At 32.5% G+C, this 103,509-nt stretch carries 86 protein-coding genes and 1 pseudogene; 65 read left to right on the plus strand and 22 right to left on the minus strand.

All coding sequences use genetic code 11. From position 1 onward, the window contains the following. Nucleotides 1-635: ABC transporter ATP-binding protein (locus tag BMX60_RS01610; protein WP_143055886.1), on the plus strand; the 635-nt coding region annotated here is incomplete at its 5' end. Between the two features lie 326 nt (nt 636-961). Here the strand turns inward: BMX60_RS01610 and BMX60_RS01615 are convergent. From BMX60_RS01615 to BMX60_RS01630, 4 genes are all read right to left on the minus strand, one after another. Beyond that, the gene (locus BMX60_RS01615) at nt 962-2,056 is read right to left on the minus strand and encodes a Ger(x)C family spore germination protein (protein ID WP_091348372.1); all 1,095 of its coding nucleotides are present in this window, start codon (nt 2,054-2,056) and stop codon (nt 962-964) included. Then, nucleotides 2,040-3,149, minus strand: a complete 1,110-nt coding sequence (locus tag BMX60_RS01620; RefSeq protein WP_091348376.1) for a GerAB/ArcD/ProY family transporter — start codon at nt 3,147-3,149, stop codon at nt 2,040-2,042. Before BMX60_RS01620 ends, BMX60_RS01615 begins: the two co-directional genes overlap by 17 nt. After that, entirely contained in the window at nt 3,149-4,681 is a 1,533-nt protein-coding gene (locus BMX60_RS01625; protein ID WP_177159649.1) for a spore germination protein, read from the minus strand. Before BMX60_RS01625 ends, BMX60_RS01620 begins: the two co-directional genes overlap by 1 nt. An 87-nt stretch (nt 4,682-4,768) precedes the next feature. Further along, complete coding sequence (locus BMX60_RS01630; protein WP_091348382.1) at nt 4,769-6,829, minus strand: methyl-accepting chemotaxis protein; 2,061 nt, start codon at nt 6,827-6,829, stop codon at nt 4,769-4,771. Between the two features lie 163 nt (nt 6,830-6,992). On the opposite strand from BMX60_RS01630, the gene BMX60_RS01635 reads away from it, so the two are divergent. From BMX60_RS01635 to hisS, 11 genes are all read left to right on the plus strand, one after another. Then, entirely contained in the window at nt 6,993-7,577 is a 585-nt protein-coding gene (locus BMX60_RS01635) for a LysM peptidoglycan-binding domain-containing M23 family metallopeptidase (protein ID WP_091348384.1), read from the plus strand. 73 nt (nt 7,578-7,650) lie between these two features. Beyond that, a complete protein-coding gene (locus tag BMX60_RS01640) occupies nt 7,651-8,664 on the plus strand; it encodes a threonine aldolase family protein (protein ID WP_091348387.1) in 1,014 nt (337 codons plus the stop codon). Between the two features lie 214 nt (nt 8,665-8,878). Continuing rightward, nucleotides 8,879-9,394 (plus strand): sigma-70 family RNA polymerase sigma factor, encoded by a 516-nt coding sequence (locus BMX60_RS01645; RefSeq protein ID WP_143055887.1) that lies wholly within the window; start codon nt 8,879-8,881, stop codon nt 9,392-9,394. A 64-nt stretch (nt 9,395-9,458) separates the two neighbouring features. After that, nucleotides 9,459-11,597: an SF1B family DNA helicase RecD2 gene (gene recD2, locus BMX60_RS01650; RefSeq protein WP_091348391.1), complete on the plus strand. Its 2,139-nt coding sequence runs from the start codon at nt 9,459-9,461 to the stop codon at nt 11,595-11,597. Further along, the gene (locus BMX60_RS01655; RefSeq protein ID WP_091348394.1) at nt 11,590-12,813 is read left to right on the plus strand and encodes a BaiN/RdsA family NAD(P)/FAD-dependent oxidoreductase; all 1,224 of its coding nucleotides are present in this window, start codon (nt 11,590-11,592) and stop codon (nt 12,811-12,813) included. Before recD2 ends, BMX60_RS01655 begins: the two co-directional genes overlap by 8 nt. Nucleotides 12,814-13,068: 255 nt before the next feature. Further along, nucleotides 13,069-14,574: a glutathione ABC transporter substrate-binding protein gene (locus tag BMX60_RS01660; protein ID WP_091348396.1), complete on the plus strand. Its 1,506-nt coding sequence runs from the start codon at nt 13,069-13,071 to the stop codon at nt 14,572-14,574. A 136-nt stretch (nt 14,575-14,710) separates the two neighbouring features. Next, nucleotides 14,711-15,637: a nickel ABC transporter permease gene (nikB, locus tag BMX60_RS01665; protein ID WP_091348399.1), complete on the plus strand. Its 927-nt coding sequence runs from the start codon at nt 14,711-14,713 to the stop codon at nt 15,635-15,637. A 30-nt stretch (nt 15,638-15,667) separates the two neighbouring features. Beyond that, nucleotides 15,668-16,576: an ABC transporter permease gene (locus BMX60_RS01670; protein ID WP_091348400.1), complete on the plus strand. Its 909-nt coding sequence runs from the start codon at nt 15,668-15,670 to the stop codon at nt 16,574-16,576. Between the two features lie 27 nt (nt 16,577-16,603). Further along, on the plus strand, nt 16,604-17,581 hold the full coding sequence (locus BMX60_RS01675) for an ABC transporter ATP-binding protein (protein ID WP_091348403.1): 978 nt from the start codon (nt 16,604-16,606) through the stop codon (nt 17,579-17,581). 11 nt (nt 17,582-17,592) lie between these two features. Next, a complete protein-coding gene (locus tag BMX60_RS01680; RefSeq protein WP_091348405.1) occupies nt 17,593-18,543 on the plus strand; it encodes an ABC transporter ATP-binding protein in 951 nt (316 codons plus the stop codon). 123 nt (nt 18,544-18,666) lie between these two features. Further along, a complete protein-coding gene (hisS, locus tag BMX60_RS01685) occupies nt 18,667-19,896 on the plus strand; it encodes a histidine--tRNA ligase (protein ID WP_091348407.1) in 1,230 nt (409 codons plus the stop codon). A gap of 56 nt (nt 19,897-19,952) precedes the next feature. Here hisS and BMX60_RS01690 read toward each other — a convergent pair whose 3' ends face one another. Next, nucleotides 19,953-21,143, minus strand: a complete 1,191-nt coding sequence (locus BMX60_RS01690) for an FprA family A-type flavoprotein (protein ID WP_091348410.1) — start codon at nt 21,141-21,143, stop codon at nt 19,953-19,955. Nucleotides 21,144-21,270: 127 nt separating this feature from the next. Between BMX60_RS01690 and BMX60_RS01695 the strand changes: the two genes are divergently transcribed. The 14 genes from BMX60_RS01695 to manA all read left to right on the plus strand — a co-directional run bounded on the left by BMX60_RS01695 (nt 21,271) and on the right by manA (nt 42,120). Next, nucleotides 21,271-24,150 carry a PD-(D/E)XK nuclease family protein gene (locus BMX60_RS01695; RefSeq protein ID WP_091348412.1) on the plus strand — a complete coding sequence of 960 codons (2,880 nt, stop codon included), beginning with the start codon at nt 21,271-21,273 and terminating at the stop codon, nt 24,148-24,150. Further along, nucleotides 24,140-27,598: a UvrD-helicase domain-containing protein gene (locus BMX60_RS01700; protein WP_091348414.1), complete on the plus strand. Its 3,459-nt coding sequence runs from the start codon at nt 24,140-24,142 to the stop codon at nt 27,596-27,598. Before BMX60_RS01695 ends, BMX60_RS01700 begins: the two co-directional genes overlap by 11 nt. A 2-nt stretch (nt 27,599-27,600) precedes the next feature. Then, nucleotides 27,601-28,485: an ROK family protein gene (locus BMX60_RS01705; protein WP_091348417.1), complete on the plus strand. Its 885-nt coding sequence runs from the start codon at nt 27,601-27,603 to the stop codon at nt 28,483-28,485. Nucleotides 28,486-28,754: 269 nt separating this feature from the next. Then, nucleotides 28,755-29,696 (plus strand): DUF1861 family protein, encoded by a 942-nt coding sequence (locus tag BMX60_RS01710; protein ID WP_091348418.1) that lies wholly within the window; start codon nt 28,755-28,757, stop codon nt 29,694-29,696. A 44-nt stretch (nt 29,697-29,740) separates the two neighbouring features. Next, the gene (locus BMX60_RS01715) at nt 29,741-30,799 is read left to right on the plus strand and encodes a BtaManbiosPhlase (RefSeq protein ID WP_091348421.1); all 1,059 of its coding nucleotides are present in this window, start codon (nt 29,741-29,743) and stop codon (nt 30,797-30,799) included. A gap of 29 nt (nt 30,800-30,828) precedes the next feature. Further along, nucleotides 30,829-32,445, plus strand: coding sequence for an alpha-glucosidase (locus BMX60_RS01720; protein WP_091348423.1), 1,617 nt, complete (start codon nt 30,829-30,831; stop codon nt 32,443-32,445). Nucleotides 32,446-32,465: 20 nt separating this feature from the next. Then, complete coding sequence (locus BMX60_RS01725; RefSeq protein ID WP_242945683.1) at nt 32,466-33,485, plus strand: LacI family DNA-binding transcriptional regulator; 1,020 nt, start codon at nt 32,466-32,468, stop codon at nt 33,483-33,485. Nucleotides 33,486-33,544: 59 nt separating this feature from the next. Next, nucleotides 33,545-35,350, plus strand: a complete 1,806-nt coding sequence (locus BMX60_RS01730) for an ABC transporter substrate-binding protein (RefSeq protein ID WP_091348426.1) — start codon at nt 33,545-33,547, stop codon at nt 35,348-35,350. Between the two features lie 113 nt (nt 35,351-35,463). Continuing rightward, nucleotides 35,464-36,450: an ABC transporter permease gene (locus tag BMX60_RS01735; RefSeq protein ID WP_091348429.1), complete on the plus strand. Its 987-nt coding sequence runs from the start codon at nt 35,464-35,466 to the stop codon at nt 36,448-36,450. After that, nucleotides 36,447-37,325 (plus strand): ABC transporter permease, encoded by an 879-nt coding sequence (locus tag BMX60_RS01740; RefSeq protein WP_091348432.1) that lies wholly within the window; start codon nt 36,447-36,449, stop codon nt 37,323-37,325. Before BMX60_RS01735 ends, BMX60_RS01740 begins: the two co-directional genes overlap by 4 nt. Then, nucleotides 37,326-38,330, plus strand: a complete 1,005-nt coding sequence (locus BMX60_RS01745; protein WP_091348435.1) for an ABC transporter ATP-binding protein — start codon at nt 37,326-37,328, stop codon at nt 38,328-38,330. After that, nucleotides 38,302-39,279, plus strand: a complete 978-nt coding sequence (locus BMX60_RS01750) for an ABC transporter ATP-binding protein (protein ID WP_091348438.1) — start codon at nt 38,302-38,304, stop codon at nt 39,277-39,279. Before BMX60_RS01745 ends, BMX60_RS01750 begins: the two co-directional genes overlap by 29 nt. Before the next feature lie 200 nt (nt 39,280-39,479). Next, nucleotides 39,480-41,207, plus strand: coding sequence for a phospho-sugar mutase (locus BMX60_RS01755; protein WP_091348440.1), 1,728 nt, complete (start codon nt 39,480-39,482; stop codon nt 41,205-41,207). Nucleotides 41,208-41,226: 19 nt separating this feature from the next. After that, the gene (gene manA / locus BMX60_RS01760; protein WP_091348443.1) at nt 41,227-42,120 is read left to right on the plus strand and encodes a mannose-6-phosphate isomerase, class I; all 894 of its coding nucleotides are present in this window, start codon (nt 41,227-41,229) and stop codon (nt 42,118-42,120) included. 81 nt (nt 42,121-42,201) lie between these two features. Here the strand turns inward: manA and BMX60_RS01765 are convergent, their stop codons facing one another. After that, nucleotides 42,202-42,588: a hypothetical protein gene (locus BMX60_RS01765; protein ID WP_091348446.1), complete on the minus strand. Its 387-nt coding sequence runs from the start codon at nt 42,586-42,588 to the stop codon at nt 42,202-42,204. Nucleotides 42,589-42,620: 32 nt separating this feature from the next. Next, nucleotides 42,621-42,953, minus strand: coding sequence for a YtxH domain-containing protein (locus BMX60_RS01770; RefSeq protein WP_091348447.1), 333 nt, complete (start codon nt 42,951-42,953; stop codon nt 42,621-42,623). A gap of 102 nt (nt 42,954-43,055) precedes the next feature. On the opposite strand from BMX60_RS01770, the gene BMX60_RS01775 reads away from it, so the two are divergent. Further along, a complete protein-coding gene (locus tag BMX60_RS01775; protein ID WP_091348450.1) occupies nt 43,056-45,371 on the plus strand; it encodes a glycoside hydrolase family 31 protein in 2,316 nt (771 codons plus the stop codon). Nucleotides 45,372-45,383: 12 nt separating this feature from the next. Beyond that, nucleotides 45,384-46,814 (plus strand): phospholipase D-like domain-containing protein, encoded by a 1,431-nt coding sequence (locus BMX60_RS01780; protein ID WP_091348451.1) that lies wholly within the window; start codon nt 45,384-45,386, stop codon nt 46,812-46,814. 308 nt (nt 46,815-47,122) lie between these two features. Here the strand turns inward: BMX60_RS01780 and BMX60_RS01785 are convergent, their stop codons facing one another. The 3 genes from BMX60_RS01785 to pyrB form a co-directional block, all read right to left on the minus strand. After that, nucleotides 47,123-47,881, minus strand: a complete 759-nt coding sequence (locus tag BMX60_RS01785) for an undecaprenyl phosphate translocase family protein (protein ID WP_091348454.1) — start codon at nt 47,879-47,881, stop codon at nt 47,123-47,125. A 122-nt stretch (nt 47,882-48,003) separates the two neighbouring features. Next, nucleotides 48,004-48,429 (minus strand): aspartate carbamoyltransferase regulatory subunit, encoded by a 426-nt coding sequence (locus tag BMX60_RS01790; protein ID WP_091348457.1) that lies wholly within the window; start codon nt 48,427-48,429, stop codon nt 48,004-48,006. Beyond that, a complete protein-coding gene (gene pyrB / locus BMX60_RS01795; RefSeq protein WP_091348459.1) occupies nt 48,422-49,354 on the minus strand; it encodes an aspartate carbamoyltransferase in 933 nt (310 codons plus the stop codon). The genes BMX60_RS01790 and pyrB overlap by 8 nt, the downstream gene beginning before the upstream one ends. A gap of 272 nt (nt 49,355-49,626) precedes the next feature. On the opposite strand from pyrB, the gene BMX60_RS01800 reads away from it, so the two are divergent. From BMX60_RS01800 to BMX60_RS01825, 6 genes are all read left to right on the plus strand, one after another. Then, nucleotides 49,627-50,853, plus strand: a complete 1,227-nt coding sequence (locus BMX60_RS01800) for a dihydroorotase (protein WP_091348462.1) — start codon at nt 49,627-49,629, stop codon at nt 50,851-50,853. Nucleotide 50,854: 1 nt separating this feature from the next. Then, on the plus strand, nt 50,855-51,733 hold the full coding sequence (pyrF, locus tag BMX60_RS01805) for an orotidine-5'-phosphate decarboxylase (protein ID WP_091348465.1): 879 nt from the start codon (nt 50,855-50,857) through the stop codon (nt 51,731-51,733). Then, a complete protein-coding gene (locus BMX60_RS01810) occupies nt 51,733-52,461 on the plus strand; it encodes an iron-sulfur cluster-binding protein (protein ID WP_091348467.1) in 729 nt (242 codons plus the stop codon). The genes pyrF and BMX60_RS01810 overlap by 1 nt, the downstream gene beginning before the upstream one ends. Beyond that, nucleotides 52,454-53,371 (plus strand): dihydroorotate dehydrogenase, encoded by a 918-nt coding sequence (locus BMX60_RS01815; RefSeq protein ID WP_091348470.1) that lies wholly within the window; start codon nt 52,454-52,456, stop codon nt 53,369-53,371. The genes BMX60_RS01810 and BMX60_RS01815 overlap by 8 nt, the downstream gene beginning before the upstream one ends. 2 nt (nt 53,372-53,373) lie before the next feature. Continuing rightward, a complete protein-coding gene (pyrE, locus tag BMX60_RS01820) occupies nt 53,374-53,949 on the plus strand; it encodes an orotate phosphoribosyltransferase (RefSeq protein ID WP_091348471.1) in 576 nt (191 codons plus the stop codon). A gap of 86 nt (nt 53,950-54,035) precedes the next feature. Further along, nucleotides 54,036-54,299 (plus strand): DUF1657 domain-containing protein, encoded by a 264-nt coding sequence (locus BMX60_RS01825; protein WP_091348474.1) that lies wholly within the window; start codon nt 54,036-54,038, stop codon nt 54,297-54,299. Nucleotides 54,300-54,319: 20 nt separating this feature from the next. Here the strand turns inward: BMX60_RS01825 and BMX60_RS01830 are convergent, their stop codons facing one another. Beyond that, nucleotides 54,320-55,465, minus strand: a complete 1,146-nt coding sequence (locus BMX60_RS01830) for a GerAB/ArcD/ProY family transporter (protein ID WP_091348476.1) — start codon at nt 55,463-55,465, stop codon at nt 54,320-54,322. A gap of 82 nt (nt 55,466-55,547) precedes the next feature. Here BMX60_RS01830 and BMX60_RS01835 point away from each other — a divergent pair, with 82 nt between their 5' ends. From BMX60_RS01835 to BMX60_RS01850, 4 genes are all read left to right on the plus strand, one after another. Continuing rightward, entirely contained in the window at nt 55,548-57,155 is a 1,608-nt protein-coding gene (locus BMX60_RS01835) for a spore germination protein (RefSeq protein WP_091348479.1), read from the plus strand. Then, nucleotides 57,152-58,297, plus strand: coding sequence for a Ger(x)C family spore germination protein (locus BMX60_RS01840; RefSeq protein WP_091348481.1), 1,146 nt, complete (start codon nt 57,152-57,154; stop codon nt 58,295-58,297). Before BMX60_RS01835 ends, BMX60_RS01840 begins: the two co-directional genes overlap by 4 nt. After that, nucleotides 58,294-58,524 (plus strand): hypothetical protein, encoded by a 231-nt coding sequence (locus BMX60_RS01845; RefSeq protein WP_091348484.1) that lies wholly within the window; start codon nt 58,294-58,296, stop codon nt 58,522-58,524. The genes BMX60_RS01840 and BMX60_RS01845 overlap by 4 nt, the downstream gene beginning before the upstream one ends. An 83-nt stretch (nt 58,525-58,607) precedes the next feature. Then, nucleotides 58,608-59,471 carry a DegV family protein gene (locus tag BMX60_RS01850; protein ID WP_091348487.1) on the plus strand — a complete coding sequence of 288 codons (864 nt, stop codon included), beginning with the start codon at nt 58,608-58,610 and terminating at the stop codon, nt 59,469-59,471. Nucleotides 59,472-59,633: 162 nt separating this feature from the next. Here BMX60_RS01850 and BMX60_RS01855 read toward each other — a convergent pair whose 3' ends face one another. Then, entirely contained in the window at nt 59,634-60,152 is a 519-nt protein-coding gene (locus BMX60_RS01855; protein WP_091348490.1) for a hypothetical protein, read from the minus strand. A 418-nt stretch (nt 60,153-60,570) separates the two neighbouring features. Here BMX60_RS01855 and pflB point away from each other — a divergent pair, with 418 nt between their 5' ends. The 8 genes from pflB to BMX60_RS01895 all read left to right on the plus strand — a co-directional run bounded on the left by pflB (nt 60,571) and on the right by BMX60_RS01895 (nt 69,376). Continuing rightward, nucleotides 60,571-62,805, plus strand: coding sequence for a formate C-acetyltransferase (gene pflB, locus BMX60_RS01860; RefSeq protein WP_091348581.1), 2,235 nt, complete (start codon nt 60,571-60,573; stop codon nt 62,803-62,805). A 4-nt stretch (nt 62,806-62,809) separates the two neighbouring features. Next, entirely contained in the window at nt 62,810-63,574 is a 765-nt protein-coding gene (pflA, locus tag BMX60_RS01865; RefSeq protein WP_091348493.1) for a pyruvate formate-lyase-activating protein, read from the plus strand. Between the two features lie 149 nt (nt 63,575-63,723). Next, entirely contained in the window at nt 63,724-65,157 is a 1,434-nt protein-coding gene (cshA, locus tag BMX60_RS01870) for a degradosome RNA helicase CshA (protein WP_091348496.1), read from the plus strand. Nucleotides 65,158-65,223: 66 nt separating this feature from the next. After that, nucleotides 65,224-66,498, plus strand: coding sequence for a chloride channel protein (locus BMX60_RS01875; protein WP_091348499.1), 1,275 nt, complete (start codon nt 65,224-65,226; stop codon nt 66,496-66,498). Between the two features lie 105 nt (nt 66,499-66,603). Then, on the plus strand, nt 66,604-67,020 hold the full coding sequence (locus tag BMX60_RS01880; protein WP_091348500.1) for a bis(5'-nucleosyl)-tetraphosphatase: 417 nt from the start codon (nt 66,604-66,606) through the stop codon (nt 67,018-67,020). A 175-nt stretch (nt 67,021-67,195) separates the two neighbouring features. After that, nucleotides 67,196-67,738, plus strand: a complete 543-nt coding sequence (locus BMX60_RS01885; protein ID WP_091348503.1) for a hypothetical protein — start codon at nt 67,196-67,198, stop codon at nt 67,736-67,738. A gap of 88 nt (nt 67,739-67,826) precedes the next feature. After that, complete coding sequence (locus tag BMX60_RS11865; protein ID WP_143055889.1) at nt 67,827-68,381, plus strand: cell wall hydrolase; 555 nt, start codon at nt 67,827-67,829, stop codon at nt 68,379-68,381. Nucleotides 68,382-68,518: 137 nt separating this feature from the next. Beyond that, on the plus strand, nt 68,519-69,376 hold the full coding sequence (locus BMX60_RS01895) for a DegV family protein (protein ID WP_091348505.1): 858 nt from the start codon (nt 68,519-68,521) through the stop codon (nt 69,374-69,376). A 50-nt stretch (nt 69,377-69,426) separates the two neighbouring features. Here BMX60_RS01895 and BMX60_RS01900 read toward each other — a convergent pair whose 3' ends face one another. Both BMX60_RS01900 and BMX60_RS01905 read right to left on the minus strand, forming a co-directional pair. Continuing rightward, the gene (locus BMX60_RS01900) at nt 69,427-70,518 is read right to left on the minus strand and encodes a TFIIB-type zinc ribbon-containing protein (RefSeq protein ID WP_091348508.1); all 1,092 of its coding nucleotides are present in this window, start codon (nt 70,516-70,518) and stop codon (nt 69,427-69,429) included. A 20-nt stretch (nt 70,519-70,538) separates the two neighbouring features. Next, entirely contained in the window at nt 70,539-71,672 is a 1,134-nt protein-coding gene (locus BMX60_RS01905) for an SPFH domain-containing protein (RefSeq protein WP_091348511.1), read from the minus strand. Nucleotides 71,673-71,764: 92 nt separating this feature from the next. On the opposite strand from BMX60_RS01905, the gene BMX60_RS11975 reads away from it, so the two are divergent. From BMX60_RS11975 to BMX60_RS01950, 10 genes and pseudogenes are all read left to right on the plus strand, one after another. Continuing rightward, nucleotides 71,765-71,923, plus strand: coding sequence for a hypothetical protein (locus BMX60_RS11975; RefSeq protein ID WP_177159652.1), 159 nt, complete (start codon nt 71,765-71,767; stop codon nt 71,921-71,923). 130 nt (nt 71,924-72,053) lie between these two features. Then, entirely contained in the window at nt 72,054-72,764 is a 711-nt protein-coding gene (deoD, locus tag BMX60_RS01910) for a purine-nucleoside phosphorylase (RefSeq protein WP_091348585.1), read from the plus strand. A 175-nt stretch (nt 72,765-72,939) separates the two neighbouring features. Further along, on the plus strand, nt 72,940-73,350 hold the full coding sequence (locus BMX60_RS01915) for a hypothetical protein (RefSeq protein ID WP_091348512.1): 411 nt from the start codon (nt 72,940-72,942) through the stop codon (nt 73,348-73,350). Between the two features lie 31 nt (nt 73,351-73,381). Then, nucleotides 73,382-74,383, plus strand: a complete 1,002-nt coding sequence (locus tag BMX60_RS01920; protein WP_091348515.1) for a type II TA system antitoxin MqsA family protein — start codon at nt 73,382-73,384, stop codon at nt 74,381-74,383. A 168-nt stretch (nt 74,384-74,551) separates the two neighbouring features. Continuing rightward, nucleotides 74,552-77,620, plus strand: a complete 3,069-nt coding sequence (locus BMX60_RS01925) for a DNA-directed RNA polymerase subunit alpha C-terminal domain-containing protein (protein WP_091348517.1) — start codon at nt 74,552-74,554, stop codon at nt 77,618-77,620. Between the two features lie 12 nt (nt 77,621-77,632). After that, the gene (locus BMX60_RS01930; RefSeq protein WP_177159654.1) at nt 77,633-82,342 is read left to right on the plus strand and encodes a DEAD/DEAH box helicase; all 4,710 of its coding nucleotides are present in this window, start codon (nt 77,633-77,635) and stop codon (nt 82,340-82,342) included. 44 nt (nt 82,343-82,386) lie between these two features. Next, the gene (locus tag BMX60_RS01935; RefSeq protein ID WP_091348522.1) at nt 82,387-82,842 is read left to right on the plus strand and encodes a hypothetical protein; all 456 of its coding nucleotides are present in this window, start codon (nt 82,387-82,389) and stop codon (nt 82,840-82,842) included. Then, nucleotides 82,808-83,212 carry a hypothetical protein gene (locus BMX60_RS01940; protein ID WP_091348525.1) on the plus strand — a complete coding sequence of 135 codons (405 nt, stop codon included), beginning with the start codon at nt 82,808-82,810 and terminating at the stop codon, nt 83,210-83,212. Before BMX60_RS01935 ends, BMX60_RS01940 begins: the two co-directional genes overlap by 35 nt. Nucleotides 83,213-83,297: 85 nt before the next feature. Further along, nucleotides 83,298-84,008, plus strand: coding sequence for a hypothetical protein (locus tag BMX60_RS01945; RefSeq protein ID WP_091348527.1), 711 nt, complete (start codon nt 83,298-83,300; stop codon nt 84,006-84,008). An 84-nt stretch (nt 84,009-84,092) separates the two neighbouring features. Then, a pseudogene (locus BMX60_RS01950) lies at nt 84,093-84,847 on the plus strand (DUF6904 family protein). A gap of 118 nt (nt 84,848-84,965) precedes the next feature. Here the strand turns inward: BMX60_RS01950 and BMX60_RS01955 are convergent. The 4 genes from BMX60_RS01955 to BMX60_RS01970 form a co-directional block, all read right to left on the minus strand. Beyond that, a complete protein-coding gene (locus tag BMX60_RS01955) occupies nt 84,966-87,995 on the minus strand; it encodes a type I restriction endonuclease subunit R (protein ID WP_091348529.1) in 3,030 nt (1,009 codons plus the stop codon). Between the two features lie 11 nt (nt 87,996-88,006). Further along, nucleotides 88,007-89,197: a restriction endonuclease subunit S gene (locus BMX60_RS01960; protein WP_091348532.1), complete on the minus strand. Its 1,191-nt coding sequence runs from the start codon at nt 89,195-89,197 to the stop codon at nt 88,007-88,009. Continuing rightward, nucleotides 89,197-90,765 (minus strand): type I restriction-modification system subunit M, encoded by a 1,569-nt coding sequence (locus tag BMX60_RS01965; RefSeq protein WP_091348535.1) that lies wholly within the window; start codon nt 90,763-90,765, stop codon nt 89,197-89,199. Before BMX60_RS01965 ends, BMX60_RS01960 begins: the two co-directional genes overlap by 1 nt. 321 nt (nt 90,766-91,086) lie before the next feature. Further along, nucleotides 91,087-91,503 (minus strand): DUF1622 domain-containing protein, encoded by a 417-nt coding sequence (locus BMX60_RS01970; protein WP_091348537.1) that lies wholly within the window; start codon nt 91,501-91,503, stop codon nt 91,087-91,089. 146 nt (nt 91,504-91,649) lie between these two features. On the opposite strand from BMX60_RS01970, the gene BMX60_RS01975 reads away from it, so the two are divergent. Together BMX60_RS01975 and BMX60_RS01980 are read left to right on the plus strand one after the other, a co-directional pair. Continuing rightward, the gene (locus BMX60_RS01975) at nt 91,650-92,372 is read left to right on the plus strand and encodes an alpha/beta hydrolase (RefSeq protein WP_091348540.1); all 723 of its coding nucleotides are present in this window, start codon (nt 91,650-91,652) and stop codon (nt 92,370-92,372) included. 18 nt (nt 92,373-92,390) lie between these two features. Next, on the plus strand, nt 92,391-94,085 hold the full coding sequence (locus BMX60_RS01980) for a M3 family oligoendopeptidase (RefSeq protein ID WP_091348542.1): 1,695 nt from the start codon (nt 92,391-92,393) through the stop codon (nt 94,083-94,085). 53 nt (nt 94,086-94,138) lie between these two features. Here BMX60_RS01980 and BMX60_RS01985 read toward each other — a convergent pair whose 3' ends face one another. From BMX60_RS01985 to speD (BMX60_RS02000), 4 genes are all read right to left on the minus strand, one after another. Further along, nucleotides 94,139-96,031, minus strand: a complete 1,893-nt coding sequence (locus BMX60_RS01985; protein WP_091348545.1) for a YgiQ family radical SAM protein — start codon at nt 96,029-96,031, stop codon at nt 94,139-94,141. 138 nt (nt 96,032-96,169) lie between these two features. Continuing rightward, a complete protein-coding gene (gene speD, locus BMX60_RS01990) occupies nt 96,170-96,985 on the minus strand; it encodes an adenosylmethionine decarboxylase (RefSeq protein ID WP_091348548.1) in 816 nt (271 codons plus the stop codon). Nucleotides 96,986-97,114: 129 nt separating this feature from the next. Beyond that, complete coding sequence (locus BMX60_RS01995; RefSeq protein WP_091348550.1) at nt 97,115-98,179, minus strand: mechanosensitive ion channel family protein; 1,065 nt, start codon at nt 98,177-98,179, stop codon at nt 97,115-97,117. Between the two features lie 121 nt (nt 98,180-98,300). Continuing rightward, the gene (speD, locus tag BMX60_RS02000; RefSeq protein ID WP_091348554.1) at nt 98,301-99,122 is read right to left on the minus strand and encodes an adenosylmethionine decarboxylase; all 822 of its coding nucleotides are present in this window, start codon (nt 99,120-99,122) and stop codon (nt 98,301-98,303) included. A gap of 127 nt (nt 99,123-99,249) precedes the next feature. On the opposite strand from speD (BMX60_RS02000), the gene BMX60_RS02005 reads away from it, so the two are divergent. The 7 genes from BMX60_RS02005 to BMX60_RS12175 all read left to right on the plus strand — a co-directional run. Beyond that, on the plus strand, nt 99,250-99,903 hold the full coding sequence (locus BMX60_RS02005) for an HAD family hydrolase (RefSeq protein ID WP_207648373.1): 654 nt from the start codon (nt 99,250-99,252) through the stop codon (nt 99,901-99,903). A gap of 74 nt (nt 99,904-99,977) precedes the next feature. Further along, complete coding sequence (locus BMX60_RS02010) at nt 99,978-100,490, plus strand: flavin reductase family protein (protein WP_091348560.1); 513 nt, start codon at nt 99,978-99,980, stop codon at nt 100,488-100,490. 105 nt (nt 100,491-100,595) lie between these two features. Then, a complete protein-coding gene (locus tag BMX60_RS02015) occupies nt 100,596-100,988 on the plus strand; it encodes a hypothetical protein (protein WP_091348564.1) in 393 nt (130 codons plus the stop codon). A gap of 26 nt (nt 100,989-101,014) precedes the next feature. Continuing rightward, a complete protein-coding gene (locus BMX60_RS02020; protein ID WP_091348568.1) occupies nt 101,015-101,212 on the plus strand; it encodes a PLD nuclease N-terminal domain-containing protein in 198 nt (65 codons plus the stop codon). 4 nt (nt 101,213-101,216) lie between these two features. Next, nucleotides 101,217-102,143 carry an ABC transporter ATP-binding protein gene (locus BMX60_RS02025; protein ID WP_091348571.1) on the plus strand — a complete coding sequence of 309 codons (927 nt, stop codon included), beginning with the start codon at nt 101,217-101,219 and terminating at the stop codon, nt 102,141-102,143. Then, nucleotides 102,130-102,894 carry a hypothetical protein gene (locus BMX60_RS02030; RefSeq protein WP_091348574.1) on the plus strand — a complete coding sequence of 255 codons (765 nt, stop codon included), beginning with the start codon at nt 102,130-102,132 and terminating at the stop codon, nt 102,892-102,894. The genes BMX60_RS02025 and BMX60_RS02030 overlap by 14 nt, the downstream gene beginning before the upstream one ends. 375 nt (nt 102,895-103,269) lie before the next feature. Further along, nucleotides 103,270-103,509 (plus strand): hypothetical protein (locus BMX60_RS12175; RefSeq protein ID WP_423230152.1); only part of this gene is annotated, 240 nt, incomplete at its 3' end.

The raw sequence follows: 103,509 nt of genomic DNA on the forward strand, positions 1-103,509 counted from the left end.
TTGTTGGAAGAACAGGTGCAGGAAAAACTACTATAATTAACTTACTAACAAGGTTTTATGAAATAAATGGGGGGAAAATACTAATTGATGGGCAGGATATAAAAAACTATACAAGGGAAAGTTTGCGAAAATCCTTTGGTATTGTATTACAAGATACTTACCTTTTTTCTGGAACAATTAGGGAAAATATCAGATATGGGAAATTATCGGCAACAGATCATGAAGTAGAACAAGCTGCCAGACTAGCTTATGCCCATAATTTTATTAAAAAATTACCTAGAGGTTATGATACAATATTATCTGAAAGTGGGAGCAACTTAAGTAGTGGTCAAAAACAGTTAATTGCAATTGCCAGGGCAATATTAGCAGATCCGGCAATTTTAATATTAGATGAGGCCACTAGTAATATAGATACCCGGACAGAAATTTATGTACAAAGGGGAATGTGGGAACTGATGAAAAACCGTACAAGTTTTATCATAGCCCACCGGTTAAGTACCATTAGGGATGCCGACATAATTATGGTAATAGATAAAGGACAAATAGTAGAAATGGGAGATCACAATACTTTAATGGCAAAAAAAGGAGTATATTATAAGCTCTATAATATTCAATTCAAAAATATTGCAATTTAAAGGATGAGGGAAATAAAAGATTTTTTCAGACTGAAGACAAACTATAAACAAAGTCACCGTTGGCTGTGGTAATTAAACAAAGATACGATTAAGTTGAGGAGATAGATTTAAGAGCTGATTAGATAAAAGGAAAAAGGGGTGAGGAACAGGACGTTCCGAAAGCTCTATTGAGCCATGGACGGCGAATTAGAGCGGTACCCTTCTTCCCTTTTAGATAGAAGCTTTAAATCTCGACGGAGACTTTGTTAGAATGTTTAATTACCACAGCCTTTAAAAAATGACTTTGTCTACAAACTGAAAGGAGCAAAAATTTGCTCCTTTTCTCTTTATTTTATAGTACCTAATGATATAATATCTACCTTTACAGTGATTTTAATTTCAGCATCACTAAATTGTTTATTCCAATTCTTTTTATCAAAAATATTAGGATGATATGCTTTAACATATCTACCGTATCCTACACTATCTACTATATACTTATTTTGGAGTTTATTTATAACCTTTTCACACATTGTTTTTATTTGAAATGCTAATATTCCCTCTAATTCTTTGATAAAATCTTCATCTAAAGATCTTTGACAGGTTAATTCGGTAATATTCCCCTTAATATTAATTTCATGGGTTATTATAATTTTATCCTCTTTTATGTCTATTTTGATTTTATTTTTACCCCCTGTACTTCTTAAGGTAAAATATTCTCCATCTTCAATTTTAGCTGTTAAAAAACCGTCACTAATGGAAGATCTTAAAATAGAGAGTGCTATACTTTCATCATGGGTTAAAACTCCGATCATTTTATCTCCTTTGAATAAAGCAGTACTATTGATTATATACTCATCTTCTCTGTTTCCTTTTTTTACATAGGGAAGTATTGGTTCTATTCCACTAGTTAAATACTCATTATAAAATTGTCTACTAGTAGTAAAGGGGACGGTAGAGGTAAAAAAACTTTGTTCTAAAAGTTCATAGATATATAAACTTACTAATGAGGTAAACTCTGGTTCTACGTTTAATAAATCAACAGCCCTTCCTTCTGTTACTAATATTCTAGAGGTACCTCTACATTCTGGATCTCTAATTATAGTATCTATATGTTTAGCTATACCTTCTTTAGCTGCATCTTCCCCTAATACAAAGAGCTTTGTGTTATTAAAAGTAATTCTCCTAAAAGCTTTGTTTTGAATATTATCCTGAGCATTTCGTAAAGAATTACTTACACTGGAAATTTCAATTTTTTTTGCCTCTGCTTGGGGATCAATGGTAGGAGCTACTATGGTGACTAAGTATTGGTCATTTTCCGAAGTATCAATTCCTATTCCGAAGACTAAATACAATTGATCTATGGGACGGGCATCCCAACATGATGTGAGAAAAAAAGTAGTGAAGATTAATAATAAAATGATGTTAAATTTTTTTGCCATTTTTATTTATCCCTTCCCCTTTAATATAAATCATTATCAATAAAACTAGTGGGAGGACTAATCCAATAAATATATTATAGTAACTTAACTTTTCTTTAAAAAGATTTAATTCCATTACATTTCTAGGATAGAGGGTAAGAATAAAAACCACAGGAGTTAAGATATAGGCAAAAATACTATTAGTTTTAGTATTTAGCAGAGCTTGTAATTGAAGTGTAGCTAAATAAAATTGAATAATTATTGTAGTTAGAACTTTAAAAATCCAAAGGATGCTAAAGACTATTTCTATCCTCTCGATTATTAACACATCTTTTACATCTAAATAGGTTATGGTAGGATACATCAATGTTTGTAGTTCTTCAGGTCCAAAAAGGGCTGTTTGAGTTATGATTAGGAAAGTATATAGTAATGTTATAGACAAAATACATAAACTACTGGTTTTAGCTATATTTTTATTTTTATTAGCAATAAAAGGATATAGAAAGAGAGTCATCTCATACCCTGCATAGGAGAAAAAAGAAGGGATTGTTCCTTCTAAAATTTTACTAATCCCAGCCCCACCTATAGGCATAATGTTGATAAAAGAAATTTCTGTTATAGGAATAAAGAGTAAAAGAACTAAAGGAATAATTAGAAGAAAAATAGCTTGGCAAAAGCGAGCTACAAAAGTCATGCCATCTTTAGCTATATTTACTACTGTTATTAGGGTTATTAAAATTGTGATATATATTGGGGTTCTTGGTAAGAACCAAGTAACAACCATTTCGCTTAAAGAACGTAATAAAGCTGCACTCATTAAAATAGCATAGATAAAATAGCTAAATGAAATCAAAAAACCTATGGGTTTTGAAAGTAGGTAACTGGAATATTGGAGAAAAGACAGATTTTTAAATCTGCTAGCTACAAAAATGGAGATATAGGTAAATAAGCTGACAAATATACCGGTAATTAAAACAGAAATCCAACCATCTTGCTTTGCTACTTGGCAAACAGAAGTAGCAAGGGTTAAGATACCAGTACCAATGATAAAACTAACGATTAGAATATAGAATTGTGTAGAGGTAATTTCTCCTTCATTATACTTATTGAACATTATTTTGCCCTTCTTTTCCTTTTGGTTTTTGGTGAAGTTTGTTGATTATAAAGGGGTTTTCTTGTTACAGCATCTGTCACTAAGCTGGGATCACTAGGACTTAGTGGGAATAAATAGGGATGGCCAAAAGATGAAAGACGGCAGAGGTGTGCTAAAATCCAACACCATGCCATCACCATACCGAAGGCACCAAAGGCAGAGGCCGCCAAAATCAATGGTATCCGGATAAAACGGAGGGCATATGTAGCACTGTAGTATGGAACTATATAAGCACCAATTGCTGTAGTTGCAACTACAATTACCATTACAGAGCTTACTAAGCCTGCCTTTACCGCTGCATCCCCTAATATAATAGCACCTACTATACCAATGGTTTGGCCTATAGAGGAAGGTAGTCTTGCACTTGCTTCTCTTAAAAACTCAATAGCTATTTCCATTAATAAAACTTCAATTAAGGGAGGATAAGGAACTTCTGCCCTTGACTTAGCTATGGTGATGGCTAAATTTAATGGCAATACATCTTGATGAAAAGTAGTTAAAGATACGTAAAAAGCTGGTAATGTTGTGGTTACAAAAAAACCAATATAGCGAACTATCCGTAAAAAATTACCATAGAGGACCCTCTCATAATAATCATCCGGTGATTGAAAGAGTTGGGACAAAGTTACGGGAAGTAAAAGACAATTGGGAGACCCATCTACAAAAATAGCTATTTTTCCTTCTAGTAAATAAGAGCAAACTTTATCAGGTCTTTCAGTTGTTTGCATTTGGGGAAAGATGGAATAAGGATTATTTTCTAAGTATTGTTCTAAGTAAGCAGTTTCAAAAATACCATTAATTTTAATATTATTTAATCTCTCAATAGTACTATTTAAAAAATCTTTATGAACTAAATCATCTATGTACAAAACTGCTACTGTAGTTTTACTTCTTTCTCCGATAGATAACTCTTTAATTTTTAAATTAGGGTCCTTTAATTTCCTTCTAATCAAACTAGTATTAGTTCTTATATTTTCAATAAAACTATCTTTAGGTCCCCGGATTATATGTTCATTTTTTGATTCTTCAATACCTCTATCAGAGAAACCTTTGGTATTTAAAACTAAAGTACTATTGAAGGTATCTACTAATAAAATACTATCTCCAGAAAATAGTCTTCTAGGAATATCAGAAAAAGTATCTAAGGACTCTACCTCATCAACAGGAATGTAATACTGTAATTGAGAGACAGTTTTTAATCGAGATAATGGAAAATGTATAAATTTAGTTAATAAAGGATTAATTATATCTCTATTAATAATTTCACTTTCGACAAGACCATCTACAAAAATTAAAGTTCCTTTAAGCTGTCCATCGGAAAAATTAATGTATAAATCTTTGTATTTAACATCATTACAATCAAATAGAATATTTTCTTTTAGTGTATTTAGATTAGTGACTAGATCGGCTGTTAATTTGTTTTTTTTAGAAGTTTTATTATAGAAATTTTGTGTTTTTCTGGGGGTAAACAGTTTACCTATTTTCCTAAACAAGGATCTCACCTCCCTTAAACTTATTATTTATAAAACTGGAAAAATCTATACGTAAAAGAAAAAAGTACCTGAAGGTACCTTTTCTCTTTATTCTATAATAAAACCAGCTACTAAACTTGTTAATTCGATGGATTGGGAATGAAGATCTATAGCTGCTTTTAAAACTTCATCCATTAAAGCAACTTGTTCTTCAGTACTAGAAGCTATTTGTTGATTACTAGAAGCTATCTCATGAAAGGCTATTAAAAGTTTTTCTACATTATCATTGATAATACTACTTTTTTCCTTTAGTGTATCACTTATTCTCACTATTTGATTACTAGCCTTTTTCGTTTCCTCTGTTTTTTGGACAAAGTTAGAAAAACCTACTTTCAATTTTTCCATTAGATTTTTTTGAGCAATAACCATATTTTTGTTAGTTTCCACATCATTTTTTACTTCTTCTGTTTTATTAAATATTTCCTCAACAAAAGAAATTATTTCTTCAGAAGCAGTTCTAGATTGTTCTGCCAACTTTCTTACTTCTTCTGCAACAACGGCAAAACCTCGACCTTCTTCTCCAGCCCTTGCCGCTTCAATAGCAGCATTTAAAGCTAATAAATTTGTTTGTTGGGAAGTACTTTGAATAAACTCAACAATCCCCTTTATTTTTCCATTTATTTCATCTAGGTTATGCATTTTAACTGTTGTCTCTTCTATTTTTAATACTAAACTTTCCAATTGTTTTTCAGTAGCAGCCATTTCTTGCTGATAACTATTTACCATAGATACTAGTTCTAATGTTTCCTTTAAGGAAAGTTCAGCTTTTTTTTGAGTTTCTAGAGATAGATTTTTAAAATCTTCAGCTAAACTATTGATACTTTCAACCTTAACTACCATTTCTGAACTGATATCGGCATTTTTTTGTATTGATACTGAAATTTCTTCTGTACTTTGAGTGGCAAACTTTGCTCCTTCCTCCAAATTTTTAGATTTATTTCCAACAACTAAAGAAATATCCTTAATCTTTGCTACCATGTCTTTGGTATTTTCGATTAGTCTGTTCACTGAATTAGCTAAATGACCAATTTCATCCCTGGATTTTATATGTACTTTTTTCCTTAAGTCTCCCCGGGAGTTGGCGATATCAGAGATAACATTTTTTAAAGTAGTGATAGGTCTGGTTAAATAAATGCCAAAAAGGGTAGAAGTAATTAGATTGAGAATTATTAAGAACAATAGGATGTTTCTATATCCATTTTTAAGTCTAGTAATTGGAAGCATAATCTCCTCTAAATCTACTTGAACAATAAGTCCCCACCGGTGGTTAAAAACATTTATATCAGTCCAAGCAGATAGAACGGGAACTTGGCGAAAATCAACGGTGAAATCATGTTCCTTTACACCTAATATGGAACGATTAGCTTGAAATGTGTTTACTATAGTATAACCACTGTCATTGATATCAGTTAGTTTTGAGTTTGTTCTCATTCTCTTGTCATTACCAATTAAATATATATCACCACTATTTCCTAGTCCTGTTTCTTGTTTAGTTATCTCAGTAATTTGATTATGATCAAGTTCTAATATTATAACACCAACTTCCGTTGAATTTATTGGAGCTGATAAAAAGGCGGTATAATCATCGGTTTCAGGATAAGTACTAAAATCTACAAAGGTAATTTCCCTTAGACCATATCTAATTCCATGGGATAAAACGGTAGTTTTATCTTCTAAATAATTAATTCCTAGCTCATTTGTCCTTGTGGCGATATAAATAACTTCTCCCTTTTCATTGGCAAAGAAAATTTCTTTATATCCATACAGATTAAGAAACTCTTGAAAATATGGATCCCAAGTTTCTTTAAGGGCTTGATAAGGGAGACTATCAATTCCTTTATTATAAGCTTCATTTAGTTGAGTATAAAAGCTTTGGATCGCAGGGTTAGTTGAAAGGGTGATAAGGTCTGCCTTCCTCTCATCAAAATATTTTTCCAGCTGAATTTTTTTAGCATCCCTAATAGAAATAATGTTATTAGTTACTTCTTGAACCATAATATCTTGGGCTAAAGAAATAGTCCTTTGCCCTAAATATATTAATGGAAAAATACTGAGAATAATACATATCACTAATAGTTTTAAAAATACCGGTATAGTAAATTTTTTCAAGATAACTCCTCCCACAAAAATTTTACAATGACTTTAGCCAAAGAATACCAAAAAAATTTTATAACAATGTTTTAGTAATGTAATTTTTTTGTTAAATTTTGGGCTAATTTTAAAAGATAACTGCATTGTAGAGGTTGAAATTAACTTTTTGGGAGGGATTTTTATGATTTATACTGTGAAAAAAGGAGATACATTGTATAGAATCGCTAAAAATAATGGTTTAACCCTTAAAAGGCTATTGGAATTAAATCCCGATATTAAGAATCCAAATTTAATTTATCCAGGTCAACAAATATTTTTAAGAGGAGTAGATGGAGTAAAGGGGGAAGGTCAAGGAGTAGTGGAGTTTTATTTAAATAAAGGTTGGATAATAAGTTCTGACTATGGAATCAGGCGGGATCCCTTTACTGGTAGTAATGCCTTTCACCGAGGCATAGATTTTGCTGGGAAGCCATTGGGAGAAGAAATTTTTACCCCTGTTGAAGGGAAAGTCATTTATTCCAGTTACTACAATGGTTGGGGAAACCTAATTGGTATAGAAGACCAAGGTGGCTATATTCACCTCTTTGCCCATCTTCAGCAAAGGTTTAAAAAAGTGGGGGAGAGGGTAAATAAAGAAGATGTTATTGGACTAAATGGCTCCACTGGAAAAAGTACAGGTCCCCATTTACACTATCAAATCAATACTCCCAGAGGGGGAATGATAGGAATAAATGCCCACACTGATCCTAAAATGTTTCTTATCTAATTGGGGATATATTATTGACGCAGCTCTGATTATGATATAATAGTATAAAAATTGTTAAGGAGCTGTGATTAAAGTGTATAGTTTTAAAAATGATTATAGTGAAGGAGCCCATCCCGCCATTTTGAAAGCTTTGATGGAAACTAATTTAGAGCAGCATGAAGGCTATGGTGAAGATAAATATAGCCAGCTAGCCAGGGAAATTATCAAGGGAAAAGTCAATAATCCCCATGCCCAAGTCCATTTTGTTTGTGGCGGAACCCAAGCTAATTTGATAGTAATATCTGCAAGTTTAAAACCCCATCAATCGGTGATATCTGCCGAAACTGGCCATATCAACATCCACGAAACAGGGGCTATAGAGGCCACAGGTCATAAAATCAATACTGTTAAAGGGGAAAATGGCAAATTAACGGTAGATAAAATTAAGGAAGTAGTTGAATTACATGTAGATGAACATATGGTAAAACCTAAAATGGTGTATATCTCCAATACTACAGAGATTGGTACTCTATACAAAAAAAGGGAATTAGAAGATATTTATTCATATTGTAAAACTAATGACCTCTACTTATTTTTAGATGGAGCAAGGCTAGGCTCTGCCCTCTGTTCTAAAGAAAATGATTTAACATTAGAGGATTTAGGAAGATTAACCGATGTCTTTTACATAGGTGGCACTAAAAATGGAGCGTTAATAGGGGAAGGGATTGTAATTAACAATAGGAAATTACAGGAAGATTTCCGCTTTTACATGAAACAACGGGGAGCTTTACTGGCTAAGGGAAGAATATTAGGAATTCAGTTTCTAGAATTATTTAAAGATGACCTCTACTTTAAATTGGCAGAACATGCCAACATAATGGCAGAAAAATTGAAAGAAGGAATAGAAAAAAAGGGTTATGGGTTTTTAACTCCGCCGGTTTCTAATCAAATTTTTCCCATATTACCCAATGAAGTAATAGAAAGATTGGCAAAGAAATACCATTTTTATCTATGGAGTAAAGTGGATGATAAAACTTCAGCAATAAGATTAGTAACATCTTGGGCGACAAAGGAAGAAGGAGTAACAGCATTTTTACAGGATTTATAAAGGTATCCCTCTATCTTACCAATACGGCTAGATAGAGGGATTTTTTTAAAAGTAGAGAGATTCTTTAATAAAAAGTAACAATTTCAAGGGAAATGATCATTATTAATTTATTAATTTAGATAATTTTCCTCTTTTTCTCCTCATTTAATTATAGAACGTATGTTTGTTCAAAAATGGTAACTATGGAATAATAGTCTTACCTAGGAATAAACCGTTGGCTAGTCAACAAAAAGGAGAAAATATGAATAAAGAGGAAATCATTAAATCCATGGAAAAGGGAATTTATTATTTTATCAATCTGTACAAAATTCCCCAGGTAGACAAGGAAGACGTCTATCAACAGTGTATTGTTAAAATCTTAACATCTCTAGAAGAATTTGACCCTAAAAAGGGGAAATTAGATGGTTTTCTCATGGCCAGGATTCGGGGAGTAGTTAAGGAATGGGTGAGGAAAAATAATAAAAAGCCCCTTTTAGTTGAGGACTTTTATATAGTCGACGAAAATAGTCCAGAAAAGGTATTGGAAAATGGGATTATTATGGAAGAAGAGTACCAGCGGTTAAAAATGGCAATTGAAAAACTTCCGCCAATGCAGCATAAAGTAATTACTTTAAAATATTTCTATAATCTTTCTATGTCAGAAATAGCGGTCTTTTTAGGAATTCACTATTCAACTGTTGCTAAATATCATCAGCGGGGCTTACAAAGATTAAGGAAATTGATGAAGTAAAGGCAGGAATAAGGGGATTTTTCACGAATATAAAAAATAAATATTTTACTATGGATGTGGTGATATGGAATATTTAACTGGTGTTGTAGAACGAATTACTTATCAAAATGAGGATAATGGATTTTCAGTAATAAAAATAAAAGTGAAAAATTCCCCTGACCTTGTTACAGTGGTAGGTAACTTAGCCTCTGTTAATATAGGGTCAATTATAAAATTATCTGGACATTGGAAAGTAGATTCAAAGTTTGGCAAACAATTTGCAGTAGTAGATTATCAAGAACTATTACCTGCAACAACCTATGGTATTCAAAAATATTTGGGAAGTGGTTTAATTAAAGGGATAGGCCCAGTCTATGCAAAAAAGATTGTCGATAAATTCAAAGAAGATTCTATAAAGATAATCGAAGATACCCCAGAAAGGCTGTTAGAGGTTGAAGGTATAGGACAAAAACGGGTGGAAATGATCAAAAAAGGATGGCAAGAACAAAAAGAAATTAAAAATGTCATGGTATTTTTACAAAGTCAGGGAATTTCCGCAACTTATGCAGTAAAAATATATAAAACTTATGGAGATGAAAGCATAGAAGTGGTGAAAGAAAACCCTTACCGCCTAGCCGATGATATTTGGGGAATCGGGTTTAAAACAGCAGATAAAATTGCCAGACAAATGGGCTTTGAAGAAGCTTCATATCCAAGATGTAGTTCAGGTTTAATATATGTATTAAATGAATTGGCAAATGAAGGTCATTGTTATGCCACCTTTGATGAACTTATAAAAAAAGGAAAGGAAATATTAGGGGTAGAGGAAGGTATATTAGAAAAATATATTGGACCAATGGTTGAAGAAAATAAAATAATATTAGATGATGGCGCCATTTACCTTCCTCCCCTCTATCATAGTGAGTTAGGGGTAGCTAAAAGAATAAGGGAAATTATAGAAAGAAAAAGCCCCTATGAGCAAATAGATGTAGATCCAATTATTAAGAGGATAGAAAAGGAACATAGGATATCCTATGATGAAGTACAAAGACAGGGAATTAAAATGGCAATTAAATCTAAATTTATGGTATTAACAGGGGGACCGGGAACAGGGAAGACTACCACTACTTTAGGAATTATTAAAGGATTCCAAAGTTTAGGTGCTAAAGTTCAATTAGCAGCTCCAACAGGTAGAGCGGCTAAAAGGATGACAGAGACTACCGGCCTTGAAAGTAAAACAATCCACCGCCTTTTAGAATATAAGCCCCAGGGGGGATATGCAAAAAATAGTGAAAACCCCTTAGATTGTAATGTTTTAATAATCGATGAAACTTCTATGGTAGACATTGTATTAATGTACAATTTATTAAAGGCAGTGAAGGATGATACTGTGGTAATCTTGGTGGGGGATGTGGACCAGCTCCCTTCTGTAGGACCGGGAAATGTCTTAAATGATATCATTCAATCTGGAGTTGTCAATGTTGTTAAACTGACTAAAATCTTCCGCCAAGCCCAAGGTAGTGCCATTATTACCAATGCCCATAAAATTAACAAAGGTCAATTTCCCCAATTAAATAGTGGCAAAGGCAGTGATTTCTTTTTTATTGATGAAGAAGAACCGGAAAAGGTAGTGGAACAAATTAAAAGCCTATGTACCACTCGATTACCTAAGTATTACAAGGTAAATCCTATCGATGATATCCAAGTCCTCTGTCCAATGCAACGGGGGGAAACGGGGGCAGCTAACTTAAATGTTGTATTACAAAGTGTTTTAAATAAATCCCCTATTCAAATAAAACACGGTGGTATCACATATAAATTAGGGGATAAAGTAATGCAAATAAAAAATAATTATGATAAAAATGTCTTTAATGGTGATATTGGTAAAATCACAGGCATTGATACAGAAGACAAAGTTGTAAGGATAACCTTTGATAACAACATAGTTAGTTATGATGTAACAGAATTAGATCAAGTAGTTTTGGCCTATGCTACTACTGTCCATAAAAGTCAAGGTAGTGAATTCAAAATAGTAGTAATGCCATTAACTACCCAACATTTTTTGATGCTCCAAAGAAACCTTTTATATACCGGTGTTACCAGGGCAAAAAAAATAATGGTAATTGTCGGTAGTAAAAAGGCAGTGGCAATGGCAGTTAAAAATAATAAAATTATCAAAAGAAATACAAAACTTGTAGGGAGGTTAACATCTCAAAATGGCTAAAGTAATAGTTGTAGGAGGAGGACCAGCAGGACTTTTGGCAGCTGCCACCGCTGCTAACCGAGGGTTTGAAGTTATCCTTTTAGAAAAGAATAAGCAAGTTGGTAAAAAACTTCTATTAACAGGGAATGGGCGTTGTAATATTACCAACACCTGTGATATAGAGGAACATATTAGAAACGTAGTCCACAATGGTCAATTTCTTTACAGTGCATTATACACTTTTACTAATTATGATTTAATCAATTTATTTCATAAATTAGGGGTTAAAACAAAGGAAGAAAAAGGAGGAAGGGTATTTCCCCTTTCCGATAAAGCTGCCGAAGTAGTTTTAGCTTTAAAAAAGTATGCTGAAGACAATGGAGTAAAAATTATATATTCATCATCGGTAAAGTCTGTAATTGCTGAAAATGAGAGGGTTAAAGGGGTGCTGTTAGAAGATGGTACCGAAATCCTTTGTGATAGTGTTATCATTGCAACGGGGGGTAAGTCATATCCTAAAACAGGATCTACTGGAGATGGATATAAAATAGCTGAAAAATTAGGGCATAAAATAATTGAACCTAAACCTGCACTAACCCCATTGGTAATTAAAGAACCTTGGGTAAAGGAGCTTCAGGGATTAGCTTTAAAGGGAGTAGAATTATCCCTTCGGAAAAATAAAAGATCTGTTTTTAAAGATATAGGTGAAATCCTTTTTACCCACTATGGAATTTCCGGTCCTTTAGTATTATCAGTTAGTGGACATATAAGGGATTTAAAGGAAGGTGGGCATCAAATTTCACTAAACTTATTTCCCAATTTAGAAGAGAAGGAATTAGATATAAAAATTCAGGAACTTTTTGCCTTAAATTCAAGGAAAATATTTATCAATTCTTTAGAAGGTTTCCTCCCTAAAAGAATAGTTGAAGTTATTGTTAAACTAAGTGAAATTCCCCCAGATAAAGGGGTAAATCAGATTTCTAAAGGAGAGAGAAACAACTTAGTTAAACTTTTACAAAATATAGTTCTAACCCCTATAGACCTTCTGGGATTTTCTGAGGCAATGGTTACTGCTGGAGGAATAGATGTAAAGGAAGTTGATCCCTCTACAATGGAGTCAAAGTTAGTAAAGGGTTTATATTTTGCCGGTGAAGTACTAGATGTCGATGCCTACACAGGGGGATTTAATCTGCAAATAGCTTTTTCTACTGGATATTTAGCAGGAACCAGTTGTTAAAAAGGTTGATTACCCCCTTAATGGGGTATTTTTTTAATTTAATTTAGATAAGTTTTCAAATTATTTCTTATTGACAATATGAAAGATGTATATTATCATATAAAAAAAGAAAAGAATATATTTACAAAAAGAAAAAAATACAATATAAGTTTAAAAATATTAAAACAATTAAAAACCTTGATTATTTTTAAGTTATTAACCCCGTTAGGTTAATAACTTATGGTTATATAAAAATTATGGGAGGGATTGTTGTAAATGAAAAAGATTATGTCTCTTTTAGTAGTAGTTATGCTATTTGCCGTAGCATTAACTGGATGTGGACAACAGGCAGGAGAACCAGATACTTTAATTGTAGCACAAGGTGCAGATGCTAGGAGTTTAGACCCCCATGCTACAAATGACCAACCTTCTTCAAGGGTTATGAAGCAAATTTATAACACATTAGTAGTAATGGACGAAAACATGAACATCGTACCAGGTTTAGCAACAGACTGGCAACAAATTGACGAGCTTACTTGGGAATTTACCTTAAGACAAGGGGTTAAATTCCATAACGGAGAAGAATTAAAGGCTAGTGATGTTAAGTTTACTTTAGACAGAATGGTTGCTTCTGGACAAGTAGCCCACATTGTATCTTTTATCGAATCAGTAGAAGCTCCAGAAGATTACAAAGTTATAATTAATTTGAAAGAACCATTCGCTCCAATTTTAGCTCACCTTGCCCATACAGCTGCTTCTATTTTGAATGAGAAGGCTGTTACCGAAGCAGGCGATGACTATGGTACTAAACCAGTAGGTACTGGACCATTTAAATTTGTTTCATGGCAATCAGGAGACAGAATTACTCTAGAAGCCTTTGAAGATCACTTTGCCGGTGCACCTAAAGTTAAAAGGGTAGTATTTAGAAATATTACTGAAGGGACAAATAGAACTATAGCCCTTGAAACCGGTGAAGTAGATATTGCTTATGATATTGAACCAATTGATAAAAGAAAAGTAATTGACCATCCTGATTTAAATTTAATTGAAGAACCATCTTTATCAATGGCTTATATTGGATTTAACATGAATAGAGAACCATTCAACATCAAAGAAGTAAGACAAGCTATTAACTATGCAATCAATAGACAAGATATCATTGATGCTGTACTTTATGGTGCAGGTCAAATTGGTACTTCGCCTATTGCTCCACAAGTATTTGGTTTTAACCCAAATATAAAAGAAAGTGAGTACAATGTAGAAAAAGCTAAAGAACTTCTAAAACAAGCTGGTTTTGAAAACGGTTTTAAAACAACTATCTGGACTAATGATAACCCTGTAAGGATACAAATTGCTACAATAGTTCAATCTCAATTAAGAGATGTAGGTATAGATGTTACAATTGAGACTCTAGAATGGGGTGCATATCTAGATAGAACAGCAAGAGGAGAACATGATATGTTTATTCTAGGCTGGGTAACTGTAACTGGAGATGCTGACTACGGATTATACGCTCTATATCACAGTACCCAAAAAGGTGGAGCTGGTAACAGAACCTTCTTTGAAAATTCAAGGGTTGATGAAATTTTAGATCAAGCTAGAGTGTCTATTGACTTTGAGGAAAGAGAAAGATTATACCATGAAGCTCAAGAAATCATTGTTGAAGAAGCTCCAGCGGCTATACTTTATTACTCAACCCAAAATGTTGGCTTAAATAAACAAGTTCAAGGTTTCAAACTTCATCCAGCAGGTCACCACAGTTTATTTGGTGTAAGTAAGTAGTGTTTTTAAAAACTAAAAATCTAAAGTGAGACCTTTAAGGTCTCACTTTAGTGTTTTAGGTGAAATTTGAGAAAATTTATAATTGGTTATTTACCAGTTTAAAGTAAAGAAAGGAATCACCGGAAGGAGGAAAAACATGGCTAAGTATATATTGAAGAGGTTGCTGATGTTGATACCAGTAATACTTGGTGTAACCTTTATTGTATTTTCTATTATGTATATGACCCCAGGGGACCCAGCTCAGATGATGTTAGGAGAAAATGCACCTGAAGAAGCAGTAGAAGCTTTAAGGGAAGAAATGGGGTTAAATGATCCTTTTCTAGTTCAATATTTTAGATTTATCGGTAATGCTGCAAGGGGAAATTTTGGAAGGTCATATATTTCTAAAAAGGAAGTAGTACCAGAAATAATTGGTAGATTTCCTGCAACATTACAATTAGCTTTTTTTGGAGTGTTAATTGCTATAATCATCGGTATTCCTGTAGGTATAATTTCTGCAACAAGACAATATTCCATTTTCGATAGTGTAAGTATGTTTTTTGCACTATTAGGTGTTTCTATGCCTAATTTCTGGCAAGGGCTTATGTTAATATTAATCTTTGCTGTTAATTTAAGATGGTTGCCTTCATCTGGATATGGAAGTTTTCAACACATTATTTTACCAGCCCTTACTTTAGGTACCAGTGCCGCAGCTATTATTACTAGGATGACCCGTTCATCTATGTTAGAGGTTATTCGTCAAGATTATATCAGAACTGCTAGGGCAAAAGGTGTTGCTGAAAATAAAGTTATTATTAAACATGCCCTTAAAAATGCCCTTATACCTGTAATTACAGTAGTTGGTTTACAATTTGGTTATCTATTAGGTGGGGCGGTTTTAACAGAAACAGTATTTTCATGGCCAGGTATTGGTAGATTGTTAGTAGAAGCTATTAGGCAAAAGGATACCCCAATGGTACAAGCCTGTGTTATTTTCATTGCAGTTACCTTTAGTATTGTCAACTTAGCAATTGATATCCTTTATGCCTTTATAGATCCTAGAATTAAGTCTCAGTATAAGTAATGTAATCTGACAAAGAAGGAGGTTTGAAGGATGAATAATGTGGTAGTGAAAACACCAAATACTGGAATCAGTCCAAAGCAAAAAACTAAAAAAAGAAGTCTTTGGGCGGAAGTTGTTAGAAGAATGGTTAAAAATAAAATGGCTATGTTAGGTCTTGCTATAATATTGATCCTAGTTTTATTAGCAGTTTTTGCAGAAGTCATTGCTCCTTACGAAGAAGTGGCAATTAAGCAAAATCTTTCAAATAGATTACAAGGTCCAAGTAGGGAGCATTGGTTAGGGACAGATGAGTTTGGAAGGGATATCTTTGCTAGACTTATCCATGGAGCTAGGGTATCACTGCAAGTAGGTATTGTCGCTGTTGGTATCGCTATTTTCATCGGCGGTTCTTTAGGTGCTATTGCCGGTTATTACGGCGGAAGAGTTGATAACATTATAATGAGGGCTATGGATATTTTCCTTGCTATTCCTAGTATATTGTTGGCTATTGCCATTGTTTCAGCTTTAGGTTCTAGCTTATTTAACTTGATGCTAGCGGTAGGTATTTCTTCAGTTCCTTCCTATGCAAGGATTGTAAGGGCATCAGTATTATCTATCAGAGAACAAGAATTTGTAGAAGCTGCCAAAGCAATTGGTGCCAATGACTTTACTATTATTTTAAAACACATTATACCAAACTCCTTAGCTCCCGTTATAGTACAAGGTACCCTTGGAGTTGCCGGTGCTATTCTTTCTACAGCAGGGTTGAGTTTCATCGGTTTAGGTATTCAGCCACCTGCTCCAGAATGGGGGTCTATGTTATCTGGTGGTAGAGCATATTTAAGGGATGCATGGCATGTTACTACCTTCCCAGGATTGACAATTATGATAACAATTTTAGCTTTAAACTTATTAGGTGACGGTTTACGGGATGCCTTAGATCCTAAGTTAAAGCAGTAGAAATTGAGGAAGAAGGGAGTGGAAATAATGAAGGAAAAATTGTTGGATATTCAAAATTTAACAATCCACTATATTACTGAGGATGGAACGGTTAAAGCTGTTAATGGTATAGATATTCAACTAAACAGTGGAGAAACATTGGGATTAGTTGGTGAAACGGGAGCTGGTAAAACAACTACTGCTTTAGGGATAATGAGACTTGTACCAAACCCCCCAGGGAAAATAATGGGTGGCAGGATAATTTTTGAAGGTAAGGATTTATTAGAGCTTTCTGAAGAAGAGATGAGGAAAATTAGAGGTAACAAAATTTCAATGATTTTCCAAGACCCTATGACTTCCTTAAATCCAGTTATGACAGTAGGGGAACAAATTGCAGAGGTAATCCAGATCCATCAAAAATTAAATGATAAAGAAGCATTGGAAAAAGCCAAGGAAATGCTAGAACTCGTTGGAATTCCAGGTGTAAGACATTCCAACTATCCCCACGAATTTTCCGGTGGTATGAAACAAAGGGTAGTTATAGCCATTGCCTTAGCATGTAATCCACAGCTCCTTATTGCCGATGAGCCTACTACTGCCCTAGATGTTACTATCCAAGCCCAAGTACTGGAAATGATGAAAAAGCTTAAAGAAGAATTTAATACTGCAATGATATTAATAACCCACGATTTAGGGGTCGTTGCTGAAGTGTGTGATAAAGTTGCTATTATGTATGCTGGTGAAATTATTGAATATGCATCAATCGAAGATTTATATAACAATCCTAAACATCCTTATACAATAGGATTATTTGGATCAATTCCTAATATAGAAGAAGATGTTGAACGTTTAAATCCTATTAAAGGATTGATGCCAGATCCAACAAACTTACCATCGGGATGTCCATTCCATCCAAGATGTCCAAAGGCTAAGGATATTTGTAAAGAGCAAGTGCCTGCTACTACAGATCTAGGTAATGGTCATAAGGTAAGATGTCTGATCTATCAAGGCCTTGTAGAAGCATAGGAGGTGGTAAAATGGCTGAAAAATTACTGGAAGTAAAAAACCTAAAGAAATACTTTAAAGTTAAAAATGGTCTATTACACGCGGTAGATGATGTTAACTTTTTTATAAACAAAGGAGAGACATTAGGGGTTGTTGGTGAATCAGGTTGTGGTAAATCTACAACTGGTAGGGTAGTATTAAGGCTATTAGAAGCTACCGATGGGGAAATTTTATTTGAAGGAAATGATATTAGAAAATACAACAGACGCCAACTAAGAAATTTAAGAAAAGAAATGCAGATTATATTCCAGGACCCCTTTGCTTCATTAAATCCAAGGATGACTGTCAGTGAGATTATCGCTGAACCGTTAATAATCCACAAACTAGTTAAAAACAAAACAGAATTAGATCAAAGGGTATCAGAACTTATGGAAACTGTAGGTCTGGCCGAAAGGCTATATAATTCTTATCCCCATGAGTTGGATGGAGGAAGAAGGCAAAGGATCGGTATCGCCAGGGCATTGGCAGTAAATCCTAAATTTATCGTCTGTGATGAACCGGTTTCTGCTTTAGACGTTTCAATTCAGGCACAAATTCTAAACCTAATGCAAGATTTGCAGGAGGAATTTGGTTTAACCTATATGTTCATTACCCATGACTTATCAGTAGTAAAACACATTTCTGATAATATTATGGTAATGTATTTAGGACAAGTAGTGGAATTAACTTCATCTAAGGAGTTATTTAAAAATCCTCTACACCCATATACCCAAGCACTTCTTTCAGCTATTCCTGTACCAAGCTTGACCCGTAAACGGGAGAGAATTATCTTAAAAGGAGAAATTTCATCTCCTATAAACCCAGAACCAGGTTGTAGATTTGCAAAAAGGTGTAATTATGCTACTGACAGATGCTTCAAAGAAAATCCTGAATTAAGGGATGTCGGTAACGGACATTTTATAGCATGTCATTTAGTGAAGTAGTAGTCCATTATAATCGCTGGCCTTACCTAGTGCTACTAGGAGGGCTGCGATTTTTTTATTAATAATCATTTCCCCTTGAAAAAATTCATTAAAAAGGTTAATCTATAATATAAAGGATAGAAAATGGAGTTAAAGAAAGGAATTGATACAATGAAATTCAGTACTTTACCGCCTAAAGGCACCTTTGATGTATTGCCCAATGATATGGAGTTAAGAAACTATGTTAAAGATGTTATTCGCCATACATATATTTCTAGGGGGTTTAATGAAATAGAGACCCCTATGTTGGAAAATATCGACCTCATGACTAATAGTGATGGGGGAGAAAATTTGAGATTAATTTTTAAGATCCTTAAAAGGGGCGAAAAACTAGAACTTGGGGAAGGAGTAAATCCCGATGATCTTTGCGATCTTGCCTTAAGATTTGATTTAACTCTACCCCTTAGCAGGTATTATGCTAAAAATCGCAATGAACTAGAAAATCCCTTTAAAGCCTTTCAAATGGGTTATGTTTTCAGGGCAGAGAGACCTCAAAAGGGAAGATATAGGCAATTTATTCAATCAGATATCGACATTATTGGTGATGATAGTATTTTTGCGGAAATTACTATTTTAAAAACTGTGGCTTTAGCTTTAGGAAAATTAGGATTTAGTAATTCTAGAATAAAGATCAATGACCGCCGTTTACTTAGAGAAATTATAGAAGCGGTAGGTTTAGATGAAATCTTTGAGACAGTATGTATTTCCTTAGACAAATTAGATAAAATTGGAGAACAAGGGGTAAAGGAAGAACTAATAGGTAAAGGGGTTTCTTCTGAAAAAGTAGAGATATTGTTAACTACATTGACCAATTTGAAAACTAAAGGTCTACAATCCTTTGACAGTATCTATGCTAAAGAATTAGCTCAAATTATCGAAGCTGTAGGAAGGGATTATAATATAGAATTTGAACCATCTTTGGTTAGGGGAATGGGTTATTATACAGGGCCTATTTTCGAAATAGTTAGTGATGAATTTGGTAGTTCTATTGCCGGTGGTGGAAGATATGATAATCTTTTAACCAAGTTTCAGAAGGAATCTATTCCCGCTGTAGGGATGTCCATAGGTTTTGAGAGGATTATTCAAATTTTAAAAGATAGGGGATTCCAAATTCCAGGAAAAGGTAAGAAAGTAGCTATTTTAGTCGGCGAATATGAAAAACTGGAAAAAGCTGAAGAGTTAGCCCAAAAGTATATAGAAGAGGGTCATATAGCATCTATATTTTCAATAGTAGGTGTTAATCCTAATAAAATTTCAAAAAAAATTAGCGCCTTTACCAAACAAGGATTTCATGATGTAATTGTAGTCCAATAAGTTGAAATAATATAAGCCCAAACTATTGGGCTTATAATTTTAATTAAACTTTAATTTTAAGATTTGAGTTTATCTGCCATAAGTTTACCTAATTCCCTTAGCTTTTCTAAATCTTCTTCCTTAGGAGAACTTTTAACTTCAACACTTTGACCTACAAGCTCCATACCACTTTTTTCAGCAAATTTTTCTAGATTACTTACACCGCCGCCATTCCAGCTATAATTTCCAAATAGGGCTAGTAATCTATTTTTTACCCCTAATTGTAGTAATTTAGTTGTCAGGTTCTCAATGGGGGGAAACATCCCGTTGTTGTAAGCACAGCTTCCAATTATTAATCCTCTGTATTTCCATATATCCCTTAAAATATAGGAGAGATGTGTTTTAGAAGAATCGTAAATTTTTACATCTTCTATCCCATGTTTAACTAAAGATTGACCTATGGTCTCTGCCATTTTAGCGGTATTGCCATACATGCTACCATAGACAATGACTACACCTTTATCACTTTCACATAAACTCCACTTATTGTAGAGGGAAATAACTTTTTGGGGATTGGTTCGCCAAATTGGGCCATGGGAAGGGCAGATACATTTAATTTCCAGAGAAGAAAGTTTCTTTAAAGCATTTTGAACAGGAACTCCGTATTTCCCTACGATATTGGAATAATAACGGCGCATTTCTTCTTCAAAGAAGACTAAATGGAGTTGATCATCGAAAATTCCGCCATCTAGTGAGCCAAAACTACCGAAGGCGTCATTGGAAAATAAAGTTTTAGTAGTTTCTTCATAGGTGACCATGGATTCTGGCCAGTGGACCATTGGTATAGGGTAAAACTTAAGTTTATAGTTACCCAGTACCAATTCATCCCCCTCTTTTACCAAATGTAAATTGTCTTCTAGCTGGTAAAAATTTTTCAGGATATCTAGGGTTTTGTTATTAACTACTATCTTGATATCAGGAAAATTCCTAACTAATGTTGGGATAACCCCTGAATGATCTGGTTCCATGTGGTTAACTATCAAATAATCTATTTTCCTATCTTTTATGATACTCTGGATTTTTTTTAAATAATATTCGTAATTTCCTTCAGCTACTGTATCAATTAATGCTACCTTTTCATCACAAATTAGGTATGAATTATAAGAAACACCATGTTCTAAAGGCCAGAGGTTTTCAAATAGTTCTAACCTTTTATCATTTATTCCTACCCAATAAATATTTTTTTGAATTTCCACACAGTTATACATGTTCTACCTCCTAAGTCAACTAGTAATTATTCTTACTTACTAAACATTATATATTAATTTTTCCAAATTACAAGGTTAAATATTATTGTTTTCACTAAATTTAATATAAGGGAGAAGGGGTGTTAAAATGTCTGATTTTAAAGTTTATCTGTCACCACTAAAAGAAATTGCTTGCCAAGATCGTTTAAAAGCTTATTATCATCGGCAAAAAAAGATAGGGAAGGCCATTTATTATCTCTTACCTTCATCTAAATGGTTACAAGAGGGTAGGAAAAGACAGCCGGGCTTAGCTTTTAAAACCTTTGACGATATCGCTGATCTAATATTAAAAAAAGCTAATATAGAATATATTCCCGTATCGGAAGGGGAAAGGGATCTATTTTTTCAACAATTGTTGTTGGAAGAAAATGTAACAAATAGTCTCTATAAAGCAAGGGGGTACTCCCAAACCTATGGTCAGTTAAAAAGGCTAGGTTTAACAATAGAGGATTTGCCAGCTAATTTAAGGGAATTAAAAAGGTATTTAAAACAATATGAAGAACACTGGGTAATAGAGAGAAAACTTTTAGATCCGGAAAATCGCTTTCATCAAGCCTTTAATATTCAAGGAATAGAATTACCTTTAGGTGAAGTTATAGTAGACGGCTATATCGATTTTAGTCCTTTACAATACGGTATGCTCAAAGGATTAATTAAATTAGGAATAAATACATCTATTTACATTCCAGCGGTGGAAAGTGAAATTGTAGAGGAAACTTTAAAAAACTTAAGAGAGATAGGGTTTACTTTAGAAAGTACTCAATATCCAGAGAAAAAAGAACCCCAGATTTCTATAATGAAAGGTGTCACCATTGAAGAGGAAATCCATGGGGTGTTAGATGATATAGCTGTTAAAGTTAATGAAGGAAAGACAAATGAAAGTATTGGTATAGTTTTTGCTGATGATAGTTATTTATCGATGTTACAGAGGATTTGCCCCCAGTATAAATTACAATTGGCAATACCGAAAAAATCTACAGTTTTAGAGTCTAACCTTTTTAAAACAATTAGCCTTATCTTAAGGGAAAATCCTTTTTCTAGTAAATGGGAAAAATTAGGGTTAGTAGACAACCTCTATCAATTATTATTTAAAAAGAGAGAGGATTATTTACTGGCTAAAGAAAAGTATTTAAAGAATTATACCATAGATAAAGATATAGATGAGAGATTAAAGGTTCTTGTAGAATTTCGGAAAAAACTAGATAAAAGCTTACCTTTAGTAGAAATGATATCCCTATTATCCCAATATTTAAAAGAATTAAATTTAGTTAACCATTGGAAAGAATGTTTCAAAAGGGAAACAGATACCAGAGTTTTACAAAAGATCAGGTTTGAATGGCTGGCTTATCAAACTATCGTAAATACTTTAAAGGAAAAAGGGGATATGTTAAAAAGTAAAGGTTTACAAAACTTAGTAATAAATTTAAATATTTTTATATTATGGTTAAGTGAGCTTTTTAGGGACAAAAGTATTTATTTAGAAAGGACCCCAGCTAAAGGGATACAGGTTTACAATTTTAGGGAAGTTCCATTATTCCGTGGAGATACCCTCTATGTAATGGGAATGAATGAAGGGGTATTCCCTAAAAATTATCGATTAGCAGGCTATTTAAATGAAAAGGATTTGGATATTGAACAAATTTATGGTGCCCCAACTAGAAGTACTTTAAAGAAAAAGGATCAGGGAAGTTTTATGCAATTGTTTTATTTAGTAGATAATCTCACTTTTTCTTATGTCTGTGGTTTTGATCCGGAAAATGAATTACAGCCTTCCCCATTTATCGAACAGTATTGTAAAGAATGTAGTAATGTTAAAAGACTTACAGCAGAGGCTAGGTATAAGAGGGAGAGGATATTATATAAAGAACAAAGTTTAGAACAAGGAGCTTTTATGTTGGGGTTAGGGAAAAATGTTGAAAATGCCCCTGAAGAATATCTAAATATCCAAAAGCATTTGGAATACTTACTAAAGGGTGAAGAATTTTTAAATGGGGATTTAACCGGTGAAAGGCACCCCAAAATAGCTGTAACGGCCTTAGAACAATACAGCCAATGTCCTTTTAAATATGGAGTAGAGCGGCTACTGAAAATTAAAGAACCATTGGCAAAAAGGGAAAAAATTAGCCCTTTAATGACAGGAACTATGTTCCACAAAATAATAGAAGAATTTTATAGGACCTTAGGTGTGTTAGACAAACCTTTTTCAACCTTAGATGTAGATAAGTTGGATGGCGGGGAAGATATCTTATTAAAGATCTTTGAAGGTTACTGGCAGGAAATAGAAAAAGAACATGGAGATATTCCCTCCTATTATTTAGAACTGGAAAAGGAAAAGTGGGCAAAAAACCTAAAAAATTGGTGGAAATGGGAAAGAAAATTATTTTTCCAATCCCCAGAAAATAATCAGTTGAGAATTTTTAAGTTTGAGGAAGAAGTAGAATTTCCTTTCCAATTAGAAGATGGGGAAATAATTAACTTAACGGGTAAAATTGATAGGATCGATGTAGATGAAAAGGGTTTTGTTATCTATGATTATAAAACCGGTAGAGCTTCTTTAAAGGATGAAGAAATATTTAAAGGTTTAAAACTTCAAATTCCCCTTTATATCTATATCTTAGAACAAAAAATTAAGGGTGGGGAATATGAAGAATTGTCCGATAAACTTTTACCTTATGGTGCAGGCTATATTTCAATAAAAGAGTTAGGTAATTTAAATAAAGGATTTTGGAAGGCTGAATTATATAATGAAGGAAAGTTTGGCTTAACTAATAATATGACAGAAAGGAATTTTAGAGATGGGGAAAGTTTAATAACAGAATACAACTTGAAGGAAAAAATTAAAGAATTATGGGAAAGGATAGGTTATGACTATTCGGTAAAACCTCTACAATGCTATGATTCCTGTATTTATAAAAACCTTTGTCGAGTAACCGATGATTTGAAGGAGGAGGGGGAAAATGGAGTTTAATCCTGAACAAAAACAGGCTATAGAAAGCAAAAAAAGGCAAATTTTGATTTCAGCAGGAGCTGGTTCTGGTAAAACCAGGGTATTAACAGAGAGGTTTTTTTACCTTTGTAATAAAAAGTTAGAAGAAAAGCTATCAGGGAAGGAAGAGCCTATTGGAGCAGAGGTAAAGGAAATTGTGGCAATTACCTTTACAGAAAAAGCAGCAAGGGAGATGAAAACGAGAATAGGTAAAAGGATTACCAAAGAGTTGGAAGAAGTGGCAAAATGGCCGGAAGGTAAGGAAAAGGAAATAGCTTTAAGTTTTTGGCAAAAACAAAAGGAAGAATTGGATTTTAGTATAATTACAACCTTCCATAGTTTTTGTTATAAACTCCTACAGAACTTTGCCTTTAATGCCCAGCTGCCTCCAACATTTACTCTATTAGATCAAAGGGGAAGTAAATTGCTGAAAAATAGGGTGTTTAACGATTTGCTGGAGAAGGAAAGTAATTTCAAAAAGTGGAAACCGTTGTTTTCCTATTATAATAAAGATGCAATTAAAAAATGGGTAATTGCATTTTATGAGCAAATTGGTGAAAATCCCCAATATGATGTAGAAGGATTTTGTGAAAAAATAACTTCCCCAAATTTCTTAGATTTTCAATGGCAAATGTTAATAGAATTTAAAAGAAATTTATTAACGGACTTTTATCAAAGGGCTGAGGATTGTATAAAGGATTTTCCACCGATTAATTCTGTTACTGGAACACTTAAAAAATATTTTTGGAATTTAAAAAACCATATTGAAAAAGTAGATCCAAATAAATTACATCCCGATGAATGCTATCAATTATTATTAGAAGTAATGCCTTCTAGAAAAAATCAGAATTGGCTAAATTCAGCTCCAGACTTTTATGAATTTTATGAAGGAGTTTTCAAGGATCTAAAAGGATCATGGAAGGAATATGGGAAATATGAGCTAAAAGAGGAAAATAAGAAGGAAATAATAGAAATAATAGAACTTTTTACAGATTTACTTTCTTCCTTTGCTAAAGAATATAATTTGCGAAAAGAAGAAGGTGGAATTTTAGATTTTTCAGATTTACAAAAAAGGGCTATTGCTCTATTAGGGGAAGAGGAAGAGGTCAGAAAATGGTGTAGGAAAAATTACAAACATATAATGATTGATGAATTTCAAGACACAAATCTTTTACAGCTGAAAATGTTGGAATACATCGATCCCCAATACCGATTTATAGTAGGGGATGGAAAACAATCGATTTACCGTTTTAGAGGTGCCGATGTCACTATAATGAACTCCCTACAAGAGAGTTGGCAAGGTAATGAACATACAGATATAATCCAAATGGGGCGTAATTATCGGAACTGTGATGGAATTATTGGCTTTGTCAATGAATTATTTAAAACTTTATTAGTTAAAGATAAATCCTCTAATTACTCAAAATACTATATAGAATATCAGCCCCTAATCAGTAATAGGGTAGAGGAATTTGAAAAACTGCCAAATAAAAAAGTTGAATTATTGATCCTTAACCAGGAAAATGGAGAAGATACAGAATATGATTTACTAGCCCAGAAAATTTTGGAGTTGGTTAATACAGGACCAGAGTTAGTTAAAGAAGATAAGATTTGGCGGAAACCTAATTGGCGGGATATCGCAATATTAATTCAAGGAAGGACCCAGTTGTCTTTACTTCAAAGGAAACTTAGAGAAAGGAATATCCCATACTACGTCCACGGAGGTATAGGTTTTTTTAACAAAAGTGAAGTACAAGAATATCTCAACATCTTGAGATTTATCAATAGACCTTGGGAAGAACTCTATATTTTAGCTTTACTTAGAGGCCCTTTATTTAGGATGAGGATGGAGGACTTTTTCTACCTTAAAAATCATATTCCAAAGGATCAAAGCCTTGCTACTTATATACTAACTGGGGTATTTAGCAAAGATGAAAAACTAAACAAGGATATAAAAGAAAAGTTGACGGCTTTTTATCAGATGTTTACTAAATATGTGCCCTTTTATTTACAGGCAGATGTAAAGGAAGCTTTATTAGAAATTTTTGAGTACAGTGGTTTAAAGAGGGTTTTACTACTCCAACCTAATTCTTTACAGTCAATAAAAAATGTAGAGAAATTGATAGATATAATGGTAGAACAAAAAACTTATTCATTAGAACAACTTTTGGAAAATGTGGATATATTAGCTAGTCTAAGTGATAAAGAAGGGGAAGCAGAAGGGGAGATTCCTGAAGGTAATATGGTAACAATTATGACAGTCCATGGTTCAAAGGGTTTAGAGTTTCCAGTAGTATTTCTACCTGGCCTTAATCAAAAAGGACAAAGTGATAGCACAAGGATAAAATACGATGAAGAGCATTTACTTGTTTTAAAATATAGGGATAAAGATGAAGAGGAAAATTATACCCCTTGTTTTAAAGTTGTCAGTAAAAAGGAAACATTAGCTGATATAGAGGAATCTAAAAGGTTATTTTATGTTGCACTTACCAGGGCAAGGGATTATTTAGTAATGACATCCCATATTAAAAAGGATATTACCGAAGATATAAAGGATATAGTTCAAGAAGGGACTAAAAACTCTTGGTACAACATGTTATTAGAAGGACTTAAGAAAAACGAAAACCTAAAGGACTATATTCGGATTAAAAATTTTACAGGAGTTCCTAAAACTGATGGGGAAACTTTAGAAAAAGAATCATTTTACATGAAGTTGGATATACAAGATTGGGAAATTCCCCTTACCTTTTCCGTTTCAGAAGTTATGATGTTTATCAACGATCCCGTTAAATATTATGATTACTATATTGTTAAAATAGATCCGACTTTTTTTGATGAAGGTATAGAAAAATATAATAGTGAAAATGAATTTTTAGCTGGGATGAAATTTGGTACTTTAGTTCACAGGGTTTGTGAGTTATACGACCAAGGGTATAGTGAAGAAGAAGCGGTAGAATTAGTATTAGAAGGAATTGATGAGCCCTGGGTAGACAAAGGGGAATTGGAAAGGGAAATTCTAAAGCTATTAGAAAAATATAAAGAAATCGGAAATATAGAGATAGGGGAACATGTGGCCAGTGAATGGAGTTTTACAACCGAACTAGCTGGAGCTTATATAGTAGGGGAAATAGATAAAATTTATTTAAAGAATGGGAAATACCATCTCTTAGATTTAAAAACAAATGTAATTAATAATCTAGAAGAACAAATAGAAAGATATTTACCCCAAATTTATCTTTACAAAATGGCCTTTGAAAGGGAATTTGGTGGAATTGTAGAAAATGTATCCTTATTATTTTTAAGAGAAGGAATAAAGGGGTTAAAAACTATCGCTACAGATGTTAACTATGGACAAAAAATCGAAGAAGCTATTAAAAAGATGATTGCCCTAAAAAAATCAGGGGCTGGAAGGGATGAATGGAGGGTTTAAAAGTGTTATATGGAGGAATAGAAGCTGGTGGGACAAAATTTATTTGCGCAGTAGCAGATGAAAATAAAAAAATCTTGGATAAAATTCAATTACCAACACTAGAACCTGAGATTACACTAAGTAAAGTAATAGAATATTTTAGGAAATTTAAGCTCAAATCTTTAGGTATAGGTTGTTTTGGTCCGATTGATATTAATCCAGCAAGTAAAACTTTTGGGTTTATTACTAATACTCCTAAACTTCCTTGGAGAAATTATCCAATAGTAAATAAATTAAAGGCTACATTAAATTTACCTATCGGATTTAATACAGATGTAAATGCCGCTGCATTAGCTGAAGCATGTTTAGGTGGGGCAAAGGGTTTGGATAGCTGTTTATATATCACTGTAGGAACGGGAATAGGTGCAGGAGCGATTGTCCATGGTAAAATACTGCAAGGATTATGCCATCCTGAAATGGGGCATATCCTTATCAGAAGACATGAAATGGATAATTATAAAGGAAAATGTCCTTATCATCAAGATTGCTTAGAAGGATTAGCTTCTGGACCTGCAATAGAAGAGAGATGGGGAGAAAAAGGGGTAAACTTAGGAAGTAATGAAGGAGTTTGGGAATTAGAAAGTTTTTATTTAGCTCAAGCAATAGTACAATATATTTTAATCCTTTCACCAAAGAAAATTATTTTAGGTGGAGGAGTAATGAGACAAAAGCAAATTTATCCTTTAATTCGTATGAATGTTTTAAAAATCCTTAACAACTATTTGTCTGTACCAGAAATTATAGAACAAATAGATCAATATATTATTCCACCGGGTTTAGGAGAAAACTCAGGGATTATTGGAGCAATATTATTAGGGGAGTTAGCATATAAGAATAAAAGTTTTTAGGAAGCTTAAATAGCATTTAGTCAAAAATTTTCCTCATAGGGACATTTAGAGGGGAAACGTATTGACTAAATGCTTTTTTATTTACTCTAAATATATTGGTGAAGAACTATGTCAAATCTTTAGTATTATAAAAAAATAAAGCAAATTAATTATAAAATTAAAGTAAAAAATAATTGAAATTAAAGTTAAATTATTATATAATTAACTTGAAATTAGTTTATTTATTAAAAATAAATATTATTTGGATTAAATGTAGAGGAGGTAATAATGTGTTTTGGAATAGTAAAGCAGAATCTGTAGATGAATTATTAAATAAATACCATATAAAAAATACTACATATAAAAGTGAAAGGTTAATATTTGAAGTTAAAGATGATAGAGATATTTATAATATTACGGCACCTTTTGATAATGAAGGTGAATCAATCATAGCTGGAAGGGTAGAAAAAAGAGATAGTGAAAATTCCGAAGTAATGTTCTTTATAAATCGTGGAAATAAATGGACCCCAAAAGAGGGTAGCCCAGTATTCAATTTACAAGATCCTTTTATCACTAAGATCAAGAATCAATTAATATTTGGAGGAGTTGAAGTTTACCCAACCGAAAACGATAGTTTAGGTTATAGAACTGTTTTTTATAGAGGTGCAAATATTAATAGTTTAGAAAAATTTACAGTAGGACCTGATATGATGAAAGATATAAGGCTTTTGGAATTAAAAGATGGTCGGATTTTAGTATTTACAAGACCTCAAGGGGAAATTGGTGGTAGAGGAACTATAGGTTATATAATTATTAATTCTTTAGAAGAACTAACTCCTCAAAAAATATTAGAAGCTAGGTTGTTTAAAAATCAATTTATAAAAGAGGAATGGGGAGGAGCAAATGAACTTATTAATTTAAATAATGGTTTAGTAGGAGTATTGGGACATATTGCGAAATTTGATAATGAGGGTAATAGACATTATTATTCCATGACTTTTGCCTTTAATCCTATAAATGGTGAAATTACCAAAATGAAAATTATCGCTACAAGGAGCGATTTTGCTGATGGTGAATATAAAAGACCGGATTTAAAAGATGTTATATTTAGTGGAGGTATCTTAAGAAAGGACAATGGAAAAGCTGAGTTATACTGTGGTGTTAGTGATGCAGAGGCACATAAAGTAATGATTGAAGATCCTTTTTTAGAGTATGAAAAAATTAAAATTTAATCAGATAAAATAAACTGTCTAATGAAATTAGGAGGTACTAGTTAATGAAAACTAATCGATATAAGGGAAATCCTATTATTACTCCAAAAGATATAAAACCACATAGGGAAGATTTTGAGGTGATTGGAGTATTTAATCCAGGGGTAGCTATATATAATGATGAAGTTATATTATTACTAAGAGTAGCAGAAAGACCGATATGTAAAAATAAAGAAGAGTTTAAAGCACCTGTTTTTAATTTTCCAAAAGGTGAAATAGAAATTTTAACTTTAAATATAAATGATGAGAGTTATGATTTTACTGATTCTAGAGTAATAAAGGATAATATAAAAAAAGATGGAAGTTTTAAATATTTAACCTCGATATCTTACATACTAAAAGCTACCAGTAAAGATGGTAAAAATTTTAGAATAGATGAAAAACCATTTATTTATCCTTCCAATCAATACGATGTATTTGGTGTAGAAGATCCTAGAATAACCAAAATTGAAGATTATTATTATATCTATTTTAGTGTTGTATCTTCAAAAGGTGTAGGGGTTAGATTAGTAAAAACTAAGGATTTTAATGTTAAAGAAGACTGTGGTATTATTTTTGCACCTGAGAATAAAGATGTGGTAATTTTTCCTGAAAGAATTAATGGGAAGTATTATGCTCTTCATAGACCAGTTCCTAAATGTGCAGGTAATCCTGAGATATGGATAGCTGAATCAGATAATCTGATATATTGGGGAAATCATAAATTATTATTAGAGTTAAGAGAAAATATGTGGGATAATGGAAGAATAGGTGGGGGACTTGTACCAATTAAAACTGAGAAAGGATGGTTGGAACTTTATCACGGTGCATCAAAAAATAATAGATATTGCATGGGCGCAGTTTTGCTAGATTTAGAGAATCCTTCTAAAGTATTAGCAAGGTCTGAAAAACCTATTTTAGAGCCACAAGAAGATTATGAAATTAATGGTTTTTTTAATAACGTGGTTTTTGGTTGCGGTGCGATTGTAGAAGGTGATTTAATAAAAATGTATTATGGAGTTGCAGATACTTCTGTAGCTTATGTTGAACTAAGCATAAAAGATATATTAAATTCTTTAAGATGATTTAATTACAAATTTAAGGTGAGAGATTTATGGATAAATGGTGGGAAAAAGCTATTATTTATGAAATTTACATGCCTAGCTATTATGATAGTAACGGAGATGGGATAGGTGATTTTAAAGGATTAACTGAGAAATTAGATTATTTAAAAGAATTAGGTATAAATGCCTTATGGATTACGCCGTTTTATAAGTCGCCAAAGGTTGATAACGGATATGACATTGAAGACTTCTATAGTATAGATTCTGATTATGGCACGCTAGAAGACTTTAAAATATTTGTAGATGAAGTTCACAAGAGAGGTATTAAATTAATTATTGATATGATTTTAAACCATACTTCTAATAAACATCCTTGGTTTATTGAATCTAAAGTTTCGTTAGAAAACTCAAAAAGAGATTGGTATATATGGAAAAATGGATTCAACAATTTGCCACCCAATAACTGGGAATCTTTCTTTGGTGGAAGTGCGTGGGAATATGATTCAAAAACTAAACAATATTATTATCATGCTTTTTCAAAAGAACAGGTAGATTTAAACTGGAGTAATCCTAAAGTAAAAGATGCAATGTTTGATGTTATAAAGTTTTGGTTGGATTTAGGAGTCGATGGATTAAGACTCGATGTTATTAACTTTTTAAAAGTTAATAACGAATTTAAAAATAATCCAATAGATAAAGATGGTAAGCAGATACATCAATACGATAAAGATCAAGAAGGAATTTTAAATATTATAGAGGAAATCAATAATCTGACAAAAAAATATGGAGATATATTTTTGTTAGGTGAAGTAGGTAGTGAAGATTTAGGTACTTTAATGTCATATGTAGGAGAAAATTTATTAGATGCAGTTTTTAATTTTAATTTAGGTAGTATATTGGAATTTGATCCTGAAAGGATATATGAAGAACTGAAAAAAATGTATTGTAATTATAATAACAAAATCTTTACTTTATTTTTCGGGAACCATGATATATCTAGATTTATTTCTAGGTTTTCTAATGGGTACTATGATGAAGAAAAAGCTAAACTTGTTGCTACATTAATTTTAACGGCAAAGGGAATTCCTTTTATTTACTATGGTGAAGAGATTGGAATGCGGGATTATTATCCACAAAGTGTTAATGATATAAGGGATATACAAGCGAAGATTAAATACTATGATACTTTAAGAGAAGGAAAAAGTGAACAGGATGCTTTAAAGATTGCTAATAAAGTTAATAGAGATAAAGCAAGAACGCCTATGCAGTGGAACAATAATTTAAATTGTGGTTTTTCAAGTGGTAAACCATGGATAAAGATCACTGAGAAATATAGACATATAAACGTTGAAGAACAAAGAAGAGATGAGAAATCAATTTTTAATTATTATAAAAAAATAATTAGTTTAAGGAATGGTAACCTAGTTTTTCAAATAGGAGAATGTACTGATTTAATACTTATTAACGATATTATTAGTTTCCAGAGAAACTTAAATAATGAAAAGTATTTAATATTACTGAACTTTTCTGATAAGCTTAGTAACTATTTTTTTCCTGAATTAAAGAAAGCAGAATTTGTTTTATCTAGTATTAGAGACAAGATTGTGTTAGATGAAAAAATTGAACTCCTTCCTTTTGAAGCTGTAATAGTAAAATTGCCATATTAAAATTAAAAGGTGTGATAGAATTGAAAATAACAAAAAAGAAAGTAACTATGAAAGATATAGCTGAAAAATTAAACATATCAATAAATGCTGTTTCTTTAGCATTAAACGATAAACATGGAGTCAGTGAAGAGACTAAAAAGCTAATATTCGAAACAGCTAATCAAATGGGTTATTTTGAGGACAAATTGTTAAATAAAGGGTTTAAAAATATATGTGTTTTAATTGAAGAAAAAAATTTTTATGATACTACTTTTTATACTAAAGTTATCTTAGGTATTGAAACTGAAAGTAAAAAAAATAACTTTGATATGCTTATCAGATTCATGAATTTAGAAAATTTTCAAATACCTACTTGTATTGAATCTAGAAAAGTTTCTGGGATACTAATAGTTGGTAATATTCGAGATGAACATCTAAGAATGTTATTAAAATATAATATTCCTATAGTTTTAGTTGATCATGCTACTTTAGAATTAAATCTAAATGCAATTTTAACGCAAAATATGATAGGTTCGTATTTAGCAACAAGACACCTAATCAAAAATGGACATTCACAAATAGGTTTTGTTGGAGAAATTGATTTTTCCTTGAGCTTTAAGCAAAGATGGTTAGGTTTCGAACAAGCAATGAAAGATTATGGATTAAAAGTAGATATAGATTATTGTATTACGGAAAAAGTTGAGCAATTTGTTTTGGCAAAAAAATATAATGAGTTTGCATCGGTTATCTCCCAACTAAGTAAACTACCAACTGCCTGGATTTGTTCTAATGATAATACTGCTATAACTTTATATAATGCTTTAAAAATTTTAGGGAAAAAGGTACCAGAAGATATTTCAATAATTGGTTTCGATGATATAGAGTCTTGTAAGATTATTACTCCTAATTTAACAACTGTGTATGTAGATAAAGAACTTATGGGTAAAAAAGCTGTAAAAAAATTACTGCAGATTATGGGAAAACCTAAACAATCAACAGAACACATTTATATGGAAGTAAAGTTAATTGAGCGAGATTCTGTAAAATGCCTAATAAAATGAAATCCAATTTAAAATGGATTGCATTTTATTATAAAAATTAAAAGGGAGGAGAAAGTCTTATGAAAAAATTTTTTAAAAAAGGGAGTTCTGTACTACTTATCACAATTTTCATTGTTATGTTGTTTGTAGGCTGTTCTTCAGAAAAAGAATCTGTTAATTCAAATCATTTACAACTAGCTACAGATTGGCCCTTTCCTTTTCATGGAAACCCATTTGGAGCTGGGGGAGTCGGTGGTGCTTGGTGGTTTATGTATGAGCCATTTGCTTATTATCTTCCTATGACCGGTGAATATATTCCACGTTTAGCTGAGAATTGGGAAATTGATGGAAATGATGTTAAAGTATATTTGAGAAAAGATGTTAAATTTAGTGATGGAGAATTATTTACAGCAGAAGATGTAATTAATACAGTTAATTTTATTCAGGCACTATGGGGGTGGCCATACGATATAAAAGAAGTAAAAGCTATTGATTCAAATACGGTAATTTTTACATTAACCTCCACTAATTTTGTTCACACATTATTAACAGATGGGGCTATTGCTAGTTTAGCACCATTGCATGTGTATTCTGATTTTGCTGAACAGGCAGAAGAAGTTGCAAAGATTGGAAAAGAAATATTTTACAGGCAAATTGAAGGTCAAGAAGTCTCAGAAGAAATGAGAAATCAATATAATAAGAAAGCTGATGAACTAGCACAAAAAGTAAGGGGATTTTCCGTATTTAATACTTTTGGCAGAGTGCCTGTAGTAGGAAGTTTTGAGCCCGTTAATATTAGTCAGGTTGAAATGAAATTAGAAAGGAATAAATATCATTGGCTTAATTCAAAGCAAAAGATTGATGATATTATATTTAAGAGATGGTCTTCTAATGAATATGTATGGGCTTCACTAATTTCTAATGAAATTGATGCTGCCCATCCTAATATGCCAAAGGATGTGGTTGAGCAGCTTAATAATCTAAACAGTAGATTAAAAGTAATATCAGTGTCAGACTTATCGGATATATCGTTAATATTTAATTTCAAGAAACAAATGTTTAATGATTTAGCACTTAGAAAATCTATTGCATATATATTAAATAGAGATACTATTAGAGATGTATCTTCTTGGCAGGCTAATAGTTATGAAAATTATTATGCTTATGGTTTATTAAAAAGTATGTCAAATGAATGGATTGATGAAGCTAACTTAAATAAATTTACTAAATATAGTCAAAATAAAACGCTTGCTGAACAGATTTTAGAAGAAGCAGGATATAAAAAAGACAATGGAATTTGGCATCAATCTAATGGAAATCCAGTAGAATTTACAATTTCTGTATATGGACCCCACAATGACTGGGTATTAGCAGCTAGAGAGATTGTACAACAGCTCAAATCTTTTGGTTTTAAAGTGGATATGAAATTAATTCCAGAAGGTATGAGAGATAATGTAATGAGAACTGGTGACTATGATGTTGCTATTGAGTTTGGAACAGCTTGGTGGGGATATCCTCATCCATTAACTGGGTATAGAAGACTATATGAAGGAGATATTGCTTTAATAACTGGATTTCCTTCTACAGAAAAATACTTAACACCATGGGGTGAATTAGCTCCTAAAGATTTAATTGAAGAGTTAAATAATAATTTATATGATGAAATAAAGGCTAAAGAAATAATTGAAAAATTGGCATATATAACCAATGAGTATTTACCTATTATACCAATAAAAGAAAAAGTATTACCAATTTATTTTAATAATGGTTTTAGGGTACAAGGGTGGCCTGATGAAAAAGATCCTATATGGTCTTTAGCTCCTGGTGGAATTGAAAGAGTATATAATTTGTTGATTGGAGAAGGAATTTTGTATCCGATTGAATAACTACTAGATTTACAATTGAGGGAATTTTATATTCCCTCAATTGTAAATCTAATTTGTTAAAGTATTAGGTATAAGAACTCCTTTCTTTATTTAGAAAAATTGGTGGTGAGGATATGGATTACTTTATAAAGAGAATAGTGTATTTGATATTAGTTTTTATGATATCTGTAAGCATAATTTTCGTTCTAGTTAACAATATGCCTGGAGATCCTGCTTTTGGTTTAGCAGTTTCTATAGCTCAACAAAGAAATATGGAAATAGAACAAGCTTTAGAAATCGCTAGAAGAATGATTGGCGTTTCTGAAGATATGTCATTTATAGAAGGCTATATAAAGTTTTTATCTAACCTACTAAGAGGAAACTTTGGATATTCTACATTTTACAATACTAGTGTTAATGAAATTATAGCTAAATCTTTGCCATGGACTATTTTTGTTATCTCTTTAGCTACTTTATTAAGTTTTTTAATTGGTGTATACTTAGGAGCTTTTACTGCACATAAAAAAGGAACAATTATAGAAAATATTATTTCAACTTTATCAAGTATAGTTCAAGCTATACCACCATTTGTCTTAGCAGTATTAATTTTATTTTTGTTTTCCGTTAGATTAAAGTTATTGCCGATGGGGGGAGCCTATCCCGTTGGTTTAACTCCTACTATTTCAATAAATTTTATATTTATTATTTTTATTCATGCTTTAGGCCCAGTATTAGCAACTGCAATACCTCAAACTGCTTCTTGGATTTTAACTATGAGAGGAAATACAACACAAGTCATGGAAGAAGATTTCATAAGATTTGCAGAAATGCGTGGCTTGAAAGATAGGGTTATTGCTGGGAAATATATAAGAAATAATGCTATACTTCCTTTGATAGCTGGTTTAGCTATAAGTTTAGGATATATGTTAGGTGGACACACTTTAGTAGAAGCAATCTTCAATTATCCTGGTATTGGTTTTTATTTCGCAAGAGCAATTGCAGTTAGAGATTTTAGTTTATTAACAGGGCTATTTTCTCTTATTGTTATAGGTGTAGTAATTACAACCTTTATAGCAGAAATTATTTATATAATAATAGATCCGAGGGTGAAAATGAAATGATAAATAATTTGAAAATATTTTACCATAACTATATTAATCCATTAATTGTGAATAAAAAATCATTATTTGGTTTATGTATATTAGGTTTTTATATACTAATGGCTATTTTTGGACCTATGCTAATAACACTAGATCTTAATTCTAATTTTGCTGAAAGATATCAAAGACCATCATTTAAACATCCTTTTGGTACTGATTATTTTGGAGTAGACATATTTAGACAGATTGTCCATGGTTCTAGGACAGTTATATCTTTAGCATTGTTAGCAAGTTTTTTTTCAGTGTTAATTGGAACTATTGTAGGTGTTACAAGGGGTTATTTAGATGGGTTTATGGGTAAAATAATTGACATTTTTATTATGGTATTTTTAGTTATTCCATCTTTTCCTGCTTTATTGATCTTAGCAGCAATATTTATGGATAAAGAGCTTAATACAATACAATTATCTTTATTAGTTGCAATTTGGTTATGGGCTCCTTTAGCAAAGCAGATATCTGCTCAAGTCTTGACAATAAAATCTAGAGAATTTATTGAAGCATCGAGATTACTTAATATGTCATTACCATATATTCTTTTTAGTGATATTTTAAAGTTATTGATTCCATATATATTTATGAATTTTGTTTTACAAATTAAAAGCACAATGGAATTTTCTGTTGGGTTAATGTTTTTAGGTTTAGCAAAGTTTGAAGCTACCCATTGGGGAGTAATGTTAAATTATGCATTATATCAAGCAGGTGCTTTATATACTGTTAAAGGTTTTCATTATTTGTTTTTTGTTATTTTTAATATAGTATTATTAATTTATGGGGGTATATTATTGTCCCGTGGTGTTGAAGAAGTATTTAACCCACGATTGAGAGGTGACCAGTAGATGAAGACAATAATAAAAGTTGAAGATTTACAAGCTTTATATTTAGTTAAAGAGGGAACTATAAAAGCTGCTGATGGAATATCATTTAGCATTTTAGAAAATACAGTTACTGCCATTGTAGGAGAAAGTGCATCTGGGAAAAGTACCATTATTGAAGGAATAACAAAAACACTGCCTCCAAATGGAAGAATCATATCTGGTAAAGTTTATTATAACGATTTAGAAATTTTAACACTCAAAGATGAGAAATTAAGGCAAATTAGATGGAAGGAAATTGCATTAGTACCACAAGCTTCTCAACAATCATTAAATCCAACTATGAAGATAATTGATCATTTTAAGGATACGATAGAGGCTCATGATATAAAATGGGATAAAAGAAAGTTAATAGAAAAAGCTTCAGAGAAATTAGAGATGGTAAGATTAAATCCAGAATCCATTTTATTTTCATATCCAATGCAATTATCAGGTGGGATGAAACAAAGAGTTTTAATAGCTTTATCTCTTATTTTAGAACCCAAAGTTTTAATATTAGATGAGCCTACATCAGCACTTGATGTTTTAACACAGGCATATATTATTAATTTATTAAAAGAGCTTAAAAGGAAATTAAATATTACTCTTATCTTTATTACACACGACATAGCTGTTGCTGCTGAATTAGCAGATAATGTGGCTGTTGTTTATGCTGGAAATTTAGTAGAGTATAACTCAACAAATAAGATTTTTAATAATCCATTACATCCATACACTAAAGGGTTAATTAACTCTATAATGGCAATAAATAAAGATATGTCTAAAATAAAATCAATTCCAGGGAATTCACCTAGTCTATTAAATCCTCCTTCAGGATGTCGATTTCATCCTAGATGTGTTTATTCTATTGAACATTGCAAAAAAGAAAAACCATTACTACATAATCTTAAAGACGGATCTCAAGTTGCATGTCATTTGTATTATGAGGAGGAAAGAGTTAATGAGACAAAAACTTGTAGAATTAGTTAATGTGAATAAAATATTTTCTAAAGGTTTTATTAAAAAGAATCATAAGATTGTACTTGAAGATATAAATTTAGAGCTTTTTTCTGGAGATAGATTGGTTATTATTGGAGAAAGTGGTATGGGGAAGACAACTTTAGCAAGAATTATGGTAAATTTAGAACCTAAATCTAAGGGAGACATATATTGGATGGGGAAGAATATTAATAAATTGTCCTCTAAAGAGAAAAAAGAGTTAAGTCCAAAAATTCAATATGTTCATCAGGATCCTTATGGTTCGCTCCATCCTTCTAAAACTATATTTAAAATACTTGCTGATCCTTTAAAAAAGAATGAAAAAATAGTAGGTAAAAATCTTTATAATAAAACTCTAGAGTTAATGGAAAAGGTAGGTCTTTCGCCTGCTGACTATTATTTAAATAAGTATCCTCATCATTTATCTGGAGGAGGAAGACAAAGATTAGCGATAGCTAGATCTTTAACAACAAATCCTCAAGTTATTGTGGCTGATGAGCCAATAAGTATGATTGATATGTCTTTAAGAACAACCATCATAGAATTGTTTAAAGAATTGAATAATGAAGATAATTTGGCAATTGTTTTAATTTTACATGATATAGGAGCTGCTAAATTTTTTACTTATGAAAAAGGAGATGTAATAATACTTTATGGAGGTAAAATAGTAGAAAAAGGAAGAGGAATAAAAATTCTTTCTAATCCGAAGCATCCATACACTAAAGTTTTAATAAATTCTACACCAATAGTTGATCCTGAATTAGCAAAAAACAGGAAAATAGAACAATTAAGGTCTTATGAGGTTCCAATTAGAACACCAGAAAGTAAAGGATGTCCTTTTTCACATGCTTGTAATCAATTTGCTCAGAAGTGCTTAGAAGAAAATCCAAAATTAAAGAAAATAGAAGATAATCATGAAGTTGCTTGTCATTTTTGTTAGGGTGGAATGTATATGAAAAAATTTTATTATCTTTTGAGTCCGATAATAGTTATAGTTTTTGCTTTTTTATGGATGATAAATTTTAATAAATATAATAATAATTTTGAATTACTATTGGTTATATCTTCATTATTAATTTCTGCTATTACATTATTATTAGTTTTCAAAAAAATAAGATAATAACATTTTGAGGTGATTAAATGAGCTATTTAACTATGTATAGAAAATGGCTTAACTTTGATGATGAAACATATAAAGAACTTATAAGTTTAAAAGAATCAGAAATAAAAGATAGATTTTATAAGGAACTTGAGTTTGGAACAGGTGGATTAAGAGGAATAATAGGTGCTGGAACTAATAGAGTTAATAAATATACAATAAGAAAAGTTACTCAAGGCCTAGCAAACTATATTAAAAAACAAAAAATTAATGAACCTTCTGTTATATTAGCTTATGATTCAAGAAAATATAGTGAACTATTTGCTAAAGAAGCAGCACTAGTCTTGAATGCTAATCAAATAAAAACTTACATATTTAATGAAATGAAACCTACTCCACTTTTATCTTATGCAATTAGAAAGATTAATACATCAGCTGGAATAGTAATAACTGCAAGTCATAATCCAAAAGAGTACAATGGGTATAAAATATATTGGTCAGATGGTGGACAAATAACTGATCATTTAGCAAAAGAAATTTATAAAGAAATTAAGGCTATAGATTATGAAGATATTTTAACAATAGAGTATAATAAAGCAATAGATTTAGGTTTATATAACGTTATAACAGACGAAATTGAGGATAGCTATATAAAGCAGATAAAACAATTGACTTTAAACAAAGATTTAGTTGATAATATGAAAGATAAGTTAAAAATTGTTTACACACCTATACATGGAACGGGAATTAAACCAATAAGAAGATTATTACAAGAAATAGGCTATACTAACTTATTTATTGTTAAAGAACAAGAAAACCCAGATCCTAATTTTTCAACGGTAATTTGTCCAAATCCAGAAGAGAAAGAAGTATTTGAAAAAGCAGTAGAAGTAGCTAGTAAAGAAGACGCAGATATTATAATAGGAACAGATCCTGATTGTGATAGAGCAGGAGTAGTAGTAAAAAATAAAGAAGGTAATTATATTGTTCTTACGGGAAATCAAGTTGGGTTATTGTTAACTTATTATATTTTAGATACTTTAAAATTTAAAAATATTTTACCTAAAAATTCTGTTGTAATAAAAACTATAGTAACTACAGAGTGTATTAAAGAAATATGTAAAGATTATGGAGTTGAAGTTATAGATGTGTTAACTGGGTTTAAATATATTGGGGAAAAAATAAAAGAATTTGAAGATACAAAGGATAAGTTTTTTTTATTTGGACTTGAAGAAAGTTATGGATATTTAACAGGTACATTTGTTAGAGATAAAGACGCTGTAATTGCTTCAATGTTGATTTGCGAAATGGCCTGTTTTTATAAAAAAAGAGGATTGAGTTTATATGAGGGGCTATTGGAACTATATTCAAAATATGGATTTTTTCTAGAGGATTTAGAAACAATTACTTTCGACGGTTTGAGTGGCTGTATTAATATAGAGAATATAATCAATAAAATAAGGAATTTTCCTCCAAACAAAATAGATGAATTTAATGTGGTATATATAAAAGATTATAAGTTTAAAAAAATAAAAGATCTATTAACTGGTAAAGAAACTACAATGGAATATAAAATGCCTAGCTCAAATGTAATACAGTTAATATTAGAAGGTGATAATATTATTACTATTAGACCTTCAGGTACAGAACCCAAGATTAAAATTTACTTTATGTTAAAAGACAACACCTGGGAAAAAAATGTAATAAAATTAAATAGATTAAAAGAAGCAATAAGTGAAATAATCAAACCAGAAATGAACATTATATAAGATTTAAGGATGGGAGAATATGAATAGTGAACAGTTTATCTTTTTAAATAATGTAAGACATAATAAAATTTGGGGATTTGAAGATTGGGTAATTAGTGCACATCCTAATGGAGATTGCAAAATAAGGGAAGGAAAATACAAAGATAAAACATTAAGTTGGTTGTGGGAAAATGAAAGACATTTATTTGGTAATATTGAACAAGATAAATTTCCATTACTAGTTAAAGAAATAACAACAAATTTAGATTTAAGTGTTCAAGTACATCCAGATGATGATTATGCAAAAAAACATACTAATGAAAAGTTTGGAAAAACAGAATGTTGGTATATTCTTGATTGTGATAAAAATTCTGAGTTGATTTTAGGGCACAACGCAAAAAGCAAAGATGAGCTAAGAGAAATGATTAAAAAGGGGTATTGGCAGAAATTATTGAAAAAAGTTAAAGTAAAACCAGATGACTTTTACTTTATTCCAGCTGGTACCGTTCATGGCATAGGAAAAAATATATTTATACTGGAGATTCAACAGTCAAGCGATATAACTTATAGATTATATGATTATGAAAGACTAGAAAATGGAAAACCTAGGAAACTACATATTGAAGAAAGCATTGATGTAATAAAAATACCACAGATGGAACAACCTATAAAACAAATAAATAAAAAATTTTTACCTAATGTTAATATACAATATTTAGTAAATGATAAACATTTTTCTGTTGTAAAATTTGATGTTGATGGTACTACTAAAATACCTAACGATAAACCTTTTTTATTAGTTAGTGTAATAAAAGGAAAAGGCACAATAAATGATGAAAGAAAAATTACAAAAGGTGATCATTTTATAGTCCTTAATCAATGTAAAGAGTTTACAGTTAATGGTAAATTGCAACTAGTTATTTCTCATATATAATATGAATTAAACACTACTTAGATGATAATGTAAAACTTACAAAAAAACTAGATGGCAGGTGATCCTGTCATCTAGTTTTTATTATTTTCTTTCTTCTCTTTTATTTACAAAAAATTCATATATTCCTTTGGCAAATTCTGCTACAATAATAATATAGTTTAATAAGGTTTCTGTTTTGTTCTGAACAGATGATGCTGTATTAAAAACCGTTGTACTCAATGCATCGATGGTATCCTCTGTTTTGTAGAGACCATCTTTGATAATTTCAGTAGCTTCATTGACATTATCCATTACTTTAGGTAGGGTTTTTAAAGTTTTATCGATATTGTCCCCATTTTTATCTAAGATGGTATTGATTTTTTTAATCACACCGATTAAATGGGCAAGGGCTATAATCAATAAAATACTAATGGCTACCGCAAAGGAAAAAATGATAAACCAAGCTAAATCAGTTAATGTGATATACATAATATACTCCTTTCAAAGCTTGTCCATATAAATTAAAGTGAAACATTATCTTTATTATCTTGTACTTCTACTTCAACTTCATCTTCTCCTTTGGTTTTCTTTTTCACTTTTTCTACAACTTCTACAGCTTTATCTTTAGCTTCTGCAGCTTTTTCTTTAACTGTTTCTGTGATTTCCTTGGTTTTGTCAGCGATGTCTTTTCTGGTTTCCTTACCGGCTTTAGGGGCAAAAAGTACTCCTAAGGCTGCACCGATAGCAGTGGAGATTCCTGCGGTAACAGCTACTTTTTTAGCAGTTTCCTTTCGTTGTTTTTTTAGCTGCTCTTCCCTCTCCCTTTGTCTTTTTTCTAGAATTTGTTTTAACATAACATCTCCTCCTCTCTTTTATTATTTTAATTATATAATAAATAGTAATGATATGCAATAAATTCTGAGATTATTCTAAAAATTTTAAGTTGGGGTGATAAAATGTTTGGCAATTTAGTTGAATTTTATCTAGAAGGTAATAAAGTAAATTTTATTTATGAAAGAAATAGGGGGATAGTGGAAGTGATTTCCCCTGAGATTATCAATATTTTTGTTCCTTTTAAAAGGGAAGAAAAGCTATCTAAAGCTATAGAGAATCTACCTGAAAATAAGGTGCTTTTTGCAGTGGAAAATCAAGGGGATAAAGTCTTAATTAGAACTGAAAAGCTGTTGGTAGAAGTAAAGGGAGAATTTAAAGTTGATTTTTATAACTCCCAAGGGGAGTTGTTGTGTGCCGATTACTTAGGGGAGAGGGATCCTAAAACCAATAAAACCCAGGATAAAATGAAAATAGAGGTTTTAAAGGAACTAGAAGGAAGTGAATATATCTACGGTTTAGGTGATAAAACAGGACATCTCAATAAAAAGGGGTATCATTATAAAATGTGGAATACCGATGACCCTAGTCCCCATGTGGAGAGTTTTGAAGCTATGTATAAGTCCATACCATTCCTTTTAGTCCTCAAAAATGGTAGTGGATATGGAATTTTTTTCGATAATCCCTTTAAAAGTTATTTCGATTTTGGTAAAGAAAATAGTAAATACTATTATTTTGGAGCAGAAGATGGCAATCTAGACTATTACTTTATCTATGGTCCTTCTATTGCCCAGGTAATAAAGGGATATACCTATCTTACCGGAACTACTCCCCTTCCCCAGTTGTGGACTTTAGGGTATCACCAAAGCAGGTGGAGTTATGCCCCAGAAGGAAGGGTAATGGAAATTGGAGAAAACTTTAGAAAGAGGGATATCCCCTGTGATGTAATCTACTTAGATATTGACTATATGGATGGATTTAGAGTCTTTACTTGGGATAAAGAAAAATTCAAAGAACCTCAAAAAATGATTAGTAAGTTAAAGGAACAGGGTTTTAAAGTAGTTACAATTGTAGACCCGGGTGTTAAAAAGGATAAAGGCTATTTTGTCTATGATGAAGGTTTGGAAAAGGGTTATTTCGTTACAGATAAAGATGGTATTCCCTATGTTAATAAGGTATGGCCAGGGGATAGTGTTTATCCAGATTTTTCTCAAGAAGAGACTAGGAAGTGGTGGGCAGATAAACACAAACTCTTATTAGATTGTGGTGTAGCAGGTATTTGGAATGATATGAATGAGCCAGCCAGTTTTGATGGACCCCTTCCCGATGATGTTCAATTTAAAAATGATGGTTACCCAACAGATCATCGGGAAATCCACAATCTTTATGGCCATTTGATGTCTAAAGGGACATATGAAGGAATAAAAAAATTTACCAATAAACGTCCCTTTGTTATAACCCGGGCCTGTTTTTCAGGGACACAAAAATATTCAACGGTTTGGACGGGAGATAATCAAAGTTTTTGGGAACATCTGCGGATGTCTATTCCTATGTTATTGAATTTAGGGTTAAGTGGATTTTCCTTTTGTGGTACCGATGTAGGTGGTTTTGGTTTTGATTGTACCGGTGAATTGTTATCCCGTTGGGTACAGGTAGGGTGTTTTACACCCCTCTTTAGAAATCATTCAGCAATGGATACCAGGGATCAAGAGCCTTGGGCCTTTGATAAAAAAACAGAAGGGATCAATAGAAAATACATTAAATTGAGGTATCAGTTGATTCCCTACCTTTATGATTTAATGTACCATGGAGAAAAAACAGGGTTACCAGTGATGAGGCCTTTAGTTCTCCATTATCAACAGGATAGGGAGACTTATGAAATCAATGATCAATTTTTATGGGGAGAAAATATCTTAGTAGCCCCTATATTGCAGCAAGGGCAAAGGGCTAGGGCTGTTTATTTACCTAAAGGCAAATGGATAGACTATTGGACAGGGGAAGAATTCCAAGGGGAAAGCTATGTAATTAAAGAAGCCCCTTTAGAAATTTGCCCGATATATATAAAGGAAGGGAGCATTATCCCTAAATTTCCAGTACAAAATTACGTAGGTGAAAGGAAGATAGATAACCTTATATTAGATATCTATCCAGGAAATGGCCAGAATCTCCACTATCAAGATGATGGGGAAACCTTTAATTACCGACAGGGAGAATACAACTTATATAGGTTTACAATGGATGAAGGAAAAGCTTTAGAAATTATGGTGGATATGATTCATCAGGGATATCAAGGTAAATATGGGAGTTTCACCTTTAATATCAACAATGTAGAGGCAAAAGAGGTAATAATCAACGGAAAACCTGTAAACTTTCAATTAAAAGAAGGGAAAGTAAATTTTACCGCCAGTGGAGAAAGGTTAGAGATAAAAATAATCAGGTAATGGGTGGTGTCTATGACTAGAGGGAAAATTAAAAAGGGAATTAAAGGGATAGGATTATTCTTAGCCCTTTACTTCCTTTACTTTTTGGTATTTGGAGTAGTTATCTTTAACTTTATTTCACCTAAAGAAATAGATTACAACTATAGTATAGATCGATTTTTTGCTGAAAAACCGGGGCAGGACTTAGCACTGTTACTAGAAGATGGGTATCAGTCGGGGGCGAGGAAATTAAGTTTAATCCATAATGCCCAATCTACAATTGACTTTTCCACTTATACTTTTTTAGGTGGTGATTATACCCAAATCTTTATAGCTTCCCTATTTCAAGCGGCAGATAGGGGAGTTAAGGTAAGGATAATAGCCGATGGACTATTTTACAATGTCCTCAATCACTCTAGGGCCATTAGTTATGGTTTTATGGCCCATCCTAATATAGAGTTTAAAGTATATGAACCCTTTAATTTTTTAAAACCATGGGTGGTAAACAATCGACTACATGATAAAATTTTAATTATAGATGATAAATATGCAGTTATAGGTGGTCGAAATATTGGGGATAAGTATGTGGACTTGGGACCACCGGAAAAGTTTGCTTTAGACCGGGAGGTTTTGTTGATAAATACCGATAAGAGAAATGTTGAAAATAGTGTTATCCAGCAATTTAATCAATATTTCAACTTACTGTGGGAAAGTGAATTTGCCAAAAATCCCCGGAGGTCATTGACCGCCAGGAGGGAGAATAAAGGTAGGGAAAAAATGACTGAACTAATTAATTTTGCCCAAGGGAAAAGAGAAGTATATCCTGAATTTTTTGCTAAAGATCTTTCTTGGCTAGAAGAAGGAATACCTACCAATAGGGTAACTTTAATCCACAACCCCTTAACTAGATTTAATAAACAACCCCAGGTTTGGGATCAATTAACCCAGTTAATGGAATGGGGGGAAGAAAGAATCTTTGCCCAAAGTCCATATGTAATTCCTACAAGAAAAATGAGAAATTATTTAAATCTAGAAGGGGTAAATGCCGAGATTACAATTTTGACTAACTCCCTAGCTTCTACCCCTAACTTACCGGCCTTTTCCGGTTATACCGGGTATAGGAAGAAAATAGTGGATAACGTTCAAGAAGTGTACGAATACCACGGAATTGGTTCAATCCATGGCAAAACTTATGTTTTTGATAACCGGATCAGTGTAATAGGTTCATTTAATTTAGATCCCCGGAGCACCTTTTTAAGTACTGAAACTATGGTGGTTATTGACAGTGAAGAATTTACAAATTATCTAATGGAAGAGTTGGAAAAGCTAGTAGAACAGAGTTTACTTGTAAATTCAGATTACGGATATTACTATCCCGAAAAGGCCAGGGAAGTACCGGCTAGTAAAAGGATTAAAATAAATATCTTGAGAATTTTGACATATCCCTTTAGACATATGTTGTAAAATAAAAAGGGCACTCACTGGGAGTGCTCTTCAGTTTTAGACAAAGTCATTTTTTAAAGGCTGTGGTAATTAAACATTCTAACAAAGTCTCCGTCGAGATTTAAGGCTTCTATCTAAAAGGAAGAAGGGTACCGCTCTAATTCGCCATCCATGGCTCAATAGAGCTTTCGGAACGTCCTGTTCCTCACCCCTTCTTCCTTTTATCTAATCAGCTCTTAAATCTATCTCCTCAACTTAATCGTATCTTTGTTTAATTACCACAGCTGATGATCACTTTGTCTATAGTTTGTCTTCAGTCTGAAGAGCACTCACTGGGAGTGCTCTTCTTTGTTGGTCCAAAACCACACTGAAATAAAACCTATTAAAAATAGGGTAAACCCTAATAAGTTCAAGGAAGATGGTAACAGGATTCTAGTAGAGCCGATAATCAAACCTGCAAAAAAATAAGAAAGTTGGGGTTTATAATTTTGAAATAACTGTTCTAATAGTTTCAAAAGGAGTACAATACCTAATAAACTACCTAGTCCGTAGAATAAAAGGTTAACTATGTTGAATTCTTTGATATAGAATAAGATATTGTCGTAAATGCCAAGCATAATTAATATCGAGCTACCCGGTACTCCTGGGATAATCATAGCTGCAGTAGATAAAGCTCCACCTAACATCAATAACCACCATTTAGTGCTTTCACCGTCTATTACTTGACCTAGTGGTTCACCAGCAGTGGTAACACCTATGACGATACCGGTTATTAAAAAGACAAAAAGGTTTTTATTTAACTTAGGGGTATCCTTTAAAACAGCTCTAATTGAAGCTAGTAAACAGCCTAATAAAAAAAGGGCAGTAAAATCTCGATAATTTTTAAAGAAAATAGCAAAGGTATAGCCCCCTATATATATACCTAGACCTAAACCTAAAATTAAAGGAATATAAGGCTTTATTTTTAATTTAACTAAGTCCTTAACTAAATTTTCGTATATACCGAAAATAAGTAGTACTGTTCCACCACTCATCCCCGGCAAAACTATCAATAGTCCTAAAATCAATCCTTGGATAAATAGTTTCATGATTTCCTCCAAAAGTATTATTTTACAACAAAATTATAACATACTATTTTAGAGAAAGTAATGAATAAAATATAAATAAATTGTAAAAGTCATAACCCAAAAAGGCTATGACTTTTATCTATTTAAAGTTCTATTTGTTTTAAATATGTCGTTTCTTCACAGTAATTGCAGTGATAACCATTTTTAGCATCATTTAAAGTGAATTCTGGTAAAATAAATTCATCTTTAAAACTTATACACCGGGGATTTTTACATTTGATTATTCCCTTTACTTTTAAGGGAAGGAAAGCTTTGACTTTTTTTATCACCTGTTGCTCTTTAATGTAGTTAATAGTTATGTTACTGTCTAGAAGGCCGAGGAACTCTACCGATATATCAAAAATATTTTCTATTTTAATGACATCCTTTAAATTGTGTTTGTCGCTAGGTATATTTCTCATTAAAATAATAGGATGATTTAGTGAATCTAGTTTCAGTTTTTCATATATTTTGATTCCTTTTCCTGGAGTAATATGGTCGATGACAATACCATTTTGGATTTTAAGCATTTTCTTTCCCTCCTTTAAGAAGGCTGTAAATTAAAGCCATCCGGATATAAACCCCTAAATGGGCTTGCTCAAAATAAGCTGCCCTTGGATCACTATCTACATCAGGGTGGATTTCATTAACCCTTGGTAGTGGATGGAGAACCAACAAGCTATCTTTAGCATTTTTTAACATATATCTCTTTAGAATAAAGCAGTCCTTTAGTTTTAAATAATCCTCTTCATTGAAAAACCTTTCCCTTTGAATCCTCGTCATATAAAGTATATCTAATTTTTCTAGATCTTCTAATTTGTGTTTAATAACGATATTTGCACCAGATTTTAATAGCTGTTCCTTTAGATATTTAGGGATTTCCAACTCCGGTGGGGAAATTAACGTAAAGGTATTATCAGGATATCTACTTAAAGCTAATAGTAAAGAGTGGACAGTTCTACCATATTTCAAGTCTCCACAGAGGGCGATGTTGAGATTAGTCAATCTTCCAAGCTTTGTTTGAATTGTGAATAAATCTGTCAAGGTTTGGGTAGGGTGTTGATGGCCACCATCGCCACCGTTAATCACCGGCACTTTAGAACATTCTGATGCTAATTTAGCTGCCCCTTCCTTTGGATGCCTAATAACCATTAGGTCACAATACCCTTCCATAGTTTTAATAGTATCTTGTAGACTTTCCCCTTTAGTAGTAGAGCTCTGATTAGAGTCAGAAAAACCCAGTACCGTACCACCTAAGCGGAGCATAGCAGACTCAAAGCTTAAGCGGGTACGGGTACTGGGTTCAAAAAACAATGTAGCTAAAATTTTACCTTGGCAACTTGCAGAGTATTTAGCTGGATTATTTCTCATATCTTCAGCTAAAGAGAATAGATAATCCAACTCCTCCAATGATAGATCTAAAGAGTGACATAAATGTTTTACCTTTAATTCCATAAAAAATAACCTCCTTTTTAGCCTCACAGGACTTAATTTAAAGGATTAACCTTGTAAGTAGCATAGCAAATTATTTTTTTAAAGTCAACCCTTGACAAATGTTTTTTTTAAAAGTAAAGTATAAGAAACAGAACCTTTAAATCAGTCCGGGAGACTGATAAGGATGAAAGCTTTGTGAATATGTAGAAAATCTAAGTAAACCTTAGATTAACTTTGTCATGTAAGTAAAGGTCTCCCGAGGGAGACCTTATTTTTTTGGAGGTGTGGGTCTAATGGAAGGAAAAGGTTTGTTGTTGACAGGTGGTAAAGTATACAAAGGGGGGAGATTTGAGGAATTAGATTTACTTATCCAAGGGGGAGTAATAAAGAAATTAGCTAAAGGAATCCCACCAATGCCCCACTATGAGATAGTAGACGTTACCGGAAAAATAATCTGTCCTGGGTTTGTAGATATTCACTGCCACTTAAGGACACCGGGACAAGAATACAAAGAAGATATAAAGACCGGGACAATGGCTGCAGTCAGGGGAGGATTTACCAGGGTATTTACAATGGCAAATACAGAACCGGTGATCGATGAACTAGAGATAGTGGAAAGCCTTTTAGAAAGGATTAAAAAGGAAGGCCACTGTCATGTTGAAGTAATCGCTGCAGTAACTAAAGGGTTAAAGGGCAGGGAACTGGTGGACTTTGAGAAATTAGCACCAAAAGTTGTGGCATTTTCCGATGATGGTAAAGGAATACAGCAGGGGGAGATTATGGCACAAGGGTTAAAGAAATGTAAAGAGTTAGGTAAAATCATCATCAGTCATTGTGAATTTGAAGGAGACCTTCCAGAAAGTGAAAAGGAATGGAGGATGGTTGAAAGGGATGTCAATTTAGCAAAGTTTTGGGATGCTAAAATCCATATTGCCCATGTCAGTACCAGAGAAAGTGTGAAAATAATTGAAAAGGCTAAGGAAAAGGGAATCAAAATAACGGCAGAAGCTTGTCCCCATCACTTTTTACTAACTGAAGATGAAATTTTAAACTCGGGAACTAATGGTAAAGTAAATCCACCATTAAAAGGGGAAAAGGATCGGAAAAAGGTTTTAGAAGGTGTTAAAAGGGGAATTATCGATTGCTTAGCAACTGACCATGCACCCCACAGTGAAAAGGAAAAAAATCTACCCTTTAAATATGCGGCAATGGGAATGGTAGGCCTTGAAACGGCTGTCCCTTTAACCTTAAACTTAGTAAACACCGGTGTCCTAAAACTAGAAAGGGTTATCGAAGCCTTTGGAGAAAAGCCCTACGAAATTTTTAATATACCGGGAGGGAAGATAGAAGAAGGTATAGAGGGAAATTTGACAGTACTAGATATGGAAAAGGAATTCTCAATAGACAAAGAAGTTTTTTATTCCAAGGGAAGAAATACCCCCTTTAATGGCTGGAAAGGTAAGGGAGATGTTTTTCTGACGGTAGTAGCTGGAGAGATAAAATACAGAGGAGCTGAGTAAAATGTTTGTTCAAAAATTATTACAGGAAATTAAAAGTAAAGGAAATTCTTGTGTTGTAGGTTTAGATCCCACCTTGGAGATGATGCCAGATAAACTGAAAAGGAAATATTTGCTAAAAGGAAGTATGGAAGAAATAGCCCAAATGTTTTGGGAATTTAACAAAACTATAATTGATTATACATCAGAGTTAACTCCATGTATCAAAGTTCAAATTGCCTTTTATGAACGGTATGGACTGCCGGGGCTAGAGGTATTTTACAAAACACTGGATTATGGTAAGAAAAAGGGGTTAATGACCATCGCTGATGTAAAAAGGGGGGATATCGGTTCTACTGCAAAGGCCTATGCCCAGGGATTTTTGACAAATTCCAGTATCGATAGTATTACAGTAAACCCCTATTTCGGCAGTGATGGCCTATTGCCCTTTGTAGAAGAAACAAAAGGCGGAGAAAAGGGGCTGTTTATCTTAGTCAAAACATCTAATCCTTCTTCAAAGGAATTGCAAGATTTAAAAACAGAAGATGGCCAATTTATCTACGAAAAAGTAGCGGACTTAGTTAGCAGTTTTGCAGGGGATTACACTGAGTTTTCCCACATAGGCTCGGTGGTGGGAGGAACCCACAGAGAACACCTAAAAAGGTTGAGGGAAAAACTAAAGGGATTTATCTTGGTACCGGGATATGGAGCCCAAGGGGGAAAAGGGGAAGATATCAAATATGCCTTCAATTCCCAAGGATACGGAGCTTTAGTTTGTTCCTCTAGGGGGATAACAGAACATTATAAAAAGATAGGTGAAGAAAATTATGGTTTAGCAGCAAAAATCTCTTTAGAAATGATGATTGAAGACATCAACAGAGAAATAGAGAAAGGGGTAAAATAGTGAACTTTAAAGGAAAAGTAATTAGTAATGTGATGTTAACTTCCGATGTTTTCCAGTTGATAATCAAGGTTAATGGCAAAATGGATTATCAAATAGGTCAATTTGTTAACTTTTATCTTCCCCATAAGACTTTACCCCGCCCCATCTCTATAGCCGGGGGAGATGGAGAATATCTAAGATTTCTCATAAAAATAGTTGGTGAAGGAACAAAGTATTTAGGGAGATTAAGGCAGGGGGAAGAAATAAATTTACTAGGTCCTTTAGGAAGGGGATTTACACTGGAAAATACCGAGGATAAAAAGGTGGCGATAGTAGGTGGTGGAATTGGAATTGCCCCCCTTCTACCACTAGCCCGAATAAAATTTAAAGAAGCCAAATACTACTTTGGTTTTAACCAATCACAATTTGCCATAGATGATATAGGGAAAAAATACCCCTTGACAATAACCTTGGATAAAAATGGAGAAAACATAGTTGAAGCCTTTGCAAAAGACTTAGAAAGGGAAAGATTCGATTTTGTCTATTTTTGTGGTCCGGAAATAATGCTGGCAAAAATCCAAGATTTATTGGTGAATAAAGGGATTAAAGGGGAACTTTCTACAGAGGCGAAAATGGCCTGTGGTGTAGGGGGTTGCCTAGTCTGTACCTGTGCTACAGTAGATGGACACAAAAGGGTATGTAAAGATGGGCCAGTATTCAGTGTAGGGGAGGTAGTCTTTAATGGTTGATTTAAGTGTAGAGATTTTCGGCCTTAAACTTAAAAATCCCGTTACCGTAGCTTCTGGAACATATGGTTTTGGTGAAGTATATGAAAAACTTTATTCTCCTGAAGAGCTAGGGGCTATAACAACTAAAGGTCTAACCTTAGAAAAACGGGAAGGGAATAAAGGGGTAAGGTGTGTAGAGACCGCTAGTGGGATGTTGAACAGTGTAGGTTTACAAAACCCTGGGATAGATTTTTTCATTAAAGAACATTTGCCTAAGCTTAAAAAAAGGGGAATAACCGTATTTGTCAACATTGCGGGAAAAACTTTAGAAGAGTTTAAAGAATTGGCTATCAAGCTGGATAAAACAGAAGTCGATTTACTTGAGTTAAACCTATCTTGTCCCAATGTTAAAGAAGGGGGAGTAGCCTTTGGAATATCCCCTAAAAAAGTTGGGGAAATAACTAGAGAAGTAAAAAAGTTAACGAAAAAACCGGTAGTAGTTAAACTAAGTCCAAATGTCACAAATATTGTAGAAATTGCCAAAGAAGGGGAATACAATGGAGCCGATGGCTTAACCCTTATCAATACATTGCAGGGTATGGCAATCGATATTAACAGTAAAAGGCCAATCTTAGGCAATGTCTATGGAGGGTTATCTGGCCCGGCAATAAAGCCCGTTGCCCTTAGAATGGTCTATGATGTCTTTAAAAATGTAAAGATCCCCATCATCGGTATGGGTGGGATAGTAACATATAGTGATGCTGTAGAATTTATCTTAGCAGGGGCAACTATGGTAGGTATAGGAACAGGTAATTTTATCGATCCTTTAGCACCGGTTAAGATAATTGATGGGTTACAAAAATATATGGAAGAACATTCTTTTAATAAAATAGAAGAGATGGTGGGGTTAGCCCACAAAGAAAGGGGATAAAAATGGGAAATAGAGTAGAAGAAATTTTAAAAAGTTGTGGAGTTCTTTTAAAGGGGCATTTTTTACTAACTTCTGGGAAACATAGTGGAGAATACCTCCAATGTGCTAAAGTATTTCAATACCCCCACTATACCCAAGAATTAGCAGGTATGATCGCTAAAAACTATGAAAAAAACCGGATCCATGGAGTTATTGGCCCTGCAATAGGTGGAATAATTTTGGCCTATGCTGTAGCTAATGAGTTGGGAGTTCAAAATTTATTTGCCGAGCGGGAAAATGGTGTTATGACCCTTAGAAGGGGATTTAATATCGAAAAAGGACAGAGGTTTTTAGTGGTGGAAGATGTAATAACTACAGGGGGCTCGGTGAAAGAAGTAATAGATCTGGTAAAAAGTTATGGTGGTGAAGTGGTCGGGGTAGCCTCTTTGGTGGATAGAAGTACAGAAGGAAGAAAGTTTACTGAACCACTTTTTAGTTTATATAGAAAGGAAATAGTTACTTATTCTCCAGAAAATTGTCCTTTATGTAAAGAGGGAATACCTGTAACAAAACCGGGTAGTAGAACTTTTAAAAATTAAAAAAATTACCAGTTTAATTTAAAAAACAACACTCCATAATAATAATGATTAAATTATTAAATAAAATATAAAAAGGAGTTGTTGAAATGACAGTAGCCAACAAATTAGCCCAAACTTTATCTAGCTGTGAAACAATAGCTGCCAACCTAAAAGCCTTTGCACTAGATACCCAAGACCAACAGGCTAAACAGATGTATCAACAATGTAGTCAAAATATTGAACAGATAGTTCAACAATTGAGGCAAAGGTTAGATTATGCTATGGAAGAAGAAGGTCAGTATCAACAAGAGGTAGGGGGATTGTACCCACAACAAAATACTACTAACCAACAAAATACAGATAATCAATAATTAACGGAAGAAAAAGGGATTCAATGAAGACTATCATTGGATCCCTTAGTTTTATTAGTTTTCCTTTTCTTGTTTTTATCTTTAATTTTTACAGTTAAGTATAGGAGTAATGGTATTATTGTAAATATGGGAAAGAATAGATAAAAAAGGGGAACAACACTTTTTAATATTATATCAAACCTGGGAATTAAAAAGGGCATACTAACACCTATCAAAACAGCCATAGGAACAGCAAAATCCTTTATCTCTCCAGTATTAAAATAGTCGCAAATTATTTGACAAAGGACAAAATAGGTGATGGTAAACTTTAAATAGGTAGTTCCATAAAAGATGGCAATATATAGGGCATCAACCCGTTCAAGTACTTCCCCAATTTGAATTAGCCGAACAGCACTGTAAGGGGGGTATGTTATATTTTCCATTATATAAGGATCAAAGGCAGTAACTGAAACAATGGTGCGGATGGATAGTAATAAAGTGCTCAATATAATAGCTATAAAAACATATTTAAGATATTTTTTACTGTTATTATCAGTAATAGTGTACTTGTAAAAGAAAATAATAGGCAATAGTTGGGCAAAGGGAAAATTCATGTTTGGTATTGCTCCTTCCAATACAGGGCCAATACCCTTAGCCATAATAGGAAGGAGTTTTGATAACTCTAAATTAGGGATAATTAACATGTGTAAAAAACAGTAAACTACAATAAGGATAGGAATTAAAAATTCGCAGAATCTAGCTAAAGTTTCAACACCTAGTTTCAAAGAATATATTGCCGGTGTTAAAAAAAAGATTATAAATACATATGGAGGTGTTTCCGGCATAACTATTTTGCCGAAATAATAAATATCTGAAAGGATCAAGTTGGCTAGCAAATAAAAAAATAGAAAGTAATATAAAATAACAAAGGTTCCTAAAAACTTTCCCCAGAATTTAATTATTGTTTTAGTAAAACACTTTTCTGGAGAAATACTTAAAGGTAAGTAATTACAGAAAATCACTATATAACCAAAAAGGGAAGCCAAGAGGAAAGATATCCAGACATCATTATTAGCCTCTTTGCTCCCAGGTAAATACATGATAACGGCTCCCCCCGATTGAGCTAAAGTTAATAAAAAGATTTGAAATAAGGATATTTTAGTTTTATCAATACCATTTTTTGACATGATTCCACCCCCTTGTTATATTTTGTGATATATACAGAAAAAAATGCACAAAATAAAATATCAGCTACTAAGGGTGGTGTAAATGAAGTTTATACTGAGGATGTTAAATGATTTACTTAATAGAGGGAAAGGAACTAGGGGGAGTGAATTAAATTGGGAAGCTAATGATATTAAAGAAAAAGTAGGAAAGGATTTAAAAGGGAACATAGAAAAAATTAAAAAATACTTAGGTAAAAGTGATGATTTTAAAATTAAAGACTTTTATATAGGAACCTGTCCACCATTAAAGGGTGCCTTAATCTATTTATCTTCCATGGTGGATAATAAAAGCTTAGAGCATTCAATAATAAAACCATTACAACAAATAGAGAATCCTTTACTTTTAGAAGGGAAAGTTTCCTTTGATAATTTAATTTTAAGCACTATACCTAATGGAGATTGTAAAGAATTACAGGACTACCAATCTATTATTAAAGAGATTTTAAAAGGAAAAGGGTTATTACTAATAGAAGGTTTTTCTAAAGGCCTTGTGGTAGAAGTTGGGAAAAGCTCCGATAAAACCCATACAGAACCTAAAACTGAAAAGGTTGTCAAAGGACCTCAAGAAGGATTTGTCGAGGATATTGAAGTTAATACTTGGATGATTAGGAAAAGGATAAAATCCCCACACCTTATAATGAAATCAAAGGAAATAGGTCGGCAAACGTCAACGGAAGTTAGAGTAATGTACATGGATAATATAGCTGATTTAACAATAGTAGAGGAGTTGTTTTCCCGATTAGAAAAAATAGATATCGATGGGCCTTTAGGTTCAGCAGCTATTGAAGAGTTTATTAATGATTCTCCCCGGAATATTTTTAACACAACCTTTTATACAGAACGATGTGACCGATTAGTAGCTATGTTGTTAGAAGGTAGGATAGGGATATTAGTTGACGGAACTCCCTTTGCCGTAGTAATACCTGCGGTAATTTCAGATTTTTTTATTACTACCGAAGACTACTATCTTAACTATTATTTTGCTACCTTTAATAGGTTAATTGGATATATAGGTGCTTTTATTGTATTGTTTTTACCTTCTATCTATATTGCATTTACTTCTTACCATCAAGAAATGATACCTACCCGTCTAGCTTTGACTATTGCCGGAACCCGGGCTGGTGTACCTTACCCGGCATTTATGGAAGCCTTCTTAATGGAGTTGGCTTTTGAGGGGCTTCGCCAGGCGGGAACCCGATTACCTACATATGTTGGTCAAGCTGTGAGTATAGTTGGAGCCTTAATTATTGGTACTGCCGCTGTAGATGCCGGCCTCGTTTCTCCTGCAGTGGTTATCGTTGTAGCTACTACAGCAATCTTTTCATTCACAATCCCTTATACTAATTTTTCTTTAGGTATTCGCCTATGGAGATTTTTTAACATGATCTTGGCAACGGTTTTAGGGATTTTTGGGGTAATGACAGGTTTTTTACTACTATTTTTAAACCTATTGTCTTTACGTTCCTTTGGTGTTAATTTTATGGTCCCCTTTGCCCCTTTAAGTATAAGGGATTTGAAGGATTGGTTTTTCCGCTTTCCCAGTTGGGCAATTACCACTAGGTCTAACCAGATAGTTAGGGAAAACTTCACTAAAGGGGGAGAAGAACTAAGACCTCAACCTAGCAATAAAAGGGGTGAAAAAATCAAATGAAAAATTTATTGAAAATCATCCTCCTAATATCTTTATGTATTATAAATACCAGTTGTTGGAGTAAAAAAGAAATCGAAACATTGGGATTTGTAATGGGACTTGGTATATCTAAGACCGACACCGGCCTATATACTGCTGTAGTTCAAGTTGCTAATCCCGCTGCCGTAGTAGCTGAAAATCCTGACCCTAGGGATGTTTATACTATTATGAAAGCAGAAGGGTTATCGGTGTTTGATGCTTTGCGGAATCTCTCTATGATAGCTGGAAGACGCCTTTACTTTCCCCACTTAAAGGTGATCATCATAGATGAAAAAATTGCTAAGGAAGGGATTTCCGAAGTTTTGGGATTTTTAAAGCAAGATGAGGAAATAAGGTTAGAAAGTGAGGTATTGATAAGTAAACTACCGCCAGAGGAAATCTTAGATACTCCAAACACTTTAGGGGTAATTCCTGCCCAGGTATTAGATACAATTGCTGAAAACTTTGGAGCTAATAATAAAATCTATGTAGCTGATTTAAGGGAGACATTGGAAAATGCCACCAACCCATATACAAATTATGTAACAGGAGTTGTGGAAAAGATTCCGTCCCCTACTCCCTTGGAAAGGGAGATGTTGAAAATATCAAAGATCGCCATATTCAATAATGACAAACTAGTTGGCTATTTAGATTATGAAGAAGGGCAAGCATATAACATTATTACAAATAACTTTGATAATGGTTTAATCGTCTTTGAAGATACTAAAGGGGATAAATATACAATAGAAATGTTAGGAGTTAAGACTAAAATTACTCCTAGTTATAAAAATGATAAAGTTGTTTTTCAGTTAGATGTTAAAGGAAAGGGGAATATCGCAGGGCGGATTTCAAATGAAAAAGAAGAGATTGATATTGATGAACTTAAAAAAGTTTTGGATCAGGTAATTAAAGATAAAATTAATAGGGCAATTTTTAAAGCTCAAAGGGAGTATGGTCGAGATTATTACAATTTAAGTAAAAATTTTTACAGAAAATATCCCCAAAAATACTTTCAATTAAGGGATAAATGGGATGAACACTTTTCAGAAGGGGAAATAAATGTCGATGTAGATATTACTATCATTCACCCAGCATTAGGAACTTATAGGGGGACTATAAAGTGAATTTTGTTTTAATACTCTTAGTATTTATTGTCCTTTTGATCGATTTTTTGTCTTTTCATAAACATCAGAGGAAAACCCTTTATGTTTATGGTGGATTAGTATTTTTGATATTAGCCATTTCCCTCTTTGATAAATTTGAAGTTTTTTCAATGAGCCCATTAGAAACTTTATTGATAAAAATGGAGCCTGTTGTAGAGTTTATTTCCCGGCTTATCCAGAAATTATAAAAATTTTTCGGTGGAAAAAGGAATATCGAGGAGTATGCCGAATAAAAGATAACAAGATGATTGTTTTGGAGGAGGTTTTATTGATGGGTGTTAAAATTATAACTGATAGTGCCTGTGATTTAACAAGGGATTTTTTGGCTAGTTTAGATGTCGATGTCGTTCCTATTTTGGTTTATTTAGATGGGGAAGAGTATCTAGATGGTTTAACATTAAAACCTGAAGATATGTTAAGACAGATGAGGGAAGGGAAGGTATTTAAAACTTCTCAAATTCCTCCAAATATTTTTAAAGAAAAGTTTTTAGAACTAGCCCAATTAGGAAAACCTTGTATCTATATTGCCTTTTCTTCAGGTTTATCAGGTACATATAATTCCGCCTTAATTGCAAGGGAAGAAGTTTTAGAGGAATATCCCGACTTTCAGCTAGAAATAATTGATACTAAATGTGCGTCAGTAGGTTTTGGTTTAGTTGTTTATAAAGCTGCCCTTATGGCAAAGGAAGGTAAAAGTTATGAAGAAATAATCAAAAGTATTAAGTTCAATGCTCAGCATATGGAACACATTTTTACCGTCGATGATTTAGAATACCTCTATCGGGGGGGAAGGGTTAGTAAAACCGCTGCCTTTGTAGGTGGAGTTTTAAATGTTAAACCAATTCTCCATGTAAAAGATGGAAAACTGATTCCAATTGATAAAGTTAGAGGTAGACAGAAGGCTATGAAGCGGATGATTGAAATCGTTAAAGAGCGGGGAGTAGATTTGCAAAATCAATTAATTGGCATAAACCATGGTGATGATCTAGAAGGAGCTAACAAGTTAAAGGCGATGTTAGAGGTAGAATTTGGCTGTAAAGATTTCCTTGTAAGCTGTATCGGTTGTGCCGTAGGAGCCCACTCTGGCCCTGGAACTTTATCGGTATTTTTCTTAAATAAATTGGAAGAAAATTAGAAGGCTTTTCCTCTATAATATATTGTTAATAAAGCTTTTGTGGGAGACTTATTGTTGAAAAACAATAGGTCTTTTTTTTGTAGGCTAGTCCATTCCTTCTTCATTATTACTAGGTTTCTTACTCGTGGACATTCGATTATAGGAACTTAATCAAGTGTTCTACTAATTACCTATTTCCTTAATTCTTTGTTTTAATATCTCTCTGTTGATTTTTATTTTGTTATCATTATGCTCAATATACTTACCATCCTCGAGTAAATATGCCCCTTGTGTTGGGTTTATTAAGCTAGCTGGTGAGTCCTCGTAGGTAACTAGAAAAAGTAAATATGTTAAATCTTTTTTTAGATTAACCCTTTCGTCAGTAGTTACTACTAAGTCTTTAGTTTCCCCACCTACTTGTTTAATTTTAATAACTTCTTTACTATTGAATTTTCCTTTAAAATTAGTAATAATCTCCACATCATAAACCGTATACAATACCCCTTCTTGTTCACTTCCAACAACAGTCATTGAAAGTATTTTCCCTTCGACTATGGTGTCGGCACTAAGGATCATAGAGTCTAAATCGTCATAAAGTGGATAAATTATGTGTACTTTAACAACTGATTTGCAACCTGTGATAGTTAAAATTAGTAGGGCTATTACTACTATAGATATAATTTCTTTTTTAAGCTTTAACATAACAAATTCCTCCTTTAATCTAATCATATTTAACTTTTAACGTTTGTAAAGTCAAATAAGAATTAAGACTAAGAGTAAAATCTTGTTTAAACATCTTTTTGTTAACATTGTTTTTCCCTGACTTATGTTTATTTACCTATAATTTTAACTATTATTCTAAAAATTTTCAATTAACACAAGATGGAGGGCTTTATATTATGATATCTCCCTTGGTTGGTATGGTTAGGTTTTTTATATTAAAACAATAAATATAACAGTAGAAATAAAAAATATAAACACAGTATAACAGTTTTTAAAACCTTGAAAATACTTATAAAAAGTTTTGTAACAGGGTATTGAAAAAATATAATACAGATTGTATAATGAAAATGTGATAATAATTCTTAGTTAAATTTTAATATAGGAGTTGATATATATGATGAAAAACTATCTTGATAAGGCATGGAAAGGTTTTAATAGTGGACAATGGATGGAGAGAGTGGATGTTAGGGATTTCATCCAAAAAAACTACACTCCCTATGAAGGAGATGATAGTTTTTTAGCTAATGCCAGTGAGAAGACCATTAAAGTTTGGGAAAAGGCTAAAGAACTTTTAAGAGAAGAGCTTAAAAAGGGAATTCTAGCTTTAGATACACAGACTATTTCCGGTATCTCGGCATATAAACCTGGATATTTAGATAAAGAAAATGAAGTAATAGTAGGTTTTCAAACAGATGAGCCTCTAAAAAGGATCGTCAACCCTTTTGGAGGGATAAGGATGGCAGTAGATGCTGCGGAAAGTTATGGGTACAATATTGACGACAAGATTGTAGAGATTTTTACTAAATATAGAAAAACCCACAACCAAGGGGTATTCGATGCTTACACAAAGGAAATGAAATTAGCGAGAAAAGCAGGGGTAATAACTGGTCTTCCCGATGCCTACGGAAGAGGGCGAATTATTGGTGATTACCGGAGAGTTGCCCTTTATGGAACTGCTTTTCTCATTGAAGACAAAAAAAGGGAACTAGATGAAATTACTGGAACTATGACAGAAGAAATTATAAGGCTTAGGGAAGAGTTGACAGAACAAATCAAAGCTTTAAAAGAAATGGAAGAAATGGCCCTTTCCTATGGATATGATATTTCTCAACCTGCTCAAAATGCCAAAGAAGCAGTCCAGTGGGTGTATTTTGCCTATTTAGCAGCTATAAAGCAGCAAAATGGGGCTGCTATGTCATTAGGTAGAGTGAGTACTTTCTTAGATATTTATATTCAAAGGGATTTAAATTCTGGAGTAATAACTGAAGGGGAAGCTCAAGAGCTAATTGACCAATTTGTAATTAAATTAAGGTTAGCAAGGCATTTGAGAACCCCAGAATACAATGAACTCTTTGCCGGTGATCCTACATGGATAACTGAAGCCATTGGAGGGATGGGGGAAGATGGAAGAACATTAGTTACTAAAAACAGTTTTAGATTTTTGCATACTCTAGTAAATCTAGGACCGGCCCCTGAACCTAACATGACAGTCCTTTGGTCTACAAAACTCCCTCAAAACTTTAAGGAGTATTGCGCAAAACTTTCTATCCTCACCGACTCTATCCAATATGAGAATGATGATATTATGAGGCCGTTATACGGTGATGATTACGGTATTGCTTGCTGTGTTTCTGCAATGAAAATAGGTAAACAAATGCAATTCTTTGGAGCTAGGGCAAATTTAGCTAAAGCCCTTTTATATGCCATAAATGGTGGGGTTGATGAAAAACTTAATTTACCTGTAGCTCCTGAAATGGAGTTACCCCAAGGAGAATATCTAGATTACAACGAAGTTCTTCAAAAATTTGAAAAGGTAATGGAGTGGCTGGCAAAACTTTACGTAAATACAATGAATGTTATCCACTATATGCATGATAAATATGCCTATGAATCTTCCATGCTTGCCCTCCACGACAGGGATGTAGAGCGGTTAATGGCCTTTGGAATCGCTGGTCTTTCTGTAGTAGTGGATTCATTAAGTGCAATAAAATACGCTAAAGTTAAACCTATCAGGGAAAATAATATAGCAGTGGATTTTATAATCGAAGGGGATTATCCTAAGTTTGGAAATGATGATGATAGGGTAGACGAAATCGCCACTTATGTAGTGGAAAAATTCAGCAAAGAATTGAAAAAACATGCCACTTACAGGAATGCTATCCATACCCTATCGGTCTTAACAATTACTTCTAACGTAGTTTATGGTAAAAAAACAGGGGCTACCCCTGATGGAAGGAAAGCTGGAGAAGCCTTTGCTCCAGGGGCAAACCCTATGCATGGTAGGGATATAAGTGGTGCCTTAGCTTCATTAAATTCAGTAGCTAAAATCCCTTACAAACATTGTTTAGATGGAGTGTCAAATACCTTTACTGTAGTTCCTGAGACTTTAGGAAAAGATAGGGAAGGGCAAATAGAAAACTTAGTTAATATTTTAGATGGATATTTTGAACAAAAAGCCCATCACTTAAATGTAAATGTTTTAAATAGAGAAACTTTATTAGATGCCATGGAAAATCCAGAAAAATATCCTTCATTGACTATTAGAGTTTCCGGCTATGCAGTAAACTTCAATAGGCTTTCTAAACTACAACAGCAAGAGGTAATTAGTAGGACATTCCACGAAAGGATGTAATAATATGGCTAATATATCTAATATAGCTAGAGTTCATTCAATTGAAACTATGGGTTTAGTGGATGGACCGGGTATCAGAACAGTTATCTTTTTACAAGGATGTCAGCTCAGGTGCCGTTATTGTCATAATCCAGATACCTGGGGATTAAAGGGTGGAAAGGAAATGACGGCAGAGGAACTGATAAAAATAGTTAAGAGATATAAAGTTTATTATAAAAACAAAGGAGGGGTCACCTTATCTGGCGGTGAACCCCTACTGCAACCCCAATTTGTCCTTGAGTTTTTTAAAAGGTGTAAAGAAGAGGGAATCCATACAGTTTTAGATACAGCGGGACATGGCTGTGGTGATGAGAAGTTATACAGGGAAATTTTACAGTATACCGATCTAGTACTTTACGATATCAAGGCTTTAGATGAAAAGGGGTATTTTAAGCTAACCGGTGGCAGACAAAGGGAATCTTTGGATTTTCTCGATATATTGATAGAATCTGGTGTTAGTATGTGGATTAGACATGTGGTAATACCGGGAATCAATGATACAAAGGATAATATCATTCAATTAGCAAAGTTTATTAACAAAATTCCAAATGTAGAAAAATGTGAATTACTCCCATATCATAACTATGGTATTAAAAAGTATAAAGAATTGAAGATAAAGTATCCTTTAGAGGGAATTCCCCCTATGGATGAAGAAGGGTTCATTTATTTGAATAACCTTTTAGCAAAACACCTTGATATTCCCCATAAAGTTCCCAGTAAAGTTATTTAGAGGCTATGGCCTCTATTCTTTTTTAAATAAAAGATAGACAAACTGGATAAATGTGTTATAATTAGATGTTAACCAATATAGTTATAATACTTTTTCGCAAAAAAGGTAAAAATAATTATAAAATATTTAAGAAAAAGGAGTTTTTTGCATTGATAACATTTGAAGAATTTTCATTGAATCGAAAAATTTTAAAGGCAGTTAGAGAGTTAGGTTTTGAAGAGCCGACTCCTATACAAGGGGAAGCTATCCCAAAAGTTTTAGAGGGAAGGGATATTATCGGTTTAGCTCAAACTGGTACTGGAAAAACCGCTGCCTTTGGCCTTCCTATGCTAAATAACTTAGATCCCGATAGTGATGAAATCCAAGGGTTAATCCTATGTCCTACTAGGGAGCTGGCTATCCAAGTAGCAGAGGAATTAAGTAAGTTAGGGAAATATGTTAAACATAAAATTTTACCAGTATATGGTGGTCAAGATATAGGAAGACAAATAAAGGCTTTAAAACAAAGGCCTACAATAATTGTTGGAACACCAGGTAGGGTAATTGATCACATCAATAGAAAGACTTTAAAATTAGAAAATTTAAAAATAGCTGTGTTAGATGAAGCCGATGAAATGCTAGATATGGGCTTTTTAGAAGATATTGAAACTATTTTAAGTAAAACCCCTGCCGATAAACAAACACTATTGTTTTCTGCTACTATGCCTAAACCTATTGAAAAATTAGCCCAAAAGTTTCTCAAAGATCCCTATAGAATTTCTGTAGTATCTAAACAGACTACAGCTCCCCAAATCTCCCAATATTATATTGAGCTAGACGAACATCAAAAGTTCGATGTCCTCTGTCGCTTATTGGATATGGAAGGAACTACCTCTGCTATAATCTTCGGTAGAACCAAAAGAAGGGTAGACCAATTATCAGAAGCTTTAACAAAAAGGGGTTATTTAGCAGAAGGGCTCCATGGAGATTTAAGCCAAGCTCAGCGGGATGCAGTAATGAAAAAATTTAGAAATAATCAAATTGAAATCCTTGTAGCAACAGATGTGGCTGCTAGGGGATTAGATGTTACCGGGGTTACCCATGTTTTTAACTTCGATTTACCCCAAAACTCTGATAGTTATGTTCATAGGATTGGAAGGACAGGGAGAGCGGGGAATATTGGTAAAGCCTTTACCTTCGTAACATATAGGGAAATTGCCCATTTACATTACATTGAATCTATGGTAAAAACCAAAATTCAAAAACTCCCTATCCCTACCTATGCCCAAGCTTTTCAAGGAAAACAACGTTTGGCAGTAGAAAAATTGCAAGGGGTTATCCAAGATGGTGCATTAAACGAATACAAGGCATCAGCAAGGTCTTTACTAGAAGAATATGATGCCCTTTCTTTAGTAGCTGCAGCTGTAAAGCTATTATCTAAAGAAACTACCAATGAAGAAGTAGTGCTAACCCCTGAACCACCGGTCTTTAACAAAAAGGCCTTTGCAATTCAAAAAAGTGGTAAAGGGAAAGGTAAAGGAAGGGAAGTTAGAGAAAGAAAAAGGGATGGAAGAGGAAAAAGTAAAGGTAAAAAACAACGTTAAAGTGCTGGTAACAGCACTTTTGTTTTAAGAATAACTAAAACTAGTTAAATTAGGAGGGTTGTTAGGATGCCTAAGGGAATATTAGGGGTTGGAGGTTATATGTTTAAATGGCTGGTTATTGCTACATTATCTGGGATCGGCGGTGGACTTTCAGCCTTTATTCTCCGCCGTTCTATCGATTTTTTTAGTTATATTAGTAGGATATTTCCCCTATATTTAACACCCCTTATTGCTGGCTTTATCCTTATACCAATATATTATTGGGATAAAAGGGCGAAGGGTTTTGGTACTGATCATTACATATTAACTGTTAATGGAGATGAAAGGGAATTTAAAGTAAGGACTTATTTTAGTAAAATTTTAGCGACAGCTGTGACATTAGGATTCAATGGTAGTGGGGGAGTAGAAGGACCGATGTTAGTAATCGGTGGAAGTTTAGATAATATCTTAAGAAAAATATCGGCAATAAAAATTACTGAAAAGGATCATAGATTATTATCAATCTGTGGGGCAGCAGGTGCTATCGGAGCGATGTTCCGCTCTCCATTAGGGGGAGGGATTTTTGTAGTCGAAGTTTTATATAAATCTTCGTTGCCTTATCACGATATTTTTCCGGCGATATTATCTTCTACTATGGGCTATGTTGTTTTTTCTATGTTAGGTTATGGAAATCCCTTATTTGAAATCCCACTATATATTCCCAATATGACAAATGTCCCTTTATTTATAATTGCAGCTATAATCAGCGGTTTTTTAGCAGTCTTTTTTATGTATTTTTTTGCTAAAGTAGAATATATTTTAAAAAAAATACCTAACAAAATATTTCATCCTATTTTTGGAGGTTTTTTGGTAGGGGGAATTTTATATTTTCTACCCCAGGTTGGAGGGACAGGCTTAGATATAATCCAAAGTATGATCACCGACACCTTTCCCCTGAAAATTGCTGTTATTTTATTAGTTGGTAAAATTATCGCAACATCAATAACTGTAAATTCTGGAGGAAGTGCCGGGTTAGTTATTCCTGCTTTATTTATCGGAGGCATCGGCGGTAATTTTGTAGCAACAGTTTTAGGGGTTGAAGACTTAGGTTTAATTGCCTCATTAGTAACAGCTGGGATGGGGGCCAGTTTAGCAGGTATTGCAAATGTCCCAGTGGCAGCTGCGGTGATGATTGTTGAGATGGTTGGCTTGAAAATTGGTGTACCGGCAGTTTTAGGTAGTATTATTGGATATGCCATCGGTAGAAGGAGGGTAATTTACGGTTTTGCTATCCCCGATGGGGAGGAATATGAGTTAAATGAGTCTTTAAGGTTGTTGGATAGAAATGAAGAAAAACATTAATAAAAAACTAATTTTTATTAACAAGTTAAGAAGTTTGTTATATAATTTTTATAGATAATCATAGATAGCTTATGGGACAATTAGTTAAAGTTAGGAGAGTTGAGAATGAAATACGAAAAATCCTGTGGTGCAGTGGTTTATAAAAGGGTTAATGGGGAAATATTATTTCTTCTTCTTAAACATAGCAATGGAGGACATTGGGGATTACCTAAAGGTCATGTAGAAGAAGGAGAAACGGAAAGGGAAACAGCTATCAGGGAAATTTATGAAGAAACAGGTGTTAAAATAGCAAAACTTTATGAGGATTTTCGCTATGAAATAGAGTACTCACCGATGGAAGGGGTAATGAAAAAGGTAATTTACTTTGTAGCAGAGGCTGAAGATGGTGAATTGAAAAATCAAGTAGAAGAAATAGAACAATGTATTTGGGTTGATTATCGGAAAGCATTAGAAATTGTAACCTATGAAAATACTAGACAGCTTTTAGCAAAAGCGGAGGAATTTATTAGAAGTTTGAATTAAGAGTTAATTATTTTACTTTATTTATTATAGCACCTTAAATTAACTGAGGATTGTATAATTAAGAAATTTAAAACGAAAATAATATTAAATTTCCTCAATTACAAACTTTATGAATTTAATGTTGCTTTTTTTTTTTATGGTATAATAAGGTTATCAATAAAAAAGGGGGACTATTATGAAAAAAATAATTAAAGGTTTTCTGATTTTAATTTTAATGATATCGTTATTTGGTTGTTCTTACAAGACAGAGACAAATAATGAAAAAAAATATTTAACTATAGATGATATTATTATGATTTTAGAAAAAGGGGATTACGAAATAGATTATAGAGATTATGTGGAAGTTGAAATATTTGAAAGTAAATTATTATTCAATAAAACTACAATAGCACAAGTTGTAGATGAAGAATTTTGCAATATTGTCTATTCAACAAAGGTAAAAAATATTTCTGATGAAACTATTGAACTAAATGTAGTTTTTTATATTCCTAAGGAACTAATTGAGAGAAATATTATAATAAGCTCGTATTGGTTTGATCAATTCATAGAATTAGACCCAGGTAGGAGATTGTTTATGGATGCAGGTATTATCATGAAGCATTATGATAGATTAAATGAGGAAGAAAGGGAGATTTTTGAGAGATTAAAAAATACCTTGTATTTCGAGGTTACCGTAAATGGTAAAAAAGGTTATGGAAAAGTATCTTTAGATGATTAACTATTCGACAAAACTTGACAAATTATTCCTTGATGATAAAATAAATAGAGCCTTAGGGCTTTATTTTTTTTGAAAGGAGTGTTTAATTTTGATTAAAGTTTCTAAAAGGATTTTTTATACATATGTTTCTTTAGTTGTAATTACTTTTATTCTAATTCAAGTTATAGTATTGTATAATAGTTATTTTATACAAAGTAGACTGAGTTATGGTTTAGAAAAAACAGGGGAAGAAGAAGTAATAGAAAAACAGAATTGGGATCCTTATTGGGGTAGATATACGAAAGAGGAAATTACTTTACTAGAAAAAATTGTCATGGCTGAAGCATACGGAGAGCCCTTTGAAGGCAAAGTAGCAGTAGTCAATGTTATTCTTAACAGAGTTAATTCCCCTTGTTATCCTGATACTATTAAAGAAGTAGTTTTTCAGCCAGGACAGTTTAATCCCACTTGGGATGGGTCTTTAGAAAGGGTTAGAGAAGTCACAATGAAAACTAAAATTGCTGTAAATAAAGGTTTACTTGGTTATCAAGTTGTCCCAGAAAACACTTTATTCTTTTTAAATAAAGATATAGCTAATGACTTTACCATACCTAATACGAGAGTCTTTGTTGAAAAAATAGGAAATCATTCATTTTATAGATAAAATTTATAGAGATAAAAATTTATCTTTTAGGAAAGATTTGTAAAGGAGCAGGATTTTTAATACTTTTATAGAATAAACTAATTAGGGCAGAATAAATAAAAATTACCCTTATAATTTTTTTAGAAAGGATTGTTAAGATGTCGGTAAAAATACTAACAGATAGTACCAGTTACTTACCTGAAGAAATCTGTCGGGAGTTAGGGATTATAAAAATCTCACTAAATGTAGTATTTAAAAATAAAAGTATAAAAGAGACGGAAATAACAAATGAAGAGTTTTATCCTCTAATGGAAAAAGAAGGGATACCAAAATCTTCCCAACCTTCAACGGGGGAAATGTTTGAAGAAATGAAAAAGGTAGTAGAAAGTGGAGATAGCCTTGTTTGTGTCTTTATTTCTTCTAAAATGAGTGGTACATATCAGTCAGCTTTGATGGTTAAAGAAATGGTATTAGAGGAATATAAAGATGCTAAAATAGAAATTATTGATTCTGGATCTAATTGTATGCAACTTGGTTTTGCTGCAATGGTCGGTGCTAAGGCAGCGAAGGAAGGGAAATCCTTTAAAGAAGTTGTAGATATAATTAAGGGAAATATTAAAAGAAGTAGGTTCCTCTTTATTCCAGATAATCTTGAGTATTTGAAAAAAGGGGGAAGGATTGGAGGAGCCACTGCTTTAATCGGAAATCTCTTAAAGATTATCCCTATCTTGACAGTAGAGGAAGGAAAAACAAGTATACTTGACAAAGTTAGGACAAAAAAGAAGGCAGTAATGACGATGATTGATAAATTGATCCATGATAGCTCTATCTTTGGCCTTAAAGATGTTGTAGTTCATCATATTAACTGTTTTAATGAAGCAATAGAACTTTCAAAATTTATAGAGGAAAAGTTAAATGTTAAACCACAAATTGTCGATATTGGTCCAGTAATAGGTCTACACGTAGGACCTGGTGCAATTGGCTTTGTTTACTATACAGAAAAGGAGTTAACTTAATAAAAGGTAAAGGTAAAAGCCAGTGTTGAAAAAAACACTGGCTTGTGATTTTAGTACATCCTAATAACTGAAATGATTATAAATATGAACATAATAGCTGTTAATACTGCAAAAGCTACTTTCCATGGACTTATTGGAGCCTCACCATCTATTCTACCTGTTTGGCCGTTGATCATAAATTGATACCTTTTCCCTTTATAAGTATAAGCAGAAATCCAAACCGGTAACAATAGATGTTTAAATTTGATATCATTATAATTAGTATTAATATTTAATCCCTTAACTTCATCGGCATTTATTTGTCTGATAATTCCGGAGCGGATAGTAAGGTCGATTTCTCTTTTGGCAGCTTGCCATCCTTCTTTAAGGCCTACACTGTACTTTTCTGTAATAAATCCAGATAAATATTCCGGTTTATAATACACTAATTCCCTTAAATTAAAGGGTTTTATTTTATTAATTATCTTTTCATTAACATGGGTAGAACCCAGGACTAAAACATCATCAAAGAATTGGCTGAAACTTCCAGAAACATGGCGCCAACGGATTTTTCTCACCTGTCTTGTGACCCTTTGTCTTTTGCCATTGACTGTAGTCCAGTGGGTTTCTGTTACCCAATAATAAGTACCGGCTTGGGCGGTATATAGAGAAGAGGTTTGGGCATCATAGGTCCAGAAAGGTAAATAAAGGCCTTCAAGTTTATGGGAAATATATTGTTCTTTTAATGTATTAGGGGCGAAAAACTTTTTTCCAATCCAAACCCTGAATTTTTCCTCAGCCTCTTTTTTCCCTATTTTAAAGGGAATAAGGGTTTCCGGCGGTATCCCTGCCTTTATACTATCTTGAACGATGTGGGATGAACCACAAAATGGGCAGGATTTAGAAAGGATATGGGCTTCAATTATTGTGTCAGCACCACAACTATCACAATGAATTACCTTTTGGTTTCTATCCCACTCCTTTGGAGGATTTTCTAAAAAGGATTTAAAACAATATTCCGTTATTTCCCCAATTTCTTCTTGGATTTGAATCTTTGTGTCACAATAGGGACAGGTCATTGACTGTTCTTTAGGATTAAACTTGATATTGGCACCACAACCTGGACAAGTAAACCTTTCTGTATCTTTTTTAATTGCTTCCATAAGGAGATAATCCTTTCATCTTAGATTTTCGTACCACATTCAGGGCAGAATTTAGCCCCTGGATTTAATTCAATTCCACAATTACCACAATTTAATTTTTGCGGTTTACCACACTGGGGACAGAACTTAGCTTCTTTTTCAATAGGGACAGAACAATGGATACACTTTGTTTTTTGGATATCCATTGAAGTACCACATTGACTACAAAATTTAGCTTGAGGTAAATTATCAGCTCCACATTTAGGACAGGGTACTTTAGTTACTTCATTACCTTGGGGTTGTGGAGTAGATTGCATATTTTGATTGAAAGCTTGGGACATGACTTGCCCAATACCGACACCTGCACCTAATCCAACACCAGCTCCTGCCAGTCCTCCACCTTGGTTTTGGGCAGCATCCCGGATAGCCTCTGCCGTTTGATATTGGGTGTATTGTTGCATATTGCCAATAACCCCCATAGATGTTCTTTTGTCTAAGACTTTTTCAACTTCTTCAGGTAAAGAGATATTTTCTATGAAAAGGGAGACTAACTTTAACCCTAATTGGGAGAAACGGGGTTGTAAAGCTTCTGTGGCAGCTTCCCCTAACTCGTTATAATGCATAGCCAGGTCTAGGACGGGGATTTTACTTTCACTAATTAAATCGGCGATACCAGAAACCAGTGACCTTTTTAAGTGACTAACTATACTTTCTGTATCAAAGACCCTGTTTGTTCCGAAGATTTCTTTTAAAAATACTGCTGGTTCTTCTACCTTAAAGGAAAAAATTCCAAAGGCTCTAAATCTAACCATACCAAACTCAGGGTCCCTCATCATAATAGGATTTGATGTGCCCCATTTTTGATTAGTGAACTGTTTAGTGTTTACGAAATACACTTCAGCTTTAAAAGGGGAGTTAAACCCGTATTTCCAAGCCTTTAACTTAGTTAGGACTGGCATATTTTCAGTAGATAATTTATACCTACCTGGGCCGAAAATATCAGCAATTTGTCCTTCATTGACAAAAACAGCTGTTTGGGATTCCCTTACTGTTAATTGGGCACCCATTTTAATTTCATTGCCTTTAACGGGGAAACGATAAACTATAGTATCTGTACTATCATCGGTCCATTCAATTACTTCAATCAATTGACTTTTTATAAACTTAAACACCATTTTTCTACCTTCTTTCTTGAAATTTTTCTTAATCTATTCTATTCTAACAATGAAGGCAATTTTCCTGCAAAATTTAAAAAAAGGTGATGAAAATGGATAAAAAGAAAAAGCCCACTAAATTAACTAAAGAACAGTTTAAATACAAGGAGTGGGAAAAGTACAATAAAGAGTGGGATAACTGGAATAAAAAAGAAAAAGATGGTAATATGATGTATGAAGGGAAAGTAAAAGGCCATCGCTGGGGATGGTGATTATCCCTTATAATGGCTACTTAAAGGAGATATACTATGTACTAAGCCTGCTTTAATTTAGGATGTTTGCAGGATTAAGTAAATGCTTGTTAAATAATAAAAATAAATATGGATAGGAGTGTTAAAAATGATACCAACACCACATATTGAAGCAAAAAACAAGGAAGAGATTGCAAAAACAGTTTTAATGCCTGGGGATCCCCTTAGGGCAAAGTTTATTGCAGACAATTTTTTAGAAGATGTAAAACAGTTTAATAGTGTCCGTAATGTTTTAGGCTATACTGGAACCTATAAAGGAAGAAGAATATCAGTTATGGCAAGCGGGATGGGAATGCCTAGTATAGGTATCTACTCTTACGAACTTTTTAAATTTTACGGTGTAGAAAACATCATTCGAATCGGTTCCTGTGGAGCATACACTCCAGAGTTAAAGCTCTATGATGTAATTTTAGCAAAAGAGGCTTGGAGTGAATCCACCTATGCCAAAGTACAAGGTGGTTACCAAAGGGATGTGATAGAAGGAAGTCCTGAATTAAATGAAAAGCTTATAAAAATTGCAGCTGAATTAGGTATCCCTATTAATGTAGCTAGAATACATTCTTCCGATGTCTTTTACAGAGAAAACTTTGAACAATACAAAGAGATCCGTGATAAATATGGATGTGTAGCAGTAGAAATGGAAGCCTTTGCCCTATTCCATAATGCAAAGGTATTGGGTAAAAATGCAGCTTGTTTACTTACAGTATCTGACAATTTAGCAACAGGTGAGGAAACAACTTCTCAAGAAAGACAAAATGCATTTACCAATATGATGAAAATTGCCTTGGAAATGGCAGAGTAATTTTGGGATAAAAAAGGTCTGAAAACCTTTAGAAGGGATTACAGACCTTTTTTAATTTTTTTATTATTTTACATTATTTTTTTACTATTGTTAACAAAAAAATGATTCAATTGATGCATATATATTGACATCATGCATATACTATAGTATCATTGCATCATAAAGAGGTGATGCAATGAACAGGCATTATAATCAGAATTATACTAGAGAGCAGATTGACGAGATTTTAAGAATTGTACAAGATTGTATCAGAGAGGAAAGATTTATTATATCAAAAAATGAGAATAGACAAGAAAACATAGATTTTATAAATGAATATAACTTAAACAGCAGAAGGCTAAAGGATATTTTGTTAAAAATTAAAACAGAAGATTTTTGCCATTCATTGCAAAATACAAAAATAGGATTTGAGCATGAGGTTTTATATGTATTCTGTCCAAAGGTTATTTTATTTAACTTTGATGGTGTAAAGGAACTGGTTGATATTTATACTAAATTTAATCTAATTCATAGTGAGAGTGGAAAACGAGTGATTGTCATATCGTTTCACAAGCGAAACAAGCCGATTGATTATCTTTTCCGATGATCAATCAGAAAGTTTGAAAGGAGGTATATTTATGTATATAAATAAGACATTTTGCGAGGAATGTAGAAAAGATGTTGAATACATGGTAGAAACTGCAATAATTAAAGGTAAGATTAAAGGGGATGAATATGAGTATATTGGAAAGAAGGCTGTTTGTACTAAATGTGGAAGTGAAGTCTATGTAACAGATATAGAGGACAAAAATCTAAAGAATTTGTATGATATGTATCGTCAAAAAAAAGGCATTATTTCCCTGGAGAAGATATTAGAAATTCCTCAAAAATATAATATTGGGAAACGTCCCTTATCATTGCTATTAGGTTGGGGAGAAATGACTTTTACTCGATATTGTGAAGGTGATATGCCTACAAAACAGTATTCGGATATTCTTCAAAAGATCTATGATGACCCTGCATATTATAAAGAATTGTTGGAGAAAAATAAGGAGAATTTAAAATCTCCGCAGGCTTATGAAAAAAGTAAGCGGAAGGTTCAGGAACTGCTTGGAGAAGAAAATAATACAGGTTCAAAACTGGACTTAATTGTTCAATATCTGCTATATAAATGTGAGGATATAACTCCTTTAGCTTTACAAAAGGCTTTATATTATGTTCAGGGTTTCTTTTATGCTTTTGAAGGACGTTTTCTTTTTGAAGAAGATTGTGAGGCATGGATTCATGGACCTGTTTACAGGGATGTGTATAACAGGTACTCATCCTATCGGTTTGACCCTATTGAAAGTGTTGAAGATTTTGATGAATCTGTTTTTACAACCTCTGAAAAAGCGATATTAGATAGCGTCATTAAAAACTTTTGCTGCTATAGCGGGAAAATATTAGAAAAGTTTACCCATATGGAGAAGCCATGGAAGCATACTAGAGGTGATTTGCCAGTGAATGCTAATTCAAACCGTATAATTCCCAAAGAATTACTTGGAGAATATTTCATTGCTGTGAAAGAAAAATTTTCTATGCTTACTCCTGGAGATATAGAAGTATATTCAAAATATATTTTTGAACAAATCAAAGGATAATCTGCTTTTAATATAAAGATAAAATAAAACTCCCTTAACATTAAATAAGGGGGTTTTATTTTTACCTAAAAATAATCGAAATAATACAAAAAATAACAAAATATGTTATAATTATTATAATATTTAGTTCAATAATAAATTATTTTAAAATTTGGGGGAGTGTTTAAAATGGGGATAGCTTTTAAGAGGTTGAAGAAAAGGATATTAAAAGAATTTCCAAAGAAAAAGTTAATTGGAGACATTATAATTCGAGATTCAGAATATGAGATTTTGCTGGATTATTTAAAAGATAAATGTAAAGCTTTAATTTATAGCAATGTAGAGATTGGCAATGATCCTGTATTTGCAGTAGCCCTTGTTCAAGTTGGAATAAGATACTATGACGGAAATTTTTGGTCACATCTTACAAAGTTATTAGGAGTAAAAAAAATAACGGTAGAAGGACAAAGGCGGATAGGTGAAGCATTTTATAAAGTTCTTTATATTAATAATAAAGATTTTTTAAACAAAAGTGATAGGGTTAATAACATATTGCTACATGGCTTCGTATCAGATTATTATGCCAATGCAATGTTTGATTTCTTTTTTAAGTATTATAACAATGATTTAGAAAGGGACTTATCCCGAAATAATAGGGAAATGATGAATAATTTGATTGAAGTAATAAAGAAAAATGACAATACTAGCAGAACTTATTTATTAGTAAAGCAAACGGCAAATGCCATAAAAGTTAACACCCGTGGAGGTAAAATAAGAATAAGAAGACTCTTAAATCTTATTGATAGAGCCTTTTGGGATGGAGTTACTCCGGAAAACCCAACAAGTCGTTTATCTATTTTGTTTAATCAATGGCTAGAGATATCAGACGAGTTTAATCAACAATATAACATATACCATAGTAACTCAAACAAAACTAAAGGGAAAAAAGCTTTTTCATCTCCCTATTTCAAATGTGATTTTAAAAATACTTCTTTTAAATTGGTTTTACCCACCCAGCTTATTAGGTTGGATTTTGAAGAAAAAGAAATTCTTTGGCATATAAAATATTCTGATAAAGTTAAAGAAATAAAAAGCCATTTACAGGAAGCGATTACAGGATATAAAACAAAAGAGGTAGAGATTGAAGTTGAAAGGGAAAATATCTTTGATGAATTTATAATTGAACTATATTGTAAAGAAATGAGGTTAAAATTATTTAAAATTAAGGCTGATTGTATTAGATTTTATGATAAAGATGGTGACTTTTTAGACTTAAGTAATAATCTGCCCAAAGGGGAAGTTTATGGATTTACAAGAAAAAATGATATACCAATATCCGATGCCTTACTTGATAGTGAAGTAATAGATAATTTAATAAGATCATATTTTGAATTTGAAATTGGTGATGTAGTTAGACTTCCCGACGGCAGACCGATTTCAATTGGTAGAAAGCTTAAAGAAGGTTTACTTGAGAGGAAGGTTTTGGATGGCTGTTATGGAAAATACAATGGTTCATCTATAAAAATTTATAAAGAACCACCTAGATTATTCCTAAAGATATTGCCCCAAAGGTCAGTTGGAACGATGATTGAAATAAATGGGGTAAGATATCGATTATTTGATGAAAAGACAATAAAGATAGAACTGGGAAATGCAAAGGGAGAACAGGGATATCTAATAAATTTAGGTGATTATGGTTGTACTAATGATGGTATATATACCGTTTATGTTGATGTACCCAATGATCGCACTAATCGTCTTTGGCAGTTTTTGCTTATAAATGGAATTAACTATCAATTTGAAGATGCACCATATATATTTCAATCTAAAGGAAAAATTAAGTTTAATGAGGAATTGAATATTAAACCGGCAAATAAAAATCTTGAAAAAAATAATGATGAAAATTCTTTCAACTTTATCATTGAACCAGAATTAGAATATCTCCCCTTTACATATAAAGGGCAAGACTATGATATCCCGATTTACTTTGAAATTCCTTGTTTAAAATGGAAATTTCCTTCAGGAAAATGGAATGTAGAGAAGCCCGATGCCATTTGGCATGGAGATGTACCTAATATTATCTATTTTAAATATCCAGAGAATAAATTAAAAATATTTATCGATGAACATTTAGATTTTAGTAATCAGTATCAGTATTTAACATTTAGTAAATCCAAAACAAAGGGGTATTTTGAATGTGATATAACCCGCTTTAAATCTTGGCTTAGCAGAGAAAAGGATTTTCGAAGAATTTATATTGACTTTTCCCAAAAGCCTTTAGAATTTTTAAAAATTATCACCTGTAGTGTTGTTGAATCCCATATCTTAAAATGGGATTATGAAAATGAAGAATTAGTATGTGAGTTAAATATAATAGGAAAAGCTAATTATTGTGCAGATTTAGTACTAATGGATACTAAAGAAAAAATAGTGGAAAAAATACCTATAAACCAAGGTAAATTTGTTATAAAACAGTCCTTGAATAGTGGGTTATACAAAATAATTATCTATGAAGATGAGATTGATGATACAGGTTTTAGTAGTACTTTTTACTATAAGATAGGAGAATTTGAACACAAAATAATAAATCCCAATAATTTAGAAGGTAATAAAATGTTAATTAAGCATATTAAAAGGGATGAAGATATATCATTTAAAATGGAACTTAATTGCAAATATTATATTTCTGATTTAAAACAGATTGATAAAAATAATTATAAAGGTCGACTAACTGTTGAAACAAAATATGGAATAAAATACCTAGCAGAGGTAAAGGTACAAATTAATGATTTGGACAAGCTGCAATTTATTTCCCTTACATTTTTTGATGGACAAGATTATTTAGAGTTTTTATATGATAAAAAACGTCAAATTATTATTAAAGATGAAGAAAAAGGGCTTAAAAGTGGTGAGAGCTATAGAAGGTATGAATGCCTATACCCCGATGAATATTTATATATGGTTGAATATATAATTGAAAGGCAAAATTTAGCATCTAATAAGGTTACTCCTATAAAGGAAGAGAAATTAGTTGTTGAAGTGGAAAAAACTAAGGAAAAAGATCTATTAGATACACCAATATGTGCAACAGGATTAAGTAATTTCATTTGTAATGCCTTAAAGAAATCTGAAATTACTACAATAAGGGATATCGTAGATGGTGGTAAAAAAAGATTAGCCAAGGTACAAGGTCTTAACAAAAAGATGTTAAAAGAAATAGAATATCAGTTATATTCTTTAGGGATAAAAATAGATTAAAGGGGGATAATGATGGGTTTTTCACCGGTTGAAACATCAAAAACTTTAACAGAAAAATATATAAGGTATTTAAACACTATCTTTGAGATAAAGGATCAAAATTATTCAAAGCATTTAAGAAAAATGTTAAAAGAAGAAAATTATTTCGCTAAAGGGCCTTATTTAGATGTTACAGATTCTTTTCAAAAAGGGAAAAGTATCTTAGATTTAATTGAAGAAGGGCTTTTAGCAAAAGGCTTTACCAAAATTAAATTACCCCATTCTAGACCTTTATATAAACATCAAGAAAAAGGAATAAGATTAATTGAAGGTAATAGAAACTTAGTTGTTTCTACTGGAACTGGTTCTGGTAAAACTGAAACATTTCTAATTCCCATCTTAAATCATCTAATACGTCAACATGAAAAGGGTAAATTAAATCCAGGGGTTCGTGCTTTGTTAATTTATCCAATGAACGCCTTAGCCAATGATCAAATAGAAAGGTTAAGGGAACTTTTAGCAGATTACCCGGAGATTACTTACGGTAGTTATACAGGGCAAACAAAAGAAAAAAAGCAAGAAGCTTTAGCAGAATATAAAAGGTTGAACAACAATAATTTGCCTAAAAGCAATGAATTGATATCAAGGGAGGAAATAAAGGAAAACCCTCCCCACATTCTAATAACTAACTATGCAATGCTTGAATATTTAATGATTAGACCTAATGATAATGTGTTTTTTGATGGTCCCTTTTCCCATAATTGGAAGTTTATTGTGTTAGATGAGGCCCATGTTTACAATGGTGCTACTGGAATAGAGGTAGCTATGTTACTAAGGCGTTTAAAGGCAAAATTAAGAAAGGAAGACTTAAGATATATTTTAACAAGTGCAACATTAGGGGAAGAAAAAGATAACAAAGATGTAGCGGCATTTGCAGAGAAATTATGTGATAGTGTCTTTGAAGAAAAAGATATAATAAGGGCAGAGAGGGAAAATTTAGAAACCTTCAAAGAAAGGACAACTTTACCAGTAGATTTTTACAACAAAGTCGCTGGGATGATAAATAAAAATGAACCGGAAGATAAAATAATCCAAGAGATCAATAAATTAACTGGGAATTCTTTTTCTGGGAAAAAAGAAGAAGTGATTTATGATGTTGTATTACATGATAATAATTATTGGGAGATAAGGAGAAATTTACAAAAGGTATTAACAGTTAAAAGTTTAGCAAAAGCCATGGGTTGGGAAGAAAAGGAAGTTGAAAATTTTGTTACCGTTGCATCAATAGGTGAAAAAAATGGTGTTTCCCTGTTTAATGCCCGTTATCATATGTTTTTAAAGGCAACAGATGGAGCCTTTATAACATTAAGTCCTAGTAGTAAATTGTTTTTGACTAGAAAAGAAGAACATTTTGAAGACAATGGAGAAGAATATAAGGTCTTTGAAATTGCAACATGTTCTTCTTGTCATAGTATTTATTTAATAGGCAAAGAAGAGGATAATTATTTAAAACAAATAAGCTATGTAGATGAAGAAAATATAAGGGAAGCATATTTATTAGGTGACAGCTATTATGATACTGATGAAGAAAATTTATTATCAGAAAATAATATCGATGTACAAGAACTAGAATTATGTGGAAGATGTGGCTTTATATGTGAACCAGAATTAGAACTTAAAAAGAGATGTGGTCATGATAAAAGGTATTTTGTAAAAGTACTAAAAGCTAAAAAAAGTAAAAGAAAAAAAGAAAAACAAAATCAAAATCTGACAAAATGCTTAAGCTGTGAAAACACAAATAATGCAGGGATTTTAAGGCTATTCTTTACAGGGCAGGAAGCGGTAACTAGTGTAATAGGGACATCTTTATTTGAAGAATTACCAGGATATGAGGTTAAAAAAGAAGTAACTAAAATTGATGATGATACAGGATTTAGTATTACATTAGATTATGAAAAGGAAACGCTAAAAAATATAGCAAAACAGTTTATAGCCTTTTCCGATAGTAGACAAGCAGCAGCCTTTTATGCATGTTATTTAGATCAAACCTATCGTAATATTTTATACAAAAGATTAATTACTGAAACATTGAAAGATGAAGAGTATTCCATAAGGGGTAAAGCATTTGACGACTTTGTATATGACTTAACTGCTCAGTTCGTTAATAAGAAAATAGGTGATAGAACTGAAGATTCATTAAAAAAAGAAGCATGGAAGGCAGCATTGAAGGAACTAGTAGAAAGCAGAAACAACTATTCCCTTTATGGACTAGGCTTAATGGGTATTTCTATAGCAGATGATGGAATAAATGAAAATCCAAGATTTAATTTAAGCAAGAGGGATGTACAAAATATCATCAATGTCCTTATATTTGGAATGATAGGAAACGGAGCATTACATTACGCGGAAAACCTAAATAAAGATGATATAGAGTTTTTTGTTTACAATGGGATAGAACATTCATATACTTATTCTGATTCAAATCCGAAAAAGTATGTTAATTCCTTTATTCCTTCTAGCGAAAGTTATAGTAATAGAAGATTAGATTATATATACAGGGTTATGAAAAAAGGGGGATATGATTTACCGAGGGAAACAATTGTAAAAATTTTAACTTCCATATGGGATAATTTAAATAAATTAAATATATTGAAATGTATTGATGGAAAATATAAAGTTGATACAAGTAAATTGGTAATTACAGCGGGAGGACAGTGGCATATTTGCTCAAAATGTAAAAAAGTGACTATGCATAATGTCCATGGAGTTTGTCCTACATATAGATGTGATGGGGAATTAAAAGAAGTTAATTTAAAAGAGATTTTTGCAGACAATCATTATTACAGAATTTTTCAAGAATTAGATATAAGGGAACTAAGGGTAGTAGAACATACTGCACAACTTAATAAAGAAATGGCATATGAATATCAGCGAAAATTTAAAAATAAAGAGATAGATGTACTAAGTTGTTCAACTACCTTTGAAATGGGTGTAGATGTAGGAACTTTAGAAACGGTATTTATGAGGAATATGCCTCCTTCACCGGCAAACTATGCCCAAAGGGCAGGTCGTGCAGGTAGGAGTAAACAAGCAGCAGCTTATTCGGTAACTTTCTGTAATAGAAGTTCCCATGACTTTTATTTCTTTAATAAACCAGAAGAAATGATTAGGGGAAGAATTGATCCACCGAAATTTAAAATAGAAAATGAAAAAATAGCGATAAGACATCTCTATGCATCGGCATTGTCTTTCTTCTGGAAAAAATATCAGCAATATTTTGCATCAGTTTCCCAGATGATTGAAAAATTAGATGGATATCAATCGGGGTATGATTTATTAAAAATTTATCTAAAAACAAAGCCTAATGATTTAGCAAAATTTTTAGAGTCATTTTTACCAAAGGTTTTAGTTGAAAAGTTTGATATTAAAAATTATGGTTGGGTAAAAAGTTTAATAAATGAAGAAGAAGGTGAGGAAGGAGTTTTTACAAAGGCAGTTAAAGAGTATGAATACGAAGTATCTGTCCTTGTAGAAGCCCGGGAATATGCTTTTAGAGAGGGGAAAAAATCAGATTATTTAACAGAAAGAATAAGGGCATATAAAAGAGAAGATATATTGAGTTTTTTATCTAGGAAAAATGTATTGCCAAAATACGGTTTTCCCGTTGATACCGTTGAACTTTTTATATTAGATAAAAACAATAACTTAAAACTAGGTCTTCAATTGCAACGGGATTTAGCGATGGCCATATCGGAATATGCCCCTGATTCGCAAGTAATAGCCAATGGTAAATTAATTACAAGTAGATATATCAAAAAAATTCCTTCATTAAGTTGGAAGCAATATGACTTTATTACATGTGAATGTAATACTTTAAATATCGATCAGCATATAGAAAATACTGAAGAAAAGAAGTCTAATCTAAAGGAATGTAAACAATGTGGAAAAAATTTAGACCAATCTAGAAAAGAAGTATTTTTAATACCCCAGTTTGGATTTGAAGCAGATGGAGATAAAATAAAAAAACCTGGACTTAAAAAACCTGAAATGAGTTATAGGGGAGAAATAGTTTATGTAGGATATAAAACCGATATTGAAGTAAAGAATTATAAAATTGGTAATGGCGAGGTAAGTTTGTATTTCAGTCAACATGATGAATTAGCTGTTCTAAATAGATCTGATTTTTTCGTCTGTGAAGAATGTGGCTACACTCTATTAGATGACTGGGAACCTAAGAAAATAAAACCTAAAATTAAACACAAAAAACCTACAGGACATAATTGTAGCAATGATAAGTTAAAGAAATATGCATTAGGATATAGATTCGAGACAGATGTTGTAAAACTTAGATTTTTGAATTATGAGCTAGTAAAACAGGAAGAAGGATTGTCATTGTTATATGGTATTTTAAGGGGAGTATGTAATTACCTAAATATAGAAGAAAAGGATATCTACGGAACCTTAAGTTATTATCTAAATGAATACAATAAGAAAAGCAATATTGAATTAATACTTTATGATAAAACACCGGGAGGAGCAGGTCACGTAGCTAGAATCAATCAAAAAGAAGTCCTAGAAGGTATTTTCCAGCAAACGTTAAAACTTATGGAACTATGCAACTGTGGTGGTGAGAAAAAAGATTCATCATGCTATGCCTGCCTAAGAAACTATTACAACCAAAAAAATCATGACATATTAAAAAGAAGCTATGTCATTGATTTTTTGAAAGGATTGTTGGAGTAGTTGTTCCCTGCCCAGTTATTGGTTGTGATTTTGTTGCACCGCAAATGACAGCAAAAGGATTAAACCTTGACAAAAGTAAAGGAAGTCTGTCCGATTACCTTTGCCCTAAACACCAAATTTATATCTCCCCTTCGACTTTCGAATATCAAGAACCGACTACATCATTGCTATGGCCAGAAGACAAAGAAAAAGCTATTCAGATCTCCCAAAAAGGGAAGCGGACCTGGAGTAGAATGGGTAGAGAAAGAGATGAGGATTCCTTAGTATGGAATGTATTTAGATATTTAGAAAGAAATGGACTGTTGAATAAATTTTTAGAGGAGTATTTAGATAAAAGTGGTATTACAATGATAGCAAGGTTAGGGGCTTTAGAAAAAATAGTTTACTGGTCTGTAGATATAGAAATAATGGATATATGGGAAAAGTTGTCAAAAGCTCGGGAAAACCTTGGAGAAAATCCTTCCTATGGCTCTGAGCCTGATAACACCAGCTCCCTCTAAAATTCCCACTTATTATAATAATCATAAAGGTATCTTCAAAAAAAGTCTAACAGATGTCGTTGACCGAAATGGAATAGGTTATGAATTGATGCGATATTTCTTGTTAGGGGAAAAATTAAAGGAATTTCACAATAATAGACGATTATTTATAGTATCCATCACAAGGGATGGTTTAAATGATGATCTAGAAAAACGGGTAAATGATTTCTGTTATAGAAGTGATTACTGTAGATTGACTTGGAATCAGTTGTATTCCTTTATTGAAAAAGAAAGTGTTGTTAATATGATTGATAAAAAAATATTGCTTCATTATCTCAAAGGCAAAACCCTTGGTTATAACAGAGAAGGACAACTTCGCACACTTTTGTAAAGGGGATTGTATTGAAATAAGATGAAAAAATTGTCTGTTTAGATGTATAATGATTGTATAGAAACCTTGGAAAGTTGGAGGGAATATGAAAGGATTTGAAGAACTTTTAAAAAAGATTAAAGAAGAAGCACCTAATATAGATTTAGATAAGCTGGAGTCCTTTGATTCATTTATGTTAGCTTTAAATGATGTATTAGAAGAATATAAAGAAAAGATATATAAATCCTTTTTAGAAGAACTTCAAAAACAAAAAAATACAACTGAGTACACCCATGCCAATAAGGAAAAAAGGGAAATAATAACATCAACGTCTAAACTAGAGAATAATTTAGAAACTAATGAACTAAATGAAGAAAATAAATTTAGGATAAAGGCAAATTATCAAAAATATCGGGCAAACAAGGATGTAGAATATACTCTTTATGAAAATTTCACCCATAAAAGACCTTATGGCTTTAAACTCAAAGATTATCCATTTATAGTAGCTGCCACATGGAAGGATGTTTTAATAAAAACATGTGAAATTTTTATGGATCTCGATGAAAACAAGTTTTTGTCCTTTGCGAATTATCCTAACATGAACGGTAAAAGAAAGAAAATCTTTTCTCTAACACATAACTCAATGAGAGCTCCTAAAAAAATTGGTGATAAAATTTATATTGAAACTAATCTAAGTGCAAATTCTATACGAGATTTGATAATAAAGCTCCTTAAAGAGTATAACTTTGAAGTTACTGACTATAAAGTATATTTTAGAGCAGATTACACTAATTTAAATGATAAGAAAAATAAATAGAACATAAACTCTAATATCACATAGAGTATTAAATTGACAAGGTTTTACTGATTAGATAAAAAGAAGAACAAAGGAGAAATGATAATGATATTTGCAAAAAACACTCCGAATAATATAGGAATAGCTATTTATGGAGACTTTTTAGATTTTGAAAATCTATATAATGCATTACATAATGTCGTGGGTGAGGAAAATGAATTTGCAGGATATAATTCAGCCCGGATTAGAGTACTAGGATTATGCTACGACATACGCCACGGACTTATGGGAGGATTGGGGTATGAATTTGTAGACAATGGATTAGATGAAGACAAAAAAAGGCGTATGGAGTTATTGGCTCCTGACAAAAACATATACTTAAAGATAAATGTACTATGGCCAGAAATGTTATTTATCATGCTTGCCTTAAATGACTTTCTGGAACTTTATGCTAAAAAGAAGTCAAAAACAAAATACAGCACTAATTTGTATGCTGAACCAAAGGTGAGTTGGGATAATTCAATTGCCCAGGTAAAAATGTTGCAGGCAGCAGTAGCTGAATGTTTGAAAGGAACAATTTCAGAAACTGCCTATGGAAGATTATTAAATGTAATGAATGACAGGTATGTGTCTTGCCATGGGTATTTAACCCAATATATCGATATACTTAATAAAAAATTATTAAAATGAATCCTGAAAAGCGATTAAAAAGTATACCAACCTTTGCTAAACGTATTTCTCAGCCAGATAAAGAGTATAAGGAATTAAAACTAGAACTATGGGAAGAAGCTAGAAGGAGAAATTGTGATGTCAATGACTTACGGCTAGCTGTTGATTTTTATGAAGAAATAGAGTGGTAGTCACTAATGGTAAAAGACTAAAAAAAGGGTTTCCAGACATTGATCATTCTCTTGGCTATTATGCCTGAGGTGACAATGTCAGGAAACCCTTATTGTTTTGGGGAATATATAAACTATCTTACACTAACCCAAAATACTTATCAAAGAAAGATATTAATTTTTCAATGACAAACTGTTTTTTAGCTAATCTGTTATTATTACCAAAGCGGGAAATGGGTGGTAAAATCTTATCGATACTTGTTCCAGTAGTTTTTAAAATACCGTCTCTGAAAGAACCTTCAATAAATTTTCTTGTCTCATCTGGTTTTAATCGCTCTTCTTTAATAATATTTTCTAAATCAATTTCTTTTTGATTCAAGATAAATTTACGCCAATCATCGTCTATATTAGTGGTTAGGTTTATAGTGTTAATAAATTTATCTATTAATTCCTTTTTACTTCTAAGTTCTATACTTGAGTTAACAGCTTTATCAATAGAAACAAGTATGTTTTTATCAGTACAGTTAGATTCATAATATTTTGCAACTAACATTAGTATATAATCAATATTTACTTCAATTTGTTTTATCAACTCAATCTCAAATTCAATATCATCATTAATATTTTCTTTATTAGCCCTTTCATCTTTTCTGAAAACTTGGTAAAGGTCAATATATACACTTTGGTAATCTTGGAAATCACGTTCATTTAGAATTTCTTTACCTTCAAAATCATCAAAAGCAGTTAATATGTTTCTAATACGAAGTATAGAACCAAATAGTTTTATAAATTCCTTTTGAGCTTCTTCACCAATTATTGCTTTTCCTAATGGATAATCTTTTTGTAATCTAGCTATTAATTCAGTATATCCAGGATAGTATTTGCCATTTTCGTCATAGCCGTTGTAATAATCGTTAAAGGTTTTTAATAAAACAACACCACCGGCATTCTTATCGCCGAAAAGTGCAATAGCATCATCGGTTGCTTGTTTTAAATCTCTAAAACAAACAATATTTCCATAAGTTTTCACAGAGTTTAATATTCTGTTTGTTCTCGAAAAGGCTTGAATTAATCCGTGATATTTTAAGTTTTTATCTACCCAAAGGGTGTTAAGTGTAGTAGCATCAAAACCAGTTAAAAACATATTAACTACTATCAATAAGTCTACTTCACGGTTTTTAACCCTTTGGGAGAGGTCTTTATAATAGTTTTGAAATTTATCTGCTGAAGTATCAAAATTAGTGTTAAATATCTTGTTGTAATCGGAAATAACAGACTCTAAGAATTCCCTTGCAGATGAATCAAGCTTATCAGTTTCAAATTCTTCATCAGGGAAAATATCCTCTGGATCATCTTCATTAGGACTAAAACTGAAAATAGTAGCAACAATTAAATCTCTATTTCTTTCTTTTAATTGACGTTTAAATTCGGTGTAATATTTCATTGCCATAGGTATCGAATCTACAGCAAAGATAGAATTAAACCCTGCAATCCTTTGACCTTTTAATGAATAAAAACTATTACGTTTAGTTTTTTGGTCAAAATGATCTAAAATATAGGTTGTAACTTCTTTAATTCTTTCAGGGGCTAATAAAGCCCTTTCAATATCTATTGAACGAACCTTAGTATCATTTATATTGTCTTTCTCTTTAATTGTATTTATGAAGTCTATTCTAAATGGTAATACATTCCCATCGTTTATTGCATCTACAATTGTATAAGTATGAAGTTTATCGCCAAATACTTGTTCAGTTGTCTTTTTAAGGGGGTTTTTACTACTACTACTTGCATTTACAGGGAAAATAGGGGTTCCAGTAAATCCAAAAATATAGTATTTTTTAAAGGATTTTATAATTTTATTATGCATCTCTCCAAATTGAGAACGGTGACATTCATCAAATATTAAAACTACATTTTTTTTATAAATGGGATGTTCTTTGTTTTTTGATATAAATCTATCTAATTTTTGGATAGTTGTTATTATAATTCTGACATTAGGATCTTCTAATTGTTTTTGAAGAATTTTGGTAGAAGTATTGCCATTGGCAGCTCCTTTTTCAAAACGGTCATATTCCTTCATTGTTTGGTAATCAAGGTCTTTGCGGTCTACAATAAATAGTACTTTATCAATATAGCTTAAGGAACTTGCCAATTGGGCTGTTTTGAAACTGGTTAGTGTTTTACCAGAACCTGTGGTATGCCAAATATATCCTCCTGCCGATATAGTTCCCATCTTCTTATAATTTGTTGCTATTGCTATCCGAGATAAAATTCGTTCTGTTGCTGCTATTTGATAAGGACGCATAACTAATAAAAGGTTTTCTGTAGTGAAAACACAATATTTTGTTAATATGTTTAAAAGGGTGTGTTTAGCAAAAAATGTTTTAGTAAAATCAATTAGGTCAGGAATAATTTTATTATTAGCATCAGCCCAAAAGCTTGTAAATTCGAAGCTGTTACTTGTTTTTTTACTCTTTTTCCTTTCAGCTGCCCTTTGCTCTTTTATATGGGCATTACGGGTTGTATTACTGTAATATTTGGTATGGGTGCCATTTGAAATTACGAAGATATGAATATATTCAAATAAACCAGAAGATGCCCAGAAACTATCCCGTTGATAGCGATTAATTTGGTTAAAAGCTTCCCTTATTGCAACACCTCTTCGCTTTAGTTCCACATGGACAATAGGAAAACCATTTACCAAAATAGTAACATCATAACGGGTTTTATGGGTACCACCTGATTCTTCATATTGATTTATTACTTGTAAAGAATTGTTATGAATATTTTTTTTGTCTATAAGGTATATGTTTTTAGTTGTTCCATCATCTCTTTTTAGTATTTGTATATGGTCATCTTGAATCTTTCTAGTTTTTTCTATAATACCTTCATTGGGATTAGCTAAAGATTCTGAAAAAAATCTTTTCCATTCGTTATCGGTGAAAGTAAAATCATTTAACTTTTCCAGTTGTTTTCTCAGGTTTTGAATTAATTCAGTTTCATTATTAATTTTAAGATATTCATATCCCTGAGAAGATAATAGGTTAATAAATTCATTTTCAAGTTCTGCTTCGCTTTGATATTTTTTTGAACGTACTCGATAATCAGCAAAATACTCAGAAACAACAGTAGATTCATCGGTACTTGCTACTATATTATATATGCTCATTCTACCGCCTCCTAGTTTTTTGATGGAAGTGGTTTAAAGGATAATAGTTTGTCTCTATAATATTCATATTGTTTTTTTCTTGCTTCAAGTTCAGCAGTAAGTTCAGCAGTAAGTTCAGTAAACTTGTCTAATATGCGAACTATTTCCTGCTGGACTAGTAGTGGGGGAAGGGGAATTGTGATTTTAGACAATGATTCAATAGGTAATCTAAAACGTGCGCCAGGTTCAACTTTATTATTAATTTTATGAATACCCACGTTAGATCTAAGATAGTACATAAGATATTCTTGAGAAACTTTTTCTATATTAATACCAAATACAATATACATAGGGCTTACAATAACGGGTTCATTTTCTTTTAACCATGCAATAGAACCAATATTTATTCGAGAAGGATTATACACGAACATACCATTATGAACAACTTTATAATTTGATGTATCTTCACTTGTAATTTGTCTATCAAAATATTCTGATGTTGGTACAAGAATTCCGTTGTTGGTAACGCTATATACTTTATCGTATATACATTGTTTGTTCCGTTCTTTTGTTTCAAAAATAATATCTCCTAACTTTTTATACTCCACCCCATCAGGACACAATTCTCTTATTAATTTGCTCATTTGATTTTCACTTAGCAAAGATAAATCAAAAGTTAATAACTTCTCCCTATAATACTCATACTGCTTTTTTCTTGCTTCAAGTTCAGCAGTAAGTTCAGCAGTAAGTTCAGTAAACTTGTCTAATATGCGAACTATTTCCTGCTGGACTGGTAGTGGGGGAAGTGGGATAACTAATCTTGCTACATCTTTTGAGTAAACATGTGGGACTCCTCCGCCCTTTTGCATACTATATATGACTTGTTGTTTATTAACTAAAGAGTAAAATAAATATTTTACTAATAAGTTATCTGTTTTTGGTTCGATTGTAAATGCGTCAGATATAAAAACGGGGATATTCCAGTAAGACACAAAACCTGCAAATGCACCACTACTTGAAACAGCAATTGTCTCACCACTTTTATTAAACTTATCAATATAATAAGCAGGTGTTCTTCCACCAGCAATGACGGGATAATCTCCTTCGTTTAATTGTTTTTTTGTTATTGATTCTCCTTTTTTAAAATTACAAATTTCCCCTAACTCTTTATACTCCACCCCATCAGGACACAATTCATTTATTAATTCTTCCAATTTGCTCATTACTCTGCCACCTCAATCTCTGAAATAATCTTATTAATTTCTTCCCTTAATTTCTTTTGTCTTTCAACTATTTCTTTTATTTCAGCATTAAGAGCGACAATATCTATCTTTTCTCTTGTATCTTCTTTTTCTACATATGTAGATACTGAAAGGTTATAATCTTGTTTTTCAATTTCTTCTTTTGGTACAAGTTTAGTAAAATGTTTTACATCTTTTCTGTCTATATAAGCATTTAGTATTTTTTCGATGTTATCTTGAGAAAGCTTATTATTTTTTGTAACTTTAACAAATTCATTGGAAGCATCTATAAATAAAATATTGTTATCGGATTTTGATTTTTTTAATACCATAATACAAGTTGCTATACTTGTTCCAAAAAATAGGTTGTCAGGTAATTGAATAATACAATCTATAAAGTTATTTTCAACTAAATACTTTCTTATTTTTTGTTCAGCTCCGCCACGATATAAAACACCTGGGAAGCATACTATTGCTGCTGTTCCATTGGTAGCTAACCAAGAAAGGCTATGCATTATAAATGCAAGGTCTGCTTTAGATTTAGGAGCAAGAACTCCTGCAGGTGAAAAACGAGGGTCATTTATTAGTAAAGGATTACTATCTCCATCCCATTTAACAGAATAAGGAGGGTTTGAAACTATAGCTTCAAAAGGTTCATCATCCCAATGTAGGGGTTCAGTTAATGTGTTTCCGTGACCAATATTAAATTTATTATAGTCAATGTCATGTAAAAACATATTGATCCTGCAAAGGTTATAAGTAGTAATATTAATTTCTTGTCCAAAGAAACCTTGGCGAACATTATCTTTACCTAATATTTTGGCAAATTTTAAAAGCAAAGAACCAGAACCACATGCCGGGTCATAAACTTTATTAACTTCTGTTTTGCCTACTAAAGCGATTCGTGCTAATAATTCCGATACTTCTTGAGGGGTGAAAAATTCACCACCACTTTTACCGGCATTTGAAGCATACATTGCCATTAAGAATTCATAAGCATCACCGAAGGTGTCAATAGAACTATCCTTATAATCGCCAAGTTGCATACTCGCTATACCATTTAAAATCTTAACCAATGTTTCATTTCGTTTTGCTACCGTTGAACCTAATTTATTGCTATTTAAATCGAGATCATCAAATAATCCTTTAAAGTTATCTTCATTTTCTGTTCCTTGAGCCGATGATTCAATGTTTTTAAATATTTTGGCAAGGGTTTCATTTAGATTTTCATCATCAGCTGCACGGCGAAGGACATTTTCGAATAGTTCACTTGGCAAAATAAAAAATCCTTTTGATGGAATTATATCTTCCCGTGCTTGTTCAGCTTCTTCATCTGATAATTTAGCGTAATCAAAATCTTTATTACCAACTTCCCATTCTCCTTCATTTATATAGGCAGTTATATTTTCAGAAATATAACGGTAGAATAAGAATCCAAGGACATATTGTTTAAAGTCCCAACCATCTACACTTCCACGGAGATCATTAGCTATATTCCATATTGTGCGATATAATTCTGCTCTTTCTTGTTCTTTTTTGTTATCAATCATTTTAAAACCCCTTCCTTTAGATAAATTTATTAATGTAACAAAATAAGAGAGTTATGTAAAATAATAGAAAAAATTACATATACTATTATATTCAAAATATAGTTTATCAAAATACATAGTAAATCTCAATAATGTTAAATTCTAGTTAGCATCTTTATTTTGTTCTGTAATTAAATTCGTGATAAATATTGAATTTCCTTTAATTTAACAAAGTTTTCGTTAGAAAATATACAGTTAAAGGTGAAATATCTTCTAACAACAAACAACTCCTTTATTCAAGGGATTTTCCCTAAAATAAAGGAGTTGTGTCTTTATAACTACCTACATATCACATTGCTTACTTTTGTTTAATTTTGGTAGTAAACCTGATTTTTCATCAAGTTCCTCTTCTTCTTTAATCATTTTAATACTATGGTGTACTTCCCAGCTAACTAAAACAGAAACAATGACGTGTAAAATAATAATAGCACCAACGATAGCTAAGTCTTTGTATTCCCTTATGGTGATCAAACGCAATATCTCAGCTGCCAGGTAAAATTGTAAACCCATAGCTATACCTCTACCAAAACGAATTCTTATTTCCGTAGAGGATTGACAGAATTTCAAGGTGAAAAATTTAATTAAAGCTACTAGTCCTACATAGATAATAACTCCTGCCCCTAATAATTCTAAAAGCAGAATAAGGAGCATTGTTAGTTCAAGGACCAAATGATGCAAAACCTCATATAGAGCATGCATAAAAAAACCTTCTTTCTATTATTTAATTTTATGATACCAGTTATATTCTAATTAGTTTTTTTTCTATTTTCAAGGGGAGAAATAAAAAAATTTAAAGTTAGATAGTTTTTAGAAGGTATTTTTGTTAATTTATAGAAATATGTTAAATGGGGGTAAAGATCTCCTACCCAGTTTTATATATGCATGATGGTCAAAACTTATTTTTCCCAGAAGAGTCGTCATTTAATATGGCATGGGAAGTGGGAAAAACCTTAGATGAACTCTATAGTAAGGGAGATAATAGGGGAATTATTGTAGTGGCTATCGACAATAATCAAGAAGGTTTTAAAAGGTTTGACGAGTATTCCCCTTGGGAAGTAACCTGTTTAAAAGAATTTAAAAACTGGACAACTAAGGATAAAATAGGGGGAGAAGGTGTAGGGTATGGAGCATTTATCGCTGAAACTTTAAAACCAATGATCGATAAAAAATATCGGACTTTATCAGAAAGAAAATATACTGCTATTTCGGGAAGTTCTATGGGAGCAATAATCTCTTTATATATCGGTATTAAATATAACAGTGTTTTTTCTAGAATTGGAGCCTTTTCACCTGCTATTTGGGCAGTAAAAAAAGAGCTATATTCCTTTTTAGAGGGGGAGAATCTAGAAGATACCCTGATATATTTAGACATTGGTAAAAATGAAAGGAGCAATAAAGATAAGAAGGATTTTGAAGAAATTTATGTAAAAGATGCAATTGAGTTACATGAATATCTACAAAAAAGAATAGGAAATAATAAACTAAAATTTGTTTTAGATGAAAATGGATACCATAATGAACTGAGTTGGGGTATTCGTTTTCCAGAATTCATAAAATGGATTTTTTAAAAACAGGAGGGAAAAGGAATGAAATTTAGTCAGTTTGAGTATGTAAGGCCCGATTTAACCGGAGTAGAAAAAGAGTTTAAAGAACTTCTACAAGCCTTTGAAGGTGCTACAACCTTTGAAGAACAAGACAGGGTTATGAAAGAAATAAACCGGTTGAGAAGTGAAGTAGAGTCGATGCAACAAATAGTTTATATTCGCCACACAATCGATACCAATGACGAGTTTTATAAAGGAGAAATGGATTATTTCGATGAAGTCGGACCATTGTATGAAGGAATGATTAGTGAATATTACAAAGCTTTAGTAGACTCAAAGTTTAGAACTGAATTAGAAAAAAAATGGGGCTCACAACTTTTTGCCATTGCAGAAACGACACTAAAAACCTTTAAACCAGAGATTATAGAAGATTTACAACAAGAGAATAAATTGACAACAGAGTATACAAAATTATTGGCTTCAGCAAAGATATTTTTTGAAGGTGAAGAAAGAAACTTAGCTCAATTAGGACCTTTTTTACAATCAAAGGATAGAGAAATCCGGAAAAAGGCCAATGAAGCAAAATACAATTTCTTTAGAGAAAATGAGGCTAAGTTTGATGAAATTTATGATAAGTTAGTAAAAGTAAGGACCCAAATAGCTAAAAAATTAGGTTATGAAAACTTTATTCCCTTAGCCTATGCCCGTTTAAATAGAACCGATTACAATCCAGAGATGGTGGCAAATTTCCGAAAACAAGTAGAAAAGTACATAGTTCCAGTTGCTAGTAAACTAAAGGAAAGGCAAAAAGAGAGAATAGGGGTAGAAGAGCTAAAATACTATGACGATGCCTTTAGTTTTAAAACAGGAAATCCAACCCCTAAAGGTGACCCCCAATGGATTATAGAAAATGGTAAAAAAATGTATGAAGAATTATCTCCAGAAACCCATGAGTTCTTCGGGTTTATGGTGGAAAATGAGTTAATGGATCTACTAAGTAAAAAAGGGAAGGCATCGGGAGGTTATTGTACCTATATCAGCAAATATAAATCACCATTCATATTTGCCAACTTTAACGGTACAGCAGGGGATATTGATGTCCTAACCCATGAAGCAGGTCACGCCTTTCAAGTTTACCAAAGTAGAGGGTATGAAGTTCCCGAATACGGTTTCCCTACATTAGAAGCCTGTGAAATCCATTCAATGAGTATGGAATTTTTCACTTGGCCATGGATGGACTTATTCTTTAAAGAAGACACAGAAAAATATAAATTCTCCCATTTAAGTGAAGGATTATTGTTTATCCCCTATGGTGTAACGGTAGATGAGTTCCAACATTTTATTTATGAAAATCCAGATATCACCCCTGAAGAGAGGAAAAGGGCGTGGAGGGAAATTGAGAAAAAATACCTGCCCCACAGAAATTACGATGAAAATGATTATTTAGAGAGGGGTGGCTTCTGGTATCAACAAGGCCATATCTTTAAAAATCCCTTCTACTACATTGATTACACCTTAGCTCAAATCTGTGCTTTCCAATTTTGGAAAAAGGCTAAAACTGATAGGGAAGGTGCTTGGCAGGATTACTTGACATTGTGTAAAGCCGGTGGAAGTATGTCCTTTGTAAAACTTGTGGAATTAGCTAATCTAAAATCACCCTTTGAAGAAGGTTGTGTAAAATGGGTAATCGATGATATAGAAGCTTGGCTAAATTCCGTTGATGACAAAAAACTGTAAAAGTGAGGCCGCAATGATTTTGCGGCCTTTCCCTTTCCTTTGGTAATAAAATATTAAGTATTTTTCCTTTTATTTACCGGCCTACCCTTTCCTTTTGAATCTTTCTTTTTAGAATTTCTGTCCGGATCCTTACTTAAGGGAGCACCCTTTATTTTGGGTTTTATTAAACATTTCTTGCCATAACCAATTAAGTCTTTCCGGTTTGCCTTAATTAGAGCTTGGTATACCAAATCATAGTTCTTAGGATTTTTATATTGCAGCAAAGCCCGCTGCATCCCTTTTTCCTTAGGATCTTTGGGAACATAGACCGGCTTTAAAGTCCTAGGATCTAATTCGGTATAATACATACAAGTGGAGAGGGTTCCCGGTGTTGGATAAAAGTCTTGTACTTGCTCTGGATGATAGTTGATATCCCGTAAATACTCAGCTAACTCTATGGCTGCCTGAAGGTCTGAGCCGGGATGGGAAGACATTAAATAAGGAACTAAAAATTGATTTTTACCTAACTTTTCGTTAATCCGATAGTATTTATCGACAAACTTTTCGTAAATATCTCTACCTGGTTTACCCATCTTTTCTAAAACCCTTGGAGATATATGTTCTGGAGCAACTTTAAGCTGCCCTGAGACATGGTGTTCACATAGCTCTTTGAAGAATTCATCATTTTTATCATAGATGAGATAGTCATATCTGATACCAGAACGGATAAACACTTTTTTTACATTTGGTAGAGATCTAAGTTCCCTTAACAATTTCAAATATTCACTATGATCTATTTCTAAGTTTTTGCAGGGGGTAGGATAGAGGCATTGCTTGTTATTACAAACTCCCTGTTTTTCTTGTTTTTTACAGGCCCGTTTTCGGAAATTTGCCGTAGGTCCTCCTACATCGTGGATATATCCTTTAAAATCAGGGTCCCAAACCATTTTTTTAGCTTCAGCTATAATAGATTGGCTGCTTCTAGGTTGAATAACCCTCCCTTGATGGAAGGTGAGGGAACAGAAACTACAACCACCAAAACAACCACGGCTGCTTACTAAGCTGAATTTTACTTCTGTTAAGGCGGGAACACCTCCATCTTTTTCATAAATTGGGTGATATTCCTTTGTAAAGGGAAGGGAATAAATCCAATCTAGTTCAGCTGTTGTTAAAGGAGGAGCAGGGGGATTTTGAACGACATAAGTTTTACTTTTTTCATAAGGCTCTACTAAAGTTTTAGCTGTTATACTATCAGTATTGTTGTATTGGAGCATAAAGTGTTTACAATACTTTATTTTGGATTTTGAGATTTCTTCATAGGAAGGTAAAAATTCTTCATCTACTAAATGGGACAAATCCGATGTTCTATATGCCGTTCCTTTGATAAAAGTTATTTGTTCAATGGGAATCCCACTTTGTAAACTTTCCGCAACTTCAATCATAGATTTCTCAGCCATACCATAAATCAATAGATCTGCTTTAGAATCCAATAATATGGAACGTCTAACCTTGTTATCCCAATAATCATAGTGGGCTAAACGCCTTAAACTAGCTTCCACTCCACCAATAATAATGGGAACATCTTTATATGCTTCCCTTACTTTTTGGGAATAAACTATTGTAGCCCGGTCTGGTCTTAAAAAACCTTTACCTCCCGGGGAATACTGATCGGTTTTTCTCCTTTTTTTAGCAACGGTGTAGTGGTTAACCATTGAATCAATATTACCACTGGAAACTAAGAAGGCTAAATTAGGTTTCCCTAATCTTTTAAAATCTTCGATACTATTCCAATTAGGTTGGGGTATAATGCCAACTTTAAACCCTTTACTTTCTAATACCCTACCAATGATGGCAACTCCAAAGGAGGGGTGATCGACATAGGCATCACCACTTACAATGATAAAATCTAGGGAATCCCAACCCCGTTTTTCCATATCTTCTTTTGAAATAGGTAAAAAATCATTCATCCTTTTCAACTCCTATTAAAACCGAAATATAAGGCTTGTATTTTTAATTTACCCAAGGTCTAAAAGTTTATTAATAAACCCAGTTACCAGCAAAGTTCTGGCAACTGGGTTATTAACCCTTGTCTAACTTGAGACTTATTAAACTTTAATAACATTTCTTCCGTAGAAGATTTCGTACATTTCCTTTTTAAGTTTGTTTCTGATTTTCCGCTTTTCATTGGGGGATAAATCTTTTTTACTGATACCAAATAGATAGTTATCTAAATCGAAGTCTTTTAGCAACATCTTAGTGTGGAAAATATTTTCTTGATAAACATTGACATCTATCATGTGATAACGATCTCTAAACTCAACATCTAAATAGTTTTGAATAGAGTTGATTTTATGGTCGATAAAGATCTTTTTGCCATTAATATCCCTAGTAAAACCTCTAACTTTGTAGTCAATAGTTACAATATCAGTATCAAAGGACTGCATTAAATAGTTTAATGCTTTGAGTGGAGAGATATGTCCACAGGTTGATACATCGATATCAGCTCTAAAGGTACTGATACCATCATCGGGATGGCTTTCAGGATAAGTGTGTACTGTAATATGACTTTTATCTAAATGGGCAGCTACAGAACCTAAAGAAGATGGTCCTGGGGATTCTGCCTCTTCGTTGACATTAGTGTTAAATTCCCCTTCTTCAGAGACTAAAATGGTTACAGAGGCACCTTGAGGTTCATAATCTTGTTTAGCGATATTTAATATATTAGCACCAATGATTTTAGCAACATTGGTTAGAATTTCCGTCAATCTATCGGCATTATACTGCTCATCTATATATTGAATATAGTTAGCTCGATCTTCAGGGGTTTTTGCGTAACAAATGTCATACATGTTAAAGCTCAAGGTTTTCGTCAGGTTGTTAAATCCGTAAAGTTCAATTTTTTTGTAAGGTTTAATTTCCATTGGCAATACCTCCTTTTCCCACGGTATACAATTTAATAATACCACTTTTTTATATTTTTTCAACTAATATATTATGTTTCACAAGGTTATATTATAAATTACTTTATATAATATGTAAAGGGGATAAGCTTATTTTGGTAAGGAATTTTCGAAATATATACTTCTGGAAGGAAAAGCTATAGATACTCCTTCTTCTTCTAAAATAGCCATAATTTTAAAATTAACATCTTCTTTTACCTTTAAAAACTCTCCCCACACCGTGGTTTTAGTAAAACAATATATAAATATATCTAGTGAACTTTCGTTAAAACTGTCAAAATTGACAAAAATAGTTTCAGGATGGATATCAGGATGATTTTTTAACATCGATTCAATCCTTCGGACACAGAGCTGGAGTTTGTGACGGGGAGTGGTATAAGTAACACCTAGATTAAAAGTAATTCTCCTTTTACCCATTTTACTCCAATTGGTTATAGGGCCTTTAACCAAGCTGGAATTAGGAACTGTTACTAAAGCATGGGCGAAGGTCCTAACCTTTGTACTTCTAAAATTTATATCTTCTACTGTACCTTCTACCTGGGGAGTTAATATCCAATCCCCAATTGAGAAGGGTTTGTCCAAAATTATAACAATACCGCCAAAAAAGTTGGCTATTGTATCTTGGGCAGCTAATGCAAAGGCTAAACCACCTAAACCTAACCCTGCAACAAAACCATTGACATCATATCCCCACTCTTGAGCAATTATCGTTGCACTGATAGCAAAAATGATGAAACGAAGGGCTTTGGAAAAAATTGGAATCAAAATTTTATCCATTTCAAACTCTAATTTTTCCGTTAGCTTTTCAAATAAAACGGAAGATGTACTAGCTAAATTGTAAAAAACGGAAGAAATAAGGACAATTATCAAAGACCTAAAAAGCCGGAGAACTACCCCGTAAATTTCAACAGATAGGGGAAGGGTCCTGACTCCTAGGAAAACTCCTAAAAGTAAAATGAAGTTTTTTACAGGCTTACGGAAAGCTAAAGCGATTTTTGTATCGACACTGGTTTTAGTCTTTTCGGTAATTTTTAGAATAATGGGATAAAAAAAACTATCAAATATTTTACTCAGTATATAAAAAATAAATAAGAAAGAAAGGAAAACTGCGGGAATTTGCAAATATTGATGCCAAATTCTTAAAAAATCTTCCATAAGTATCACCTATAATAAAAGTTACTTTATTAATACTTTAACATACTAGGCTGATTTTTCAAGGGCAAAATAAAAAGCTCCTTACCTATTCTTGGCAAGGAAGCTAAAGTTAGTAAATAAATTATACTTTAATGACATTTCTACCATAGAAAATATCATTCATTTCTTTTTTAAGTTGTGCTTTAATTTTCCGCCTTTCCTGTGGAGTTAAATCCTTTTTATCAACACCAAAAAGGTAATTATCTAGATCAAATTTTTTTAGTAGTAATTTAGTATGGAAAATATTTTCTTGATAAATATTTACATCGATCATTTGGTAGCGGTCCCTTGTATCGATATCAATATAGTTTTGAATAGAGTTGATTTTGTGGTCGATGAACAACTTTCTACCATTGACGTCCCGGGTAAAGCCCCTAACCCTGTAGTCTATTGTCATAATATCGGCATCAAAACTGTGGATTAAATAATTCAATGCTTTGAGTGGAGATATATGACCACAAGTAGAAACATCGATATCTGCTCTAAAGGTACTAATACCTTGGTAGGGATGACTTTCAGGGTAAGTGTGAACTGTGATATGGCTTTTATCTAAGTGGCCTACAACAGAGCCGGGAAGGGGTCCTGGACTTTCAGATTCCTCTAGTTCTTCAGGAGGAGAATCAGAAAATACTCCTTCTTCAGAAACCAACATGGTGACTGAAGCCCCTTGGGGTTCATAATCCTGTTTAGCTATGTTTAATATATTGGCACCTATAATCTGGGCCACATCCTTCAAAATTTTGGTTAACCTCTCAGCACTATACTCTTCATCGATGTATTTAATATACCCTTTACGATCCTCTTCAGTTTTTGCATAACATATATCATACATATTAAAACTTAAAGTTTTAGTAAGGTTATTGAAACCATATAGTTTAAGTTTTTTAAATGATTTTATTTTCATACCCTTTTCCTCCCGTTTAGGATTTATTCTTTATTTATATTATTCCTTAGATAGCAAAATATAATCTTTTTAATTGGGTGCGATGGATATATAATATAGTAAAATACTTTATCAGGGGGAAATGATTATGGCTTTTAAAGGAATTTTTTTTGATTTAGATGGGACATTGATCAATAGTATTGATGATATTGCAGATTCGGTAAATACTGTGTTAAAAAAATTTGGTTATCCAACCCATGGAAGGGAAAAATATTTTAAATTTGTAGGAAATGGGATGGAAAAATTGGTTATAAGGGCATTGCCTGGAGATGTCTCTGAAGAAACAATTTTATCAGTGTATAAAGAGACAAAAGCTGAGTACAGTAGGAGATGGAATAAAAAGACCAATCCCTATCCTCAAATAGAGAGATTATTAGAAGAACTTCAAAGGAAAAATATCCTTTTAGGAATACTTTCAAACAAACCCCATGATTTTACTAAAGATGTAGTGAAACACTTTTTTCCAGAATTTAATTTTGCCTTTGTTCAGGGGGCAGAGGAACCTTTTCCCCATAAACCGGATCCTCAATTAGCATTACATATTGCTAATAAACTGGATTTGAATCCTGAAGAAATTATTTATGTAGGAGATTCCGATGTAGATATGCAAACTGCTGTTAATGCCAACTTTTATCCTGTAGGAGTCAGTTGGGGATTTAGGTCTAAAGAAGAATTGTGGGAAAATGGTGCTAAAGTTGTAGTAGATAAACCATTGGAAATTCTCGACCTTTTGGAAAAATAATTTATTGAAAATCAGCATTTCTCATCCTTTAATGTCATATATATAAATGATAACCGAAATGGGGAGGTTTAAATATGTCTAAAATTAAAGAAATAACATACAGTGAATTATTGCCTCAGGTACTGGATAAGTTGCCTAAAGGAGCATTTTTAACCACTAAGTATAAAGATAAAGTCAATACAATGACAATTGGTTGGGGAAGTATAGGGATAATGTGGGGAAAACCTATATTTATGGTAGGTGTGAGATATTCAAGGCATACTTACAGGATGCTCCAATCCTCAGGGGAATTTACTATTAGTATCCCTATAGAGAAAGATCTAAAAAAGGAATTGGCTTTTTGTGGCAGCAAATCGGGAAGGGATATAGATAAAATTTCCCAAACCCGTCTAAATTTAAAACCAGGGTTTAAAGTCAATACTCCTGTAATCGAAGATTGTGAACTCCATTATGAGTGTAAAGTAGTCTACCAACAAAGCATGGATCCAGGCCTTGTAATAGGGGAAATAGATGAACGTTATTACAAAAACAATGACTTTCATGTACTTTTTTACGGAGAAATTGTATCTTGTTATAAATTAGAATAAAAAATCCCCCCTCTTATAAACAAATATACTTTTTTTGTAAAAAATAGAAGGATTTTATCTATGTAAGTAGAATATACAAAAAAGTAAATGTAGGAGGGGGTTCGTTTGAAATTAGAAAAATTAAAAAGGGAATTTTTAACTAGTATTGCTATGGATTTACCAAAGGATTATTTATCCGATGATGAAAATAGAGAAGTCAAAGAGAAGGTTAATAGTTTTTCCAATGAGGCTGAAGGAATTAACTATTTAATAAATCAAGGAATAATAGGCTATGATGATAAAGAAGGAAAATATTACCGTAGTAAAATAAAGGATATAAGTAATGAAGATATAGATCTTTTAATTCAGCTGGAGAAGCATAAAATTTTAAAAGGGATTTACAAATACCTTAAATTAATTTTACTTTTCTTAGTTGGTACAGGAATCTGTTTATCCTTTTTTCAGCCGATTTTCTTAAGTGTCCTTTTATTGGTAGCTATTGTTTATATAGCTATATAAAAAATAAAATTTGGAGGTGAAGCAAAATGGGTGCTAATATTTTAACTTTGCCCTTTTTATTACCTTTACTTTTTGTAGAGATAGCATTAAAGCTTTATTGTTTGTATCTTTTATTTAAGGATGGGGGAGAACATCTGCCTAAGTGGGCCTGGGCCTTTATCATCCTTTTTGTAAGTACCTTAGGGCCAATTAGTTTTTTAATTTTTGGCAAGAGGAGATATTAATGAGATGATACAAGTTGAAGGTTTAGTAAAAAAATACGGAGATTTTCAAGTTCTAAAATCTATAAATTTTACCGTTAAAAAAGGCAGTGTGTTTGGCTTTTTAGGTAAAAATGGTGCTGGAAAGTCTACTACTATGAATATTTTAACTGGTTTAATAAATTTTAATTCAGGAAAAATTACTTTCGATGGTTTGAACTTTCCGGAAAACAAAAATCAGATATTAAAAAAAATAGGCTATCTTCCAGAAAATCCAGTTTTCTATGATTATATGACTGGAGAGGAGTATTTGCATTTTATCGCTGGGGTTAGTGGCTTTCCCAAAGGCTCAATAAAAAATAGGGTAGAAGAGTTATTACATCAAGTTAAATTAACTGATGCCAAGGATCGAAGGGTCGGTGGTTATTCTAGGGGTATGAAACAGCGGTTAGGATTAGCTGTAGCCCTCTTTAACCACCCCCAATACCTCTTTTTAGATGAACCGACATCGGCATTAGATCCACAAGGCCGTTTGGAAATGGTGGAACTAATAACAGAATTAAAGGATAAAAGTATAACTGTATTTTTGTCTACCCATATTTTAAGTGATGTGGAAAGGGTTTGTGATGAAGTTTGTATTTTAGATAAAGGGGAAATACTACTGAGCAGCAGTTTAGAAGAATTACAAAAAAAATACATTCAACCGATTTTTGATATAACCTTTGAAAACGATTGTGCTAAGGTAGCAGAAGAATTAAAGAATTTGCCTTGGGTAGAAAAGGTAGTTCAGGAAAAAAGAAATTTGAGCCTTTATGCTAAAGATTTAGAAAAGGCCAAAAGGGAGCTAATTAATCAGTTAGGAAAACTAGATAACCCAGTAGTTAATTACCAAATACGGCAAGGAAATTTAGAAGATATTTTTATCAGGTTGGTGAATTACAATGACATCATTTAAGGCATATTTTAAAAAAGAGATCTTAGAATCCCTAAGACAAAGCCGTTATATTATTTTCCTAGCAGGTTTTGGAATTTGGGCTTTAGTCAATCCCTTAGGCCTTAAACTTTTGCCTCAATTTTTAGGAGACCAACTTCCTTCAGAGTTATTGGATCAGCTAATCCCTGATAGGGCAGGGGTAATTCAAAACTATATTTCTGATGTCTTTTCTTTAATTATTATGTTTGTGATTTTCCCTCTAATGGGTATTTTATCCGATGAAGTAGGGAGACAAAGACTTATGTTACCTGCCTCTAAAGGTTTATCGATACCACAGATGGTATTAGCAAAGTCTTTCCATTACAATGGAGTAATTTTTGCTGCCGTTTTTATCGGGTTTTTGGTTAACTATTATTATACTGGACTACTCTTTGGAGATGGTGGGATAACAATTTTCCATGCCTTACAATCAGCCATTTTAGTGGCTATTTACTTTATCTTTATTATTTCATTACTCCTTTTTGTCAGTAGTTTAGTTAAAAAAGGAATAATAGCGGGATTAACTGTCCTTGTTTTTAACTATTTATTACCGTTAATTTCTAGTATAGATAAAATAAAGGAATTTAGCCCTTACTATTTATTCCAACGGGCCAGTGATGTTGGCAATGTCTTTGATGAAACGATACTGCCATCCCTTTTGACAACAGGGATTATAATAATAGCTTTAAATTGGTTGGCTATCCATCGTATGCAAAATGTTGAAGTGGTATAAAAAGCACCCTTTGGTGCTTCAGACTGAAGACAAATTATAGACAAAGTCATCATCAGCTGTGGTAATTAAACAAAGATACGATTAAGTTGAGGAGATAGATTTAAGAGCTGATTAGATAAAAGGAAGAAGGGGTGAGGAACAGGACGTTCCGAAAGCTCTATTGAGCCATGGATGGCGAATTAGAGCGGTACCCTTCTTACTTTTAGATAGAAGCCTTAAATCTCGACGTAGAACTTTGTTAGAATGTTTAATTACCACAGCCTTTAAAAAATGACTTTGTCTACAAACTGAAGGGGCTGTCGGGAAATAGGCACCAAAAAAGTCAGCTTGACTCATAAGAGTTAGCTGACTTTTTTATATAAAAAAATGGAAAAGATGATCAAGATTGACCACTTTTCCTTAGTTATATTGTATAATATAACTATGAGAAAAATAAACTGTTATTCCAACGAATTCTATTATAACCAATTTTTCGAAAAAGGGCAACAGGAAATTAATTTTGATCTTTATCAAATAGGATTACCGTCAGACGATCCAGTCTATACCCTAAAAAAAGTAATGGAGGAGATGGATTTTTCTAGCTTAATTGCTAATTATTCAAATAAGGGTAGAAAA

Origin of the sequence: Anaerobranca gottschalkii DSM 13577, assembly GCF_900111575.1 — a bacterium.
Classification (GTDB): Bacteria; Bacillota; Proteinivoracia; order Proteinivoracales; family Proteinivoracaceae; genus Anaerobranca; species Anaerobranca gottschalkii.

Bases quoted from the DNA above. Each gene is read 5' to 3' on its own strand.
- BMX60_RS01615 (WP_091348372.1), bottom strand. From the start codon at position 2,056: ATGGCAAAAAAATTTAACATCATTTTATTATTAATCTTCACTACTTTT.
- BMX60_RS01620 (WP_091348376.1), bottom strand. From the start codon at position 3,149: ATGTTCAATAAGTATAATGAAGGAGAAATTACCTCTACACAATTCTAT.
- BMX60_RS01635 (WP_091348384.1), top strand. From the start codon at position 6,993: ATGATTTATACTGTGAAAAAAGGAGATACATTGTATAGAATCGCTAAA.
- recD2 (WP_091348391.1), top strand. From the start codon at position 9,459: ATGGAATATTTAACTGGTGTTGTAGAACGAATTACTTATCAAAATGAG.
- BMX60_RS01655 (WP_091348394.1), top strand. From the start codon at position 11,590: ATGGCTAAAGTAATAGTTGTAGGAGGAGGACCAGCAGGACTTTTGGCA.
- BMX60_RS01660 (WP_091348396.1), top strand. From the start codon at position 13,069: ATGAAAAAGATTATGTCTCTTTTAGTAGTAGTTATGCTATTTGCCGTA.
- nikB (WP_091348399.1), top strand. From the start codon at position 14,711: ATGGCTAAGTATATATTGAAGAGGTTGCTGATGTTGATACCAGTAATA.
- BMX60_RS01670 (WP_091348400.1), top strand. From the start codon at position 15,668: ATGAATAATGTGGTAGTGAAAACACCAAATACTGGAATCAGTCCAAAG.
- BMX60_RS01675 (WP_091348403.1), top strand. From the start codon at position 16,604: ATGAAGGAAAAATTGTTGGATATTCAAAATTTAACAATCCACTATATT.
- BMX60_RS01680 (WP_091348405.1), top strand. From the start codon at position 17,593: ATGGCTGAAAAATTACTGGAAGTAAAAAACCTAAAGAAATACTTTAAA.
- hisS (WP_091348407.1), top strand. From the start codon at position 18,667: ATGGAGTTAAAGAAAGGAATTGATACAATGAAATTCAGTACTTTACCG.
- BMX60_RS01690 (WP_091348410.1), bottom strand. From the start codon at position 21,143: ATGTATAACTGTGTGGAAATTCAAAAAAATATTTATTGGGTAGGAATA.
- BMX60_RS01695 (WP_091348412.1), top strand. From the start codon at position 21,271: ATGTCTGATTTTAAAGTTTATCTGTCACCACTAAAAGAAATTGCTTGC.
- BMX60_RS01700 (WP_091348414.1), top strand. From the start codon at position 24,140: ATGGAGTTTAATCCTGAACAAAAACAGGCTATAGAAAGCAAAAAAAGG.
- BMX60_RS01715 (WP_091348421.1), top strand. From the start codon at position 29,741: ATGAAAACTAATCGATATAAGGGAAATCCTATTATTACTCCAAAAGAT.
- BMX60_RS01720 (WP_091348423.1), top strand. From the start codon at position 30,829: ATGGATAAATGGTGGGAAAAAGCTATTATTTATGAAATTTACATGCCT.
- BMX60_RS01730 (WP_091348426.1), top strand. From the start codon at position 33,545: ATGAAAAAATTTTTTAAAAAAGGGAGTTCTGTACTACTTATCACAATT.
- BMX60_RS01735 (WP_091348429.1), top strand. From the start codon at position 35,464: ATGGATTACTTTATAAAGAGAATAGTGTATTTGATATTAGTTTTTATG.
- BMX60_RS01740 (WP_091348432.1), top strand. From the start codon at position 36,447: ATGATAAATAATTTGAAAATATTTTACCATAACTATATTAATCCATTA.
- BMX60_RS01745 (WP_091348435.1), top strand. From the start codon at position 37,326: ATGAAGACAATAATAAAAGTTGAAGATTTACAAGCTTTATATTTAGTT.
- BMX60_RS01750 (WP_091348438.1), top strand. From the start codon at position 38,302: ATGAGACAAAAACTTGTAGAATTAGTTAATGTGAATAAAATATTTTCT.
- BMX60_RS01755 (WP_091348440.1), top strand. From the start codon at position 39,480: ATGAGCTATTTAACTATGTATAGAAAATGGCTTAACTTTGATGATGAA.
- manA (WP_091348443.1), top strand. From the start codon at position 41,227: ATGAATAGTGAACAGTTTATCTTTTTAAATAATGTAAGACATAATAAA.
- BMX60_RS01765 (WP_091348446.1), bottom strand. From the start codon at position 42,588: ATGTATATCACATTAACTGATTTAGCTTGGTTTATCATTTTTTCCTTT.
- BMX60_RS01770 (WP_091348447.1), bottom strand. From the start codon at position 42,953: ATGTTAAAACAAATTCTAGAAAAAAGACAAAGGGAGAGGGAAGAGCAG.
- BMX60_RS01775 (WP_091348450.1), top strand. From the start codon at position 43,056: ATGTTTGGCAATTTAGTTGAATTTTATCTAGAAGGTAATAAAGTAAAT.
- BMX60_RS01780 (WP_091348451.1), top strand. From the start codon at position 45,384: ATGACTAGAGGGAAAATTAAAAAGGGAATTAAAGGGATAGGATTATTC.
- BMX60_RS01785 (WP_091348454.1), bottom strand. From the start codon at position 47,881: ATGAAACTATTTATCCAAGGATTGATTTTAGGACTATTGATAGTTTTG.
- BMX60_RS01790 (WP_091348457.1), bottom strand. From the start codon at position 48,429: ATGCTTAAAATCCAAAATGGTATTGTCATCGACCATATTACTCCAGGA.
- pyrB (WP_091348459.1), bottom strand. From the start codon at position 49,354: ATGGAATTAAAGGTAAAACATTTATGTCACTCTTTAGATCTATCATTG.
- BMX60_RS01800 (WP_091348462.1), top strand. From the start codon at position 49,627: ATGGAAGGAAAAGGTTTGTTGTTGACAGGTGGTAAAGTATACAAAGGG.
- pyrF (WP_091348465.1), top strand. From the start codon at position 50,855: ATGTTTGTTCAAAAATTATTACAGGAAATTAAAAGTAAAGGAAATTCT.
- BMX60_RS01815 (WP_091348470.1), top strand. From the start codon at position 52,454: ATGGTTGATTTAAGTGTAGAGATTTTCGGCCTTAAACTTAAAAATCCC.
- pyrE (WP_091348471.1), top strand. From the start codon at position 53,374: ATGGGAAATAGAGTAGAAGAAATTTTAAAAAGTTGTGGAGTTCTTTTA.
- BMX60_RS01825 (WP_091348474.1), top strand. From the start codon at position 54,036: ATGACAGTAGCCAACAAATTAGCCCAAACTTTATCTAGCTGTGAAACA.
- BMX60_RS01830 (WP_091348476.1), bottom strand. From the start codon at position 55,465: ATGTCAAAAAATGGTATTGATAAAACTAAAATATCCTTATTTCAAATC.
- BMX60_RS01835 (WP_091348479.1), top strand. From the start codon at position 55,548: ATGAAGTTTATACTGAGGATGTTAAATGATTTACTTAATAGAGGGAAA.
- BMX60_RS01840 (WP_091348481.1), top strand. From the start codon at position 57,152: ATGAAAAATTTATTGAAAATCATCCTCCTAATATCTTTATGTATTATA.
- BMX60_RS01850 (WP_091348487.1), top strand. From the start codon at position 58,608: ATGGGTGTTAAAATTATAACTGATAGTGCCTGTGATTTAACAAGGGAT.
- BMX60_RS01855 (WP_091348490.1), bottom strand. From the start codon at position 60,152: ATGTTAAAGCTTAAAAAAGAAATTATATCTATAGTAGTAATAGCCCTA.
- pflB (WP_091348581.1), top strand. From the start codon at position 60,571: ATGAAAAACTATCTTGATAAGGCATGGAAAGGTTTTAATAGTGGACAA.
- pflA (WP_091348493.1), top strand. From the start codon at position 62,810: ATGGCTAATATATCTAATATAGCTAGAGTTCATTCAATTGAAACTATG.
- BMX60_RS01875 (WP_091348499.1), top strand. From the start codon at position 65,224: ATGCCTAAGGGAATATTAGGGGTTGGAGGTTATATGTTTAAATGGCTG.
- BMX60_RS01880 (WP_091348500.1), top strand. From the start codon at position 66,604: ATGAAATACGAAAAATCCTGTGGTGCAGTGGTTTATAAAAGGGTTAAT.
- BMX60_RS01885 (WP_091348503.1), top strand. From the start codon at position 67,196: ATGAAAAAAATAATTAAAGGTTTTCTGATTTTAATTTTAATGATATCG.
- BMX60_RS01895 (WP_091348505.1), top strand. From the start codon at position 68,519: ATGTCGGTAAAAATACTAACAGATAGTACCAGTTACTTACCTGAAGAA.
- BMX60_RS01900 (WP_091348508.1), bottom strand. From the start codon at position 70,518: ATGGAAGCAATTAAAAAAGATACAGAAAGGTTTACTTGTCCAGGTTGT.
- BMX60_RS01905 (WP_091348511.1), bottom strand. From the start codon at position 71,672: ATGGTGTTTAAGTTTATAAAAAGTCAATTGATTGAAGTAATTGAATGG.
- BMX60_RS11975 (WP_177159652.1), top strand. From the start codon at position 71,765: ATGGATAAAAAGAAAAAGCCCACTAAATTAACTAAAGAACAGTTTAAA.
- BMX60_RS01915 (WP_091348512.1), top strand. From the start codon at position 72,940: ATGAACAGGCATTATAATCAGAATTATACTAGAGAGCAGATTGACGAG.
- BMX60_RS01920 (WP_091348515.1), top strand. From the start codon at position 73,382: ATGTATATAAATAAGACATTTTGCGAGGAATGTAGAAAAGATGTTGAA.
- BMX60_RS01925 (WP_091348517.1), top strand. From the start codon at position 74,552: ATGGGGATAGCTTTTAAGAGGTTGAAGAAAAGGATATTAAAAGAATTT.
- BMX60_RS01930 (WP_177159654.1), top strand. From the start codon at position 77,633: ATGGGTTTTTCACCGGTTGAAACATCAAAAACTTTAACAGAAAAATAT.
- BMX60_RS01935 (WP_091348522.1), top strand. From the start codon at position 82,387: ATGACAGCAAAAGGATTAAACCTTGACAAAAGTAAAGGAAGTCTGTCC.
- BMX60_RS01940 (WP_091348525.1), top strand. From the start codon at position 82,808: ATGGCTCTGAGCCTGATAACACCAGCTCCCTCTAAAATTCCCACTTAT.
- BMX60_RS01945 (WP_091348527.1), top strand. From the start codon at position 83,298: ATGAAAGGATTTGAAGAACTTTTAAAAAAGATTAAAGAAGAAGCACCT.
- BMX60_RS01955 (WP_091348529.1), bottom strand. From the start codon at position 87,995: ATGAGCATATATAATATAGTAGCAAGTACCGATGAATCTACTGTTGTT.
- BMX60_RS01960 (WP_091348532.1), bottom strand. From the start codon at position 89,197: ATGAGCAAATTGGAAGAATTAATAAATGAATTGTGTCCTGATGGGGTG.
- BMX60_RS01965 (WP_091348535.1), bottom strand. From the start codon at position 90,765: ATGATTGATAACAAAAAAGAACAAGAAAGAGCAGAATTATATCGCACA.
- BMX60_RS01970 (WP_091348537.1), bottom strand. From the start codon at position 91,503: ATGCATGCTCTATATGAGGTTTTGCATCATTTGGTCCTTGAACTAACA.
- BMX60_RS01975 (WP_091348540.1), top strand. From the start codon at position 91,650: ATGGGGGTAAAGATCTCCTACCCAGTTTTATATATGCATGATGGTCAA.
- BMX60_RS01980 (WP_091348542.1), top strand. From the start codon at position 92,391: ATGAAATTTAGTCAGTTTGAGTATGTAAGGCCCGATTTAACCGGAGTA.
- BMX60_RS01985 (WP_091348545.1), bottom strand. From the start codon at position 96,031: ATGAATGATTTTTTACCTATTTCAAAAGAAGATATGGAAAAACGGGGT.
- speD (WP_091348548.1), bottom strand. From the start codon at position 96,985: ATGGAAATTAAACCTTACAAAAAAATTGAACTTTACGGATTTAACAAC.
- BMX60_RS01995 (WP_091348550.1), bottom strand. From the start codon at position 98,179: ATGGAAGATTTTTTAAGAATTTGGCATCAATATTTGCAAATTCCCGCA.
- speD (WP_091348554.1), bottom strand. From the start codon at position 99,122: ATGAAAATAAAATCATTTAAAAAACTTAAACTATATGGTTTCAATAAC.
- BMX60_RS02005 (WP_207648373.1), top strand. From the start codon at position 99,250: ATGGCTTTTAAAGGAATTTTTTTTGATTTAGATGGGACATTGATCAAT.
- BMX60_RS02010 (WP_091348560.1), top strand. From the start codon at position 99,978: ATGTCTAAAATTAAAGAAATAACATACAGTGAATTATTGCCTCAGGTA.
- BMX60_RS02020 (WP_091348568.1), top strand. From the start codon at position 101,015: ATGGGTGCTAATATTTTAACTTTGCCCTTTTTATTACCTTTACTTTTT.
- BMX60_RS02025 (WP_091348571.1), top strand. From the start codon at position 101,217: ATGATACAAGTTGAAGGTTTAGTAAAAAAATACGGAGATTTTCAAGTT.
- BMX60_RS02030 (WP_091348574.1), top strand. From the start codon at position 102,130: ATGACATCATTTAAGGCATATTTTAAAAAAGAGATCTTAGAATCCCTA.